General features: G+C 60.1%; 85 protein-coding genes, 1 tRNA gene and 2 pseudogenes. 53 read left to right on the top strand and 35 right to left on the bottom strand.

All coding sequences use genetic code 11. The features are described from left to right. Window positions 1-64: 64 nt before the first annotated feature. A pseudogene (locus tag CHU71_RS00445) lies at window positions 65-242 on the top strand (IS256 family transposase); the annotation flags it as partial. Between the two features lie 592 nt (window positions 243-834). Here the strand turns inward: CHU71_RS00445 and bioD are convergent. Further along, window positions 835-1482 (bottom strand): dethiobiotin synthase, encoded by a 648-nt coding sequence (gene bioD / locus CHU71_RS00435; RefSeq protein WP_147759851.1) that lies wholly within the window; start codon window positions 1480-1482, stop codon window positions 835-837. Further along, window positions 1479-2720 (bottom strand): adenosylmethionine--8-amino-7-oxononanoate transaminase, encoded by a 1242-nt coding sequence (locus CHU71_RS00430; RefSeq protein WP_147759850.1) that lies wholly within the window; start codon window positions 2718-2720, stop codon window positions 1479-1481. Before CHU71_RS00430 ends, bioD begins: the two co-directional genes overlap by 4 nt. Window positions 2721-2754: 34 nt before the next feature. Between CHU71_RS00430 and CHU71_RS00425 the strand changes: the two genes are divergently transcribed. After that, on the top strand, window positions 2755-4149 hold the full coding sequence (locus tag CHU71_RS00425) for a peptide MFS transporter (protein WP_147759849.1): 1395 nt from the start codon (window positions 2755-2757) through the stop codon (window positions 4147-4149). A 14-nt stretch (window positions 4150-4163) separates the two neighbouring features. After that, entirely contained in the window at window positions 4164-4841 is a 678-nt protein-coding gene (locus CHU71_RS00420) for a hypothetical protein (RefSeq protein WP_147759848.1), read from the top strand. Here the strand turns inward: CHU71_RS00420 and CHU71_RS00415 are convergent. Both CHU71_RS00415 and CHU71_RS00410 read right to left on the bottom strand, forming a co-directional pair. Beyond that, entirely contained in the window at window positions 4810-6021 is a 1212-nt protein-coding gene (locus tag CHU71_RS00415; protein ID WP_147759847.1) for an FtsX-like permease family protein, read from the bottom strand. The two genes, CHU71_RS00420 and CHU71_RS00415, sit on opposite strands and share 32 nt — an antisense overlap. Beyond that, the gene (locus tag CHU71_RS00410) at window positions 6005-6601 is read right to left on the bottom strand and encodes an ABC transporter ATP-binding protein (RefSeq protein WP_147759846.1); all 597 of its coding nucleotides are present in this window, start codon (window positions 6599-6601) and stop codon (window positions 6005-6007) included. Before CHU71_RS00410 ends, CHU71_RS00415 begins: the two co-directional genes overlap by 17 nt. A gap of 111 nt (window positions 6602-6712) precedes the next feature. Here CHU71_RS00410 and CHU71_RS00405 point away from each other — a divergent pair, with 111 nt between their 5' ends. From CHU71_RS00405 to CHU71_RS00385, 5 genes are read left to right on the top strand one after another with little or no spacing between them, the layout of a single operon-like run. Beyond that, window positions 6713-7747, top strand: coding sequence for a sensor histidine kinase (locus CHU71_RS00405; RefSeq protein ID WP_147759845.1), 1035 nt, complete (start codon window positions 6713-6715; stop codon window positions 7745-7747). Beyond that, on the top strand, window positions 7744-8385 hold the full coding sequence (locus CHU71_RS00400) for a response regulator transcription factor (RefSeq protein WP_046645796.1): 642 nt from the start codon (window positions 7744-7746) through the stop codon (window positions 8383-8385). Before CHU71_RS00405 ends, CHU71_RS00400 begins: the two co-directional genes overlap by 4 nt. Continuing rightward, window positions 8382-9788 (top strand): DUF5129 domain-containing protein, encoded by a 1407-nt coding sequence (locus CHU71_RS00395; protein WP_222709846.1) that lies wholly within the window; start codon window positions 8382-8384, stop codon window positions 9786-9788. The genes CHU71_RS00400 and CHU71_RS00395 overlap by 4 nt, the downstream gene beginning before the upstream one ends. A 10-nt stretch (window positions 9789-9798) precedes the next feature. Continuing rightward, window positions 9799-9954 (top strand): hypothetical protein, encoded by a 156-nt coding sequence (locus CHU71_RS00390; protein WP_157420645.1) that lies wholly within the window; start codon window positions 9799-9801, stop codon window positions 9952-9954. After that, on the top strand, window positions 9954-10253 hold the full coding sequence (locus tag CHU71_RS00385) for a CHY zinc finger protein (RefSeq protein ID WP_100086775.1): 300 nt from the start codon (window positions 9954-9956) through the stop codon (window positions 10251-10253). Before CHU71_RS00390 ends, CHU71_RS00385 begins: the two co-directional genes overlap by 1 nt. Here the strand turns inward: CHU71_RS00385 and CHU71_RS00380 are convergent. The 3 genes from CHU71_RS00380 to CHU71_RS00370 are packed head-to-tail and all read right to left on the bottom strand — an operon-like array spanning window position 10250 to window position 11464. After that, complete coding sequence (locus CHU71_RS00380; protein ID WP_370450464.1) at window positions 10250-10735, bottom strand: hypothetical protein; 486 nt, start codon at window positions 10733-10735, stop codon at window positions 10250-10252. The genes CHU71_RS00385 and CHU71_RS00380 overlap by 4 nt on opposite strands. A gap of 24 nt (window positions 10736-10759) precedes the next feature. Further along, window positions 10760-11059 carry a DUF4288 domain-containing protein gene (locus CHU71_RS00375; RefSeq protein ID WP_100086776.1) on the bottom strand — a complete coding sequence of 100 codons (300 nt, stop codon included), beginning with the start codon at window positions 11057-11059 and terminating at the stop codon, window positions 10760-10762. A 15-nt stretch (window positions 11060-11074) separates the two neighbouring features. After that, a complete protein-coding gene (locus CHU71_RS00370; RefSeq protein WP_086892305.1) occupies window positions 11075-11464 on the bottom strand; it encodes an NUDIX domain-containing protein in 390 nt (129 codons plus the stop codon). Window positions 11465-11556: 92 nt separating this feature from the next. Here CHU71_RS00370 and CHU71_RS00365 point away from each other — a divergent pair, with 92 nt between their 5' ends. The 3 genes from CHU71_RS00365 to CHU71_RS00355 are packed head-to-tail and all read left to right on the top strand — an operon-like array spanning window position 11557 to window position 13456. Further along, on the top strand, window positions 11557-12408 hold the full coding sequence (locus CHU71_RS00365; RefSeq protein ID WP_100086777.1) for an ABC transporter ATP-binding protein: 852 nt from the start codon (window positions 11557-11559) through the stop codon (window positions 12406-12408). Beyond that, a complete protein-coding gene (locus tag CHU71_RS00360) occupies window positions 12408-13229 on the top strand; it encodes an ABC transporter permease (protein ID WP_100086778.1) in 822 nt (273 codons plus the stop codon). The genes CHU71_RS00365 and CHU71_RS00360 overlap by 1 nt, the downstream gene beginning before the upstream one ends. A gap of 2 nt (window positions 13230-13231) precedes the next feature. After that, window positions 13232-13456 carry a helix-turn-helix transcriptional regulator gene (locus CHU71_RS00355; protein ID WP_049192687.1) on the top strand — a complete coding sequence of 75 codons (225 nt, stop codon included), beginning with the start codon at window positions 13232-13234 and terminating at the stop codon, window positions 13454-13456. Here CHU71_RS00355 and CHU71_RS00350 read toward each other — a convergent pair. The 3 genes from CHU71_RS00350 to CHU71_RS00340 all read right to left on the bottom strand — a co-directional run bounded on the left by CHU71_RS00350 (window position 13453) and on the right by CHU71_RS00340 (window position 16995). Further along, window positions 13453-14109 carry a hypothetical protein gene (locus tag CHU71_RS00350; protein ID WP_147759842.1) on the bottom strand — a complete coding sequence of 219 codons (657 nt, stop codon included), beginning with the start codon at window positions 14107-14109 and terminating at the stop codon, window positions 13453-13455. The two genes, CHU71_RS00355 and CHU71_RS00350, sit on opposite strands and share 4 nt — an antisense overlap. Window positions 14110-14437: 328 nt before the next feature. Beyond that, the gene (locus tag CHU71_RS00345; protein ID WP_147759841.1) at window positions 14438-15580 is read right to left on the bottom strand and encodes an HNH endonuclease signature motif containing protein; all 1143 of its coding nucleotides are present in this window, start codon (window positions 15578-15580) and stop codon (window positions 14438-14440) included. A 107-nt stretch (window positions 15581-15687) separates the two neighbouring features. Beyond that, window positions 15688-16995: a M20/M25/M40 family metallo-hydrolase gene (locus CHU71_RS00340; protein WP_147759840.1), complete on the bottom strand. Its 1308-nt coding sequence runs from the start codon at window positions 16993-16995 to the stop codon at window positions 15688-15690. Window positions 16996-17072: 77 nt separating this feature from the next. Between CHU71_RS00340 and bioB the strand changes: the two genes are divergently transcribed. Genes bioB through CHU71_RS00325 form a run of 3 tightly spaced genes read left to right on the top strand, consistent with a single transcriptional unit; the run spans window position 17073 to window position 19235 of the window. Next, window positions 17073-18053, top strand: a complete 981-nt coding sequence (bioB, locus tag CHU71_RS00335; RefSeq protein WP_100086781.1) for a biotin synthase BioB — start codon at window positions 17073-17075, stop codon at window positions 18051-18053. Beyond that, a complete protein-coding gene (locus CHU71_RS00330) occupies window positions 18053-18298 on the top strand; it encodes a hypothetical protein (RefSeq protein ID WP_005530559.1) in 246 nt (81 codons plus the stop codon). The genes bioB and CHU71_RS00330 overlap by 1 nt, the downstream gene beginning before the upstream one ends. A gap of 10 nt (window positions 18299-18308) precedes the next feature. Further along, window positions 18309-19235, top strand: coding sequence for a Sir2 family NAD-dependent protein deacetylase (locus tag CHU71_RS00325; protein WP_005530557.1), 927 nt, complete (start codon window positions 18309-18311; stop codon window positions 19233-19235). Between the two features lie 18 nt (window positions 19236-19253). On the opposite strand, the gene CHU71_RS00320 is transcribed toward CHU71_RS00325, so the two are convergent. Continuing rightward, window positions 19254-19775 (bottom strand): hypothetical protein, encoded by a 522-nt coding sequence (locus CHU71_RS00320; protein WP_147759839.1) that lies wholly within the window; start codon window positions 19773-19775, stop codon window positions 19254-19256. Between the two features lie 125 nt (window positions 19776-19900). Between CHU71_RS00320 and CHU71_RS00315 the strand changes: the two genes are divergently transcribed. From CHU71_RS00315 to CHU71_RS00295, 5 genes are read left to right on the top strand one after another with little or no spacing between them, the layout of a single operon-like run. Further along, window positions 19901-21748: an HtaA domain-containing protein gene (locus tag CHU71_RS00315; protein WP_147759838.1), complete on the top strand. Its 1848-nt coding sequence runs from the start codon at window positions 19901-19903 to the stop codon at window positions 21746-21748. A gap of 43 nt (window positions 21749-21791) precedes the next feature. Further along, complete coding sequence (locus tag CHU71_RS00310; RefSeq protein ID WP_005530549.1) at window positions 21792-22850, top strand: hemin ABC transporter substrate-binding protein; 1059 nt, start codon at window positions 21792-21794, stop codon at window positions 22848-22850. Further along, a complete protein-coding gene (locus CHU71_RS00305) occupies window positions 22843-23886 on the top strand; it encodes an iron ABC transporter permease (protein ID WP_172453565.1) in 1044 nt (347 codons plus the stop codon). The genes CHU71_RS00310 and CHU71_RS00305 overlap by 8 nt, the downstream gene beginning before the upstream one ends. Beyond that, window positions 23886-24692, top strand: a complete 807-nt coding sequence (locus tag CHU71_RS00300; RefSeq protein WP_147759837.1) for a heme ABC transporter ATP-binding protein — start codon at window positions 23886-23888, stop codon at window positions 24690-24692. Before CHU71_RS00305 ends, CHU71_RS00300 begins: the two co-directional genes overlap by 1 nt. Before the next feature lie 3 nt (window positions 24693-24695). Further along, entirely contained in the window at window positions 24696-25808 is a 1113-nt protein-coding gene (locus tag CHU71_RS00295; protein ID WP_147759836.1) for an HtaA domain-containing protein, read from the top strand. A 15-nt stretch (window positions 25809-25823) separates the two neighbouring features. On the opposite strand, the gene CHU71_RS00290 is transcribed toward CHU71_RS00295, so the two are convergent. Both CHU71_RS00290 and CHU71_RS00285 read right to left on the bottom strand, forming a co-directional pair. Further along, the gene (locus tag CHU71_RS00290; RefSeq protein ID WP_147759835.1) at window positions 25824-26999 is read right to left on the bottom strand and encodes a triacylglycerol lipase; all 1176 of its coding nucleotides are present in this window, start codon (window positions 26997-26999) and stop codon (window positions 25824-25826) included. 296 nt (window positions 27000-27295) lie between these two features. Beyond that, window positions 27296-27715 carry an organic hydroperoxide resistance protein gene (locus CHU71_RS00285; protein ID WP_147759834.1) on the bottom strand — a complete coding sequence of 140 codons (420 nt, stop codon included), beginning with the start codon at window positions 27713-27715 and terminating at the stop codon, window positions 27296-27298. Between the two features lie 201 nt (window positions 27716-27916). Between CHU71_RS00285 and CHU71_RS13130 the strand changes: the two genes are divergently transcribed. The 9 genes from CHU71_RS13130 (at window position 27917) to CHU71_RS00240 (ending at window position 35134) form a co-directional block, all read left to right on the top strand. Next, window positions 27917-28285 carry a MarR family winged helix-turn-helix transcriptional regulator gene (locus CHU71_RS13130; RefSeq protein WP_304505058.1) on the top strand — a complete coding sequence of 123 codons (369 nt, stop codon included), beginning with the start codon at window positions 27917-27919 and terminating at the stop codon, window positions 28283-28285. Next, entirely contained in the window at window positions 28260-29651 is a 1392-nt protein-coding gene (gene amn, locus CHU71_RS00275; protein WP_070420916.1) for an AMP nucleosidase, read from the top strand. Before CHU71_RS13130 ends, amn begins: the two co-directional genes overlap by 26 nt. A 56-nt stretch (window positions 29652-29707) precedes the next feature. Then, the gene (locus CHU71_RS00270; protein ID WP_147759832.1) at window positions 29708-30223 is read left to right on the top strand and encodes a phosphoribosyltransferase; all 516 of its coding nucleotides are present in this window, start codon (window positions 29708-29710) and stop codon (window positions 30221-30223) included. 20 nt (window positions 30224-30243) lie between these two features. After that, on the top strand, window positions 30244-31740 hold the full coding sequence (locus CHU71_RS00265) for a SulP family inorganic anion transporter (RefSeq protein WP_147759831.1): 1497 nt from the start codon (window positions 30244-30246) through the stop codon (window positions 31738-31740). A 102-nt stretch (window positions 31741-31842) separates the two neighbouring features. Next, complete coding sequence (locus CHU71_RS00260) at window positions 31843-32490, top strand: heme oxygenase (biliverdin-producing) (RefSeq protein ID WP_005530528.1); 648 nt, start codon at window positions 31843-31845, stop codon at window positions 32488-32490. Window positions 32491-32593: 103 nt separating this feature from the next. Continuing rightward, window positions 32594-33376 (top strand): HtaA domain-containing protein, encoded by a 783-nt coding sequence (locus CHU71_RS00255; RefSeq protein ID WP_147759830.1) that lies wholly within the window; start codon window positions 32594-32596, stop codon window positions 33374-33376. A gap of 247 nt (window positions 33377-33623) precedes the next feature. Beyond that, window positions 33624-34112 carry a ferritin gene (locus CHU71_RS00250; RefSeq protein ID WP_147759829.1) on the top strand — a complete coding sequence of 163 codons (489 nt, stop codon included), beginning with the start codon at window positions 33624-33626 and terminating at the stop codon, window positions 34110-34112. 196 nt (window positions 34113-34308) lie between these two features. After that, on the top strand, window positions 34309-34530 hold the full coding sequence (locus tag CHU71_RS12945) for a hypothetical protein (RefSeq protein WP_223197274.1): 222 nt from the start codon (window positions 34309-34311) through the stop codon (window positions 34528-34530). A 10-nt stretch (window positions 34531-34540) separates the two neighbouring features. After that, a complete protein-coding gene (locus CHU71_RS00240; RefSeq protein WP_100086792.1) occupies window positions 34541-35134 on the top strand; it encodes an HAD family phosphatase in 594 nt (197 codons plus the stop codon). Window positions 35135-35145: 11 nt separating this feature from the next. On the opposite strand, the gene CHU71_RS00235 is transcribed toward CHU71_RS00240, so the two are convergent. Then, entirely contained in the window at window positions 35146-36237 is a 1092-nt protein-coding gene (locus CHU71_RS00235; protein ID WP_147759828.1) for an ROK family transcriptional regulator, read from the bottom strand. A gap of 65 nt (window positions 36238-36302) precedes the next feature. Beyond that, window positions 36303-37043, bottom strand: a complete 741-nt coding sequence (locus tag CHU71_RS00230; RefSeq protein ID WP_147759827.1) for an NAD-dependent deacylase — start codon at window positions 37041-37043, stop codon at window positions 36303-36305. Window positions 37044-37073: 30 nt separating this feature from the next. Here CHU71_RS00230 and CHU71_RS00225 point away from each other — a divergent pair, with 30 nt between their 5' ends. Both CHU71_RS00225 and CHU71_RS00220 read left to right on the top strand, forming a co-directional pair. Next, complete coding sequence (locus CHU71_RS00225) at window positions 37074-37643, top strand: TIGR00730 family Rossman fold protein (protein WP_049151487.1); 570 nt, start codon at window positions 37074-37076, stop codon at window positions 37641-37643. A 69-nt stretch (window positions 37644-37712) separates the two neighbouring features. Then, window positions 37713-39374, top strand: coding sequence for a DUF885 domain-containing protein (locus tag CHU71_RS00220; protein ID WP_147759826.1), 1662 nt, complete (start codon window positions 37713-37715; stop codon window positions 39372-39374). A gap of 62 nt (window positions 39375-39436) precedes the next feature. Here the strand turns inward: CHU71_RS00220 and CHU71_RS00215 are convergent, their stop codons facing one another. Further along, window positions 39437-40489, bottom strand: coding sequence for an AbrB family transcriptional regulator (locus CHU71_RS00215; RefSeq protein ID WP_147759825.1), 1053 nt, complete (start codon window positions 40487-40489; stop codon window positions 39437-39439). A 21-nt stretch (window positions 40490-40510) separates the two neighbouring features. Here CHU71_RS00215 and CHU71_RS00210 point away from each other — a divergent pair, with 21 nt between their 5' ends. Continuing rightward, a complete protein-coding gene (locus CHU71_RS00210; RefSeq protein WP_046645775.1) occupies window positions 40511-41290 on the top strand; it encodes a TSUP family transporter in 780 nt (259 codons plus the stop codon). A 1-nt stretch (window position 41291) separates the two neighbouring features. Here CHU71_RS00210 and hrpB read toward each other — a convergent pair whose 3' ends face one another. Further along, window positions 41292-43568: an ATP-dependent helicase HrpB gene (gene hrpB / locus CHU71_RS00205; protein WP_147759824.1), complete on the bottom strand. Its 2277-nt coding sequence runs from the start codon at window positions 43566-43568 to the stop codon at window positions 41292-41294. Then, window positions 43569-44213 carry a sugar O-acetyltransferase gene (locus CHU71_RS00200; protein WP_147759823.1) on the bottom strand — a complete coding sequence of 215 codons (645 nt, stop codon included), beginning with the start codon at window positions 44211-44213 and terminating at the stop codon, window positions 43569-43571. Window positions 44214-44263: 50 nt separating this feature from the next. Between CHU71_RS00200 and CHU71_RS00195 the strand changes: the two genes are divergently transcribed. The 3 genes from CHU71_RS00195 to CHU71_RS00185 all read left to right on the top strand — a co-directional run bounded on the left by CHU71_RS00195 (window position 44264) and on the right by CHU71_RS00185 (window position 46317). Further along, the gene (locus CHU71_RS00195; RefSeq protein ID WP_147759822.1) at window positions 44264-44947 is read left to right on the top strand and encodes an alpha-ketoglutarate-dependent dioxygenase AlkB; all 684 of its coding nucleotides are present in this window, start codon (window positions 44264-44266) and stop codon (window positions 44945-44947) included. 40 nt (window positions 44948-44987) lie between these two features. Further along, on the top strand, window positions 44988-45533 hold the full coding sequence (locus CHU71_RS00190) for an NADPH-dependent FMN reductase (RefSeq protein ID WP_147759821.1): 546 nt from the start codon (window positions 44988-44990) through the stop codon (window positions 45531-45533). Window positions 45534-45609: 76 nt separating this feature from the next. After that, window positions 45610-46317, top strand: a complete 708-nt coding sequence (locus tag CHU71_RS00185) for an SDR family oxidoreductase (protein WP_166683629.1) — start codon at window positions 45610-45612, stop codon at window positions 46315-46317. On the opposite strand, the gene CHU71_RS00180 is transcribed toward CHU71_RS00185, so the two are convergent. Beyond that, on the bottom strand, window positions 46318-47895 hold the full coding sequence (locus CHU71_RS00180) for an aldehyde dehydrogenase family protein (protein ID WP_147759819.1): 1578 nt from the start codon (window positions 47893-47895) through the stop codon (window positions 46318-46320). It lies immediately after the preceding gene. Between the two features lie 58 nt (window positions 47896-47953). Next, a complete protein-coding gene (betT, locus tag CHU71_RS00175; RefSeq protein WP_147759818.1) occupies window positions 47954-50221 on the bottom strand; it encodes a choline BCCT transporter BetT in 2268 nt (755 codons plus the stop codon). Window positions 50222-50602: 381 nt separating this feature from the next. Here betT and betA point away from each other — a divergent pair, with 381 nt between their 5' ends. The 8 genes and pseudogenes from betA to CHU71_RS00135 all read left to right on the top strand — a co-directional run bounded on the left by betA (window position 50603) and on the right by CHU71_RS00135 (window position 56107). Continuing rightward, window positions 50603-52369: a choline dehydrogenase gene (betA, locus tag CHU71_RS00170; RefSeq protein WP_005530497.1), complete on the top strand. Its 1767-nt coding sequence runs from the start codon at window positions 50603-50605 to the stop codon at window positions 52367-52369. 53 nt (window positions 52370-52422) lie between these two features. After that, a pseudogene (locus CHU71_RS00165) lies at window positions 52423-53052 on the top strand (LysE family translocator); the annotation flags it as partial. Between the two features lie 25 nt (window positions 53053-53077). After that, entirely contained in the window at window positions 53078-53431 is a 354-nt protein-coding gene (locus CHU71_RS00160) for a DUF2218 domain-containing protein (RefSeq protein WP_049062330.1), read from the top strand. Between the two features lie 10 nt (window positions 53432-53441). After that, window positions 53442-53771 (top strand): YbjQ family protein, encoded by a 330-nt coding sequence (locus CHU71_RS00155; protein WP_005530494.1) that lies wholly within the window; start codon window positions 53442-53444, stop codon window positions 53769-53771. Continuing rightward, on the top strand, window positions 53771-54718 hold the full coding sequence (locus tag CHU71_RS00150) for a PHB depolymerase family esterase (RefSeq protein WP_147759816.1): 948 nt from the start codon (window positions 53771-53773) through the stop codon (window positions 54716-54718). Before CHU71_RS00155 ends, CHU71_RS00150 begins: the two co-directional genes overlap by 1 nt. Window positions 54719-54728: 10 nt before the next feature. Continuing rightward, on the top strand, window positions 54729-55016 hold the full coding sequence (locus CHU71_RS00145; RefSeq protein WP_005530492.1) for an RNA-binding S4 domain-containing protein: 288 nt from the start codon (window positions 54729-54731) through the stop codon (window positions 55014-55016). After that, window positions 55016-55810 (top strand): VOC family protein, encoded by a 795-nt coding sequence (locus tag CHU71_RS00140; RefSeq protein WP_147759815.1) that lies wholly within the window; start codon window positions 55016-55018, stop codon window positions 55808-55810. Before CHU71_RS00145 ends, CHU71_RS00140 begins: the two co-directional genes overlap by 1 nt. Further along, complete coding sequence (locus CHU71_RS00135) at window positions 55811-56107, top strand: MGMT family protein (RefSeq protein ID WP_147759814.1); 297 nt, start codon at window positions 55811-55813, stop codon at window positions 56105-56107. Here CHU71_RS00135 and CHU71_RS00130 read toward each other — a convergent pair. Together CHU71_RS00130 and CHU71_RS00125 are read right to left on the bottom strand one after the other, a co-directional pair. Continuing rightward, entirely contained in the window at window positions 56031-56960 is a 930-nt protein-coding gene (locus CHU71_RS00130) for a PrsW family intramembrane metalloprotease (RefSeq protein WP_147759813.1), read from the bottom strand. The two genes, CHU71_RS00135 and CHU71_RS00130, sit on opposite strands and share 77 nt — an antisense overlap. Next, window positions 56957-57532 (bottom strand): hypothetical protein, encoded by a 576-nt coding sequence (locus tag CHU71_RS00125; protein WP_147759812.1) that lies wholly within the window; start codon window positions 57530-57532, stop codon window positions 56957-56959. Before CHU71_RS00125 ends, CHU71_RS00130 begins: the two co-directional genes overlap by 4 nt. Before the next feature lie 42 nt (window positions 57533-57574). Between CHU71_RS00125 and CHU71_RS00120 the strand changes: the two genes are divergently transcribed. The 3 genes from CHU71_RS00120 to CHU71_RS00110 all read left to right on the top strand — a co-directional run bounded on the left by CHU71_RS00120 (window position 57575) and on the right by CHU71_RS00110 (window position 61996). Next, on the top strand, window positions 57575-59515 hold the full coding sequence (locus CHU71_RS00120; RefSeq protein ID WP_147759811.1) for a M13 family metallopeptidase: 1941 nt from the start codon (window positions 57575-57577) through the stop codon (window positions 59513-59515). Window positions 59516-59579: 64 nt separating this feature from the next. After that, a complete protein-coding gene (locus tag CHU71_RS00115) occupies window positions 59580-60458 on the top strand; it encodes an alpha/beta hydrolase (RefSeq protein ID WP_166683637.1) in 879 nt (292 codons plus the stop codon). Window positions 60459-60706: 248 nt separating this feature from the next. After that, window positions 60707-61996: a PepSY domain-containing protein gene (locus tag CHU71_RS00110; RefSeq protein WP_236593627.1), complete on the top strand. Its 1290-nt coding sequence runs from the start codon at window positions 60707-60709 to the stop codon at window positions 61994-61996. A 98-nt stretch (window positions 61997-62094) separates the two neighbouring features. On the opposite strand, the gene CHU71_RS00105 is transcribed toward CHU71_RS00110, so the two are convergent. From CHU71_RS00105 to CHU71_RS00085, 5 genes are all read right to left on the bottom strand, one after another. Further along, entirely contained in the window at window positions 62095-65460 is a 3366-nt protein-coding gene (locus tag CHU71_RS00105) for an arabinosyltransferase domain-containing protein (protein ID WP_187271979.1), read from the bottom strand. 28 nt (window positions 65461-65488) lie between these two features. Beyond that, window positions 65489-67459, bottom strand: a complete 1971-nt coding sequence (locus CHU71_RS00100; RefSeq protein ID WP_236593626.1) for a galactan 5-O-arabinofuranosyltransferase — start codon at window positions 67457-67459, stop codon at window positions 65489-65491. Window positions 67460-67497: 38 nt separating this feature from the next. Further along, window positions 67498-68256: a decaprenylphospho-beta-D-erythro-pentofuranosid-2-ulose 2-reductase gene (locus tag CHU71_RS00095; RefSeq protein WP_005530472.1), complete on the bottom strand. Its 759-nt coding sequence runs from the start codon at window positions 68254-68256 to the stop codon at window positions 67498-67500. A gap of 52 nt (window positions 68257-68308) precedes the next feature. After that, window positions 68309-69724, bottom strand: a complete 1416-nt coding sequence (locus tag CHU71_RS00090) for an FAD-binding oxidoreductase (protein WP_005530470.1) — start codon at window positions 69722-69724, stop codon at window positions 68309-68311. 224 nt (window positions 69725-69948) lie between these two features. After that, on the bottom strand, window positions 69949-70227 hold the full coding sequence (locus tag CHU71_RS00085) for a hypothetical protein (RefSeq protein WP_049145497.1): 279 nt from the start codon (window positions 70225-70227) through the stop codon (window positions 69949-69951). Window positions 70228-70261: 34 nt separating this feature from the next. Between CHU71_RS00085 and CHU71_RS00080 the strand changes: the two genes are divergently transcribed. From CHU71_RS00080 to CHU71_RS00065, 4 genes are read left to right on the top strand one after another with little or no spacing between them, the layout of a single operon-like run. Beyond that, entirely contained in the window at window positions 70262-70762 is a 501-nt protein-coding gene (locus tag CHU71_RS00080) for a hypothetical protein (protein WP_147759810.1), read from the top strand. 29 nt (window positions 70763-70791) lie between these two features. Next, entirely contained in the window at window positions 70792-71694 is a 903-nt protein-coding gene (locus CHU71_RS00075; RefSeq protein WP_147759809.1) for a plasmid pRiA4b ORF-3 family protein, read from the top strand. Between the two features lie 50 nt (window positions 71695-71744). Continuing rightward, a complete protein-coding gene (locus tag CHU71_RS00070) occupies window positions 71745-72212 on the top strand; it encodes a GtrA family protein (RefSeq protein WP_255456367.1) in 468 nt (155 codons plus the stop codon). Then, window positions 72212-72673 (top strand): GtrA family protein, encoded by a 462-nt coding sequence (locus CHU71_RS00065; RefSeq protein WP_049145489.1) that lies wholly within the window; start codon window positions 72212-72214, stop codon window positions 72671-72673. The genes CHU71_RS00070 and CHU71_RS00065 overlap by 1 nt, the downstream gene beginning before the upstream one ends. Window positions 72674-72687: 14 nt before the next feature. Here CHU71_RS00065 and CHU71_RS00060 read toward each other — a convergent pair whose 3' ends face one another. After that, complete coding sequence (locus CHU71_RS00060) at window positions 72688-73602, bottom strand: glycosyltransferase (protein ID WP_174775811.1); 915 nt, start codon at window positions 73600-73602, stop codon at window positions 72688-72690. A gap of 35 nt (window positions 73603-73637) precedes the next feature. On the opposite strand from CHU71_RS00060, the gene CHU71_RS00055 reads away from it, so the two are divergent. After that, complete coding sequence (locus CHU71_RS00055; protein WP_147759807.1) at window positions 73638-74315, top strand: GNAT family N-acetyltransferase; 678 nt, start codon at window positions 73638-73640, stop codon at window positions 74313-74315. Here the strand turns inward: CHU71_RS00055 and CHU71_RS00050 are convergent. Then, window positions 74312-75118, bottom strand: a complete 807-nt coding sequence (locus tag CHU71_RS00050; protein ID WP_147759806.1) for an ABC transporter ATP-binding protein — start codon at window positions 75116-75118, stop codon at window positions 74312-74314. The genes CHU71_RS00055 and CHU71_RS00050 overlap by 4 nt on opposite strands. 28 nt (window positions 75119-75146) lie before the next feature. Further along, on the bottom strand, window positions 75147-75998 hold the full coding sequence (locus CHU71_RS00045; protein ID WP_046645839.1) for an ABC transporter permease: 852 nt from the start codon (window positions 75996-75998) through the stop codon (window positions 75147-75149). Between the two features lie 240 nt (window positions 75999-76238). On the opposite strand from CHU71_RS00045, the gene CHU71_RS00040 reads away from it, so the two are divergent. Then, a complete protein-coding gene (locus tag CHU71_RS00040) occupies window positions 76239-77495 on the top strand; it encodes an aminotransferase class V-fold PLP-dependent enzyme (RefSeq protein ID WP_187271976.1) in 1257 nt (418 codons plus the stop codon). A gap of 34 nt (window positions 77496-77529) precedes the next feature. Here CHU71_RS00040 and CHU71_RS00035 read toward each other — a convergent pair whose 3' ends face one another. Further along, window positions 77530-78486 (bottom strand): NAD(P)H-quinone oxidoreductase, encoded by a 957-nt coding sequence (locus CHU71_RS00035; protein WP_005530448.1) that lies wholly within the window; start codon window positions 78484-78486, stop codon window positions 77530-77532. A 105-nt stretch (window positions 78487-78591) separates the two neighbouring features. Between CHU71_RS00035 and CHU71_RS00030 the strand changes: the two genes are divergently transcribed. Beyond that, window positions 78592-78676 (top strand) — tRNA-Ser (locus CHU71_RS00030). A 191-nt stretch (window positions 78677-78867) separates the two neighbouring features. Here the strand turns inward: CHU71_RS00030 and CHU71_RS00025 are convergent. The 4 genes from CHU71_RS00025 to CHU71_RS00010 are packed head-to-tail and all read right to left on the bottom strand — an operon-like array spanning window position 78868 to window position 81926. Further along, complete coding sequence (locus CHU71_RS00025) at window positions 78868-79872, bottom strand: ThiF family adenylyltransferase (RefSeq protein ID WP_147759805.1); 1005 nt, start codon at window positions 79870-79872, stop codon at window positions 78868-78870. After that, window positions 79869-80315 (bottom strand): molybdenum cofactor biosynthesis protein MoaE, encoded by a 447-nt coding sequence (locus tag CHU71_RS00020; RefSeq protein ID WP_049151562.1) that lies wholly within the window; start codon window positions 80313-80315, stop codon window positions 79869-79871. Before CHU71_RS00020 ends, CHU71_RS00025 begins: the two co-directional genes overlap by 4 nt. Beyond that, window positions 80305-80775 carry a molybdenum cofactor biosynthesis protein B gene (locus tag CHU71_RS00015; RefSeq protein WP_147759804.1) on the bottom strand — a complete coding sequence of 157 codons (471 nt, stop codon included), beginning with the start codon at window positions 80773-80775 and terminating at the stop codon, window positions 80305-80307. Before CHU71_RS00015 ends, CHU71_RS00020 begins: the two co-directional genes overlap by 11 nt. After that, entirely contained in the window at window positions 80775-81926 is a 1152-nt protein-coding gene (locus CHU71_RS00010; protein ID WP_147759803.1) for a molybdopterin molybdotransferase MoeA, read from the bottom strand. Before CHU71_RS00010 ends, CHU71_RS00015 begins: the two co-directional genes overlap by 1 nt. A gap of 93 nt (window positions 81927-82019) precedes the next feature. Here CHU71_RS00010 and CHU71_RS00005 point away from each other — a divergent pair, with 93 nt between their 5' ends. After that, the gene (locus CHU71_RS00005; RefSeq protein WP_147759802.1) at window positions 82020-82277 is read left to right on the top strand and encodes a MoaD/ThiS family protein; all 258 of its coding nucleotides are present in this window, start codon (window positions 82020-82022) and stop codon (window positions 82275-82277) included. Window positions 82278-82445 lie beyond the last annotated feature (168 nt).

Below are 82445 nucleotides of genomic sequence, written 5' to 3'. Positions count from 1 at the left end.
AGACCCGATCCCGGCTAACCGATCACCGACGATTCGAAAGAACTCATACACCACATCCGCGGACTTGACCTTGATGATCTGCAATATTGAAGACAAACGCGCAGCTAAACGTGCAAAACAAGGTAAACGGGCCACCGCTTCAGCTAGCCGGCTCGTTGAAGGCGGAAAGGTTTTCAGGGTGGAAACAAGCCATCAACCAAATGGCCGTCGCCTACCCCGAACGCTTCGACCAATACCTCTAAGAAATCACTCCCACACACAAACAACTTGATATGCTCTGACTTTACCTTTTAGAAAGTGCTTCTAAGGCCCCGCAGATAATTGCTGGAAGGGATAGCGAATGCTGTACATGGTTCCGGGTGCTTTGGCCGGAGGGCTAGTTTACGCAATTCTCCTAGTGCTCAGCTGGGTTATCAGCGTCATTTCTGCGCGGAGATATCGGCTTGGTGCGCATGGCCGATTCATTGTTTATTCTCTCATTGCTGTGGGCTCCATGATCTTTTTGGTTGTGGCCGGAGGCGGAGGCAACTGGGCTACCCATATGCAGGCGAGTGGTTACATTTTGGCTGGCTGTATCTTGAGTGTCATAGACAGCAAGACTGTTCCAGGGGATGAGGAGACCGAGTCATGAAAGTCCCGGCTCGCATCAAAAACACTGGATAAACGGTGGTTTTTGTGCCTTTTGCCACGACCTACCTTGTCGTTGATGGTGAAGAGAAAGATTGGCGTCGGGATTCGCTACGTGAAGAATCCGCAGCTGTGGGGCTATAGGTCAAGCGTTCTAGGCCCCGAGCAGTTGGATGAAAAAGACCCTTTCCGGTTGCGTGGGCCGATCTAAATGCCGCCCAAGAGATCCCACTGCGCTGCTTGGGCGCAGAATTCCTCCTTGCTTAACGAACCTGCGCCGGTAGGAATACAGCCGAGCAGTGGCACGCCGGTCACCTTGGGAAGCTCCGCGATATTGAGGCGAGTGGCGAGGTCCGGCTCTTGTGGCAGCATGCCGCCAACCAGCCCTTTGATGTGAATGCCACGGGCGCGGGCAGCTTCCACGGTGAGCTCAGCGGCGTTGAGGCTGCCCAACATCAAGCTGGTGACTATGAAAAGCTCGGCGCCGAGGTCACGGGCGACGTCGGCAAGCGTGAAGCCATCCGCGAGCCGAACCAGCAGGCCGCCCGCGCCCTCCACGAGTACGACGTCTGCATCGATGCTGCGAATCCACGCCAGCACCTCCTCTTTTTCGGCCTGCGCTAATCCCGCGCGCCGGGCAGAAAGGTTCGGCGCTAGAGGCTCCGGATAGTGCTTGAATTGCCGGGATTCCACGCCGGTAAGGCGTGTGACCGTGGCGCAATCGCTCGTATTGCCGGTTTGTAGCGGTTTCGCCACCACCACATGCTTGCCCGCCGCCTGATACTGCGCGGCTAGAGCCGCCGTGGCGATGGTCTTTCCCACATCTGTATTGGTTCCGGTGATGCAATAAATCATGCGATCTCCCCGGCGGCAACGACGGCGCGGCAAATGCGCGCTACTTCCTCATCGGTACAGATATATGGCGGCATCGTGTAGATGAGCCTGCCGAAGGGGCGTAGCCAGACGCCTTCTTCAAGGGCCGCCGCGGTGGTCGCTTCCATGTCCACGTCATGGTCCATTTCCAGTACACCGATGGCGCCGCGCACGCGGGTGATGCCGGGGGCGTCGCTAAGCCCTGCGCGTAAACCTTGCTCAATGCGTGCGACGTCCGCGTGCCAGGTGCCTTCTGCAATCATGGCGGTGGACTCGGCCGCCACCGCGCAGGACAGGGGATTGGCCATGAACGTCGGCCCATGCATCAATGCGCGTGGCTGCATCGTCTCCGCCACCTTTTGCGTGGCCAGGGTTGCTGCCAACGAGACAAACCCGCCTGTTAGTGCCTTGCCCACGCACATGATATCGGGCGTGATTCCTGCCGCCTGCGTCATGAAGAGCTCACCTGCGCGACCAAACCCGGTGGCGATTTCATCCGCGATGAGCAAGATTCCGTGCTTATCGCATAGCTCCCGCACGCCTGCGACCAGCTCTAGGTCGTGGAAGCGCATTCCGCCCGCGCCCTGCACGCCGGGTTCGATGATGACCGCGGCGACTTCTTCGGTGATAAAGGACTCGAACATATTCAAGTATTCCGTCCGCTGCTTAGCCGAGGCGCCTTCCGTGGGCGGAGCTGGGGCAAAGATCTGCTCGGCAAGGATGCCCTTCCACATAGAGTGCATGCCGCCTTCCGGATCGCACACGCTCATCGCGGCGAAGGTATCGCCGTGATAGCCCGAGCGCCAGGTCAAAAGCTTGGTGCGGCCGGGCGGCGAGCACTGCAGCGCCATCTTTACCGCCACTTCCACCGCGACGGATCCGGAATCGGAGTAGAAGACCTGCGCGTACTGGTGGTTGGTCAACTCCAGGAGGTTTGCGGTAAGCCGCGCTGCCGGTTCGTGAGTAAGTCCGCCGAACATGACGTGGCTGAACCTATCGATCTGATCCTTCGCCGCCGCCACCAACCGCGGGTGCGAATGGCCGTGGCATGCCGCCCACCAGGAGCTCATGCCGTCGATGACGCGTTGGCCATTTGCGAGTTCTAAATAGGCACCATCGGTGCGCAGTACCTGCAAGGCTGGCGCGCCGGGCGCAGCATAGGGGTGCCAGATGTGGGTGGAGTCGATCGCAGCGACTTGAACATTGTTCAATAAAGGCATGGAATTATCTCTACCACAGCTATAATCTCATTTCATGACTATAATTGAACAACGTTCAAGACTGGGTGTAGCTCCCGCGCTGCCAGCCATCGCTGGCGTGGAAATGTGGGAGCGATTCAGCTTCTACGGCATGCAAGCCATCCTGGTCTATTACCTCTATGACCACACGGCTGGCCTGGGGCTGGAGCAAAGTGAGGCCACCGCATTGGTAGGTGCTTATGGCGCGATGCTCTACTTATTCACCTTCGCCGGCGGGTGGGTTTCTGATCGCGTTCTGGGCGCTGAACGCACCTTGCTAGCCGGCGCCGCGCTGCTTATCGGCGGCCATCTCTCGCTTTCCCTAATTCCCGGGTTCGTGGGCCTCTTCGCCGGGCTTTTCCCCTTGGCGCTGGGCTCCGGGTTGCTCAAGACCGCAGCGATCACCGTTTTAGGCGCGGCATTTCCGACGTCCGCGGGACCGCCTTTCCAAATCTTCTACCTAGGCATCAACATCGGCGCTTTCTTGGGGCCCATGCTGACCGGCTGGCTGGCTGAGACCCGTGGCTTTCACGTGGGCTTCGGCGCCGCGGCGTTGCTCATGGTCGTGGGCTGCGTGAACTATTTGGCGTTACGCGGGCGAATGCTCGGTAGTCTCAGCGCTAAATCCCGCGAGTTTATTACCCAGCCCGCAAACCCTGCTGAGCCGCAGACACAGCTCAAGGTACTTATCGCCTCCGTACTGGTTATCGTCGCTGCGGTGTGGGGCTTGAGAAATCCCGATCGTTTGGCTTATGTGCTGCTCATAGCCACGGTCGCAACCGCCCTTGGGCTCTTTGTCACCGTGCTCACCTCGCCACGGGTAAGTGCTGCAGAAAGACAAAAAGTACGAGCTTTCATTCCGCTATTTATTGCGTCAACTACGTATTGGACGCTGCAGTCCCAGGCCTATGGCGTCTTTGCCGTTTATTCAGAGCAGCGCCTAGATCGCACCATCGCTGGCTTTGAAGTGCCCGCTGCTTGGACGCAGTCCCTCAACCCTCTTTTTATCTTGGTATTTACCTTTCCCATCGCCCGCCTTTTAACCAAACACCGCAACCGTAACCACCTCATGGGCGGCGGACTCGCGTTGGCGGGCATGGGAATGCTGGTGTTGGTTCCCTTTACCGGGGCAAGTTCGGTTCCGTTCCTAGCGCTTGCAGGCTGCATCCTGTTTATGAGCTTGGGCGAGCTTTTCATTGGCCCCATCGGAATGGCTGCCACTGCGATCCACGCGCCGGCTGCCTTTGCCACACGCTTTTCCGCGTTGTTCTTTCTTTCCTTGGCTATCGGAACTTCTCTAGCAGGCAGTTTGTCCACCCTCTATTCCCCAGAAACGGAGCTTTATTACCTCATTGTGGTGGGACTAGTGCCGGTGATTGTTGGCGGCGCCATTTATAAAAGCAAGCAGTGAAGTATCTTGAAATCATGAGGAAATTCGTTGCTGTTTCGAGTGCTCTAGCTGTAGTTGCGGTGAGCGTTGCCGGTTGTTCACCGGAATCCGCAAGCGATTCTCCGAAGCCGGTCTTCCGTGCGACCACCGAACAACAAACCGAGTCCACAGAACAGACCCAGCAGCAAGCAGACCCGCAGCCGGTAGTAACCGAAACGGTAACTGCGGAAAACAAAGAAGATGAAGAGGAAAAGTGCGCGGACGGCGGCTCTGATTTGCAGAAGCGATTCGCCAACGGCGCAAAGGGTGTCCTCAATACGAATGAAGATGATTTCAAGTTCCACTACACGGTCATTGACGGCGCCTATGATCCGTGCGCGGAGATTAGCTACGCTGTACTGAGTGGCGCCTTAGGTGACGAAAACGGTCCTGCCGGAACGGGTGCATCAATCGCAGACGGAATCCTCATTTGGTCCGAGGGCGAATTGGTCGGCGGCCACGGTATCACCGCCAGTTCCGTGGAAGAAGCTTCCATGGTGGGAGACGATGAAATCGAGCTCACCGTGGGCAATCGCGGACGTACTACCGCAGAGGGAATTACCGAAACCGCACGCGTGCGCCTAGAGGTTGAAGATGGTCAACTAGTCCCAGTTGGCGGAGACATTGAGCAGTACAAGTCCTTCACGGACGGACATGTGCAGTTGTATCCCTAAAGTTTGTGGCCAACCCGCATTTGAAGCCGGAAAGGCCTATAAACATCACGCAGGCTTGCACAAGTAACGCCTGCCACCAGAAGCCGGTGAGCGCGTATTCTCCTGTCATCTCGTGGTTCATGAGCAAGACGATGAAGAGCGTGAGCGCGGACAGTAATCCCGTCGTGGTTGCTGTCAGCGCGAAGGCTTCACCGATTTGTACCTGGAAAATGCTGTTCCTGGCAGCGCCCGCCAAAGTTAGCGCCCCTGCGTCGTGAGCGATCCGCTTGCGCATTAACAGCGAAGTGGTAAACGCCGCCATCACGCTCGGCGCGATCGTCGGCCCGAGTATCACTACGAACACCTGCCACGGCGACATCGTAAACTCCTCTTCCATGCTCAACATGGCGCGGAGACCTGAGCCCACGGCGATGATGAGGCCGCCGAATAAGATCCACGGCATGATATGTGGTGCGGTGAAGTTGCTGCGTACGCGCACGTTCGCGCCAGCGATGCCGAGAGGTCGGGTCCACTGCATAAGCAGTGGCAACATCCATGGAATCAGGAATGCGAACAAGGGGATAAGGCCCAAACACGCGGACATTGCATCTGTCGGATCGTCGATCAAGGTGCAGGCAAATAAGATCCCAGCGCCGAGGATGAAGGCGAGTGCGCATTTAGCGGCCGCCCACCGTGGTGTACCTGAACGGTAGATGCGCCTTAATGACAAAAATCCACCCAGTACTGCGGCAAGTACGCAGACCGCACTAGCTAGCACAACACCGCCCATCGTCACGGAGATACCGTCCACTCGAATGTTGTCGCGGTGGAAAGCGTCGAGGGCGAAGTCCGTGAGAAATGTAGCGCAAAAGGCACCAGGAATCGCACCGCACGCAGAGACCGCCACAATCTGACCCAGCACGAGTACAAAGATGAGCCAATTGGGCATGCCCACCATGCGCCAGCTCCGGTAGATGTGGATGTGCTCGTCGATGATGAGCTTCATCTGCGAGAAAATGACGAGAATATTGGAGCAGATAGCCAGCCCGAGGATGGTTCCGCCCAGAGAAGTTGTGTCATCACCGGTTGCGTTAATGAGCGCTACGGCGAGCGAGAATCCCATTCCGGAGATAAAACACGTCAGCGCCACCGCCAGCCAGGAAGGCCAATTGCTGTGCAGATCCTTAAGCCATACGGACATGGTGTTCCTCCAGCTTGTAGATGCGATCGGCCTTCGCGGCGGCCGCGTGCGAGTGGGTGACCATTACCACCGTGCTGGGTACGCGGACGAGATGATCCATGACCACGTCCGCCGTGTCGTCGTCCAACGCGCCGGTGGGCTCGTCGGCGAAGATGAAGGGGGCGTCGGCAAGCAATGCTCGCGCCACCGCGACGCGTTGCTGCTGTCCGCCCGAAAGCTGTGCCGGTAAGCGCTTTTCCAGCCCGCCGATGCCCAAGCTCTCAAAGGTCTGGTGCAGCTTCGCCGGGCTGCATTTACGGCCGGAGAACTTCGCCGTAAGTTCCGCGTTCTGCTGGGCGTTAAGCGATTCCAGGAGGTTATAGTCTTGGAACACGAAAGCGCGGTGCTTGCGCCCCGGTGCATTTATCTTGCCGGTTGTAGGTTTGTCGAGGCCAGAAAGCAGGCTGAGGAGCGTTGACTTGCCACTGCCGGAAGGGCCCATGATGGCCACGAACTCGCCCGATTCAATGCGCAGCGAGAGGTGGTCTAGCACCAGATTCTTGCCGTATTTCTTCGTGAGATTTTTCGCGATGAGTGTCATGCTTTCGATTTCACGTTGAAAGGCGCAGTGTCTCGATGGGGGAGACTCCCAGAAATTTAGGGGAGCTAGCTCCACTGCGTGTGTCCGAGGTACGGATTAGGGTTGTACTCTATGGCAACTTTCAAATCCGTGGCGTGGAATCTAGTGCTTGCGTTGCTGTGTATTCCCGCTGCTGTGGTTTCCGTTGTCATGCTGCCCTGGATTCCGCTTGTTGCGTCCCTCATGGCCGTCATTACCCGCGGCGGCGCGCGGTGGTTGGGCGTGAAGATTCGCTACCGCACCCCGCATCGCTGGTTTGATTGGCAACAGTTCTATCACCTTCTGATTCAGCTTTTGCTCTCGGTTTTGAGCTTGGCGTTGTGGCTGTTCGTGGGGATTATGACGGTGGTATTCTTCATCGCTCCTTTCTTCACGGATAGGCTCAACATCGGTAGCCTCGTCATTGAAAATCGAGCCCTGGCCATCGTGGTGAGCTGGGCGCTCGGCTGCCTGTGCTTCCTGGTCCTTATCTTTGGCGCGAAGTTTTTAACTTTCCTTTCCGTGAGCACCACCCGCCTGGCGTTGGAGAGCGATGCGCGAGCCACGCTTATCGACGCCTTCTCCGGCGAGCGTCGCCGCATCGAACGGGAGCTACACGACGGCCCGCAGCAGTACCTCACCGCGCTCAAGCTCAACCTAGCCGCGGCGAAAAGGGGAGACACCGCGGCTCTCGACGCCGCCGACCACAACGCCAGCCTTGCTCTTTCTGCCTTGCGCGACACGGTCCGTGGCATCGCACCGCAGGTCCTCTTCGATAATGGCCTGATTGCGGCTCTCGAAGAACTCCTCGTCCATTCCGGGCTGGAGACCACCCTCGAATGCAAAGGCGAAGAACGCTCCCTTGATGAAACCAGTGCCTTGTTGGCCTATCACTGCGTGGCAGAGGGACTAACCAACGCCGTAAAGCACGGTGAGGCCACCGCAGCGACTGTGAAGCTGGATTGCCGAGAAGGGATAGAAATTTCCATCACCGATAACGGGCACGGGTTAACCGCGGGCGAGGGAACCGGCATCGCCGGCCTGGAGGAGCGCGCCATAGCCCTGGGTGGAAGCGTGAAACTAGAAGACACTGATCAGGGCGCACAGTTAAGGATGAAACTGCCATGAAAATCTTGCTTGCTGAAGACTCCGCCCTGCTGCGTGCGGCAATCGAACAACTCCTGCGTTCCTTGGACCATGAGGTCACCACGGTCGAAGATGCTGATCAATTGCGTGCTGCGGCAGAAGGATTCGACATCATTGTCACCGACGTCAGGATGCCGCCGCTTTTGCAGGACGACGGCCTGCGAGCAGTCAATGAGATTCGCAAACGTACGCCCGAGCAGCCCGTCGTGGTGTTGAGCCAATACGTCGCCGCCAGCTACCTGGACGGACTCATCGAGCACGGCGGATTCGGCTATCTTCTCAAGGAAAGAATCGCCGATGTGGATGAGTTCATCCATGCACTGGATACGGTCTCTGCAGGTGGCACCGTGGTAGATCCGGAAGTCGTGAGCACTTTGCTCTCCTCCCGGAAGATGGGCGTCGATAAGCTCACGCCCCGAGAACGCGAGGTACTAGCCTTGATGGCACAAGGTGCCAGCAATCGCGAGATCGAAGGCAAGCTCGTGCTCACTGCCGGTGCAGTAAGCAAGCACGTGGCGAATGTTTTCATGAAGCTCGGGTTCAGCCCCGAGGACGAAAACCGCCGCGTTAAGGCAGTCCTGGCATGGCTGCGCACCAAACAGGAATGGAGATTGGAATGAAAAAGATTCTGGCGGCAACTGCAGCAGCAGCGCTTTTGGTCGGCGGCGGCACTGCTTTCGGTGTTGCCACGTTTGTGGCATCTCCGGAGCAAGCAGATTATTCCGTCGAGCGATCCGCAGACGTCAAGGTCGAGATCATGGATCCCGAAGATGTCTTAAACCCCGATGACGAAGCACGCATGCGTCGCGACGTTGAGCGAATCCACTTCGCGGCTCCGGTCAAGCAGCTGAACTACCTTGTCTTCAAAAAGAACAAGGACGAGGTAGAAGATTCCGTCGAAGAGTATCTACGCGATAATCATCCAGACCTCATTGGCGATGACCAGTTCACCGATGGCCAGCTCTTCGTTGGAGTGGGCCTCGATCCACGTCAAGCTTTCATCTTCGCGGGCAATGATGTGGCGAAGGACCTGTCCCTGGAACTAGAAGATGGACATTTGGAAGACGCAATCGAAGAGATCAAACCGGGCGTGAAGGCAGGAAATATCCCGGCAGGTCTTTTCGCCGGCGCTGACTATGCTGCCGATGCAGACAAGGTCAGCGAGGAGCTTTATTCCGATGCTAAGGCTAACCGCGGTCTCGGTATTGGCTTTAGTGGTTTCGGCGCGGGTGCGGCTGCCGGAGGGATCGTGGCTGCGGTGGGCGCTACGCGGCGTCGGAAAACGCAGCGTATTGCGACCGCCCGTGAGGATTGGAAATACGTTTCACGGGCTTATGGGGATACCGCACAACGCTTGAATGCCATCGACGTGCGTGCGCACTCTTTGCAATCAGCGCTTGTCGACGCCCGGATGCGCGAGGAATGGGAGCAACTGCGCGACGAGTTTCTAAACCTCGACAGCAAAGTTAGCTCTTTTGCCAGCCTGAACGAGCAGTCCTCCGACGAGGAATTTGAACAGGCGGCGAATGGAATCGAGGAAGCAAAATCCATCTGTGACCGAGTAGATACCGCAGAACACAACATCGACCGTCTGTATGCCGTCGAGCATGCTGACATTAACGCACGCCGCAAGGAACTCTATGAGCTACGCAAGGACCTGATTGAGGCGCGCACGGAATCCACGGGCGGGGTCGCGGAAGAAGCATCCCGGCTGATTGCCGTTTCCGAGGAGATCGATGCGGCCGCGCCTGAATTTATGGATCGTTACCTCGAGCTAGTGGAGCGCGCAGCCACGCTCTTTGGGCAGATCCAAACGCAGTTACAAAAGGAAAACGAAGCGGATGAATTGGCGGCGCGCCCGCGTATTGACGAGCCTTCCTTCTATCCGGGAGTGGGGTATCACGGATTCGTACCTTTTATGGCGATCAGCTCATGGAATAGCGCTTCCGTAGCTTCTTCACCCAATGTGAGCAGCAACTTTAGCTCGGGCTTCTCCGGAGCTGGTGGTGCCTCGAGTTTCTGATGTTGATCCGGTGGTTGTCATTCACGGCACTACGCTGAACGGTATTGGCCCAACATTGAACAAGCTACCCGATACCGCGCCGGGAGTTAAGTACACCTCGATCTACAGCCCGGCGGATACCACCGGCATGCCGCTCGATCAGATCATGTGGGGCCTTACCCGCTAATGATTCATGGGGCAATCGATGATGCGGGTCGCTGTAAGCATTGGCACTCGCTTGTCGACGTCGTGGCAAACAAGTGCGCCACCTGCCGCGAGTGGTTCGCCTGCTCGCTGTGCCATGCCGAGTTAACCGACCACGACTTTGGTCCTATGCCCCGCGATGAGCAGGCCGTCATGTGCGGCGCATGTGGCACGCAGATGGACTATGCCACGTATACCGCCGCATACAAATGCGTCCGCTGTGGGCACACATTCAATACTGGATGTGCGCTGCACGCGGACGAGTATTTTCTGCCCTCTTAGAAGGAAGAAAGCTGCGAAACCTGAGACTGTGCCTGGGAGAAGAGATCCTGGATGATCTTGTTGATGTCCGGAATGCGGAAGACCTGCGGGCCAACCGGCACATCAACCGTAGGCTGGCCAGGAACCACGCCAACCGAAATCACGTTTGCTGGGGCAGGAGCTGGTTTCGGTGCCGGGGCTGGAGAACCACCATTCAGGCCACAACGCGCGATTGCCTCATCGGCGCGCGCGATGGCATCGCGGATTTCGCCGCCACGTGGGTGGAAGTTAGCAGCGGCAAGTGCCTGGGACTTCTTGGAGTTGTAGTCGGAAGCGTTGGTGTAATAGCGGCTTGCCTGATCGCAGGAGATCTGGCCCGCAGGAACCTTCGCGAGGTAGTCATCCACCATGTCGGCGGAGGCGGCTGGGGTGGCAAGGGAAACGGTGATTGCGGTGGCTGCAGTCAACAGTGCGGACTTACGTACAAAGCTCATGACGGACATTCTGTCACGAAACCGGCAAATTTACTATGACAATTTGCCTTCAAGCTTCGGTTCGAAGGCCTTGTAGTGCTCGTAAGAGCTGAAGTGCCGCGAGTAAACGTCGATATCCGTATCAACGCGTGAATACAGTGCTGGCGCGACGTCGATAATCGCGCGGAGTTCCACGTCGTCCCCGGTCTGCTCCGTGGCCAGTTTCTTTACGCGCGTTTCAGCATCCTCCTGGGAATCTGCGTGAACGATGTAGAAATCCTCGCGGAAAATGCTGTGATCTGGGGATTTGAGTTCAAAAACGACAATTCCAACATATGGTTCTGTGCTGCTCATGACCGCAATCTAACACTACTTCTCGCGTAGTTCAGGGGTTTTTAGGAGCGGTGCGAGTTCTACGTGAGGTTGGGCCAAATCTACCCATGCGTACTCAGCAATCTCCGCTGCAATGTTCGGAATGATGGGGGATGGATAGCTGAAGATATCAGCAATGACCTCATAATTTGCCTCGTTAGCGGCGGCCGCGCGGAAGGTGCCACGTGGGCTAAGGAGGGCGTCGTCAAGCGTGACGCCAATTTCTTCTTCTACCTCGCGCACCGCAGCTTGGAGGGGTGTTTCGCCGAGATCTGGTTTGCCGCCCGGAAACTGGAACGCGGTGGTGTTTTTCTTTCTTACGCAGAGAACATGGCCTTCTGAGTTATGGAAAATGACAGCGCTTACGTGAATTTCTGGTGTTGGCATGGGGACGAGCTTATCAGCCGTGAAGTCATTCTCTTCCAAAGTGTAGTACATGTGCTATATTACTTAGTGATGATCGAATTAAAGGAAGTGTTATGACTCGAGTGATTGAGATTGACGGCCTGGCTTTCTCCTATGGTGCAAAGAAAGTGCTAGGCGGGGTGGACCTGCTTGTTGAACCCGGAGAGGTGGTGTGCTTGCTCGGCCCAAATGGCGTGGGTAAGACCACGCTGCTGGAAAACATTGTGGGCACGTTGACTCCAACAGCTGGCAGGGTTCGTGTTTTCGGGCAGGACCCTTGCAGTGCAAAGGCCGGGTTCTGGTCTCGTGTGGGTTTGGTTCAGCAGAATTGGTCTGACCACCCCAAGTGGCGTGTCAAGGACCAATTGGCATGGGTTGCCGGCATCCATGAAACCCACTCGCCGGCAGCAATGGGGGTTGAGCATGCGCTTGAGTTGGTGTCTTTAGGGGATAAGGAAAACCAGAAGATTTCGAGCCTTTCCGGCGGCGAGCGGCGTCGCCTAGATTTTGCGGCAGCGCTCATCGGTGGTCCTGAGTTGTTACTCCTAGATGAGCCGACGACGGGGCTCGATCCGGTCTCGAAGACACAAATGCACGACGTGATTATGGACCACGTGGATCGTTCCACCACGGTCCTTATGACCACCCACGATCTCGCTGAAGCTGAAAAGCTGGCGAGCAGGATCGTCATCTTGGGTGAGGGAAAAGTATTAGCAAACGGCAGCCCTTTGCAGCTGCGCTCGGCGTATTTGGGAACTGCGGAGATTTCGTGGGTTGCAGATGGCGTGCGCAACGTTCATTCCACGGAAACGCCAGAGAAGTTTCTGCAGGGGCTGCCACTCGATTCCATCTCCGAATTAACCGTGACGCGTCCGACGCTAGAGGATGCCTACCTTTCCATCGTGAAAAAGAATGGGGAACAGTAATGAAAGTCTTGAAAGCAGCACTCCGCCAGGCGGCAAGTGACATTCGGCCGCAGCTTGTAGGCGTCGGAGCGTTCATGGCGTCCGCGCCTGTTCTGTTTATCGTGGTGATGTTGCGCCAAAGCTCGCAGGAGATGATTGAGCAAACTTCGACCTCGTCGGTTATTCTGGCCGGTTTGGTCGGCAGCTTTTCGACGTTCGTGATCATGCAGATTGCTGCCGAGTTCTATAGCGACAGATTGGGCGGCGCTTTAGTGCGCGCGCGGATGCTGCCTAATGGCTCGTGGGTGTGGGCAATCGGCAAGACAGTGTCTTGTGTAAGCGTGGTATTCATCATGCAGGCATTACTGCTTTTTGCCGCATTTTTTATCTTGCCAAACCTTGAAATTTCATGGGGTCGTATTGTTCCCATGCTGGGCATCGCTTTGCTCTCGAATCTAGCCGCAGCCCCTTTAGGGCTGGTGCTTGGTGCGTTCATGCGTGGTGCATACTCGCAGCTCGTCGGCTACGCCATTGTCATAGCGCTGTTTGGTACCAGCGGCAGCTTTATCTCCTTGGCTGACTTTCCTCGCTGGATACAGATACCACAGCTGTTTCTGCCTTTCTACTGGTCCGGACACCTATCGCGGTGGATCTCGGATAATCCTGCGCAGTGGGAGTACGGCGGAGAATTCACACCTGTGCTAGCTGTGGGGGTTCTTCTCACTTGGATCGTCGTTGGATTTATAGTTGTTATTGCCTTGCTACGCCATAGCTTCCGCAAGGAGACTTTTGGCTCCCTCGCCAATATCCAATCCAAGACTCGGGCCCAAATCGGAATTTAGAAATGACTGAAGATATAGTTCACAACCGCATCGCTGTTATGCGTACTGACCGGCGAATCAGCCGACGTGAACTCGCCGAGGCCCTAGGCATTCACTATCAGACGATTGGTTACCTAGAACGTGGCGAGTCGGCCCCATCTTTGCACCTAGCCTTGCGCATCGCGCAATACTTTGGGGTGCCGGTGGAATCCGTATTTTCCTTGGACGAATTCCCGCCGCTTTCTTAGCGGTTAGCCACCTTATTTACCTGCTTTTTCATGAGCTGGCGGAGTGCTTGCTCATCGTGCGAGCTGACGCTGACGACGGCGTCGTCGACAAGCGCGTGCGCCACGAATTCGCTCTCGCCAGGTTCACCGACTAGCGGGTTCCCAGCGTTCTCGATCGTTACCTTTGCGGCCTGCAGGTTCTCGGCGCCTTCGATCTGCATGTCGAGCGGCGTGGTGGAGTAATCGCTGACGATTCCGCTGACGTCATTGGAAAAGGAAGCACATTCCGCGAGGTCAGCGGGGAAGGGGAGCGTCTCCGGGTTCGTGCTGAGAGAGACCGTGGCATTGATATCCCCAGCGCTGAAATCGGCAGCGGAGAATGTATCCGGATTCTTGTAAATCTTGGCGATGAAATCCATCGCTGAGGTGGCAAGCGGTGCGCATTGCTCGGGGGTCGTGGTCTTTTCGGAGTCGCTGGAGACGAGGTCCTCGGTGAGGCCCTGGTCTTCGGTGCTCATTAGCTCGTTGATGTTTGAGTATTCGTATCCTTCTGGCGCATCTTCTGCCGCGAGAATGTGATCGTGGGCGGAAACTGGCGGCTTTGGTGCTGCGGGTTCTTGCTGGGAGCAACCAGAAAGAAGTGCGGCGATAAGAATGAAAGAGATCTTTTTCATGCAAAAATTATAAATGGAATTTTTGTTTTAAGTAGAGATCCAAATATTCACTGTAATCAAGGCGACAAGCACGATGATTCCGCCAACGAGGTTTGTTCGCAGCGGTTCTTGTTCAACCGCGCTCCACCTGCCGCGGAAGATGAAACCCATCGGGGCGAAGGTGAGCACGCCAAGGTCGGAAATGCCGATGAGGATCTTTTCGCCGATACTCAGCGATACGTTACTGACAGCAACATAAAGTAGCTGCAGTGCGCAAATACCATGATGGTGGTTCCGATGATTGCGGCGAGGGCGGAATTAATGAGCAGTGTGCGAGGCATGGTTGTGACTAGCTCTTTATCTCCTCCTTTAAAGCAGTGGCCTGCTCGTGGGCCCGGCGACGCCTACTTGCGATGGCCTGCGCGAAGGTCTGCGCCCAGTTCTTCTCCGCGATGGGCCCGGTGGGCGCGGTGGCTTTCCACGTCCCATCTTCGAAGAGCCAGAAGATATCCCCGGTGTATGGGTCCATGATGTAGAAGGCTGTGCCATCCGTCTTGATGTTGTGGTGGTGTTGGCACAAGCAAGCAAGGTTTGCGGGGGTTGTGGGGCCACCGTCGGCGAAATTGATGCGATGGTCCGTCTGGCATTTATAGGCCGGATGGTTGCAGCCCGGGTAGCGGCAGGTGCCATCGCGGCCTTCGACGTATTTTCGAATGTTCGCCGGAGTGATGTAGTTCTTGCTCTCGGCGTATGGGTCGACCTCGTGGACCTCCGAAGGGGACACGGGAGTACGGGACCAACCGTGGCCTTGGATGAAGGTTGGCGCGCCGGGGATGTCAGTTGCTTGGTAGGTGTGCAGGATAACCTTTGGCTGGGCCTCGCCGAGGATGAGGCGCGTCATGGCCTGAGCGAGTGGAATCTGCTCGGCCTCGGCGAAGGCGCGTACCGCCTGGTCGATGCTCGCGATGGTTTCTGGATCTGCTTCCAGCGTTACGGAGAATGGGTCGGTGCTGTATCGACCACGGCGGCGCGTATCTTGCAGGGCAATCGTGTCATCTTCGGCGCTAATGAGCTCATTGAGTTTGCGCTTGATATTTGCTTGCGTGGGCGGGACTTGGTTTGCACGCTTTGGTGTGAGGTACTTGGTGATGCCAGCGTCGATGCGGGCGAGGGCGCCGGGAAGCGGTTCCCCAAGCTTGTCTAAGGACTCGTTGATGGCGATAAGCCGATCTAAATCTAGGTGGAGATAGCGCTCTTGGAGAGCATGTAGTTCTGGCATGGATTCGAGGCGATCTAAAGCCATGAAAATTTTGGATATGCGCGCCGGGCTAACGCCGGTGGCAGAAAACATTCTCTGCACCGCAAGCTCAATATCGTTATCGAACTCCGGCAGATGTTCGCGCCAGAAGCGCAGTTCTGCATGCCGGATTTGCGCGGCGGCTTGGGCTATTTCGTCTTCGGGGTTGGTGTGAGAGTGGTAGGGCACTTTCATAGCAAGAGGTTCCTCACCGTTAAAGTGTTTCGAACTAACTTACGAATCACACTTTAAAACATGCCCCGGACACGGCTTTTCGGCGCCGACTTTTCCCAGGTAGTGCTCTACTTTTCGGAAGAAAGGAACCGCGTTACAAGTGAGTCATAAGCGCGCACTGTAAGCTCCAGATCCTCGAGATAAAGATGCTCGTCGTGGCTGTGTAGCTGGGAGTTGGCGCTCGCCATGTCGCGGGTTTCGGCATGCATGGCAAAGCCATAGGCGTTGCCGCCCATACGGCGCGCGAAACGCAGGTCAGAGCCACCCGTGGCGTGGACTGGAACCACATCTTTATCGGGGAAGAACTCTTTGGAGGTTGCCTCAATCGCGTGCCAGAGCTTCGTATCGGTGGAGGACTGGGTGGCGTCCTCGGTGATGAGGTGCTCGATTTCTACCTCATCGGCAAGATCTCCTAGTGCCTCGCGCAGGAAGTTATCGAGCTCATCCTGGGTCTGGCCTGGGAAGGGGCGGATATCCATCTCCAGGTAGGCGTGGGAAGGCAGCACGTTGATTGCGCCGCCAGCACGTAGGACGGTCTCGGCGATAGTGGTGTGGCTAAACGCGTGAGCGTACGCGGCAAGATCGCCGAACTTCGAGTAATCGCCGGTACCTGCAATTAGTGCCGCTTCTGTTTCTGGATCGAACTTGAAGGTCTTGACGAATCCCTCCCAGATCTCATTCGAAGCAATCGGCGGTTCAGCAGCGGCGATGCGGCGTGCGACCTCGCCGATCTTCAAAATTGCAAAGTCCTTGCCATAGGGCGTGGATCCGTGGCCGGCGTCGCCATGCACGTGCAGGCGGCGCTGGCCAGCGCCCTTCTCGCCAACGTTGAAGCCGAGCGCGCCGGGTAGGTGGCTGCCGCCGGTCTCGGACAGGCAGTTCTTCCACGAAAACGCATCCGGGTGCTGCTCTGACATGAACTTCACGCCGAGCCCGCCGCGGGCTTCTTCGTCGGCCATGCCCACGAATGCCAGGGTGCCGCCTGGGTTGCCCTCCTGGGCAATCTTGCGGGTGACCGCCGCCATGGATGCAGTAATAAAGAGCATGTCCACCGCACCGCGGCCGTAGAGCTTGCCGTCTTCGATGAGGGCGTCGAAAGGCGGCTTGGTCCATTTCGGCTCGTCAACGGGAACCACATCCGTGTGTCCCATGAGGGTAAGCGGCTCCTTTTCTGGATCGCCGGGTACGGTGACCACGATGGAAACGCGGCCCGGGTGGGACTCGTAGCGCGCGATCTCGACGTCAGTTCCCTCGAAGAACTTCTCCAAGGTGTCGGCGTTGCGCACCTCGTTGCCGGAGTCCGGCGTGAGGTCGTTAACGCACGCATTGCGGATGAGTTCTTGCAGGAGAGCGAGGGTGTCGTCGTAAAGCGTCATGCGTTTGAGGGTAGTCGGTGCGATAAAATTGGGTGCTTTTAGCAAAATTTGAACGCTGTTCAAGTACGCTGCTCTCCATGAGCATTATCGATATCGCCCGTGATAAAGCCCTAGGCCAGGGTATTGGTCTCAGCCAAGAAGAATTGCTGGAAGTGCTGCAGGTTCCGGATGAGCAGCTGGAGGAAATCGCAGACATCGCCCACCAGACTCGTCTGAAGTGGTGCGGCCCAGACGTTTCGGTTGAGGGCATCATCTCCATCAAGACCGGCGGCTGCCCTGAGGACTGCCACTTCTGTTCGCAGTCAGGCCTCTTCGAGTCCCCAGTGCGTGCTGCCCGCCTCAACATCCCTGAGCTGGTGGAGGCCGCCAAGAAGACTGCCAAGACTGGTGCGACGGAGTTTTGCATCGTTGCCGCCGTAAAGTCGCCGGATGAGAACTTGCTTTCCCAGGTCGCGGAGGCAATCCCAGCCATCCTGGATGAGGTAGACATCGAGATTTCTTGCTCGCTCGGCACGCTCACGCGCGAGCAGGCGCAGCGCCTCAAGGACATGGGCGCCCAGCGCTATAACCACAACTTGGAGACCTCCCGTTCCTTCTTCCCTAACGTGGTGACTACGCATACCTGGGAAGAGCGCAAGGAGACCCTCGACAACGTGCGTGCCGTGGGCATGGAGGTCTGCTCCGGCGGCATCATCGGTATGGGCGAGTCTCTGGAGGATCGCGCGGAGTTCGCGTACCAGCTCGCGCAGATCGAGCCTTGCGAGGTCCCAATGAACTTCCTCGATCCTCGTCCTGGCACCCCGTTCGCGGATTATCCGCTGGTCCCGCTGGGTGAGGCGCTGCGCGCGGTGGCGGCGTTTCGCTTGGCGATGCCGTCTGTGACCTTGCGCTTTGCAGGCGGCCGCGAGCTTTCGCTTGGCGACGACGGCACGGAGAAGGGCCTGCTCGGCGGCATTAACGCCATCATCGCCGGCAACTACCTGACCACGCTTGGCCGCCAGATCGAGAAGGACGTCGACATGCTGGGTCGCATCGACCTGCCGATTAAGGCCCTCTAGTGGACGAGCTAGCGGCGGCCGTTCTGGCTGGCGAGGAGCCTATTTTCCACCCGAACACGGGTGAGCCTTTCCATGAGGCGCACCTGCACCCGGCGGCAGCGGCGGGATTGGATGTGCCGCGCTACTGCCAGATCTGTGGCCGCCGCATGGTGGCGCAGGTCCGCCCGGACGGCTGGAGTACGAAGTGTTCGCGCCACGGGGAGCTGGACTCGGATTGGCTCTACGAGGAGCACCTGCCCGCGTAAGCTGGCGGACATGGCTTTTCAGGATCCGGGCATTGCACTTGCCCACCGCTCCGCGCTGCGGTCTATCCAGCGGGTGGTGAGCGAGACAACTGAGCCGACCCCGCACGCGGCGGAGCGGGTCGCTGAGCAACTGCGTGCCGGCGGGGTCATGGTCCTCACGGGAGCGGGCGTGTCGACGGATTCCGGCGTCCCGGACTACCGCGGCCCTCAAGGGTCGCTATCGAGGCATACGCCGATGACGTATCAGGAATTTCGCTATGATTCCGCCGCGAGCCACCGCTATTGGGCGCGCTCGTTCGTGGGCTGGCGAGTCATGGATGCGGCGAGGCCGAACCGTACCCACTACGCACTCGTGGAGCTGGAGTGCGCCGGGCTGCTCTCCGGCATCGTGACGCAAAACGTGGACGGCCTGCATAAAGAAGCCGGAACTGAAACGCTTATCCCGCTCCACGGCGATATGGAGCATGTTGTCTGCCTGAACTGCGGGTATGCAGAAGACCGTGGGGCCTTTGATGCCCGGCTGGCTGCCGCGAATCCGGGCTATCTGGAGCGCTGGGTCGTGCGCGCGGATGAAGTTAACCCGGACGGCGACGTCGCGCTCTCGCAGCAGGCGGTGGACGAGTTCGTGATGGCTCCATGTATCCGCTGCGGATCGGAGTTGCTCAAGCCGGACGTCGTCTACTTCGGCGAGCCGGTTCCGGCGGAGCGGCGGGACGCAGCGCGGGATTTGCTGGCGCGGTCGAGTTCGCTGATCGTCGTTGGGTCGTCGCTCGCGGTGATGAGCGGATACCGCTTCATGCTCGACGCGCTCAAACAGGGCAAGGAAGTCTCTGTGATTAACGGCGGCCCCGGACGCGGCGACCCGAAGGCGACGACGCTGTGGCGCACGCAGGTCGCGCCAGCTTTTGATGAGCTACTGGATCTGCTTGATGTGTAAGGCTGGGGTGCGGCAAGCCTAAAGCTTCTCGAAGTACATGACTGCGGTGTCGGTGTCTTCCTCTGGTGCCGGGGGATCGGTCTGCTTGCCTCGCCACAGGGGGCTGATGCCTGGCATGAACCAGGCGAGCAGGGCAACGAGAACCGCGATGACGATGGCGGCGGGAGTTGCATATTCGGGCGGCACGAACCAGTATCCGGCCGCGCACAAGGCGATGATGATTCCGACCCACAAAGGGACCAGGACGCCGAGGTTGAACCGCCGCGTGGCGCGGTGTTCGGCCCAGTCTTCGCTGGGGAAGCGAGTGCGCGCTTCGGAGCGAATCCGACGCGCGGTCTTGTGTTGTTGCAGCACCGAGGCTATGAAGGTGAAGGCCATGCCGGCGCCTGCAATGAGCATGTCTGCGGTTACGGCTCCATAGGCTGCAATCGCGAGCGCGAGAGACAGCGCAAGGCGCTCGGAGACGCTGAGAGGTAACCCACGCGTGGGGTCTACGTCGGGATACAGATTTTTGAAGGAGCTGGTAGTCGACGATGTCATGACGGAATAAGAGTGTCCTTTGTTGGGGGTTGCTTACCTAACTTAGGTTAGTGTAGCCTATGCAAAACTGCTTAGGTATGTGTAGCCTAACTTCTGATTCTTTTTGTTCGTCTCATCATTACTTCATGAGGACTATATCCGTGATTCTCCGTCGAATATTGGGCACACTTGCTGCCAGTGCTCTCATCGCACTCCCTTCGGTCGCGCTCAACGCTCCTGTCGCCTCGGCTGCCGGAACCTGCTCCTGGAATTGGGGCATTAAGCAGTCCTACCGAAGCTATATCCAAGGCCAAGTCGCCAAAGGCAAGTGGCAAACGGACGGCATTGGTTTTACCGGTTCCGAAACCGGCGCAGACGGTGCTTTTACCTTCACTCCGGGTAAGGCCTCCGTACACGGCGATACCGTCACCGTCCCCTTTGGCGGCGTCATCCACTTCACTGGCCACAACTACGGCGGCGACAATCTGTTGGATATGACGCTGACGGACTGGAAGATTCAGGCCTCCGGCAACCGGGCGGCGATCGTGGTGGATTACGTCTCTTATGAATCTGACATGGTGAATAAGTCCGCACGCGGCCCGCAGATTACCGGAGATAACGTGGTCATCGCGGGGATTGATCTAGCACAACCCGTCGACGCGTCCGCACGCACGCTCGACCTTTCCGGCGACGTCAGGCTCACCGACGAAGGGCACAAACTCTTTATCGCCTATGAGGCGGGACAGTCGATGGACCCCTCGTCAGGGACCGTGGCCACGGACGGCAGCTGCGGCGGGTCTTCTGGCGGTTCAGGCAGCGGTTCGAAGTCCTTGGGGACAATCTCGGGCACGTTTACCGGTCGCAATGCAGAAGCTATGGCGATTTTGAAGGAAACGAACGACACCATGAATGGCCTGACCACCTTCATGGGCAACACGGAGTCCTTCCTAGACCAGCTAGAATCCTTCCGTTCTCGCACGGATGCCGCCACGGGTACGACCACTAGCACCACGAGTGGTTCAGGCACGTCGGGCGCCAGCACTTCGGGCACCGCGAGCACTTCGGGCACCTCGAACCCTTCGGGTGCTTCGGGTAGTACTTCGGGGACTTCCGGCACTACTGGAACCACAAGAACCGCGCGGTCGCAAGACCCCGGGTCCGCGGCTAGTGGAGGGCAGTCAGAAACCTGCGTAGCCACGGGCGTGCAGGCTGCGACCGCCGAGTGGGGCGTCAAGAAGTCCTTCCAGTCGTATATCACCGGCTCCATCGCCAAGGGCGCCTGGACGCTCGACGGCGTAGGGTACGACAACTCGCGTTTCCAGTTCACGGGCAACGGCGGAGATGTGGATACAGCGGCGCGGTCAGGTTCCATCCGCTACGGCGGCTCCATGCATTTTACCGGCCACAACGGGGTCCTCGATCTCACTATCGCGAATCTAGAAGTCCGGTTCAACGGGACGAGCGGTCAACTCATCGCTGACGTGCGTTCCTCCAACATGGAGGGCGAGCGCAAGGACTTTGGACGCACGGTGCTCGGAGACATGTCGTTTAGCCAGCTCGACGTGAGTGACTCTGCCGTCGACGGCGAAGCCACCGTCACGCTGACTGCAGCGGGAAATGATGCGTTCGCGAATTTCTATGAGCCGGGCACGACCCTTGATCCGCTCTCGTTGCACGCGCAACTTGGTGGATCCGGGGACTGCGCCGGAGTGAGTGGAACTACGGCAAACACTGGTGCGGTGACGACTGCCGGCGGTCAGAGTGCTGCGGCGGCAAAGCGGGCGGCATCGGAAAGCTCTGCGGGAAACGGCCTGCAGGCCGCGGACGGCACGAGCACGTCTGGTTATGAAGACGGCAGCGGCAACTTCCAGATCAAGAAGGCCGCAGCCTCGGGCTCCTCGCCGGAGGCGACCACGTGGCTCCTGCTGCTTATCGCAGGCCTCGCCATCGCCGGCGGTTCCATGGGCTCCGTCGTCCTGCGCAACCCGGCGTAGCGCACCCCTTTTTACCCAAGACTTGAGAAAGGATTCGTTTCGCATGAAACGACTTTTGGTGGCGTTGGCGTGTGTCCTCGCCCTCACGGGGTGCGGCGTCCAAGGCGCCTATGAATCCCAAGACGCGCAGCTGCGCGAAGCCCTCCCAGACGCGCAGTCGGCCAAAGACCCGCGCTCGTTTACGGGCGTGTCGAATGTGACAGATTTCGAGGATGTCGTCGCGGTGACGGAGTCGCCTACTCCCGCTCTGCCGGTGGAGCTCACGGATGCTGACGGCTACGACGTCTCCGTTACGGATGTGTCCCGAATCGTGGCATTGGATCTCTACGGTACGTATACGAAAACCCTCGAGGGCCTGGGGCTTACGGACAATATCGTGGGTCGCACGGTGTCGTCGACGGAAAACGCTATCGCCGATCGCCCCGTCGTGACCCAGGGCGGACACAACATCAACGTGGAGGCCGTGCTCGAGCTCCGGCCCACGCTGTTCATCGTCGATCATTCGATCGGCCCGCGCGACGCCATCGACCAGATTCGCGCCGCAGGAGTGACCACCGTGGTCATGGAGCCGAAACGCACCATTGACTCGGTGGACGAGGACATCAAAAACCTGGCCGCGGTCGTGGGTCTGCCAGACGACGGCGAAACGCTGGCCAACCGCTCCGTCGAAGAAATCGAAAAAGATAAGGCGGCCATCGCAGACATCGTGCCGGAGAAGCCCATGCGCATGGCGTTCCTTTACGCGCGCGGCAACGGCGGCATCTTCTTCATCATGGGAGAAGGCACGGGCGCCAAGGACCTCATTGAGGGTGTGGGCGGCGTAGACCTCGGCACCGAATACCACCTCTCTTACGCCGAACCTGCCAACGCCGAATCTTTGGCAAAGATTAACCCGGAGGTCATCATCATGATGACGGGCGGCCTGGAGTCGACTGGCGGCGTCGAAGGCCTCCTCGAGCGCCCTGGCATTGCACAAACCACCGCGGGCCAAAAGCAGCGGATCGTGACCATCCCAGACGGGCAATCGCTCGCCTTCGGGCCCTTGACCGGACAGACTCTTCTCAAACTCGCGCAGGCAATCTATGACCCAGACAATGCTTAAACCGGCGGCCCCCACGGAGGTCTTCGCGCGACGCTCTCGCCTGCGGCGTGGTGTATTCGTATTGCTCGCGGCGCTGCTTGGTGTCGCCTTCGTCCTGTCGCTCGCGCTGGGGCAGTACTACGTCGCGCTGGGTGACCTGGTGCAGATTATGGTCGCGGGCCCTGATGGTGGCTTGACGGCCAATGTCGTGTGGCAGATCCGCCTGCCGCGCATTCTGCTCGGTTTCTTGGTCGGCGCGTGCCTGGGCGTGGCGGGCACGCTCATGCAGGCCGTGTTCGCCAACCCGCTGGCTGAGCCCTCCATCGTGGGCGTGACCTCCGGTGCCGGTGTGGGCGCGGCCGTGGTAATCGTCTTTAATATCTCCGTCCTGGGTACCTTCACGGTCCCGCTCGCGGCGTTTGCTACGGCGCTGCTGGTTACCGCGCTGATCTATCAGTTGGCGCGCTCACGAGGGCGTGTGGCGGTGGTCAATCTGATCCTGACCGGCATTGCCATCAACGCGGTGTGCAACGCCATCATCTCCTTCATGATGTACCTGGCGCCCACTTCGAACCGCGAGCAGATCATCTTTTGGCAAATGGGTTCGCTCAACGGCTCCCAGTGGAAACACGTGTGGGTGGTCCTCCCCATCGCCCTCGTCGGGATGGCCATCGCGCTGTGTCTTGGCCGCCAGCTCGATGTGCTCGCGCTGGGCGAGCGCGCCGCGGAACACACTGGCGTCGACGTCAAGCGACTGCGCATTATCGCCATCGCTGCCTCGGCTATTCTTACCGCCGGCGCAGTTGCCTTCGCTGGACTCATTGGGTTCGTCGGCCTTATCGTGCCGCACCTGCTGCGCACGATCATGGGCCCAGAAAACAGGGTCTTGCTGCCAGCCTCTGCGGTGGCGGGCGCCGTACTCATTGGCTTTGCCGACGTCGCTGCGCGCACGCTTATTCCTTTCGCCGACCTTCCCATCGGTATCTTTACCGCGCTCGTGGGTGGCCCCACCTTCTTCGTGCTGTTGCGCCGGATGATGAAGAAAGGAATGCACTGATGATTAACGTTGCGAATCTTTCCGTTTCGATCGGCGAGCGGAACCTGCTTTCGGATGTCTCCCTTGTCGCCCGCCCAGGGGAGGTCACCGGCCTCATCGGCCCGAATGGTGCGGGCAAGTCCACGCTGCTGGCGGCCATCGCCGGCGATATTGATTACACCGGTTCCGTTTCCCTCGTGGGGCAGGATCCGGCGGTGTCCTCCCCAGGGGCGTTGGCCCGTGCACGTGCGGTGATGCTGCAGGACGTTACTGTGTCCTTCCAGTTTCTCGTGCGAGATGTAGTGGCCATGGGCCGGCGTCCTTGGGAGGGCACCGCCCGGCAGGCCGAGGACGACGCGATCATCGACGCAGCGCTTGCGGCGGTGGATGCGACGCACTTGGCCGGCCGCGATATTGCCACGCTCTCTGGCGGGGAGCGTGCGCGTGTGGCGTTGGCCCGTGTACTGGCGCAGCAGACCCCGGTGATTCTCCTCGACGAGCCGACTGCGGCGCTGGATATCCGCCACCAAGAACAAGTTTTGGGATTGGTGCGCTCGATTGCGGCGCAGGCTGGAGTGGCGGTGCTCGTGGTACTCCACGATTTGGGTGCCGCTGCGGCCTATTGCGATCACATCGTGTGCTTAGCAGACGGGGCAGTTGCCGCCGCCGGCCCGGTGCGCGAGGTCTACACCGACGAGATTTTGTCGCAGGTCTATCGCTGGCCCATCCAGGTGAGCGAGGCGGACGGCCACATTTCAGTCCATCCGGCGCGGCGTCAGGCCGCCGATCCCGAGCAGTCTTTTGTCTATCTACTAAAGGAGTCTTAACTCATGCGTATTGTCTCTTCTTCTCTCGCGCTGGCGCTGACTGCCTCGGCGCTGACCGTTCCGGCAGCGTTTGCTGCTGATGCCCCCACGTGTGCCGCTGGCCAGACCCTGGAGACCCGCGTTGTCTCCGGCACTGTGAATTGGGGCATCAAGCAATCTTTCCGCAGCTACATCACCGGCCCCATCGCGAGGGGTGAGTGGACCACGTCTGGCGCGGTGACGCAGGACGAGGGCAACAAAGGCGGAGCAGACTTCCAGTTCCACTTCGAGGTGGATCCTTCTGCGTCCTCGGTGAGCCTGGGCGAAGACGGCACCGTCACGAAAGCCGATATTCGAACCAAGGATTCGACGCTGGAGTTTGAGGGCCACCACGGCGCGTTGTACACCAAGATGCTCTCGCCTTATGTCCTCACGGAGGCAGCGCAGGCAAAGGCGGGCACGTCCTACGAGGGCTACTACGTGCCGGGTAAGGGCATGACGGAATACACCCCGCAGGACCGCACGGAAGAAAACAAGAAGTCCGGCACGGATACCTTCGCTGAGGGTAGTGCCGCATGGTCGAAGGAAGGCGATACGCTCACGCTGAAAGCGACCGACGTGAAGTACAAGCCGAAGTCGGGTACCTACTACGATAGCGAGAAGAAGATCCAGCACATCGAGGGTGTCGACGTGATCTTCATGGGCATGTACCACAAGGACTACAAGCCGGAACTTGATGATGTGCAGGTGACCTTGAAGACCGCGTCCGAGTGTAAGGGTCCTGCCGATGAGGGCACCGAGACCACCCCGGGGGGGCAGACCGAGCCGGGCCGCGACGAGAAGGGCAAGGACCAGACAGGAGACCAAGGAAAGACTCCTGGGAAGGACCCAGAGAAGAAGCCGGAAAAGGGGACAGAAGACCAAGGAAAGACTCCTGGGAAGGACGCAGAGAAGAAGCCGGAAAAGGGGACAGGAGACCCAGGAAAGATTCCTGGGAAGGACGCAGAAGGCTCTTCTTTTTCCAACGTGTGGAATATCGTGTTGGCGCTGACCGCTCTGGGCGGCATGTTTGCGGTCATCGGTGGTGCCATCGTGCAGTCCGGCGTCCTTGATTCCCTGCTGGCGCGCCTGCGTTAGCGAACCTGCACGGGTTTAATCCGAGTCGGCGTGACCCGCGTTGGCAAGAGCGTGGCTTTGGGCGTCGTTAGGATTGTCCTGGGTGGGGGAGAGCTGTTTGAGCACCGTGCGCACGATGGCGCGCACGCGCTTGTCCATGGGCATATCCATGTGTAAGACGACGGCGCGTTTGTCGACGTCTTGCACATAGACATTGCGCACCGTTCCGTCGGGAGTGTCGCCGGGATCCAAGAAACAGGTTTCCGGCGGCACGACGATGGAGTCTTGCTTGGTGGCCACGCATGTGTAGCTCACACCGGGGGCCAGGTCACCGTTGTGGTTGAGCTCGTTCAGCGTCGCGCTGCCCACGATTTGTTCCATGCCAGCTGGGCCGAAGTAAGCGTCGATGATGGAGCGCATGACGTGTTCTTGGCGGCGGTTGGAAATCAACGAGCTGACGATTCCGCCTTGGGTGGTGCCGTGGTTGGGCGCCGACAGGCAGATGATGTGGCGCACGCGGTCCACCGCATCGTGGTTATGCATCCAGTAGCGGGCGACGATGCCGCCTTGGGAGTGTCCAATGAGCACGACCTGCTCCGCGCCGGTGACGGCTTGGACCGCGTCGATATACGCGCCGACTTGATCGGCGGAGGCGGCGATGGGGCCGGTGGCGCGGGCACCATAGTCCGGTGCGAACACGGCCCAGCCGTCCTCGCGCAGTTCGGAGCCGAGCAGCTGCCATACGCCCTTCGTATCCGTCGTCCCATGGATGAGAATGATGGGCCATGGGTGGTCTTCATCCGGGCGCGCTGCCCAGTCGTCCTCAAAAACGCCGCGTGGCTTCAGGCGTGCGCCGAGCGGTAGCGATGCCAGGCGTGCTGCGGTCTCTGCCTCGTGGTCGTCGCCTGCGGACCCGCGTGGATGGCGAAAGTCGAGGTCGAAGAAGCTGCGGCGCTCGGCACGCAATAGCTCGGCGATTTCGTCGGCCACTTCCTCGCGCAAGGCGTTAGCGGGCGCAGGGGTGGTGATGCCATGGCGCGGAGAGTCTGAAACTTGTTCCGCCGCCGGTGTCTCCGGCAGGCCTTCGGTGGCGTCGTAGCTGATGGAAGGGGGAGTCGGGTCTGAACGCCAAAACCGTCCGAGTCCCTCGGAGATGAGGGCTTCGAGTTCTTTGAGCGGTTCTTTGAACGATTCTGTTGCCATAACTCCCATCCTATTTCGTGCCGCGATACATTAATTTTTCGGAATCATTAGTGGTAGCGATGATTTTTCACGGGATCGCGGGAGAAAGTTCTCGTTCCCCCTTGACCATCCAACTAAAGGTTTATAAACTAAGCCTTGCCTAATCACGGGCGGTTGCTTGCCAGGAAGGTTGCGCTCCACTTCCTTCTCCAGGTGAGTGCCGAAAGATTAGTCATGGGGAGAGGGCCCGTCAGTGCGCAGCTGACGGGCCTTCGTTTATCTCTGGAAGCGGTAGTCGGGGGACGAGCTACCGCGAGGGGTGGGAATTAATTCTCGACGACGGAAACCTTGACGTCGATGTTGCCGCGGGTTGCCTTGGAGTACGGGCAGACCTCGTGTGCCTTGTCGGCCAGCTTCTGTACCTCGTCGTGCGGCAGGTTGGGGATGGTGACCTCGATCTCAACGGCAAGACCGAAGGAGGTCTCATCCTTTCCGATGGAAACGCGAGCGCCCACGGAGGACTCGCCCAGGTCGGCGCCTTCGCCCTTGGCTACGAGCTGCAGGGCACCGTGGAAGCAAGCGGCGTAGCCGGCGGCGAAAAGCTGCTCCGGGTTAACGCCGTCGCCCGAGCCGCCCATTTCCTTCGGAGCGGCCAGATCGAAGTCCAGATCAGAATCCTTAACGACGGAGCGGCCGTTGCGGCCAGCACCGGTTGCGAGTGCTTCGGTGGTGTAGAGTGGTTCCATGATGGGGTCCTTACGTTGATTTCCTTGTACGCAATTTAATTGTGCGCAACCCTAGTGCGTTGTACTAGAGACATGTCACACGCGTCTTTGGAACTGGACAACCAACTCTGCTTCGCCCTCTACCGAGCGAGCCATGCCGTCCAGCGGTCTTACCAGGACGTACTTGCGCCAATGAGGCTGACTTATCCCCAGTACGTCACCATGTTAGCGCTCTGGGGCCATGAGGATCCGGTGACGATGAAGGAGCTCTCGGCCGAGCTGGGGCTAGATTCGGGCACCTTGACCCCTCTGCTGCGCCGCATGGAGAAGCAAGGTTTGCTCACGCGCGCTATTGATCCGCAGGACGAGCGCCGTCGCGTTGTGAAGCTGACAGACCAGGGGCGGGCGCTGCGTGACCATGCCGAGGACGTTCCGCGGCGCCAGATGGAACGTTTCTCCGTCTCTGGACTCGATATCCAGATGCTGAAGTCGGACCTCGACCGCTTGTCGGGGGGGCAATTGCCGCGGATGCCGAGGACGCGGATCGCTAATACACTTGGGGGCTATGACCCAGCTTTTGCCTGTTCCTGACGCGGCCGCAGCAGTCGAGCGTCTCATCGACCTCTACGAATCCTCGTGTGAGCGTGCGCGCGTGTGCCTCGAGAAGGGCGAGTACGCGGACTACGCGCACGTCGTCTATCCGCAGATCGTCGTCGACGTCAAGGAATGGCGCCCCATCGACCGCTCCGAGCCTTTCGGATACGTGGATGAGTCCGGCCGGTACGTCGCTGTGCTGTCTAAGCCGCACCTCCTGCGCGGATACCTGGAGGAACAGCTCACTCGGCTCACCGAGAATTACCCGTGCGAGATCTTTGTCGGCCCCTCGGACGTGCGCATCCCACCCGAGTACATCAAGGGCGTCGAGATGGTCCCGCAGCAGCGCCCGGCGGAGGTTCCGCGGCCCACGCTCGACGAGGTCCACGACGCCATCATCGATGGCCACTGGGATGTCTTCCACGGCGGCGACAAGCCGCTGTTCCACTTCGGTCCGCAGCGCTTCGACATCGCCTGTGCGCGCATTGAGCACTACACCGGCATCGAGGTCGACTCGCTCCAGAAGTACATTCTCTTCACGAACTACGGCATGCACATGACGGAGTTCATGCGCTTTGGCCTGCGCGCGCTGGGTTCCCGCTATGACTCCCTCGTTCTACCGGATGGGCGCACGGTGCCTGCCGATGCCGCCGGGGGTGTCGAGGTCGCAGACCTCCAAACCCGAGTGCAGATGCCGCGCTACGATCTCACGACGCCGGACGGCGATGGCATCACGATGATCAATATCGGCGTGGGTCCTTCCAACGCGAAGACCATCACGGATTCCCTCGCGGTGCTGCGTCCGGAGGCGTGGATCATGATTGGCCACTGCGCGGGCCTCGACGGCCGCATGCGCATCGGCGACCTCATCCTCGGCAACGCCTATCAGCGCGATGATCACATTCTGGATCGCGCCATTCCCGTCGACGTTCCCATTCCTGCCATCCCGGAGGTCCAGCGCATGCTCGAGGCCGCCGTCGAGGAGGTCTACGGCGCCGACAACGAACTCATGCGCACGGGCACCGTCCTGTCTACTGCGGACCGCAACTGGGAATGGCGCACCCCGCGCGAGCTGTGGGAGTGGCTGCGTGGCTCGACCGCCGTGGCCATCGACATGGAGTCCTGCATGCTCGCGGCGAATGGGTACAGATATCGCATCCCCTACGGCACGCTGCTGTCCGTGTCGGATCTTCCGTTGCACGCGGTGCCCAAGCTGCCAGCGGGCGCGCAAGCTTTCTATTCAAACTCAAAGGAGGCGCACGTCATGTGTGCCGTGCGCGCGATGGAGACCCTCGCAGAGAATCCCGAGCGACTCCGCACTCGCAAGCTGCGTCGCACCATTGGGGAGATTCCATTTCGTTGAGCGGGGCATGCGACTAAGCTGGATCGAAAATCGTCGTCTCCCAAGGAATAGATTCCATGACCCAGCCCGAGTGGTACCACCCTGATCGCGAAAACCTGACGTGGGAGGTCTTCGGTGAAGCATCCCGGCACCTGTCTCAGGAGATTGTGGATTCCGGCTGGTTCCCTGAGCTCATCGTGGGTGTCGCCCGCGGCGGCCTCATCCCAGCAGGCGCCATCGGCTATGCAATCGGCGTCAAAGAAATGGGCGCAATCAACGTGGAGTTCTACACCGACATCGGGGAGACCCTGCCCGAGCCAGTTCTGCTTAACCCGCAGCTGGATACCGATTCCTTGCAGGGCAAGAAGGTTCTGGTGGTCGATGACGTGGCTGATTCTGGAAAGACTCTCGATCTCGTGGTCAACCTGCTGGCGGAAACGGCCGCCGAGGTGAAGTCAGCCGTTATCTACACCAAGCCCACGACCATCTTTGAGCCGGATTTCTCGTGGAAAGAGACAGATGCCTGGATCAATTTTGCGTGGTCGGTTCTGCCTGTTATCACTGCTGACGGTTCCTTTAGGGAAGGGGCCTAGGGGCCGCTAGAGTATGTGCGGTGTCTCAACAACCAGCACCTGCATCTACGCAACCCGCACCTACTTCTGTTCTCGGCAGTTTTAAATACGCATTTTCTTCGCCAGCGCGCTTTCGTATGGAGGTCTTCGGCGGCCTCGCGGTAGCGCTGGCGCTGATTCCTGAGGTTCTCAGCTTTTCCATCTTGGCAGGGCTCGATCCGCGCGTGGGTTTGTTTGCCTCGGTGATCATGGCAATCTCCATCGCGTTTACCGGCGGACGCCCCGCGATGGTTTCTGCGGCGGCGGGCGCGGTGGCCTTGGTTATTGCGCCGTTGTCGTACAGTCACGGCCTTGACTATGTGGTGGCCACCATCATGTTGGCCGGCATCTTGCAGATCATCTTGGCGATGCTGGGCGTCGCCAAGCTCATGCGTTTCATCCCGCGCTCGGTGATGACCGGATTCGTCAACGCTTTGGGCATCATGATGTTTACCGCGCAGCTGCCGCACCTGCGCGACGTCCCGTGGATGGCATACGTGCTGGTGGGCGTGGGTCTGGTGATCATGCTGGTGCTGCCACGTCTGACCACGGTGATCCCTGCGCCTTTGGTGACCATCCTGGTGGTCACGGTGTTGGCTATTGCATTCGGGTGGGAGGTCACGGACGTGGCCGACCAAGGTGAGCTGCCTACGAGCCTGCCGGGATTGTTTATCCCGAACGTGCCGCTGAATCTGGAGACGCTCGAGCTCATCGCTCCTTACGCGATTGGCGTGGCTCTGGTGGGGCTGATGGAATCGCTGCTGACGGCGAAGCTTGTCGACGACATTACGGACACGCACTCCGATAAGACGCGCGAGTCCTTAGGCCAAGGCGTGGGAAACATCTTGTCCGCTCTGATTGGTGGAATGGGTGTGTGCGCGATGATTGGCCAGACCATGATCAATGTGAAGGGCGCGCAGGCACGCACGCGCTTGTCGACGTTCCTCGCCGGCGTCTTCCTGCTCATCCTCGTCGTGGTCTTGGGGGAGACCGTCGGCCGCATTCCTATGGCGGCGTTGGTAGCGGTGATGATTATTGTCGCTGGTACGACCGTGGATTGGCACTCGATTAACCCGCGCACGCTGCGGCTTATGCCGCTTTCGGAAACAGTGGTCATGTTGGTAACCGTGGTGGGCACCTTGCTCACCCACAACCTGGCAGTGGGCGTGGTCGCTGGCGTGCTGACGGCGTCGGTGGCTTTTGCTCGCCGCGTGGCGCATTTCGTGTCGGTGGACTTGGAAGGAAACACCTACTTCGTGCGCGGGCAGCTTTTCTTCGCGTCCTCGAACGATCTGGTTTATGCCTTCGACTACACGTTGCCGGAAGAGCGCGTGGTTATTGACCTAAGTGGCGCCGAAATTTGGGATGCCTCCACGGTGGCGACGCTGGATTCGGTGCAGGAAAAGTATGCCGACCGCGGGGTCGAGGTGGAATTCCGGGGCTTGGATGGTGCGAGCTTGCAGCGCTTGGAGCGTTTGAGCGGAAAATTAGACTGGTAGTTCTTTTGGTTGATTTTCTCCTCAAATATTGATTTTTAGGCGACCCTAACTTTAAATTGGTTTCAGTAAGTTAGGTAAGCGTTACTTTTCTAAGGAGAATTTATGACCACTGCACTGGATCAACCGTTATCGCTGGCTTTGCGCGAGGCGACTGCGCGTGCCCACGAGGGGGCGGAGGGATCGAGCTTTATGCAGCGGCTCATGGCGGGCGAGCTAGATGCCAAAGCTGTCGCCGATCTGACCGGTCAGCTGTGGTTTGTGTATGAGGCGTTGGAGCGAGCCGTGCGTGCTGTGGCGGAAACGGCAACCGCGAGTGCTGTGGCCGATCCGCGTTTGGAGCGCCGTGATGCTCTCGAGGTCGATCTGACTCAGCAGCTGGGAGGGGATTGGCGTGATAAGGTTCGCATCTTGCCGGCTACTGCGGCTTATGTGGCCCGCCTTGAGCAGTTGGCTGCACCTGAGCACGCGGTTGAGGTTGTGGCGCATCACTACGTGCGCTACCTCGGTGACATTTCCGGCGGCCAGGTTATTGCGGCGCGGTTAGGTGCACTGTATGGGATTGATCCGGATGCGCTTAACTTCTACGACTTCACCGCGATCGGGAAGATTCCGCCTTACCGTAATGGTTACCGGCAGCGTATTGATGAGATGCGATTGGTAGAAGCGGAGCGGGCGGCGCTTATTTCTGAGGCCCAGGCGGCTTTTGCGTTTAACTCGGGCATCTTTGCTGAGTTAGATCGGCTCCACTAAAACAGGTCTTGACTTTAAATTTAGCCTTGCCTAACCGATCTTTGGTATGGCAAGGCTAAGCTTGCATACTTTCATCTACACTCTTTCTGATTCGGAGAACTAGATGAAGCCAATCTCTGTGCTCACCGCCACCACTCTCGTGGCCGGTGCTCTCGCGGTACCTACTGCTACCGCTGCCCAAATCCCTGCCCTCGCTTCCGGTGAGCTCAACTGGCCCATCAAGGAGTCCTTCATTTCCTACGTACAAAAGCCTTTTGCGAAAGGTAAGATTGAGGCCACTGATGGTGCCGTCCTCGCTGGCAAAACTTTCAAGCTTCCAGTGAATGCTTCCGCATCCAAGGTTGACGCAAAGGGTAACGGAACCATCGACACTAATGGCTCGCTGCACTTCCAAGCGCACCCGGGCCTGGGCCCAAATGGCAGCTTTGGTCTCGATATGACGTTCAGCGACATCAAGGTAGTGGTTTCCGGCACTGATGCCACCATCACGGCGGACGTGAAGGCCACCGGCACCAAGGGGCCAAGCAGCAAGGAGGCACTTGAGACCAACCTGGATGACGCAAAAATCTCCACTTTTAAGTTGAGCGAGGCAATTGTTCCGGCAGCAGAGAAGACCTACACCACCAAAGGTGCACAGACGTCCATCACCCAGGTTGGCAGCGACGTGATGCTGGGCACCTACAAGCCGGGACCGCTAGAGGACGGAAACACTGACCTCACTGTCACCTATGCCAAGGCGGCTACTGAGCCAGATCCAAAGCCTGAAGCGGGTTCTTCCGCGGGTGCAATCGGCGGCATTATAGCCGCGATTATTGCGATTCTGGCTGCAGTCGGTGCTGCCTTCTCTGGTGCGATTCCGGGTCTGAAACTGCCGAAGCTGTTCTAGGCAAGGGCGGCGTCGTCAAGCGTGGCTTGGTTGTGTCGCGGTTGTCCTAAGGTGGGAATGTAGTGGTGGATATCCTGAGTAAAGTTAGGATATCCAACCCAAAAAGTAGCCTTGACCGGCATGTTTGCTAAAGCAACCCTTCCTAGCGCGACGGAAATAAATCTGTATTGTTGGTGTTGCACTTAATGAAACGCCCCGGTTTGATAGGAAATTGCACTTACCGGGGTCTTAGAGAAAGGTTCCTGACATGGACGAGAAGCTGCAAACCCTCCTGAACAATCAGGTTAACAACGAGCACGGCGCTGCTCTGATTTACACCCAGCTGGCATACGAGTTGGACAACCTCTCCTTCCCGGGTATGCGCGACTGGTTCTACGCACAGGCTGCAGAAGAGCGCGAGCATGCGCAGAAGATTGCTCAGCACCTGCTGGACCGCGGCTACCGAGTAGAGCTTTCTGACATCCCAGTTCCTTCCATCAAGGCAGCAACTCCGTTGGATGCTTTCGAGGCTGCCTTTGCTCACGAGCAGAAGGTATCCGAGCAGATCCGTGAGATCGCTCGCGCCGCTGACGCTGCTGGTGACTTGGATTCCCGCTCCCTCATTAACTGGTTCTTGGATGAACAGATTGAGGAAGAGGCTACTGTTAGCGAGATTATTGACCAGATCAAGCTGGTTGGCAACGATGGCTCTGGCCTGCTGCGCATCGACGCTGGCCTGGCATCCCGCAACTCGTAATATCTATAACGAAGCCGTCAAGATTTAATAAAGTCTCCCATCGAGTAAACGCTCGGTGGGAGACTTTATTTATGACTACCAAGAACAAGATCCTCATCAGTTTTGCACTAGCACTACTGGCGGTGGCTCTAGTCGGTGGTATGGCTATGAACTCGACGTACCTTGCGTTGGCACATTTCTTTTCACCTTTGCGCTGATGCTCGGTCCAGTAGCAGGGTTCGGGATGCTAGCGGGTGCGCTTGGCGTGTGCCGTCCGGTGACTCGCTCGCTGTATAGCTTGGCTGGGCTTTTACTGCTCGGATCCGTTGCCTCTATCGGTATGCTGCCGTGGAGTCATGCTGAAGTTCCGCTGCCGATGTTCGTTGCCGGTGCCGCGGTGGGAATCCTGGCTGTGCTGACTCAGGCGCGCCGCGTCTAGACTGGGGCGCATGGCTAAGCTTCTTTTCGACATGTACGGCGTGCTCATGCGCATTGCTAGCGCGGAGCAACAAGCCGAGCTCGAGAGGCTGGTAAATCCCGCGGACCCCGCGAGGTTCTGGGAAGCTTATCAGGAGTTTCGCCCGGCATATGACGCCGGAATCATGTCCGATTCAATGTATTGGAACCGCATTTCTGCCAGCGTGGAGCTCGGGGAGTTTGACATTGCGGAAGCTGTGGAACTCGACAATCGCTATTACATGGACTCCGAACCGGAGATGGTTGCTTTAGTGCAGCGGCTCATTGGCGAGGGGCACACGGTGGGCTTGCTCTCTAACATCCCCACTACCTTGGCGGATGCCGTACGCAGTGAACACGATTGGATTGAAGACTGCGCTGCAGTGGTATTTAGCTGCGATATTGGCGTGGCCAAACCGGATGCAGAGGCATACAAAGTTGCCGTCGATGCTCTTGCCGCGACAGCTGAGAAGGTGCACTTCTTTGATGATCGGCAAGACTTTGTCGATGGAGCGGCCGCTGCAGGATTGCAGGCGCACTTGTTCACGAGCGCCGACGACGTGCGCGCAATCGTGGACGAGTCTTAAATGGACGAGTCTTAAAACAGTTCCAGCGGCACGCGCAGAAGCGGGTCCAGCGCAATTGTACGGGTGATGGCGCGAACGATCTCTTTGAGGGAGGGGATGACGCGCAGCTGGGTACTGCGGCCGGCCTTTTCGCGCACCGCGGCAGCAAAGAGCTTCGGGGCTGCAGGATCGTCGAGGAAGGCGCTACCCGCTACAACGACAGTGGCTGGTTTATATTCGTTTACCAGCAATGCGGCGATTTCGCCCAGTTGGCGGGCGCGGTCATCCAGGATTTTGCGTTCAGCCGGGTTGTTTGCGGCAGCTGCGACAGCCTCCGTCAAGGTGCCGGTGCGGCCGAGCTTGCGCAGGACGGCCGCTGTGGTGAGTGATTCCTCTGGGTCGGCGAGCTGGGATGTCGCCGGAAGGGGAATGATCTGGGAAACTTCATCATTAGCAGACAGTGCCGCACCGATAGAGTCATCCGCGAAGAGAACGAGAACCGGATCGGTGTTACCGAGCTCGGCCGCCTGTGTTTCGGAGCCCAAGATAGCGGGGATTGCGGAGGAGACGACCACGGGAACGCCAAACTGAAAGCGCAGGCGCTCGGCGATGTCGACGTTTTCCCAGCCCAAGTTGCTCGCAGTAATGCGGTCCTCGTTGTCCACGGTGCCAGAGGTGGTGACGCCGACGGAAACCAGCTTGCGATCGAGGCCGGTCATCAGGCGGTTGACGCCCGCCATGATGTGCTCAATGAAGTCTTCTTCGCTCAACTGCGCCACTGGGGTAGGGACGTCGTCTTCGCGGATCGTGCGGCCCATCGTGTCATAAAAGCCGATGTGGGTTTGGGAGGTACCCACCGCAATGCCGGCGAGAATCCAGTTATTCTCGGCGACCTCAAGGGGAACGGTGGGGCGGCCGCGGCCGCGTGAACGAGTCAGGTCATTGCGTTCCTGGACGAGGCCCTTTTGGAGAAGAGCCGCGGTGGCACGGGTGATCGTGGGTTGGGATAGACCAGTCGCTTCGACGAGCTCACTGCGCGTGATGATCGGATTAAGACGCACGAGGTGGAGGCACTTCGCCGCCGGGGTGCGTGGGCGCGTGAACACTGGTCCAGGTTTGAGCATGCGTAAAGTATAGATAGGCTAGACCGCCTTGTCTAATGGGGCACTTGACAGCTAGACAACATGGTCTAAAGGTTGATCAACTTGGGAAGTGCATCCGAGGCCGTTGAATTAATAAAAACCGTAGATAAGCTGGTTAAATCTGTGCTTTGCGGAGAAACTTCGATGATTGGTGTTCCTAACTGGTGTGCTATCCGGGGCAGTCCAGCGGCGGGGTATACCACGCCCGAAGTGCCCACGATTATCACCAGATCGGCAGCGGCCATCCTCTTGCCTGCTTCCTCCCATTCCCGTTGGGGAAGGGCCTCGCCGAACCACACGACGCCCGGCCGCACCAAGTTCCCGCAGAGCGGGCACTTTGGCGGAGTATCCGTATCGACTCCGCCGCGCCAGGGGCGCCCACACATGCAGCATCTGAAGGCAAAGAGGGAACCGTGGAGATGCACGACGTCGTCAGTGCCTGCTCTCTCATGCAGGTTATCAATGTTCTGGGTGGTGACAGTGACCTCTTTATCCCACTGCGCCAACGCAATATGGCCCGCGTTGGGCTGCGCCTTTTCCGCCTGATGGCGGCGGTGGGCGTACCAGCGCCACATACGGATTGGGTCCTTGGCCCATGCATCAATGGTTGCCATGTCCTGTGGGTCTACGTTCTCCCAGATTCCAGAATCGGGATCGCGGTACGTGGCTAGACCTGAATCGGCAGACATGCCAGCACCCGTGAATACCTCAATGCGGTGGGCGTTCCTTATTAAATCGCGCGCGCGATCCAGAGCATGGCGAAGCGGGGTGCTGGCACTGTCATTCATGAAAGCCACGATAGCTATAGGATGAAATCCATGAAGTCAGTTGCGGTGTATTGCGGATCGGCCACAGGTAACTCTGAAGCTTATGGTGAGGCAGCCCGGCAGCTGGGGGAGGAGCTGGCAGACCGCGGTCTGAACCTGGTTTATGGCGGCGGCAACGTGGGACTGATGGGCATCGTGGCAGACGCCTGCCTCGCCCACGGCGGAAGCGTAACCGGCGTGATCCCGGAGCAGCTGGTGGATCTGGAGCTCGCGCATCCGGGCCTGACCAGCCTTGAAGTGGTGGAAACCATGGCGGAGCGCAAGACTCGAATGGAGAACCTTGCGGATGCCTACATCTGCCTGCCAGGCGGCGTGGGAACGTTGGAGGAGCTCGCTGAGGTTCTCACCATGCAACAGCTCGGCCACGTGACGGGACCTGTGGGACTGGTGGATACTGAGGGGTTCTGGCGCCCGTTCGTCGATATGTTTGCCGCAATGTCTAAGGCAGGCTTCGTGCAGCGCCGCTTTGTCGACGCCCTGGTTCTAGCACCCACTCCCGTGGCTGTGCTGGAGGGATTCGAAGGTTGGGTAAATCCAGGGATTAAGTGGAATAACAAGTAGTTAACAAGGCCGCAACGTTTGGCTTTTAAATTGGCCCTAACTTGCAGATCGAGGATAGACTTCACCCTCATGAGTTCAGAGTCAACCCACAAGCGTCAGCCCTCTCTGTTGGACGCCGCCTGCGATAACTTTGTTCATGACCTCGCACAGCTTAGCCCTACCGAGGCAACCGCCTGGGGAATCCCGGGTTATGAGGGTGAACTGCAGGATTTCTCACCTGAGTACTACGCTGCCATCGCGGATCGCACGCGAGACATGGTCGCTGACGTCGATGCGTTGGATGACACCACCGACGAGTCTGATGACGAGGATGACTTCGACGAGGTTGACTACGTAACCGCCGCGGTCCTGCGTGACCGCCTCTGCCTGGACCTTGACCTGCATCACCATGGTGAGGACATCCGTAGCCTCAACAACATCGCTTCACCAGTGCAGACTATCCGTGACACCTTGCTGCTCATGCCGCAGGACACTCCGGAACAGCTGGACGCCATTCGCTCCCGCCTGTCCAAGGTGGGCGGTGCATTGACCGGATATAAAGACTCCCTTAAGGAGGCTGCTTCGCACGGCATGGTTCCGCCGCACCGCCAAATTAACGAGGTCTTTGTGCAGTGTGAACGCCTTGCCGACTCCGATTCGATGCTGGAGCACCTGGGAGTTGAAGGCCCTGAGGTGGAAGCAGCAAAGCATGCGTTTGGTCAGTTCGCTGACTGGCTATCCAACGACTTGCAGCCGCAGGCTCCTACAGAGGATGCCGTGGGGCGTGACCGCTACGAGCGCTTCTCCAAGCTGTTCGTTGGTGACACCGTCGATCTTGACGAGGCTTATGAATGGGGCCTTGAACGCGTTGCCGAAATCAGCGCTGAGCAAGAGAAGATCGCCCACGAGCTGTACGGTTCTGACTGCAACGTGAAGACCGCGATGCGCAAGCTTAACCAGGAAGAGCGCTACGTTCTTGAGGGCACCGACGCGCTGGTGGAGTGGATGCAGGCCACCGCGGACAAGGTGATCAAGGAACTCGACGGCACTGAGTTCGATATTCCGGAGCAGATCAAGAACATCGAGTGCCGCATCGACCCTGCGGGTACTGGTGGAATCTTCTACACCGCACCGTCGGATGACTTCTCCCGCCCAGGCCGCATGTGGTGGTCCGTTCCGGCCGGTCAGGAGCGCTTCCACACCTGGCAGGAGCTGACCACGGTGCACCATGAGGGCGCGCCGGGCCACCACCTGCAGTTGGGTTCTGCGCTGGTGCAGGAGGATCTCAACCTGTGGCGGCGAGCGGTGACCTGGAACTCCGGACACGGCGAGGGCTGGGCACTCTATGCTGAGGCGCTCATGGCTGAGCTGGGTTACATGGATGATCCTGGTTTTCGCATGGGGCTTCTCGACGCCCAGCGCTTCCGCGCCGCCCGCGTGGTGGTCGACATCGGATTGCACTTGGGCAAGAAGCTGCCGGATTGCACGAATCCGGGCAAGTGGGACAAGGCGCATGTGAAGACGTTTATGCGTGAGAACACCGCGATGGATGACGCGAACCTGAACTTCGAGGTCAACCGTTACCTGGGCTGGCCAGGCCAAGCGCCTTCCTATGCTCTGGGCGAGCGCCTGTGGCAGCAGACCCGCGAGGAAGCCGTGGCGCAGGGTATGTCCGTGCGTGACTTCCACTCCGAGGCCCTCGCACTGGGCTCGGTTCCGATGTCTATCCTGCGCCACGCAGTCCTTAATTAAAGGACCCCGATTCCCCTGCCGTCAGAGCCGGTACAGTGCCTGCTCTAGCTTTCGAAACCCTACTACCGCAGGCGTTTGAGCAGGCGCAAGATCTGTGGGAGATAGCCCGCGATGACCAAGACGATGATGAGGCGGATGATCTGCACCGCCACGACGGCTGGGCCCGCGCCACCTTCAGCGGAGAGCGCCAGAACGGTTTCGAGTGCGCCTGGCGAGGTGGCGAGGTAGGCCTCGAAGTAGCTAATTCCGAGCCACGCCGTCAGCGGCCACGCGGTCAGCGCGCATACGCCCATGACCACAATGATGAAAAGGATCGTGGCCGGAAGCTGCTTGGCAAAGGACTTCAGTGCGGGGACGGACAAACCGCCGCCGCAGACCCAGCCAATGGACATGAATGCCATGATCTTGAACGCGTACAGCGGTTCCAGCGTGTGGCCCGCCGGCAGGAACTGCGCCACGATGACGGTGATGATGAGCGGGCCAAGCACCGATGAAGCTGGCAGGTGAGCGAGCTTGCCCAATCGCTCGCCCAGAACGGCAATAGCCACCGTGAGCAGCACGATCCACCAGGTGGTTTCACCTTGGACGCTCATGTCGACGCCTTGCCCGGCCGGGCTGGTCAGCAGCGACACTATGAAAGGCAGGGAGATGGATACCGCCAGAAGGCGCAGGTATTGCGTCAGTGCGACGTAGCGATAGTCAGCACCGAGCTCACTGGCCAGCGCGGGCATGAGGGACGCGCCACCAGGGAGCATTGACAAGATGCCGGTCTCCCAGGAAATATCCTTGGGCTGCGAGCGGTGCAGCAGCATGCCTCCTGCCATTCCGACTAGGGCCGTGATGAGAGACATCGTGATAGCGGCAGGGACTAAACCGATGATGGTGGAGGCCGCCACCAGGGTGAGGGGCATCGCCGCCATTATGCCGATGAACCCGCGGGCCACGGCGTAGAAGTGCTTGCTCACGACGAGCTCTTCGCCCGTGCTGAGCGCCATGGCACCCGAGACAAGAAGGGCTGCCAAGATCCAGGCGGCGGGGACGTGCAGATAGGTGAAAAGGGTTCCCACTGCGAGGGAGCCCGGAACGACTATGGCCCAACGTGCACGAACAGACATGGCATCGAGTTTAATAAATGCATGGAGCTCGCAGACTTGGGGATTAATGGCTGGGCAATTTTGACGTCAGGAGCAGCAGTTGCGGGGTGGATTGACGCCGTCATCGGCGGCGGCGGTCTCGTGCTGATTCCGCTCATTATGGCCGTAGCGCCGCAGCTCGCACCGGCCACCGCACTGGCTACCAACAAGGTGGCCGCAGTGTCCGGAACGGCGTCGGCTGCCTTTACTCTCGTTCGCAAGGTGCGCCCTTCGGCGGCCGAACTCATTCGCCTGGGTCTAGCGGCAATGGTGTGTTCGGGCCTAGGCGCGGGCGCCGCAGCGATGATCGACAAAGACGTGATGCGTCCGCTCATCATCGTGCTGATGGTCTGCGTTGGTGTCTTCGTGGCTTTCCGCCCCAGCTTCGGTACGAACGAGAGCGAAGGAATCCGCGGCGGCTGGCGCACGTGGGCGGCTCTGGGCGCGGTGGCGTGCATTGCCTTTTACGACGGTATCTTTGGCCCCGGCACCGGCATGTTCCTCATCATGGCGTTCACCGCAATTTTTTCGCAGAACTTCTTGCGCTCTGCCGCCATGTCCAAGGTGGTGAACACCTGCACTAACGTCGGTGCACTCATCGTGTTCATCCTGGGCGGGCACATCCTGTGGGGTCTCGCCCTGGTTCTAGCTGCAGCCAACGTACTTGGCGCCCAGCTCGGTGCGCGCACTGTCTTAGGCGGCGGCACCAAGCTGATTCGCTACGCCTTGCTCACCCTCGTCGTGGTGATGAGCATTTACCTCTCCGTGCAGCAGTGGGGCTAAATCACATGCGGTTTTTCGTCCGTGCGGTAGCTGGTGCTGTCCACGGGTCTTCAGGCCAGGGATGCTTGGGATAGCGCCCTCGCATGTCGGCGCGAACGCCCTGGTAAGGCCCTGCCCAGAAGCTCGCCAAGTCATCAGTTACGGCCAGTGGGCGGCCCGCTGGGGAAAGCAGGTGGAACTGCACACGCTGCCCGCAATAGACCGGGGACTCCGCCAGCCCAAAGCATTCCTGCAACTTGATGCTCACCGTGGGGCGATCCCCGGACCAGTCGATTTTCGCGTCGCGCCCCGAGGGCACGGGCAGGCGTTCAGGTGCCAGCTCATCCAGGCGCGTGGCTTCCGGCCAGGGGAGAAGGCGCTGGAGTGCTGGATACATGTCGACCTTGGTGGCAGGTTTGCCCGCCGCGACGTCGTGTAGCTCGGGGCCCAGCCACTCGGCGGGCTCTGCATTGTCGACGTCCGGCCAAGGGGCGCCGTAGTGCGCGTGCAGGTGCGCCAAGCGTTCGCGCAGGTTCTGCGCTTTCTCGCTGAAGGAGAACATGGCAAGACCGTGCTCGCGGATGCCGGCAGCAAGAGCTTCCTCGGCCGCAGCGCCCGTGACTTTGACCGGGGTGGAGCTGAGCTCGATTGCCCCGGCGCGCAGGACCTTGCGCCCGCGCACCTTGCCGCCTTCGAGCGTCGCCGTGATCTCCTCGGTAGTACCGATGGCATAGAGCGCAGCTTGCTCATCGATTTGAGCGGCAGCGCGGATGATGGCGTTGCCGGCATTGGACAAGGACACGTCCGCCACGGCCAGCCACGCAGCCCCGTTGTCTTCGAGCCTGCGCGCACGAGTACCGCTGGCCAGGAGGTACTCTGCTTCCTTCGCGGTGGTGGTGCGGCGCGCGACGCGCTCCGGGAAGGCCGCGGCCACGACCGCGCCAGGATCGGCTGGACCTTTGTCGGGTACGAGGCGCGCTAGGCGCTCGACCTCGCGTTTGGGAGGAGTGATGCGCGTGATGTCCCCACGCGGGGAATCGCTGAGCGCGGCGACGGTATGCGCAGCGCCGGCGCCGTACTTGAGCAAGGCGGCGCCAAGGCGCGGGTCGGTGGGCAGAAGAGCGAGCTGCTTGGCGACGTCCCCGGTGGCACCGATCGAGCGCAGCGTTCGGTGGGCGTCGGCAAGCGCGCGGGCGGGTGGCTGATCAAGGAGCGGAAAGTCCTCACCCGCGCCCCAGCACTCCAGGAACAGTGCCGCCTGAGTGAGATCGGCGCTGAGGATCTCCGGAGTGATGTGCGGGGAGAAGTGCTGGTAATCGTTCTGTGAGTAGCAGCGAATCACGGTGCCAGGGGCCTCACGCCCGGCGCGACCGGCGCGCTGATCGGCGCTCGACTTCGAGGTAGAAACCGTGACCAAGCCAGACATGCCGCGCTGGGCATCGCGGCGCGGGGTACGCGAGAGCCCGGCATCGACCACGGTGCGCACGCCCGGGACCGTCAGCGAGGACTCCGCGATGGAGGTGGCCACCACGATGCGGTCGGCGTCGGTGTACAGGGCGGCGTCCTGCTCAGCCGTGGTCTGCTGTCCGTGCAGCGGATACGCGCCGGGCAGTTGCTCGCACACGAGGTTAACCTCGCGTACACCGGGCACGAAGACCAGCACAGAACCGGAATGGCCCGTGGCTTGGCGGGCAACGTGGGCGTAGAAATCCCGCTCGCCGGCAGCGCGGCCCGCGGCCGGGGAGTAGCGGATGTCGAGCGGGTACGTCATTGCCTCAGTGACGTGAACCGGGGCGTCCATGAGTTCGGAGAAGCGCTGGGTGTCGACGGTGGCGGACATCGCGATGACGCGGAAGTCGTCGCGTAGCTGCGCCAGTTCCAGGCACATGCCAAGGACGAGGTCGGTGTCGCACTGACGTTCGTGCACCTCGTCGATGGCTACGGCGGAAACACCGCTGAGCTCGGGGTCGCGCAGCAGTCGGCGCAGCAGCACGCCTGGGGTGACGAACTCGACGTCGCGGCCATGGCGGGAATCGCCGCGCACGGCGTAACCAATTTGTTGGCCGGACAGGTGCTGCAGCCGGTTCGCGGCAGCGCGCACGGCCACGCGGCGAGGTGCGGTGACCAGGATCTTCCCGCTCGTGTCTTGTTCCGCAGCTTGGTTCGCGAGCGCCGGCGGTACGAGCGTGGTCTTACCGGTGCCCGGCGGCGCCTGGACCATGACGTTGCCGGAAGAAGGCAGCGTGCCGATGGTCTCGGCGACGGGCAGGCCAGCGCCGATGCGTGCGAGATCAAACATTTAGAGCAGCCCGAAGCCCTCTACTGGGCCTTCCAGGTCCTGGCGCTCCAGATTCTCGCCGTCAAGCTTGCGCACCACGCGGCCCGGGGAGCCGAGTACGAGCGACTTATCCGGAATGTCACGGGTGACCAAGGTGTTTGCGCCGATGACGCAGTCCTCGCCAATGGTCACGCCGGGCATGACCGTGACGTTGGCGCCGAACCAGGTGTTACGGCCCACGGTGATGGGCTTGGCGATCTCCCAGCCGCCCTCGCGCATCTCGTGATCGTTGACCGGATGGCCCACAGTGATAAGGGAGCAGTTTGGCCCAATCATCACGTGATCGGCGAGCGTGACCTTGGCCTGCGCCAAGATGGTGGCATTGAAGTTAATAAAAACGTGTTCGCCCACGATGAGGTTAGAACCGAATTCCACGTGCGCCGGACCGAACCAGCCGGGAACGTGTGATTCATCGGGCAGCAGCTCGCGCAGGATCTCCTGCGCCTTGTCTGGGTCGGTATTGCCCAAGTCGTTGAACTGCTTGATCAAACGGAACGTCCGCGCGTGCTGAGTGCGCACTTGCTCCGTCTGGCCTGGCAGGTGCCACTGCCCACCTGACATCTTCTCCCAGGTGCCGTATTGCTCTAAGTTCTTGGGGCTGTTCATGGGGCCCAAGTCTAGTCACGAGAATGCATGCGACATGTAGCCTTGGGCCCATGCTTTTCGATGTCTCCCGGCCCGCCACCCGCATTGCCCCGGGGGTAGCGCACGTGCCTGGATGGGTGGACGTCGCTAAGCAACGTGCCCTCGTCGAGGAAACCCGTGAGGTGGCGCGGCGCTATGCCGGCACTCCCATGGCGATGTATCAGCCACAACTAAAATCCGGAAAGATGAGCGTGCACCAGCTGCATCTGGGCAGGTTCTGGCATTACGAAACCTACCGCTACGTGGACAACATTGAGGGGACTCGGGTGCCACCGATGCTCGTTTCCCTCCAGGAGATAGCGCGCCCAGCACTGCGCGCGGCGGCCGAGGTCTCCCCGGAGCTTGAACCGTGGGTGGAGACTTTCTATCCGGAGATGGCCTTGGTGAACTATTATCCGCCGGGCTCAGGGATGGGCATGCATGTCGATGACTTTGAGGAGTCCCTTGCACCGGTCATCTCCTTATCCATCGGGGATGAGGCGCTGTTTCGCATGGGCAATACGGAAAATCGCAATAAGCCGTGGGATGACGTGACGCTCAGCTCCGGGGATTTAATTGTATTCGGCGGCCCGAAGCGACTTGCCTATCACGGAATTGTGCGGGTCAACGACGCAACGCTGCCGGAAGGATGCGGGTTGAAGGAGGGGCGAATCAACATCACCATCCGCCAAGTTGACGCCCGTGCCACACTCTAATGTTGACTAATCAACAACTTTTGAGAAGGGGATTCTCCACATGGCAAAGATCGGCATCGTTCTTGGTTCCACCCGCGACGACCGCGCAGGCGAAGCAATCGCTAACTGGGTTGCTGACCTGGCAAAGGGTCGCAATACCGGCGTTGAGTACGAGGTAGTTGACCTCAAGGCTTTCAACGTTCCAATCCTGACCACTTCCGTGGTTCCGATGGCCGCGAACAAGAACTACGACGACGCTAACGTCCAGGCTTGGTCCGACGCCATCGACGCATGCGACGGCTTCATCTTCGTCACCCCGGAGTACAACCACTCCGTACCGGGCCCGTTTAAGAACGCTTTCGACTCCCTCGGCTCCGAGTGGGTTGGCAAGGCAATCGCGTTCGTGGGCTACGGCTTCTCCGGCGGCGTCCGTGCTGTTGAGGCATGGCGCCTGGCAGCGGCTAACTTCTCCATGAAGCAGCTGCGTACCCAGATCGAGGTCTCCCTCATCACCGACATGAACGACGGCGCATTCGCACCGGCTGACTTCAAGAACGGCCTCGTTGACAACCTCTTGGGCGAGATCGAGGATGCCGTTAAGGCTTAAGTTTCCTTGAGGTCTCCACTGTTTTTGTGGCTAGCCCTGCTGGGCGTGCGCAATTGGGTGGTTTAGCATCGGGGATATGACGGAACAAAAGATTGCTGTTGTAACTGGTGCTTCTTCGGGAATTGGCGCGGCGTCGGCAAGAGCGCTCGCTGCTGATGGCTGGCATGTAGTCATCGGCGCGCGCCGCGTGGAACGCCTCGAAGAGCTTGCTTCAGAAATCGGGGCCGAAGCTTATCCGCTGGACGTAACCAATGATGAGTCCGTCACGGAGTTAGTCTCCCACTTGGACCGCGTGGACCTGTTGGTCAACAACGCGGGCGGCGCCAAGGGCTTGGAGCCACTGGTAGAGACAAAGATCGAAGACTGGCAGTGGATGTATGACGTTAACGTGCTTGGCACGGTGCGCATGATTCAGGCGTTGATGCCCAAGCTGGAGGCCTCCGACTCCGGGCTCATCATCAACATGGGCTCCATTGCTGGCTGGACACCATACGAGGGTGGCTCCGGCTATAACTCCGCCAAGCATGGCGTGCGCGTTATCTCCCGCGTGCTGCGCATTGAGAACCACAATGTCCGCGTCACCGAGCTTGATCCTGGCCGCGTGGCCACCGAGGAGTTCTCGCTCAATCGTTTCGGCGGCGACTCTGAGCGCGCCGCCGCGGTCTACGACGGCGAGCTTAACCTCGTGGCCGAGGATATCGCGGAGGCCGTGCGCTGGGTGGCATCGCTGCCAGCGCACGTCAACATTGACACGATGACCATTAAGCCGCGCACGCAGAGTTAGTTACTGCAGACCAAACTGGTCCCACGCCGCCGGTGCCAGGTTCTGGTACACGTGCTTATGCTCCTGATACTCGGCAAGGCCGGTTGGGCCAAGCTCGCGGCCGTTGCCGGACTGCTTGTATCCGCCCCACTCTGCCTGCGGAAGGTAGGGGTGGAAGTCGTTGATCCAGATGGTGCCGTGGCGCATTGCGCGGGCCATGCGCTCAGCCTTGCCAGCGTCGGTGGTGAACACTGCGCCGGCGAGGCCGTACTCGGTGTCGTTCGCGGTAGCGATGGCTTCTTCCTCAGTGGTGAAGGTTTCCACCGTTACCACTGGGCCGAAGGCCTCGTCGTGGACGCAGTCCATCTCCTTGGTGGCACCATCGATGATCGTGGGCAGGTAGTAGACGCCCTTGCCCAGGTCGGTCTCACCGGTGCCGTGCTGACCAGTGGTGTCCTCGCTGGTAGCAGCGCGGCCGCCAGTCAGAATCTTGGCACCTTGCTCGCGTGCTTTATCCACGTAAGCAGCGACCTTCTCGCGGTGCTGCTCAGAGATCAGCGGGCCGGTCTCTGCCTTGGAGTCGGTGGGGCCACCAATCTTGATGTTGTTGGTGCGCTTGACCAGGGCCTCGATGAACTTGTCGTGCAGGGACTCTTCCACGATGATGCGCGAGCCCGCAGAGCAGACCTGCCCCGAGTGGAAGAATGCGCCGTTGAGGGCGTTGTCCACGGCGACGTCGAAGTCGGCATCGGCGAAGATGACGTTCGGGTTCTTGCCGCCGAGCTCCAGTGCGGTGCGCTTGACGGTCTCCGCAGCGTTCTTGGCGATGATCTTGCCGGTGGCCAGGCCGCCGGTGAAGGAGACCATGTCTACCTCAGGGTGCTGGGACAGTGGGTTTCCGCAGTTAGCGCCAGCGCCGGTGATCAGGTTGCCCACGCCGTCGGGAAGCCCCGCCTGCTTCAGACCAACCATCAGCAGCATTGCGGTGTGCGGGGTGAGCTCAGCTTGCTTGAGCACGAAGGAGTTGCCTGCCGCAAGAGCCGGGGCAACCTTCCAAGAGACCTGTAGGAGCGGGTAGTTCCACGGAGTGATGAGGCCACAAACGCCGACTGGTTCCGCATCGATACGGGAACGCAGGTTCTGGTCGCCCGGATCCACCACGCGGCCGGCCTCGTGCGAGGCCAGGGTGCCGAAGTAGTCGAAGGCGTTGGAAATATCGTCCATGTCGCCGAGGGACTCCTCGTAACGCTTGCCTGTATCGGCGGACTCAGCGGAAGCAAAAAGCTCCTTGTTCTCACGGATGAAGTCGGCGACCCTCATCAGCAGCTTGCCGCGCTCAATAGCCGGGGTATTGCTCCACACGCCCGACTCAAAGGCAGCGCGTGCGGCCTCGATGGCGCGGATGGTGTCTGCATCTGAAGCCTCGGAGACCACACCGACCGTGCTGCCGTCGGCTGGGCAGATGATGGTGCGTGTGGCGGCGTCGGTGGCCGCTTCCCACTGGCCATTGATAAACAGAGACTTTGGGCCATCGCTCGCATGGACGCCCTTGAGGTACTCGGTAGTGGTTGGGTCGAACAAAGTGTTCTGAGTGCTCAAGAAAAGCAACCTTTCTGAAAATGAATTTGAGTTCTATAAATGAGCGGGGTCCGCCAGCTTAGCTGTCTTCCTGCCATGTGGGCTCGGGTTCAGCACCATCGGAGACGTCAGAGTCGCCCGGCTGGGTCTGCTGCATGTACAGGAACGCTAGGTGGCGTTCGTAGAGATCCAGCACGTTGTTGATGAGCTGGTTCTCCGAGTAGCCGTAGACGTCGTAGCCCAGGGAACCGGTGAGGTCGTAGACCTCAAGGCGGTAGTACTCGTCGTCATCGCCTGGGGTGAAGTCAGGGCTTTCAGCGGTGATTGGGAAGAGCTGGTAGCGGAATTTCCGTTCGTGCTCAAGGGTGACCTGCAAGTCCAGCTGCGGCAGCTCGACGTCGGGAAGCTCACTGGTGAGGAGGACTGCGTCGTACCCGCGTGCACGCATCTGCACGGCAACCTTCTCGAGGGCGAAGGTAGCGGTCTCACGCAGGTAGGAATCCATTTCCTGCTTGGTGGGGTAGGAGTTGACGCGGTCTAGGCGGCGCTTCCAGCGGTCACTGTTTTCTGGTGCCAGTTCGGTGCGGCCCGAGATTGCGCCATGCAGCGCGGTCTGGCGAGCCTCACGCTGGACGCTTTCCAGGCGCAAGGACTTCCACAGGGAGAACATCACGAGGTAGATGACTACTGCGAAGGGCAGGCCCATGACCACGGTGGCGGATTGGACGGTGGCAATGCCGTCAATCTGCAGCAGGGCCAGGGTTAGGGCACCCACGGTGACGGACCAGAAGATACGCATCCAGCGCGGGCCGTCCTGGCGGCTATCCGTAATCTTCGAGGTGAAGTTCGACATCACCAGCGCACCGGAGTCAGCTGAGGTGATGTAGAGCAGAAGACCGATGAAGGTGGTCAGGAAGATTACGACTCCGGATGCTGGGAACTCCGCAAGCATGTCGTAGAAGCCCTGCTCAGGGGTATTAACGGCGGCTTCCGCAAAGTCGGGGTATTCGCCAGAACGCACCATGTCGAGCGCGGTGTTGCCGAAGAAAGACATCCACATGAGGATGAACAGGAACGGGAAAGTGAGCACGCCGAAGATGAACTGGCGCAGGGTGCGGCCGCGGGAGATGCGGGCCAGGAACAGGCCCACGAAGGTGGCCCAGGCAATCCACCATGCCCAGAAGAACAAGGTCCATGCCTGCATCCATTCGCCGGTGGAGGCTTGGTCGTCAGCAAAAGCGAAAGTCTCCATGGTCCACGAAGGGAACTTCGAGATGTAGTCGCCCACGTTGGTGGTAATCGCGTCGAAGAGGTACGCGGTCTTGCCGAAGACCACGATGTAAATCATGAGCGCGATGGCCAGGTAGACGTTGAGCTCCGAGAGGAAGCGAATGCCCTTGTCCACGCCGGAAACAGCAGACAGCGTGGCGATGACAACGGCGATAATGATGAGTGCTGACTGCAGGCCCAGACCTTGCTCGAATCCGAAGATGAGGTGGAAACCATAGGACAGCTGTACGACGCCGATGCCAAGCGACGCCGTGACACCAAAGACGGTGCCCAGCATCGCGGCGATATCGACGGCGTCACCAACCGGCCCGTGCACACGTTTGCCGATGAGCGGGTAGAGCGCTGAGCGAATAGCCAGCGGCATGTTGAGACGATAGGCAAAGTAGCCAAAGGCCATGCCCATCAGGGCATATAGTGCCCAGCCGGTAATGCCGTAGTGGAACATCGCCCATACCACGGCCTCTTTGGCAGCCTCCATGGTCTCGCCTTCGCCGACGGGTGGGGCCACGTACATGGTCACCGGCTCAGCCACGGCGAAGAACATGAGGTCCACGCCGATACCTGCGGCGAAGAGCATCGATGCCCACGAGAAGGTGTTGAATTTCGGGCGCGAATGGTCAGGTCCCAAGCGGATATCGCCCACGTTGGAGAACGCAATATAGAGTACAAAGACCACGGCGATGGTGGCCGTCAGGACGTAGAACCAGCCCAAGTTGGTACCGATCCATGCGGTGACGTTGGCCAAGGTGTTTGCTGCGGATTCGCGGCCAAGCCCTGCGTAGAGAGCCATGGCGATGATGAGCGCACTGGAAATGATGAACACTGGCCAGTTGGTCTTTGGCACCGGAACTTCACCAGAGCCGACTTCCGGGCCGGTTTCTGCCTTGAAGCTGCCGACGAGTGCGCGGACCTGATAGTTCGACTTCTTCAGGGGGCGGCGAGGTCTCTTGGTTTCTGTTGTTTTTAACGGTGACGCGGCGGCCTCCGACCCACCTGTCTGGGGGGACCGGCGGGGCGTCGGGGACGCCTCCGGGTCGTGGGGGTCAAAGTTTGCCATTTACTACTCCTCGTTGCAGTCGTTTATGGATGAAAATTCCGACATTAAGACGTGAATAAAATTCAGTCTCACTGGGGCGAAGAGGGGTGTGTGATGTGAATTACTCCCTCGTTTTCTATGCGGGATTTGATCGCATTGTTTCGCCCGTGACTTGAGGGCGGAACAACCCAAATATACCCCATACTGCGCAAACATTCACAAAGACGTGTACAGTGGTTTGGGTGGCCATTTTGGCCCGACGCATAACATTTCGTTCGTATGCATAAAATTCAAAAAGCTTTACTCCGTAGGAGAGTGTGACCGTATGAATTCGGTCACAAAGTGTCAAGCAAGATCGCTGAAAGACCAAGAAAGCCAGAAAGCACGGAAAAGGAGCGTTGCATGGGAAAGAAGAATCTCAAGAAGGTATCGAAGAAGGTCACCGATGAGGTCTCGGACGTTGTCGTCGTAGGCGGCGGTTCCGCAGGCTCTGTCATCGCCGCTCGCCTAAGTGAGGACCCCGGCACCCGTGTGCTGGTTCTCGAAGCAGGCCGAAACGATTCGTTGTGGGACCTATTCGTCCACATGCCTTCCGCATTCTCATTCCCCATTGGCGCAAAGAACTACGACTGGCAGTACGAGTCCGAGCCGGAGCCAGAGATGAATAACCGCCGCATCTACCACGCGCGCGGCAAGCTGCTCGGCGGTTCCTCTTCCGTCAACGGCATGATCTACCAGCGCGGCAACCCGATGGATTATGAGAAGTGGGCCAAGAACCCCGGCATGGAGAACTGGGACTTTGCCCACTGCCTGCCTTACTTCAACCGCATGGAAAACGCCGCCGCAGCCGAGGACAACGATCCGCGCCGCGGCCATGACGGCCCGCTGTACCTCTCCCGCGGCCCCGCCACCAGCCCGCTGTTCCAGGCTTTGTTTAAGTCCGTCCAGGAAGCCGGCTACAACCTGACCAACGACGTCAACGGTTACCGCCAGGAAGGCTTCGCGCCTTTCGACCGCAACATCAAGCACGGCAAGCGCTGGTCTGCAGCGCGCGCTTACCTGCACCCGAACCTGGACCGCGAGAACCTCGAGGTGCGTACCCGCGCGTTTACCACCAAGGTCCTCTTCGAAGGCCAGAAGGCCATCGGCGTGGAATACGAGTGGAAGGGCGGCGTCCACCGCGTATTCGCTGACAAGATCGTTCTTTCCGCTGGTGCCATCAACACCCCGCAGCTGCTGCAGGTCTCTGGTGTCGGTGACGAGGAGTTGCTGCGCAAGCACGGAATCGACGTCGTCAAGCACCTGCCAGGCGTCGGCGAGAACCTGCAGGATCACCTCGAGGTCTACATCCAGTATGAGACCACCAAGTCCACCGATTCCTCCCAGCCTTACCTGGACAAGTGGCGCTGGCCATTCATGGGCCTGCAGTGGATTCTCACCAAGAAGGGCCCGGTTGCGACCTCCCACTTCGAGGGCGGCGGATTCGTTCGTTCCAACGAGAACGAGGAATACCCGAACCTGATGTTCCACTTCCTGCCGATGGCAGTGCGCTACGACGGCCAGAAGGCCGACGTCAAGCACGGTTTCCAGTGGCACGTTGGCCCGATGTTTTCCGATACCAAGGGCCACGTCCGCATCAAGAGCGCAGACATCCACGAAAAGCCGGAGATCCTCTTCAACTACCTGAAGACCGACCAGGATCGCCGCGAGTGGGTCGAGGCAGTGCGCGTTGCGCGTTCTCTGCTGGACACCGAAGCCATGGCTGAGGTGGGCGCCCGCGAGTTCAGCCCGGGCCCTGACGTGCAGACCGACGAGGAGATCCTCGAATGGGTACGCAACGACGGTGAGACCGCATTGCACCCGTCGTGCACCACCAAGATGGGCTCCAAGGATGACCCAATGGCGGTTGTGGACCCAGAAACCATGCAGGTCTGGGGCATTGAGGGCCTCTACATCGCCGATGCCGGCGTCTTCCCGTCCGTGACCAACGGCAACATCTACTCGCCGACAATGATGGTGGGCGAGAAGGCCGCCGATCTGATTGCTGGAAAGAAGCCTTTGGCACCGCTGAACGACGTAACGTGGTACAAGGCCGGTGAGGATATGCCGCTGTACGCTGAGGGCGAGGCAGTGCGCGATCACAAGCAGGCCATTAAGGGTGCCTACTAGAAGAGCCAAGAGAAGGGCCGGATGACTTTAGCCGCGTTGCCCCGCGGTCCACGCGTGCCGGAATCATGTGTGCGCTGGGCATCTGCACCGGCATCGTCGTCTGGCTCACCGCCTCCCTGGCAGGGCTATCTGCTCTTATCGCCGCTCGCCCTAGTCTGCTCGGCTTGCTGCAGCTGGTGGGCGGCGGCTTCCTTCTCTGGATGGCCTATGGCTCCATCCGCTTGGGCCTGACGCAACGGCGCTCTGCCCTTAACTCTGCCCGCAGTACTTCACAGGATTCGGCAGAAAACGCCGCAGAAACCGTGACACAAAGCGCGGGAAGCTTCGACGAGGAGCACATCAAGCAGGCGCTGAGCACTGGCGACGTCGAGGACATCACCGCTGGCCGCGCCTACAAGCTGGGCCTGCTCACCAACCTTTCCAACCCGAAGGCGCTCGTCTTCTTCGGTGCCGTCTTTGCCCAGTTCATTCGCCCTGACATGGGGCTTGAATGGACCGTGTTCATCGCCATCCTCCTGACTGTGGTCTCCGTGGCGTGGTTTTCTACCTTCGCGCTCATCGTCCGCGCGGCGGCGCGTTTCCTCACGAAGTATTCGGCTCATCTCGATATTGGCTCGGGCCTCATCTTCGGCGCCTTGGGCTGCGTGATGATTTATGAGGGAATACTCGCACTGGTTAGGTAAACCTAAAACGCGTACAGTGTCCGGCATGAGCAATTCCACCGCACGCGTTTCAACCGATCGCCCGGCACGCTACGGCAAGCAGCTGGCATCGCATTTCTCTGCCAAGATTGACGCCCACTGGGATCCAGAAACCGAAACCGGCCGCTGCGTCTTCGAGCGCGAAAACACCCGCGGCACCCTCGATCTTTCTGTTGAGCCCAACATCCTCCTCCTCAACGTCGAGGCAGACCCAGAAAGCATCGAGTCCGTCGAACACGTTGTGGCCCGCCACCTCGTGGCCTTTGGTAAGAAGGACGACTTGCAGGTCGAGTTCACCCGCGCCGACGGCACACCGGGCTTGCACTTCAGCGTCGCTGATCTTCCCCCAGAACGCAGGTAGTCTAGGGCTCATGATTTTCACCACCACCAACAACGTCGATGGTCACGAAATCACCGAGTACATTCGCGTCATTGCGGGTGAGACGGTGACCGGTATTAACTTCCTCAAGGACTTGGGTGCCTCCTTCCGCAGCTTCACTGGCGGCCGCTCCGCCGGCTATGAGGAAGAGGCAGTCAAGGCCCGCGAGGCAGCGCTTAACGAGCTGTGGAACCGCGGCCAGGAGCTGGGCGCCGACGCCGTCGTGGGCATCAGCTTTGACTACTCGCCTATGGGCCAGGCCAACGACATGCTTATGGTCACCGCCACCGGCACCGCAGTCAAGATTCGCCCGATCTCATAGTGCGCCACCCATTAAAGGCAGCCCTGTGCATTCTTGCCGGGGCTGCCATTACATGTTTTGCCACCGGGTGCTCCACCACGGATGAGCCGGGCAGCGGCCCGCATAGTGTGCCGACGCATATGGTCACGGCGTCGGAAAGCGCGCCCCTGCCTGCCAGCGGATCCACCGAAACCGGCCACTATCGCACCATCGAGCTGCCTACGGGGCGCTCCTTCATGGCGCACGTGCCGGACAACTACGACCCGACCAAACCTGCGCCGGTGGTGATGGTCTTCCACGGCTACAACAGCGATCCGTCCACCATCTTCCAGGACACTGAGCTCTACGAAGCCAACGCCATCACGCTGTTCCCGGCAGGCAAGGCACAGGCTTGGGCGCCCGCTCCTTATGCGCAGACGTCCTTGGACGAGGACCTTGCGTTTGTCGACGCCGCGCTCGCCTGGGCAAACCAGAACTACAACACCGATGGCCGCGTCTTTGCCGCGGGCTTTTCCAACGGCGGCGGTTTCGTGCGCGCCTTGGCCTGCAACCGCTCCCTCGACGGCGCCGCCACGGTCTCCGCGGCGAACTACGAGGGCGTGGACGAGGATTGCCAGGGCGATCCCACTGCCTACCTGGCGGTACACGGCACCGCGGACGTGGTGATCAACTACCGCGGCGGCGAGGCGCACGGCGGCCACTACAAGGGCGCCGAGGATTCCAACGCCAAGGTAGCCGAACACAACCACTGCGATCCCTTCCCTGCGGAGGATAAGCAGGACGACGTCACCCGCTTTATGTGGGGTTCCTGCGCGATGCCCACCGTGAATTACAAAATTAAGGGCGGCACGCACACCTGGAACGGCGGCGTCACCGACCGCAGCGGACTCGTGCCGCACGACTGGGCAACCAACTCCATCCTGGACTTTTTCAAGGTCGAGTATCCCGGCAAGGTGCCTTCTCGGTAAGCTATGCCGCATGCTAGAAGTCTCAATCAAGGGCGATTCCATTAAGCTCGGCCAGTTCATCAAGCTGGCCTCCCTCGTGGCTACCGGCGGTGAAGCCAAAGAGCTCATCGCGCAAGGCGAGGTCCAGGTCAATGGGGAAGTGGTGACCCAGCGCGGCGCCACCCTGCACCCCGGCGACGAGGTGAGCATCGCTGGCACTTCTGCCCGCGTGGCCGCCGCAGATGACGATGATGATGACTACTTTGACGAAGCCACCGCAGACGACGACTTCGATCCCGAGAAGTGGAGGAACATGTAATGCCCGCTTTCGAAGCTGAAGTAGGCATGCCCTACTGGATCGACCTGACCACCTCCGAGCCACGCAAGTCCGTGAACTTCTACGAGCAGGTGCTGGGCTGGGAGATCGAGTCCGCGACCGAATACCGCATCGGCCGTATCCAGGGCCTGCCGATTGCTGGTTTCATTCCGCAGCCTGAGCAGGCCACCATGCCGGATACGTGGGTGACCTACTTCCTCAGCAAGGACATCGACGGCGACTGCGCCCGTGCCGAGCAGCTTGGCGGCCGCGTGCTGGTGCCGGCAACGCAGGTACAGCTGGGCTACATGGCGTTGCTTGTCGACGTCGCGGGTGGCATGTTTGGCCTCATCCAACCGGCTGGCGCAGACCAATTCATCGCGGGCGGCGAGCCCGGAACCCCGGTGTGGCACGAGCTGACCGCCACTACGAGCTTCGCTGAGGTCCGCGACTTCTACGGTGACCTGTTCAACTGGGAAGTACGCGGCAACGACTCCTACGCCACCGCGGAAGAAGACGGCGCTCCTTTCGCCGGCTTCTGGAACGCCGAAGGCCAGTTCCCGCCGCAGGTGCCGAGCTTCTGGCAGACCTACCTGGGCGTGCGCGACCTAGAGGCCGCTGCGGCCAAGGCCGTGGAGCTAGGCGGCGAGGTCATCCGCGAGCCGTGGGATTCTCCCTTTGGCCGCCTGTGCCTGTTGGCCGATTCCACCGGCGCCACCGTCACCTTGGCCGAAGTCGAGGACGCTCCCGAGGAGGAGCCGCGCGAGTCGGACGACGTTCTCAACCTCGACTTTTAAATGAAGGACAAGGTAGAGGAAGTAGCGGAGGTCGTTCGGCGCATCCCCGCGGGCAACGTCTCTACCTACGGAGAAGTGGGCAAGGTAGTGGGCGTGGGTGCTCGCTACGTCGGCTGGGTCATGAAGAAAGCCGAGTCCGTGCCGTGGTGGCGCGTGGTGCGCGCCGACGGTACCTCGCACGCGCCTGAGCTCTCAATCCCACGCTGGGAAACCGAAGGAATTATTCATAAAGACGGCCGCGTAAACATGTGCCGCCATGGTTTAGATGCCCGCGACTTGGAAGGGTTGATCGGTTGAGAGCTTGGTTCTTCCTCTTGCTGGCTGCGGTGCCAGCATGCATCACGCTGTATGTGGTGTCCTCCCGCGCGAACTTGTTGCCGCGGTAGACTAGGTAGATGTTCAGTGGGTAGAGCACCAGCCCCACCAGCACGTATTGAACCGGTATCAGCGTGGTGTTCTCCGGCAGGTAGTTCCAGCAAAAGTGCAGGCCAAAGGCTAGCAAAAGGAAGCCAAAGATGGAGCCCAGGCGCCACCACACTGTCTTGTTCGCGCTGTACAGCGCCCAGCCTATTCCCCAACCCGCCAGCGCGGTGAACAAGATGTGTAGCGCCGGACCCGCGATGAGGCGCACGCCCCACATCTGAAACATTCCGGTCCAGTCAGAAAGCGGGTGCATCGTGCCGCCGACGACGCTGTACAACACGTTCTCGAGGGTCTCAAAGCCTAAGCCCACGGTGGCGCCCACGACCCAGCCGTGCCACGGCCGGTTGAGCTGCCGGAATGACAAAAGAATGAAGAAGACTCCGGCGGCCTTGGAAATCTCCTCCGGGTAGGCACCCGCCCACGACATCGTGGCGGCCTGCCACCCAAAGGATGATGCCAGCGTCATCAGCGGAGTAGAGGAGAGCAAAACCATGCCCACCGCGGTGCCGCCACCCCACAGGAGCGCCGCCCAGACCCATCCGCGCGCCGGGAACATGGGGCTTAGGCGAAGCAAAAAGAGGACGAGGGCCACGTAGGCGCCGCCGATGAGCACGCTGGGTACCACCAAAGCAGGAGCAATCAGCAGGTAGCTGATTAGATTAACCATGATGCTCACTATGCCCAGAGCCAGCAGTACCCACAGCGAGTTGCGGAAGAGTTTGCTCATGATGCCACTACTCCCGTCTCCGCTTTCACCGGCAGCTCGCGGTGTCCAAAGGCCTGCCAGATGAGTTCCGCGGCGTGGGTGAAATCGCCGCCGGTGAGCACCACGATGTAGTCAAAGTCAGTAAAGTCGCCCTCCCCGTTGCGGGAGAGGACGATTGCGTCGGCGGGGGCGTCGTAAAGCGCGAGTGCGTCGCCCTCCCTGTGGATCTTTGCCGTGGAAACTTCGCCGAAAGCATAGCCGCGGACGGCGCGACGCATCGCCACCTCCTCGTCGACACCGTCGAGGCCCTCAGTGCTGACCACCTGCACGAGCGTCGCACCGCAGTCCCAGGCCTGGTTCGCCATGGTCTCCGAATTAGGCGTGCAACGCAGACCCGGGACCTCAATGGTCCAGTTTTCATCCTCGCTGAAACCTGTTGCCGCAGAATCAAGCACCACCTCCTCGGTCTTCGGCTCGGGCGGGGTCACCGTTGCTGCGATAAGCGTGGGGATGACGAGCATTATCAGCACGAAGCTAACGACCGCGAGAAAATATCCGCGGAGTCGTGCTGGTGGGAACCGATAAGTTGGCATAGTCCACACCTTAACCGGATTGATTCGCCTAGAGTGGCTGGCATGAAAGATCTCTACCAATTTGTCAATGGACCTTGGCTGAACTCCCACGTCATCCCCGACGACCGCGGCGTTGACGGCACCTTCCACAACCTGCGTGACGAGGCGGAAGAACTCGTCCACGAGATTGTTAAAAATGACACGGGGCGCCCAGGCGCACTCTACGCATCGCATCTTGATACCGAGGGCGTAAATGGTGCAGGCATGGCGCCTATCGACGCCGACCTCGACCGCCTCACCGCAGCCGACCCGCAAGAGCTGGCACAGCACCTGGGTGAGCTGGAGCGCGAAGGTGTCGGTGCGCCCGTGACCTTCTGGGTAGAAAAGGACTCCGGTTCCGAGGAAGCGGTGGCCTACATTATCCAGTCTGGCCTGGGCCTGCCGGACGAGGCTTATTACCGCGAGGAGGCACACGCGGGGACGCTGGCTGCCTACGAGCAGCACGTGGCGCAGATGTTGGGTTTCCTCGACCCGGCCCGCCTCTTTGGTCTAGGCACGGAGGTAGCTGCAAAGCGCATCGTGGCGCTAGAGACCGAGCTGGCCGCGGGCCACTGGGACGTCGTGTCCACCCGTGATGCGGTGAAGACCTACAACCCAATGGAACTTAGCGAGCTGCCTGCGCTCGTGCGCGCCATCCTCACAGGCAGCGGCCTGTCCGAGAGCCGCGTGGTCAACATGATGCCTTCCTACCTTGAGCACTTCGAGGAGCTCTTCACCGCAGACCGCATGGCGGACTGGCAGCTGTGGGGCACCTGGCACATCCTGCTGTCCCGCGCGCCTTACCTGCCGGAAGAAGTGGGCAAGAAGAACTTCGAGTTCTACGGCACTCGCCTTTCAGGTGCTACCACTCAGCGTGACCGCTGGAAGCGCGCCGTGGGCCTGGCGGAGTCCCTGGTGGGCCAGGAGATTGGCAAGGTCTTTGTGGACCAGCACTTCCCGCCAGCCTCCAAGGCGGAGATGGACACCTTGGTGGACTACCTCACGGCCGCTTACCGCGAGCGCATCTCGCAGCTGGAGTGGATGACTCCCGCTACCCGCGAGCGTGCCTTGGAGAAGCTCTCCCAGTTCAAGGCCAAGATTGGCTACCCAGACAAGTGGCGTGACTACTCCGATCTGAGCTTCAGCTCTGAGGGCAAGGACCTCGTGGCCAACGTCCGCGCGGGCAACGCGTGGGCGCACGACTTCGAGCTGCGCAAGATTGGCAAGCCAGCGGACCGCGACGAGTGGTTCTCCACCCCGCAGACGGTCAACGCTTTCTATAACCCGGTGGTCAACGACATCACCTTCCCGGCCGCCATCCTGCGCCCGCCTTTCTTTGTCCCTTCCGCTGAGGGCGGCGACGTATCCGAGAACTTCGGCGCAATCGGCGCAGTCATCGGCCACGAGATTGGCCACGGCTTCGATGACCAGGGCTCGCAGTACGACGGCCAGGGCAACCTCAACTCCTGGTGGACCGACGAGGACCGCGCCGCATTTGAGCAGCTCACCGCCAAGCTGGTGGGTCAGTTCGACGGCCGTATCCCGTCCGTGTTGGAAGGCGTTGAGGGCGTGGCAGGCGTCAACGGCAACTTCACCCTGGGTGAGAACATCGGTGACCTGGGTGGACTGGGCATCGCCGTGGTGGCTTACAAGAATTACTGCGCGGACCACGGCCTCGACATCAACGGTCAGGTTGCGTCCTTCGAGGTGGAGGACGCGGAGCCTGCGCTTTACGACGCCGAGTACTCCGGGCTCCAGCGCCTCTTCCTGGCCTGGGCCCGCGTGTGGCGCACGGCCATCCGCCCGGAGATGGCCACGCAGTATTTGGCCATCGACCCACACTCCCCAGCAGAGTTCCGCTGCAATCTCATTGCAGCGAACATTGCGGAGTTCTACGAGGCTTTTGACGTAGACACGGATTCGCCGTTTTACCTGGCCCCGGAAGACCGCGTCACAATCTGGTGATGCGTGCCCATTCTTGGATGACTACCTTCGTCATGGCCGCCATGGTAGCGGTAACCTCGGTCTCATGACTGACAAGCAGGAGAACCCGGAAACCCAAGCCGACCAAGCAGGTCAATCGGACCAAGTTTGGGAGATTGGCGGCCAAGACCGTCAACTGAGCGAGGAAGAGCAGCTCGACCAGCTCTATTCCTACATGCAGGTCCACTACCCGTTGCCGGACTTCCGCCCGCCGTGGGCTGGTGGCGGTTCGCCGGATGCGGATCGCTACTGCGCACTGCTGCCGGATCGCATCACGCAGGCTTCCATGATGGTCTTGGGCACCGCAGTGGACCACTCGCTGCCTGGCACCAAGTTCACCGACGGCATCACTCAGCGTGACACTGAAGTCGGCGCCATATTCGAGCCCACTGCGCCGAATGGCAAGTGGACAGTCTCCCTCCACTCCGGCGGCTGGTGGCGCGGTGACGGCAACGCGCTGGAGATGCAGTGGCGCCCCGAAGTCGCCGCCGCAGCGCAGTTGTCCGGCACCACCATCATCGACGTGGACTACCCGCTCGCGCCTGAACACACCGTGGCTGACATGGTGGAATCCGTCAACAAGGCCATCGCTTATGCCCGCGAACAAGGTGCGGCTTCCGTGACCGTGTGGGGCTACTCCTCGGGCGGCGCCTTGGCTGCACTCGCGCCCGCCGATGCACTGCTGCTCACGTTCCCCGACTTCGCTGCGCTTTCCAATCTCCCCGATGAGATCCGCGCCGGCTACGAGCTGCCCACCGAGTATCCGCGCACACTCGTCCAGACTGCGGTGCAAGACGAAATCGCCGAGCGAGTCACCATCCCTGGCGCTGAGACCGCCGACTACGTCTCGACCCACCGCATCTCCACCCCAGCAGTGGCCCGCCAGCGAATCATGGACACCGCGGACTTCCTGCGCTCCGTCTAAGCTGCCTGGTTTTAGCGTTTAGCGGTTTGGTCCCATTGGTTGGATCCCCTTGGGGGTAAAGCTACCCAATGGGGCATCCCGCATGGCTTCGTTACCCGTAAAGGGACCATTAGAGGGGGACCCAACCAGGGAAACCAAACTGAATTGAGGTCAACCTGACCACTGCCGGCAAAAGTTCCCGCGATTCGAAAGGATCACAAGAAAACTTTATCGGGAACTATTGCTAATAGCGTCGCGACTATTCACCCATGAGTATTTCCAATCATGGTGCAATGTCGCGCTTACACAAGACAGCCGGTGTCCTCATAGCGCCGTTCCTCATCGTTGCGGCGCTGAGCGGGTTCTTCTACGCCTTGGCCCCCAGCATCGAGTCGGTGGTGTACAAGAAGGAGATCGTGGCGTCAGGAAGCGGTGAAGCACACAGCCTCGACGAGCAGATCGCAGCAGCCCAGAAGGTGTATCCAGACCTACAAGTCAGCAAGGTCCAAGCTTTTGAAGAGGGTAAAACCACCCGCGTGCTCTTCGCGGATGACGCACTGAAATCCTCCAGCTACGCCCACGCAGTGTTCGTGGACCCCGCCACGCTCGAAATCAAGGGGGACCTCGTGCAGTATGGCTCCTCCCGCGCGTTGCCGTTGCGCAGCTGGCTCTCCGAGGGGCACCGCCGCCTCTGGCTTGGCGACGTCGGCCGCATCTACTCCGAGCTCGCCGCCTCATGGCTGGGCGCACTGGCGATCATGGGCATCTACCTGTGGTTCAAGCGGAGTCGGAAAGCGGGCAAGATGCTCACCCTGCACTCCAAGATCGGCGCGTGGCTGCTGCCCGGCTTCGTGTTCCTCACCATCACTGGCCTGACCTGGTCCTTGGTTGCTGGTGAAAACATCTCTACCCTGCGCGAGAAGATGGACTGGATGCAGCCCAAGCCCGCAGCAACCGCCGCCGCGGACCCGCATGCCGAGCATCATCACCATATGGACATGACGGGGGACATGAACGTGATGGGCGCCGCAGATGCGTTGGCGGCCGCGCGTTCGGCAGGGTTGACCGGCATCCTCGACATGACGCCGCCTTCCGCAGAGAAGCCAGCGTGGACCGTCACTGAGGCACGCCAAGATTACAAGCTGAGCTACGATGCCATCGCTGTCGACCCGCACACTGGTGAAGTGGTGGACCGCGTGGACTTTAAGGACTGGCCGCTCATGGCCAAGGTGGTCCCATGGCTCATCCAGCTGCACATGGGCACCTTGTTCGGAATCTACAATCAGGTTGCGCTCGCGCTTCTCGCGCTAGGCCTTTTGGCGGTCAGTGTCATGGGCCTGTGGATGTGGTTTAGTCGCCCGAAGCGCGCGCTCCAGCACCTGAAGCTCTCTCCAGCGTTGGTCGTGGGCGCGGTGCTGTATTCCATCATTGCTCCGCTCTTCGGCGCATCCCTGGTGCTGTTCTTCCTCGTGGATTGGGCAGTGCAGCGCGCTAAGAAGGCGAAACAGACCGGGCCACGCGAAACCCAAGAAGGGGAAAGCATCAAGCAACCTGTCTAGAACGATTGCCATAAAGTAAGGAGAGGGAGGACCACCTGGTCCTCCCTCTCTCGTACTCGCTGGGTACTATTACGCGCTGGGTGCTATTGCACCCAGCCTTATTTCTTCTCAGAGACCTCCGGGCGAATCTTCATCTCGGATTGCTTCCACAGGCCGGAGCGAGAAATCACCTCATGGTCGATCTGCGCCTCGGCAGGTGCTTCGCCCTTGGAGTTGGTGCGCAGCTCGTACTTTTCGATTGCGCCCCAGTCTCGAGCCCAATCATTGTTGAGGTAGCTCGGAATCTCGTAGGAGTAGTTGACTGCCTCAGCCGTGGCCATCGCGCCCCCGCCCGAGAAGGACTGGAAGTCAGTCAAGGACGTCTGCGCCGCAGCATCCGGCAGGATGCGGTATTCCGGAATCTCCGTCACGCCCGCATAGTGGTCGAAGGTGCGCTGGCACGGAAACTGCAGGGCAACAGACCAGTCCAGCAACGCTGGCGTCTCAGAAGAGAATTGCGAGTTGATGGTGGCCAGCTCCGGCACACGCGGTGGCGTGAATGCCAACCAGTCGTCCTCATCAGTGGAGTCGTCCTTAGCCACCAAGCGAACGACGTTAGCGTCTTCCGGCAGGTCAGCCAGCGGGATGCGCAAGTTGCGCCACTTCGGGGTTGCACCGACGTCGGAAAGCTCAGCCTCGCCCTTGTTGGAGACCTTGCCATCCTTGTAAGTGGCGTACTCGAGCTTGAGCTCCATGCCGTCCTGCTCGATGCCGTTGACGTCGTGGTGGTAGATGTTGCCCGCCGCGGACACCGCGAGGATCGGGGTGTTCTCCGTGGCCTTCGGCAGGTTGTACCACTGGGTGGTTACCGTTGCCGTGGAGCGCTGGCTCTCGGCATACGAGCCCAGCACCGGTACCTTGTTGTAGTCCAGGTTGAACGGCAGGTGGCGGGTCGAGCCGTTGACGCCCTTGGTCTCACGGACGCCGCCGGACTGCTCGTTCGCGGACTTCTCGCTGTTTTGCTCCTCCGTCGCGGCGTCGGCAGAGTCAGCATTTTCCGCCTGGTTCGTGGCGGTGTTCGCAATTGCGCCAACCGACGCCGAGTTCAGGTTCTCCGGCTCGATGGACTCAGGGATGTTGTTCGGGGCGAAGCCGATGGAATCCTCGTCTGGGTCCTCCAACGAATCCTTGAACTCGCCCTTGACCGGGGTGAGGAAGGCGTCGTTGGTGTTGGTCTCGACCAAGGTGGCGTCGGCAAGAGAGCACACGTTGCCCTTCAAGGACGCGAGGTTGCCCTTGCCCACTGAGTAAGCATCTCCCTGTGAGGCATAAGCCTTGGCGAAGGATGCGCACGAAAAGGCCACAATGAGCGCGCAGGCCAGCGCCAGCGGTGCAGACATGATGCCGGCCCAGCGCGATACCTTCGCTGCGGCTTGGGCGGTGAACTCCTCGACGCGGCCTTCTTCCTCGGCCTTGCTCTTGCGGTAGCTGTGGATCATGGCCTGGACCACGCCGACGGCAAGGACCACCAAGCCAATAAACAGCAGCACAGTGTTGGCCTCAATGGCCTTGTACTGCACAGTACGGTCCCACCACGGGATGCCGAAGGAGGAGACGTACCACCATGCATTCCAGCCAGCCATGGAGATGGCGAGCAAGAAGATGACGGAGGCCAGCGCAAAGGTACGCGCACGCGGGGAGCGCATCGCGATCTGCGAGAGAACCACCGAGCCCAGCGCAGCGATGACGCCTGCAACGCCCGCGTAGATGCCGAAGTGGTGCGTCCACTTGGTCGGCGTGAACATCAGGAAGAAGGTGCTCAAAGCCACGATGAGCAGCAGGCGCTGGGTAGGGCCTACCTCGGCGCCGACCACGCGGCGGTTCTTGATGAAGGCGTAGATGATGAGCGCTAAGCAGAAGATCATGGTGAACATCGCGAAGCGGCGGGTCATCGAGCCGTCCACTGACTGCTGGAAGAGCGTGGTGTAGCGGACGTACTCCGAGTACCACGGCAGCGATGGGCCCACCTCAGAGCGCACGCGCGTGGACTCCATGACGGATGCCAAGGTCTGATCACCAAAGGCTGCGACCATGATGGCCGTGCCGGAAGCGAGGAAAGGCGCAATCATGGCGAGCCAGCCCACGTGCGGGGCGCGCTCGGCCATGAAGGCGAAGAGCTTCGGCAAGGAGATCAAGAAGACACCGACGGCGAACAGGCCCGTGGGGCCCGCACCCAGGGTCAAGGTCGCGGCGATGGTGCCCACGGCTGCTGGCAGTAGGCGGCGGGTGGCAATAGAGCGCTCGAAGGAAGCCCAGGTCACCATCACGCCCAGTGCCACGATGGGCTCCGGGCGGGTGCCGTTGTTGTATGGCAGCCAGAAGGCCAGGAACATAAACGCCGCGGTCCAGTGCGCCACGCGGCGGCCGTTGACTAGGTCGCCGAAGCGCGGCAGAATCTCGCGCGAGAGAATGAACCAGACGATGAATGCGGAGATGAGCGCAGGCAGACGCACGAACATTGACGTGCTGGAAATCTCCGACAAGAAGGCCACGAGGTCGTAATAAGGGGAGCCGAAAGGGGCCTCAGGTACGCCGTACCAGCGGTAGTAGTTAGCCATGTAAGAGGCGTGGCCCGAGACGCGACCCATGGTCAGGATGAAGCCGTCGTCAGAGGTGTTTGAGCCAAAGATGTGCCAGAAGGCAAGGATAGCGGCGACGACGCCGTCGAGCGGACGGATCTGCTTCCAGGTTTCCGGCATGAAGGAGAGCTTGCGGCCATCCAGGCGGTCAATTCGCCACAAACAGAACAGGCTCACGATGGTCATCGCGATGCCCAGCCACATGGCGATCTGCTTGATTAGCGAAGGCGAGGAAGTAAAGCGCGAGTTGATGTCCACGTGGATGTTGAGGCCATCGGCCACCAACGCGGAAGCATCGTTCTCTTCGAGCTCGGTATAGACGCCGGTGACCTGCGGGCGAACATCGTCCTCAGTAGTCTTTTTGTGCTTACCCACGGAGACGGTGGTGCCGTCACCAGAGGCGTCGATCTTGAGGACGGCGTCGTCAGGCAGCGCCGCAACTTCCTTCGGGCTCAGGGCAAGTAGGACCTCGTCGAGGGAAACCACGGAAAGGCCCTGCTCACCCACGCGCACGAACATGCCGCGGTTCGAGGCCTTGGTAGACTCAGGCGGCACGGTTCCGTAGAGCAGATCCTGGCCCTCGCGCAGCTTGTCGACGGCGCTGAGCGGGATGTCCGCTTTAATATCCTCCGGAGCCACGGAGATGAGTGGCGCGTTGATTGACTGCAGCGAGTTGTTCTGCGGCCAGTCGAAGGAAGACTGGGTCTGATTGACCGGCAGCAGCGGAGTAGCCACGAAACAGATAAAGCCAATCAGGCCGGCGACGATAGCGGTTAGCCGGAGCGAACGCGGGGCGTCCGCAAAGGCTAAGCGGGATTTTTCGATATTGGTGAGGCTAACTGACACGGCGATCAGTTTACGGCACGCCCCCTATTTAATGAGAACGCACCGCCACCACAAACGGGCCAACCTGCTCGGTGTCCCAGCCCTTTTTGAATACGTCAGGGTTAAAGAAGACCGCGCGGTAACGCACATTCGGCTGGTTCGGATAGATGTCTTCAGCCAGGTGGATCTTGTAGCCGTCGCCTGGTTCCTCGATGCTGCCGCGGAAGATGACAACATCTGGCCCACGCCAGCGCGCGGAGTCGAGGGACTTGATGAATTGCTGCGGGGTCTGGTTCCAAGAGTCGCGGCCCCAGGCTTCAATCTGCTCATTACGCGAGCTGAATTCACCAAGCGGGTTGGCGTAGTTGCTGGTGAAGGCATTAAAACCGAGGTAAGGATTGTAGGCCATGAAGAGCTTCTCATCGGTCATCACCACGGTCTGGTTCGGTACGTAGCCATGAGAGTCGATGTATTCGCGGATCTTGATGTAGTTCATCGAAGAGTCGCTTGCGAAGCGGTCGGCGCGCTCGCCGTTACCGTCGGTGTCGGTGTAGGCATGATCCAGCGCCGACTCGTTTTTCTCTGGGATCTGCTGGGCGTAGTAGACGCCGCCTAGCGCAACGATGATGGCGAAGGCTGCGGTGATGCGCTTGTTCGTGCTATCGCTGAAGCGCGCCGGGTAAATGGTGGGGATTCCCATGCGGCGGATTTCGGCCAAGCCAAGAATACCTGCGGTGGCAAAGAGGATGACGATGATGCTCTCTAGGCGGAAGCCCAGCAGGGTAGTACCGACAAGCGTAACGACCATGGACATGACGACCCAGAGGTATGCGCCTATGGTGGCGATGCCCAGCGCGCGAATGGCGGAGTCTTCCAGACGCATCGTCATGTACACCAAGCCAATCAGGCATAGCAGGCCAATGATGCTCAAGGAGAGGAATGGCACCGGGATCTGGGTGCCTTCTTCCGGCAGGTAATGCTGGGCGGTGGATTCCAGAGGTGCCTTAGAGGTCATCGCGGCCATGAGGTATGGGCCCCATGCAATGGCTGCGATGGCCATAGAGCCCACACCGATGACCACCAGATGCAGGATAGGGCGCAGCTGGCGTTCATAAATGGCGGTGACCACGGCGATGAGGGAAACAATGGTCAGTGCGACCGCACCAGTGAACAACGTGTAGAAACATGCGGAGACGCCCAGGTAAAGCATGATCCCCACCGTGGAGAACCAAGAACCCTTGAACGCGTGGGAAGAAAGAACCGCGACGGCTGGAACGCCCATGGCGATGACGGCGGAATAAGGCTCTTCAGCGTTGACCGTGAGAGTGATCGCTGTGGTGGCCAAAGCGATTGCGGTTGCCACTGGCAAGGAACCAACAAGACGCTGCCAGATCGGAACTAGGATGCAGCCGCATACCGCGAGGGAGACTAGCGCCCACGGTTGGAAGACCTCCCAACCAGGCATGTTGAGCAGGTTGGCCAGGCGGCCACCCAGCCAGAACCAGCCCATTGGGTAAAAGGTGGGAAGCCCCTCGTAGTTCATGTCGGCGTAGCCCATTTGGTCCGTAGAACGCGTGAGGAATTGGGTACGGAAGACCTGGTCTACTTGGACGCCGTCGAGCCACAGCTTGGAGGCGGAAAGCGGCAGGCCGATTGCAGAAAGAACAAGCAGAGCAGGGGAGATATAGCAGGCCGCGTGGGTTAGCCATACGCGCCAGGTGGGGCGGGAGACCTTTTCCTGGTAGGTGTCATAAATCCACCACACGCAGAGGAAGCCCACGACGCCGAGGGTGAGCACGGTACCCACTGTGCTGAGCGCGCGGGTGACCATGGAGGTGCTGAATGCTGGCAAGGAGATGGTCTTGAAAGCATAAAAACCAATAAGTGCGACGACTGCCCCTCCAAGGGCAGACGCCGCTGTGCCCAGCAGCGTCGACTTTCTAGAAAGTTCGTCGACGTTGTAGTCCGTAGTACGGGCAATGTCGGTGCGCACGGGTTGCATTGTTGCTGGGCTAGTCATGCACACTAGTTTCCCATACTCGAGGGAATTGCAGGAATTTAGAAAGGCAGCTTTCGGAAGATGGCCTGCGGGATGAACTTGAACGCCAAAGAAACGTACTCGAACAGCGGGTGGACGTAGATCGACTGGGTGCCGTTGAGGATCGCCTTGACGGTGGCCTTAGCTACATCCGGGACGTCGACAGTCAGCGGAGCCTCGCCGGCTGCAGCGGACATCTTGGTGCGCACCTGGCCTGGACGGACCACGAGCACCTTGGCGCCGGAGCCGCGCAGGGCCTCACCGAGGTTGATGAAGAAGCCGTCCACGCCAGCCTTCGAGGCACCGTAGACAAAGTTGGAGCGGCGTACGCGCATACCGGCCACGGAGGACAGTGCCACGATGGTGCCGTGGCCCTGCTCCTTGAACTTCTGGCCCAGAAGGACGCCCAAGGACACTGGTGCGGTGAAGTTGGTCTGTGCGGAAGCCACGGCCTTGGCCTGGTTCTGCCAGAGTTCTTCCTGGTCACCGAGGGTACCGAAGGCGATGATGGCGACGTCGACGTCGCCGCGCTCCCATGCCTGCTTGACGACGTCCGGGTGGGAATCGAAGTCAGTCGCGTCAAAGTTGATGACCTCAACGTCAGCGCCGCGGGAGGTCAACGTGGCCTTTGCGTCGTCGATGCGCGGGGAATCAGCGCGTGCCGCGAGGGTGACCTTGGCTGGGCCACGGTCGAGGAATTCCTCGACGATGCCGAGGCCGATCTCGGAAGTGCCGCCAAGAAGAAGGATGTGTTGTGCTTGGCCTACTGCATTAAGCATGTGGGTTGTTCCTTAATTTTTCTGCTGGTCTTGAACGAAGGTTGCGAAACTCTTAGTGAAGCTCAAGACGGCGGGACATATCGGATGCAAAGACGCCGGTTGGGTCAATCTCGTTGCGGGTGGCAAGCCAGCCCTCCATGCCTGGGTACATCTTGTGGAAGTTCTCCGCAGAGGTGCGGGACTCCTTGGCCAGGTAGAGGCGGCCGCCGAATTCCATGACGCGCTTGTCCAGATCATCGAGGAAAGCACCGAGCCCCGGCTTGATTGGGAAGTCCACGCAGACGTTCCAACCCGGCATTGGGTAGGACAGCGGAGCCTTGTTGCCCGGGCCGAAGAGCTTGAACACGTTGAGCGCGGAGTAGTGGCCGGAGCGCTGCATGTCGCGGATGATTTCCTTGAAAGGCTCAACTGCCTCGGTCGGAACCACGAACTGGTACTGCAGGAAGCCGTTGGAGCCGTAGCCACGGTTCCACTCGCCGATGAGATCCAGCGGCTGGTAGAACTGCGTCAGGTTCTTGATCTTGTTACGAGCCGGAGCGCCCATAAGGTAGTAAGCCTCGCCGATGGCCATCAGGGAGAGCTTGTTCATGGTGAAGTTCGGGAAGATGTCCGGAACGGTCATCAGCTGCGGCGCGTTGAACTTCAGCGGATCCTTGGCCAGCTTCGGTGCTAGCTCCTCGAGCTGTGCCAGGGTAGCCAGGGAACCACGGGAGATGGTGGAACGGCCCAGCTTTGGCTCAGGGGAGATGACGTCGAACCAAGCAGAGGAGTAGGTGTAGTTGTGCTCCGATCCATCAGAGTGGAACGCAACTGTTTCCTCCAGGTTCTCAGTGCGGTCAGTGTCCGCGATGAAGTAGGCAGTCTCCGTCTTGGTCATGCGGATCTTGGCACGCAGGATGATGCCGGTCAGGCCCATGCCGCCCACGGTGGCCCAGAAGAGGTCTCCGTCTGGATCATCCTTGGAACCGCTAGGTTCCAAGTGGAGGACGCGGCCGTCAGCCACGAGCAGCTCCATGGAAACTACGTGGTTGCCAAAGGAACCAGCGGAGTGGTGGTTCTTGCCGTGGATGTCAGGGCCGATTGCGCCGCCGATGGTGACCTGGCGGGTGCCCGGCAGGACCGGAACCCACAAGCCATACGGCAGGGCCGCCTTCATCAACTGGTCAAGGGTGACGCCGCCGTCGACGTCAACGATTGCGGACTCCGGGTCGATGGAGTGGATCTTGTTGAGCGGCTGCATGTCGATGACCAGACCGCCACTGTTTTGGGCGGGGTCACCGTAGGAACGGCCCATGCCGCGGGCGATGACGCCACGGCGGAGGTGCGATGGCTTGTCGGAGTTGTCTTCAGCAACCTGCGCGACGGCCTTCTTGATGACCTCGACGTCCTCGGTTGACAGTACGTGGGCAGTCGTCGGTGCGGTGCGGCCCCAGCCGTGCAGGGACTTTTCGGTGGTATGTAGTTCCATCTCTTACTCTTTACTCGACGTGATATGTCGTACCCAGCCTACCCACCTATCCAGACACGTGACGTTTGTGGCGTTAGTGATATTTGGAACATACTCAGACACAAAACATTTCCGAATATGTGGGTTTTGGCCGTTTAACGTCGCTATTCAGTGTGGAGTTGGCTGCAATGGCGCGGCGTCATGAAAATCCCACAGCTGCCAATGCCATTGGCCACTAGCGTTCGTTAATACAGATCCATGATGTCGCGGATTTCATCAGGTAACTGCTCTTGTGAGGTGATTTCTGGTCCCTCGTAGCCGCGCAGAATTTCATAAACCCGGCGGCGTGAGGTGGAGTCCAGGATGGGGAGCTCTTCCGCCATCAGGCGAGTCATGAATCCATCGAGCGGAAGATTCGTGTGTTCCGTGGCGAGGAAGTGTCCGTTGCGCTTGTCATCTTCTTGGCGTTCATCCTGCGCCGCACGCTGGGCGGGAGTCAGATGCTCTTTCTTCGATGAGTACATGCGTTTTAGCATAGTTCCGCATAAAGTTATGCCCATGAATCAGCCACATTCGCAGCATGAATCTAACGTCCAAGTTGACACCCGCGTTGACAACTACGCACTTGATGACACCCTCGCCGGCCGCATCACGCAGTCCGCAGCAGCAGGTCTGATGCTCTCTTTCCCGGATTGGATTAAGAACAAAACGGCCCTTAGCATCACCTACGTCTTCTCCTTCATCGGCTTCGGAGCCCTCGTCGCCATCACGAATGCCCAGCGCGAGGATGAAGAACCACAAGCCGAGCAGCCACCAGTCGAGCATCCACAAGCCGAGCAAAACGATTCTGACCTCAAGCAGTGGGCTGTCTCCGCAGCGGTCATCCTTCTTTTTGTGCTGGGCGGTTTTATTAACGTCAAGGTTTCCCAGGCAGTGGTCAAGCGCCTGCGTAAGCGAGGTCTTTCCAAACCATGGACTGCATGGGGCGCAATTACTGCTGCTTTCGTATTCCTCGTGAGTGAGCTCGAAGCTCGCGATATCGAAAAGCTCGCTGCGTAGCCTCGCAAGTTTTGCGTATGGTGGGGCTCATGAGCCTCAAGGTCACAGATTTGAGTCAAGCACGCGCCAAGCGTGAAGACTCGCTAGTGACCCTCAAGAGTGAGCCTCTCACCGTCATCTGCCAAGTCTCTAACGTACGGGCAGAAGCAGAAGCACACCGACAGATCGGTTTCTCAGACGCTTTTACCTTCGCGGAGCTCCACCGTGTCCTAGAAGTCAGCTTCGGGCTTCCCGATGAGGATTCACCGTGGCATTTTTATGAGCATCGCGACGCCCGTGGCTGCCGCATTGACCCTGAGCATCAGGTCTCTGAATTCCTCTGGAAAGAGGGAGACCAGGTTGACTACGTGTGGGGCCTGTGGGACTTTAGCCTGGTGGTCGCGGAGATCTACCCACGTGATACTGGCACCCCGGAGGCCCTATGCGTGGGCGGTTCTGGCTCCTTCCTGGTGCCTTTTGATCTCACCGCAATTAATGCTGAGCTAACAGGGCAGGAAACCATCGATGAGGTCCTCAATATCGTGGTTCCGCCAGTGCGCGCGATCATTGAGAGAACTAAACTCTTCGACTTCGTACCCCTGCTCCAAGCCCTTGATCTAGAGCGCCCCGAAAGTACTGACAATGCCGATACTTCCCGCGCCGGTTTGGACTCCTTGCCCCGCGAGGTCACCTCAGAAGGACAGGATGCTTTCTGGTCGATGACGCTTGGTCTTTCCTGCATGGGCGGGCACGAGCTCACCAATTCTGTGGCCGAGGCAACCATGGAAGCTCTTGGATGGGTAGCGGATGATGGGGCGAGCCTAAGCGGTGAAGAAATCCGCGAATTATGTGCTGCTTCTTTGGAGGAACTGGCTGCCATGGGCGCTTACGGTGCCGATGCTTTGGCGCCTGTGGATCGGCTCGACATTTACCGTGCATTGCTGCGCAGGTAGGCTATTTAGCCGTGATTGATAAAAATCCTAATGCCCATAGTCGTGGCAACATTGACGGCAACGTTGAGGGAAACGTCGGGGGAGACGTTGACACTAACGTCGCCGATGTTGAGGTCCGACGCTCCTCGTTGCAGACGCAGCTTTTTCGCTTTGTCTCCGTGGGCGTGTTCACCGCGGCTATTGATTATGGCCTGACTTTGTTGCTGACCTCACTGGGTCTGCACAGGTCCGCGGCTAAGGCCATAGGTTGGGTCTTTGGTACCATCGCGGCCTACATCGCGAATGCCCGCTGGACGTTCGGCTCACAGGTCTCCGGCCGCACCGCCGGCGCTGTCGCGGCGCTGTACGCCTCCACCTTCGCTGTGCAGAACTTCCTCTATTGGGCACTCAACGCACCGCTTATCTCCATGGGATTTGAGGGCGCTGTTAAGGACACCATTGCGTTCGTCATCGCGCAGGGTGTGGCCACCGTGACCAACTTTGCCATCCAGCGCATCTTCATTTTTAAAGGTGATTGATGAGTAACGCGGCGCAGCGGCTCTCGCACTCAAATTCCCTGCAAGCACAAGGCTTCAAGTTCGCAATCACGGGCGTGATTGCAGCGGTGATTGATGCTGGTCTGACATGGATTTTCCAGATCGGCTTGGACTTGCTTGGCGACGTCGCCGCCCGCACCGTCGGCTTCATCTTCGGCACCTTGACGGCGTATTTGTTAAATCGCCGTTGGACTTTTAATGCGAAGGCCTCGAAGCGGCGCTTGGCCGCAGTGGTGGGCACTTATGCACTGACCTATGCGGTCAACATCATTCTCTACCGCTGGGCGTTCCCCTTCTTTGACCACGACCTTGAGTGGCCCTCCTCCTGGGCCTTGGTCGTGGCCTTTGTGATCGCGCAGGGTACTGCCACGCTGATTAATTTCTTTGTGCAGCGTTGGGTCATCTTCCGCAGCACGCGGAAGTCCTTTGTGGTGGACAATTAAGCCCAGCAGAGCGCTTAAGGGCGGTGGAAGTCTTCTTTGCGGCCCTTGTTGTGCAGGTTGAGCCACTCGAGGAAGCCCTTGGGATCGCGCCTTTGCACGAGGAAGAACCAGCCAAAACGTGCAAACTCCTGGGGGAGAAGTTTGCGCATGCCGCGCTGCCACAGCAGGTAGCCGCGGTTGCGGTAGGTGAAGTAGCGCTTGAACTCACCGGCGGGGTACTGGGTATGCATCTTGCCGCCCAGGATCGGCTTGAACTCGTCGGAGCCATCTGGGTGCAGGTAGCTGGTAGTCAGCGCGGTGCCGAACTGGAGACCGGAATTTACGAGGCGGCGGTGGTACTCCACCTCGTCGCCGCGGATGAAGAGGCGGTAGTCGGGGACGCCGATGATTTGCATGGCCTCAGCGGAGATGAGTGCGCCGTTGAAGAGGGAGGCGATGCCGGGCAGGAAGTCGCCCTCGAGCTCGCTCATGTAGCGGCGCCACACGAGTCCCTGGCGCAGTGGGAATGCCAGGCGTGCGGGCTCGTTGATGTTGCATACGGCAGGGGAGACCTCGTGCAGGGAGTTGGTTTCAGCGACGCGGTAGAGCTCGGCGAGGACGTTGTTGTCTGCTGGGCACCCGTCATCGTCGGCGCACCATACAGCGTCGGCACCGAGGGACAGAGCGGTGAGGAAGCCGAGGGCGAAGCCGCCTGCACCGCCCAGGTTGGTCTGGGAGGGGATGTATACGGCGCGCTCCCCGGCGATGGACTCAACGAGGTCCTTGACGGCGTCTTCGGCACCGTTATCCACAACGATGATCCACTGCACAGGGTGGGTTTGGCGTGCTACCTGCTCCAACGAGGCGCGCAGCAGTTCAACGCGCTGGTGGGTGACAATTACGGCGGCCGTGGAACCGGCAGTGCTCAAGGTGGCAGTCATGCGTTCCATTCTGCCACCCTTGCGGAGGCGTATAGGCTTTGGACATGGAGTTAGAAAAGATGTGGCCGCCTTTTGCGGTGCGCATTCACGCCAGCGATGGCAAGCAGAACATTTCGATGCGTGTCATGCGCGATACAGACATTGCTGCAATTAATGGGGTCACTCCGGAGGAGATCTATGGGGCCGAAATCCCGCGGCACGCGTTCGGCTGGCTCTTCGACGGCGATCCTTATGCCTCAGCGCGCATGCGGTGGGAGCACCGAGCAAGGATGTCTCCCGCAGAATGGTCTCTCGATTTTGTAGTGTGCATGGACCAGGAAATCATCGGCGTGGTTGACATGCGCGGTAGTGAGTTTGCAGTTCACAAGGAGGTGTCCACGGGTTCCTGGATTTATCATCGCCACCAGGGCAAAGGCTTAGGCACGCTGGTGCGTCATGCAGTAGCGGGATTTTGCTTTGGTGAACTGGGCACACAGACCCTGAGTACTGGGTGGGTGCAGGGCAATCATGCCTCTGAGAGGGTGTCGATGAAGCTGGGCTATGAGCTTTACGACGCCGGCCTAGCCGCCACCTTGCCCTGTGGTCCAGAAAAGAACGAGCTGCCCATCCGGCGCGCACGCCTTGCTCGGGATAGGTACAATAATGCCGGCTACACCGTCACGGTGGACGGAATAACCGGCGCATTGAGGAAGCAGCTCGGGGCGTCGCCAAGCGCGGCTTAGGCCTTGCCCGTGCCTTCTTCCTTTTCGAAGCGTTGGCGTAGTTCCTTGACGTATTCGCCTACCTCGGGGCCTTCGTATTCGCCGACTACTTCAGAGACCTCGCCGGCAGAGCGGATGGTGCCGTGGTCAATCCACAATGCCGTGTTGCACAGCTGCGCCAGGAAGTCGTTGGAGTGCGAAGCAAAGACCAGGATGCCGGAGCGCTTGACCAGCTCTTGGAGGCGCACACGAGCTTTGGCCATGAAGGCGGCGTCGACAGCGCCGATGCCCTCATCGAGCAGGAGGATCTCTGGCTCAATCGAAGTCACCACGCCCAAGGCTAGGCGCACGCGCATACCGGTGGAGTAGGTGCGCAGCGGCATGGCGAGGTAGTCACCCAGTTCAGAGAACTCGGCGATCTCATCCATCTTGTTTTTCATCTGCTTGATGGTCTGGCCCAAGAACAGGCCGCGGATGATGATGTTGTCGTAGCCGGAGACCTCCGGGTCCATGCCTACGCCTAAGTCAAAGACAGGGGCGACGCGTCCGCGGACGTCGGCGGAGCCGCGGGTGGGCTCGTAGATGCCCGAGAGCAGACGCAGCAGCGTGGACTTGCCTGCGCCATTGTGGCCCACCAGTCCAACGCGGTCACCTTCGCGGAGGTGCAGGTTGATTTCTTTGAGGGCCTCAACCACCACCGTGTTGTCGCTGTTCTTGCCAATCGCACCGCCAGCTGAGGAAAGTACAGCCTTCTTTAAGGAGCGGGACTTGGCATCAAAGATGGGAAAGTCCACGCAAGCGTTATAAGTATCGATAGAAACCATTGTTGAAGATCCTTTCGTGCAGCTTGCGCTATACCCAGTAGCTCACGCGGAAGCGCCACTGGCGCATGGCTAAGCCGGCAACGAAGATGCCCACAAGCGTGCAGGCAATGACAATGAGCCAGTGATAGCCGGCGACAGGTTCACCGATCATAGGAGCACGGACGATCTCCATGTAGTGATACAGCGGGTTAATCTCCGCAATGCGTGCACGGCTGGCTACAGCACCGCCCTGATCCTTCAAGGTGTTGGTCATCCACACAATCGGCGTGACGTAGAACAACAGCTGCGTCAGTGCCTCAAGCAGCGGTGCGACGTCGCGGAAGCGCGTTGCCACGATGCCGAAGAACATGGCCACCCACACGCCGTTGACCAGCAACAGTGCCAGCGCCGGGATGAACAGGAAGAACTCCCAACCCAAGTGGCGGGGGAAGATGATGATGAGCAGCAGCCAAATGATTAGGTTGTGGCCCAAGAAGAGCGTCTGCCGCCACACCAGGCGATAGACGTGGACTGACAACGGAGCCGGCAGCTGTTTAATCAGTCCCTCATTATCAATGAAGACGGTTGAGCCCTCCTTGATGGCACCCGAGATGAAGTTCCACATAATAAGTCCCACGGTGACGTGAGGGAGGAACTCCGCGACGGGGATCTGGAACAGCATTGAGTACAAAAGGCCCAAAGCAGCAGCCATCACACCAGTGGCGATGGTGATCCAGAAGGGGCCGAGAACGGAGCGGCGGTAGCGTTGCTTGATGTCCTGAATACCCAGCATGAACCACAGTTCGCGCTGCTTGGCGCCTTGAATAAGGTCGGCAAAAGCAGTCCGCAGGGTCATGGACTGGGACGCCGGCACCTCGCTTGACTCCGGGGTGGAGGTCATGCGGGCGATGTCGGCGCGCAATTGATTGTTGTCTTGCACGTCAAAACACCCTAGCGTGCATCCAGGCTAAACGGGTATCTACACGCCGCTTGTGCTGGGAAAATGCTTGAGACCAGCGGTTATCCTGTTTTAGGAATCCGGAGGGAAACACGTATAGAGTAGGGTGTCGATCGCCCCACAGCGGCCCCGAAAATCGTTGCGTTTGGGAACCAATGAAAGGCACGGAGGAAGGTTATATACATGCCATTAGGCTTGCCATCGAGGTATGACGTCGCCAGCGTGCGAGGTCTTTACACTGGCCTATCGGACGGATGGACCTACCTCAACGCAAACGCTGCGCCCCAGATTTCTGAGCGAGTGGCCGCAGGTGTTGCTCGTTCCTTCCGCATGTCGGCGGCGGTGGCCCCACAGGAAGATTCCACTGGTGCGCACTCCGCGAACCGCACGCCGGGGCAGCTTGAGGGCGCGCGTAATTACGACGCTGCCCGAATGGCGATCGCGGATCTCGTGGGCTCGAAGGCTAGCCGCGTTGTCTTAGGTCCTTCGCTGTCGGCGCTGTACCAGACGCTGGCGCGGAGCCTGCGCCCCATGCTGAGGCACAATTCTTCTGTCGTTTTATCCAAGCTCGATCCGCCTGCGCTCTACACCGCGCTGGCGGAAGTTGATGCGGACGTGCGTTGGGCACAGCCGGACCTCGGCACAGGTGAGCTTCCGGCGTTCCAGTACGCCGAGCTTGTCGACGGCTCCACCCGCCTCGTTTCCTTCTCCGCCGCCCATGAGTTGTTGGGCACTGTGACACCTACTGCTGAGATCATCGAAGAGATCCGCTCGCGCTCGCGTGCATGGACGCTTGTCGACGTCTCCGCGCTCGCCCCCTATCGACCCCTCGAGTTCGACGAGCTTGGGGCAGACATCCTTGGTATCGATATAGGCCTGCTCGGCGGCCCGCAGATCGCGGCCTTGGTATTCCGCGATGAAGCGATGTTCCGCAGGGTTGAATCGCATAGTCCGGTCAAGACTTCACACACTGCTGAAAAACTTGAGACTCCCGTGTCCACTGGCCTGGCCGGCGGCGTTGGGCCCTTGGTGGATCACCTTGCTGCGCTGGCGGGTGGCGAAGCCGGCTCCCGCCGCGTGCGCGTGCATAAGTCGATGGATGCGTTGAGTGATTACTTAAGCGAGCTCACCGCGGATCTATATACGTACCTGGGCACCTTGCCTGCCGTGCACATCCTGGGCGTGACGGGCGAGGCAGCAGCGGGGGCTTCAGATGATAGGCTGCCGCGCCTGACCTTCGCCGTGCAGGGCGTTCCCGCGGAGACTGTGCACCGTCGCCTCATTGACAACGGCTTGGTAACCACGCTGGCTTCCCGCACTCCGCTGCTGACTGAAATGGGTGCCGACGAAATTGGCGGTGCCGTTACCGTGGCACTGGGCCCATTCAACACGCATCATGACGTCGAGCAGCTCACCCGCGTGGTGGCTTCGCTGGCTTAGTGCTGCGGCACCGTCTTGCGGATGCGGGGTCGGTCTACACCTCGAGGACCAATTTGCCCGTGACCTCGCCGGAGTTGAGCGCGCGGTGGGCAGCGGCGGCGTCGGCAAGCGCAAAAGTGCCGTGGAGATGATGTTTGACCGTGCCGTCCTCGAGCCAGGGCCAGACGTGCTTGACGGTGTCCGCGACGATGGCGGCCTTGTCCTCAAGTGAGCGCGAACGCAGAGTGGTGCCTTGGAGGGTGAGGCGCTTGGCCAGAAGGATACCCATGTTGAGCTCCTCTTTTGTACCACCCTGGAGGCCGATGGTGACCAAGTGACCGTCGGTGGCTAGTGCCTTGAGGTTCTGCTTGAGGTACTTCGCGCCGATGATGTCGAGAATAACGTCACACTGGTTCTTGAGCTCCTCGGCGAAGTCCTGCTCCTTGTAATTAATGAGGACGTCCGCGCCATAGCTCTTGCAGGTATCGAGCTTCTCCTGTGAGCCCGCAGTAACGGCGACCGTGGCGCCCAGAGCCTTAGCCACCTGGATTGCGAACAGGCCGATGCCGCCCGCGCCGCCGTGGATGAGGATGGTCTGGCCTTCGCGCAGCCCTGCCTCCATGGCAAGGTTGGACCACACGGTGCACGCGACCTCGATGACGGATGCGGTGTCGGTGAGTGAGAAGCCTTTGGGAATCGGCAGGAGCTGGCCGACGGGAACCGCAACGTACTCGGCGTAACCGCCGCCCGCGAGAAGTGCTCCAATCTGGGTGCCTTCGGTCCACTCGGTGCCGTTGGCATCGACGATCTCACCGGCGACCTCAAGGCCGATCGTCTCCGATGCGCCAGGTGGCGGCGGGTAGTGGCCGCGGGCCTGCAGCAGGTCTGCTCGGTTAACGCCGGCAGCGTGGACTTTGACGAGCACCTCCCCGGGATGGAGCAGTGGCTTTTCGACGACGCCTAGCTCCAGCGCGCCCGGATCCTCAGGGTTGGTTTGCACGATAGCTTTCATGCTCGCCCAGCTTAACGAAAAGTAGACCGTGCTTGGGTGGAGAACTGGGTGGGGGAATGTGAACTCGCTTGGTGGGTTTAGTAGGCTAAGTGAGTCGCAAGACAAGGAGACGTGGCAGAGCGGCCGAATGCACTGGTCTTGAAAACCAGCGTGGGTCAAACCACCGCGGGTTCAAATCCCGCCGTCTCCGCCGTGTGAAGTCTCGAGACATCGTTCCTGTGGATGGTGTCTCGAGACTTTTTCGCGCTTCGCATCGCCACGCGTGGTTTCATGTACCGATATATGTAAATAGCGGCCAGAAACCTGGTGATTCAGGCACGCTATATGCACACAGAGGTACATACGCCGTGGACTGTCTTCGGTTTCCTTAATATGGGCTGTCTACGCGGTATTCTGCTCGAGCCAGGCATTGATGCCGCCGCGCAGGGAGTAGACCTCTCTAAAGCCGCGCTCGCGCAGGGCCGCGACTGCCTGGGCGGAACGGATGCCGCCGGCGCAGTGGATGACGGCTGGCTCGTCGTGGCCCAAGTGCGGGTCCTCACCCGCCAGGATGCGGTCCAAAAGGAAATGCTCGGAGCCGGGAATGGAGTGCTCAGCGCGTTCGGCGTCGGTGCGCACATCGATGATGCGGTAACCGGAAGGGATCTCCCGGACCTCGGGGGTGTCGGCAGGCTGCGAAGGCACCGCGCCGCCGGATACGACGGGGATGTACTCCCACGTGCCGGAAAGCGCATCGTAGTAGCCGATCTTGCCCATGAGCAGGGAACCCGTGCCCGTGAGATGCTTGAGCGCCTCCAATGCCATGGCAGAACCCACCGTGCCCACGACTGGGCCCAGCACGCCGGCTTGGGAGCACGAAGGCACCGAGCCAGGGGCAGGTGCCGTGGGAAAGACGTCCTCGTAGACCGGGCCGCGGCCCGACCAGAATACGGAAAGCTGTGCATCGAATCCCAAAATCGAGGCCCAGACGTGCGGGATGCCCAGCTCGTGGCAGGCCCACGAGCACAGGTAGCGGGCCTCAAAGTTGTCGGTGCCGTCAAGGAGGATGTCGGCCTCAGCTAGTTGTTTCAGGGCCGTCGCCGATTCCAGGCGCGGGTGCTGAATGACCCGCACATCAGGGTTAAGCGCGTGGAGGGTCTCTGCCGCGGAGACGGTCTTCGGGCCACCAATGTCGTCCATACCGTGGATGACTTGGCGCTGCAGGTTGGAAAGGGAGACCACGTCGTCGTCGAAAAGCAGGATGCGTCCCACGCCCGCACCCGCGAGGTAGAGCAGGGCAGGCGAGCCCAGCCCGCCGGCACCAATCACCGCAACGGTGGAACGGGCCAGCTCGGCCTGGCCTTCTTCACCCCACAGTGCTTCCTGGCGCGCGTAACGAATGCTCATTCCAGCCCCACCCAATTGCTAAAACCGTCCGCGTGGCGCTGTTCCTTCCAGATGGGAACCTCCGCTTTCACGCGGTCGGCGCATTCCGCAGCAGCGGCGAATGCGTCGTGGCGGTGTGCCGCGGCGGCGATGACCACGAAGGCGGCGTCGCCAACGTGCAGGTCACCCGTGCGATGCGCGCACCACAAACGGGCCTTGGGGTGCGCGGCGATGACCTCATCTGCCACGCGCGCGATCTCCGCATCGGCCGAAGGATGCGCCGTATACGTAAGCAGCTCCACGCCGCCGCGGCCGCCGTCGTGATTGCGCACGATTCCCTCGAAAGTAACCACCGCACCCATCGCGGCGGTGGCCACCTCTGGGTATTCGATCGGTTCCGCGGTCATGAAAGCCCCGAGAACCTTTCCGGTATCGGCGCTGACATACGAAGGATCAGTGCTCATGCTTTCCTTCCAACTGGTCGATGATGTGCGGCAACAAGGGCTTCAACACCTTGCAGCCATCCTTCACGCCGCCCGTTGAGCCGGGCAAAGCCATGGCAAAGGTACGGGCGTTGACGCCAGCGACTGTACGCGAGAGCGCAGCAGTGGGCACGCTTGCCGACGCCGCGTAAAACGCGTGCGCAATCCCTGGCAGCTCCTTGGTTAGGTGCGAGGAGACGGCCTCGACAGTGGCGTCGTCAGGCGAAATGCCCGTGCCGCCGGAAGTAAGAATCACCGAGGGGCCCTCCGCGAAGACCGCGTTCAAGGCTTCGTCGATCTCCGCATCGGGGACGATGAGTGCGTTGGGCGTATCGAAACCCATGCGGCGCAGGAATTCCACCGCGATGGGGCCGGAACGGTCCTCGTAGATGCCCGCGGCTGCGCGGGTGGAGGCCACAATTACTACTGCGCGGCGGGCCATTAGAACGGGATCACCTCAACGACATCGCCCGGCTGCAGCTGTGCGCCGGCCGGGATGCGGATGAGGGCGTTGGCGCCCATGGCCTGGGACAACAGGTGCGACCCGGTGCCGCCGAAGAGCTCCGCGGTGGCGATGCCATTCTCGTAGTCCACGATGCCGCGGCGGAACTGATCGCGGCCCTCCAGGCCGGTGACAGGAACGGTGACCTGCGCGGTGTGTGCCGCGCGGGAGCGGCCCAACGCCGGGCCGAGGTAGACGCGGAAGCTGACCAACGTGGATACGGGGTTGCCGGGCAGGCAAATGACGGGGACGTCGCCAAGCTTGGCCAATCCCTGCGGGCCGCCGGGCTGTTGTGCCACGTGGCCGAACCAGCCATCCTCCTCGAAGACCTGGCGTACCACCTCGAACTTGCCGTGGGACACACCGCCAGAGGTGACGATGGCATCGGGCTGGTAGACGCGAACCACGCCCTCGAGATCGGAGCGAAGGATGCCTGGGTCGTCGTTGGTGCGGACAAAGGCGACGACCTCAATGCCGTACTCGCGGCACAATGCGGTGATCATCGGGGCGTTTGCGTCCGGGATGCTGGCCGCACCCTGGCCTCCGATCTCCGCACCGCCGGTGCACACGACGATGCGGGCAGGCGCGTAGACCTCGACCTCGGTGATGCCCTGGGAGGCAAGCGTGCCGATGGCGGCCGGGGTCAGGCGGGTGCCTTCCTCGACTAGGACCTTGCCCGCGGCGATGTCGGAGCCTGCAAGGCGAATGAACTGGCCCTCAGGGGCTGCGGGGATGGTCACGGTTTCGCCCTCGCGCGGGAACTGCGGCGGCTCGCATTGCTCGACGGGCACGATGGTGACGGTTCCCTCGGGCACCTTCGCGCCGGTCATGATGGGTGTTGCGATGCCATCGCGGGCGGAACCCGGCACAGCACCGGCTGCCACGGTGGCGCCTACGGTGAAGGTGCCGCCGGTGGTGGAGGTAATGGCGTAGCCATCCATCTGCGAGTTGTCGAAGCGCGGCATGTCATAAGCTGCGGTGATGGTGCGGGCGAGGATGAGACCGTCAACTTCCAGCAGGGAGCGGGTCACCACCGTCGGCGCAGGTAGTGCTCCACGGATGGCTGCAAGATGCTCTTCATAAGTGCGCATGACGGGTTCTCCTCGAGGCCTAAGACAACTGGGGCAATATAGAACCCTAATTTTAACGGTATTTCCACGATAAAAACTGGCATAGTGGCAGACATGGTTGAAATTCACTATTTCGCTGCCGCACGCGCTACGGCCGGCGTGAGCCATGAGCTTGTCGACGCCCCCGCGACCCTCGGCGAGCTCCTCAACGAACTGGCCACCACGCACACCGGGACTACCGAGGCTGGAATGGGCCTGGGCGAGGTCCTCGAGCGCTGTACCTTCCTGGTCGATGGCAAAAACGCCGAGCGCGCCGCCTCCCTCGTGGGTGCGACGCGTGTTGACGTGTTGCCGCCATTTGCAGGTGGGTAGGGCTGCTGGTCTGTTCCTAGGTGTTTAGGATTTCAAGGAGCTGATTCCGGTATTGCATTGTGAGGGTGTCTGTTTTCAGCACAACTAGGGGGAGCAGTGGTCAAGTCCGCGGATGTGGTGTATGAGTTCTTTCGAATCGTCGGTGATCGGTTAGCCGGGATCGGGTCC

Source organism: Corynebacterium sp. LK14 (assembly GCF_008042215.1).
Taxonomy (GTDB): domain Bacteria; phylum Actinomycetota; class Actinomycetes; order Mycobacteriales; family Mycobacteriaceae; genus Corynebacterium; species Corynebacterium striatum.
The sequence above is the reverse complement of the archived record's forward strand: the minus strand, read 5'-3'. Positions and strand labels throughout refer to the sequence as shown.

What these genes read in the sequence shown, in the direction of transcription:
- bioD (WP_147759851.1), bottom strand. Translation starts at nt 1,482, where the DNA reads ATGATTTATTGCATCACCGGAACCAATACAGATGTGGGAAAGACCATC.
- CHU71_RS00430 (WP_147759850.1), bottom strand. Translation starts at nt 2,720, where the DNA reads ATGCCTTTATTGAACAATGTTCAAGTCGCTGCGATCGACTCCACCCAC.
- CHU71_RS00425 (WP_147759849.1), top strand. Translation starts at nt 2,755, where the DNA reads ATGACTATAATTGAACAACGTTCAAGACTGGGTGTAGCTCCCGCGCTG.
- CHU71_RS00420 (WP_147759848.1), top strand. Translation starts at nt 4,164, where the DNA reads ATGAGGAAATTCGTTGCTGTTTCGAGTGCTCTAGCTGTAGTTGCGGTG.
- CHU71_RS00415 (WP_147759847.1), bottom strand. Translation starts at nt 6,021, where the DNA reads ATGTCCGTATGGCTTAAGGATCTGCACAGCAATTGGCCTTCCTGGCTG.
- CHU71_RS00410 (WP_147759846.1), bottom strand. Translation starts at nt 6,601, where the DNA reads ATGACACTCATCGCGAAAAATCTCACGAAGAAATACGGCAAGAATCTG.
- CHU71_RS00405 (WP_147759845.1), top strand. Translation starts at nt 6,713, where the DNA reads ATGGCAACTTTCAAATCCGTGGCGTGGAATCTAGTGCTTGCGTTGCTG.
- CHU71_RS00400 (WP_046645796.1), top strand. Translation starts at nt 7,744, where the DNA reads ATGAAAATCTTGCTTGCTGAAGACTCCGCCCTGCTGCGTGCGGCAATC.
- CHU71_RS00395 (WP_222709846.1), top strand. Translation starts at nt 8,382, where the DNA reads ATGAAAAAGATTCTGGCGGCAACTGCAGCAGCAGCGCTTTTGGTCGGC.
- CHU71_RS00385 (WP_100086775.1), top strand. Translation starts at nt 9,954, where the DNA reads ATGATTCATGGGGCAATCGATGATGCGGGTCGCTGTAAGCATTGGCAC.
- CHU71_RS00380 (WP_370450464.1), bottom strand. Translation starts at nt 10,735, where the DNA reads ATGTCCGTCATGAGCTTTGTACGTAAGTCCGCACTGTTGACTGCAGCC.
- CHU71_RS00375 (WP_100086776.1), bottom strand. Translation starts at nt 11,059, where the DNA reads ATGAGCAGCACAGAACCATATGTTGGAATTGTCGTTTTTGAACTCAAA.
- CHU71_RS00370 (WP_086892305.1), bottom strand. Translation starts at nt 11,464, where the DNA reads ATGCCAACACCAGAAATTCACGTAAGCGCTGTCATTTTCCATAACTCA.
- CHU71_RS00365 (WP_100086777.1), top strand. Translation starts at nt 11,557, where the DNA reads ATGACTCGAGTGATTGAGATTGACGGCCTGGCTTTCTCCTATGGTGCA.
- CHU71_RS00360 (WP_100086778.1), top strand. Translation starts at nt 12,408, where the DNA reads ATGAAAGTCTTGAAAGCAGCACTCCGCCAGGCGGCAAGTGACATTCGG.
- CHU71_RS00355 (WP_049192687.1), top strand. Translation starts at nt 13,232, where the DNA reads ATGACTGAAGATATAGTTCACAACCGCATCGCTGTTATGCGTACTGAC.
- CHU71_RS00350 (WP_147759842.1), bottom strand. Translation starts at nt 14,109, where the DNA reads ATGAAAAAGATCTCTTTCATTCTTATCGCCGCACTTCTTTCTGGTTGC.
- CHU71_RS00345 (WP_147759841.1), bottom strand. Translation starts at nt 15,580, where the DNA reads ATGAAAGTGCCCTACCACTCTCACACCAACCCCGAAGACGAAATAGCC.
- CHU71_RS00340 (WP_147759840.1), bottom strand. Translation starts at nt 16,995, where the DNA reads ATGACGCTTTACGACGACACCCTCGCTCTCCTGCAAGAACTCATCCGC.
- bioB (WP_100086781.1), top strand. Translation starts at nt 17,073, where the DNA reads ATGAGCATTATCGATATCGCCCGTGATAAAGCCCTAGGCCAGGGTATT.
- CHU71_RS00325 (WP_005530557.1), top strand. Translation starts at nt 18,309, where the DNA reads ATGGCTTTTCAGGATCCGGGCATTGCACTTGCCCACCGCTCCGCGCTG.
- CHU71_RS00320 (WP_147759839.1), bottom strand. Translation starts at nt 19,775, where the DNA reads ATGACATCGTCGACTACCAGCTCCTTCAAAAATCTGTATCCCGACGTA.
- CHU71_RS00315 (WP_147759838.1), top strand. Translation starts at nt 19,901, where the DNA reads ATGAGGACTATATCCGTGATTCTCCGTCGAATATTGGGCACACTTGCT.
- CHU71_RS00310 (WP_005530549.1), top strand. Translation starts at nt 21,792, where the DNA reads ATGAAACGACTTTTGGTGGCGTTGGCGTGTGTCCTCGCCCTCACGGGG.
- CHU71_RS00305 (WP_172453565.1), top strand. Translation starts at nt 22,843, where the DNA reads ATGCTTAAACCGGCGGCCCCCACGGAGGTCTTCGCGCGACGCTCTCGC.
- CHU71_RS00300 (WP_147759837.1), top strand. Translation starts at nt 23,886, where the DNA reads ATGATTAACGTTGCGAATCTTTCCGTTTCGATCGGCGAGCGGAACCTG.
- CHU71_RS00295 (WP_147759836.1), top strand. Translation starts at nt 24,696, where the DNA reads ATGCGTATTGTCTCTTCTTCTCTCGCGCTGGCGCTGACTGCCTCGGCG.
- CHU71_RS00290 (WP_147759835.1), bottom strand. Translation starts at nt 26,999, where the DNA reads ATGGGAGTTATGGCAACAGAATCGTTCAAAGAACCGCTCAAAGAACTC.
- CHU71_RS00285 (WP_147759834.1), bottom strand. Translation starts at nt 27,715, where the DNA reads ATGGAACCACTCTACACCACCGAAGCACTCGCAACCGGTGCTGGCCGC.
- CHU71_RS13130 (WP_304505058.1), top strand. Translation starts at nt 27,917, where the DNA reads ATGTTAGCGCTCTGGGGCCATGAGGATCCGGTGACGATGAAGGAGCTC.
- amn (WP_070420916.1), top strand. Translation starts at nt 28,260, where the DNA reads ATGACCCAGCTTTTGCCTGTTCCTGACGCGGCCGCAGCAGTCGAGCGT.
- CHU71_RS00270 (WP_147759832.1), top strand. Translation starts at nt 29,708, where the DNA reads ATGACCCAGCCCGAGTGGTACCACCCTGATCGCGAAAACCTGACGTGG.
- CHU71_RS00260 (WP_005530528.1), top strand. Translation starts at nt 31,843, where the DNA reads ATGACCACTGCACTGGATCAACCGTTATCGCTGGCTTTGCGCGAGGCG.
- CHU71_RS00255 (WP_147759830.1), top strand. Translation starts at nt 32,594, where the DNA reads ATGAAGCCAATCTCTGTGCTCACCGCCACCACTCTCGTGGCCGGTGCT.
- CHU71_RS00250 (WP_147759829.1), top strand. Translation starts at nt 33,624, where the DNA reads ATGGACGAGAAGCTGCAAACCCTCCTGAACAATCAGGTTAACAACGAG.
- CHU71_RS12945 (WP_223197274.1), top strand. Translation starts at nt 34,309, where the DNA reads ATGCTCGGTCCAGTAGCAGGGTTCGGGATGCTAGCGGGTGCGCTTGGC.
- CHU71_RS00240 (WP_100086792.1), top strand. Translation starts at nt 34,541, where the DNA reads ATGGCTAAGCTTCTTTTCGACATGTACGGCGTGCTCATGCGCATTGCT.
- CHU71_RS00235 (WP_147759828.1), bottom strand. Translation starts at nt 36,237, where the DNA reads ATGCTCAAACCTGGACCAGTGTTCACGCGCCCACGCACCCCGGCGGCG.
- CHU71_RS00230 (WP_147759827.1), bottom strand. Translation starts at nt 37,043, where the DNA reads ATGAATGACAGTGCCAGCACCCCGCTTCGCCATGCTCTGGATCGCGCG.
- CHU71_RS00225 (WP_049151487.1), top strand. Translation starts at nt 37,074, where the DNA reads ATGAAGTCAGTTGCGGTGTATTGCGGATCGGCCACAGGTAACTCTGAA.
- CHU71_RS00220 (WP_147759826.1), top strand. Translation starts at nt 37,713, where the DNA reads ATGAGTTCAGAGTCAACCCACAAGCGTCAGCCCTCTCTGTTGGACGCC.
- CHU71_RS00215 (WP_147759825.1), bottom strand. Translation starts at nt 40,489, where the DNA reads ATGTCTGTTCGTGCACGTTGGGCCATAGTCGTTCCGGGCTCCCTCGCA.
- CHU71_RS00210 (WP_046645775.1), top strand. Translation starts at nt 40,511, where the DNA reads ATGGAGCTCGCAGACTTGGGGATTAATGGCTGGGCAATTTTGACGTCA.
- hrpB (WP_147759824.1), bottom strand. Translation starts at nt 43,568, where the DNA reads ATGTTTGATCTCGCACGCATCGGCGCTGGCCTGCCCGTCGCCGAGACC.
- CHU71_RS00200 (WP_147759823.1), bottom strand. Translation starts at nt 44,213, where the DNA reads ATGAACAGCCCCAAGAACTTAGAGCAATACGGCACCTGGGAGAAGATG.
- CHU71_RS00195 (WP_147759822.1), top strand. Translation starts at nt 44,264, where the DNA reads ATGCTTTTCGATGTCTCCCGGCCCGCCACCCGCATTGCCCCGGGGGTA.
- CHU71_RS00190 (WP_147759821.1), top strand. Translation starts at nt 44,988, where the DNA reads ATGGCAAAGATCGGCATCGTTCTTGGTTCCACCCGCGACGACCGCGCA.
- CHU71_RS00185 (WP_166683629.1), top strand. Translation starts at nt 45,610, where the DNA reads ATGACGGAACAAAAGATTGCTGTTGTAACTGGTGCTTCTTCGGGAATT.
- betT (WP_147759818.1), bottom strand. Translation starts at nt 50,221, where the DNA reads ATGGCAAACTTTGACCCCCACGACCCGGAGGCGTCCCCGACGCCCCGC.
- betA (WP_005530497.1), top strand. Translation starts at nt 50,603, where the DNA reads ATGGGAAAGAAGAATCTCAAGAAGGTATCGAAGAAGGTCACCGATGAG.
- CHU71_RS00160 (WP_049062330.1), top strand. Translation starts at nt 53,078, where the DNA reads ATGAGCAATTCCACCGCACGCGTTTCAACCGATCGCCCGGCACGCTAC.
- CHU71_RS00155 (WP_005530494.1), top strand. Translation starts at nt 53,442, where the DNA reads ATGATTTTCACCACCACCAACAACGTCGATGGTCACGAAATCACCGAG.
- CHU71_RS00145 (WP_005530492.1), top strand. Translation starts at nt 54,729, where the DNA reads ATGCTAGAAGTCTCAATCAAGGGCGATTCCATTAAGCTCGGCCAGTTC.
- CHU71_RS00140 (WP_147759815.1), top strand. Translation starts at nt 55,016, where the DNA reads ATGCCCGCTTTCGAAGCTGAAGTAGGCATGCCCTACTGGATCGACCTG.
- CHU71_RS00135 (WP_147759814.1), top strand. Translation starts at nt 55,811, where the DNA reads ATGAAGGACAAGGTAGAGGAAGTAGCGGAGGTCGTTCGGCGCATCCCC.
- CHU71_RS00130 (WP_147759813.1), bottom strand. Translation starts at nt 56,960, where the DNA reads ATGAGCAAACTCTTCCGCAACTCGCTGTGGGTACTGCTGGCTCTGGGC.
- CHU71_RS00125 (WP_147759812.1), bottom strand. Translation starts at nt 57,532, where the DNA reads ATGCCAACTTATCGGTTCCCACCAGCACGACTCCGCGGATATTTTCTC.
- CHU71_RS00120 (WP_147759811.1), top strand. Translation starts at nt 57,575, where the DNA reads ATGAAAGATCTCTACCAATTTGTCAATGGACCTTGGCTGAACTCCCAC.
- CHU71_RS00115 (WP_166683637.1), top strand. Translation starts at nt 59,580, where the DNA reads ATGACTGACAAGCAGGAGAACCCGGAAACCCAAGCCGACCAAGCAGGT.
- CHU71_RS00110 (WP_236593627.1), top strand. Translation starts at nt 60,707, where the DNA reads ATGAGTATTTCCAATCATGGTGCAATGTCGCGCTTACACAAGACAGCC.
- CHU71_RS00100 (WP_236593626.1), bottom strand. Translation starts at nt 67,459, where the DNA reads ATGACTAGCCCAGCAACAATGCAACCCGTGCGCACCGACATTGCCCGT.
- CHU71_RS00095 (WP_005530472.1), bottom strand. Translation starts at nt 68,256, where the DNA reads ATGCTTAATGCAGTAGGCCAAGCACAACACATCCTTCTTCTTGGCGGC.
- CHU71_RS00090 (WP_005530470.1), bottom strand. Translation starts at nt 69,724, where the DNA reads ATGGAACTACATACCACCGAAAAGTCCCTGCACGGCTGGGGCCGCACC.
- CHU71_RS00085 (WP_049145497.1), bottom strand. Translation starts at nt 70,227, where the DNA reads ATGTACTCATCGAAGAAAGAGCATCTGACTCCCGCCCAGCGTGCGGCG.
- CHU71_RS00080 (WP_147759810.1), top strand. Translation starts at nt 70,262, where the DNA reads ATGAATCAGCCACATTCGCAGCATGAATCTAACGTCCAAGTTGACACC.
- CHU71_RS00075 (WP_147759809.1), top strand. Translation starts at nt 70,792, where the DNA reads ATGAGCCTCAAGGTCACAGATTTGAGTCAAGCACGCGCCAAGCGTGAA.
- CHU71_RS00065 (WP_049145489.1), top strand. Translation starts at nt 72,212, where the DNA reads ATGAGTAACGCGGCGCAGCGGCTCTCGCACTCAAATTCCCTGCAAGCA.
- CHU71_RS00060 (WP_174775811.1), bottom strand. Translation starts at nt 73,602, where the DNA reads ATGGAACGCATGACTGCCACCTTGAGCACTGCCGGTTCCACGGCCGCC.
- CHU71_RS00055 (WP_147759807.1), top strand. Translation starts at nt 73,638, where the DNA reads ATGGAGTTAGAAAAGATGTGGCCGCCTTTTGCGGTGCGCATTCACGCC.
- CHU71_RS00050 (WP_147759806.1), bottom strand. Translation starts at nt 75,118, where the DNA reads ATGGTTTCTATCGATACTTATAACGCTTGCGTGGACTTTCCCATCTTT.
- CHU71_RS00045 (WP_046645839.1), bottom strand. Translation starts at nt 75,998, where the DNA reads ATGACCTCCACCCCGGAGTCAAGCGAGGTGCCGGCGTCCCAGTCCATG.
- CHU71_RS00040 (WP_187271976.1), top strand. Translation starts at nt 76,239, where the DNA reads ATGCCATTAGGCTTGCCATCGAGGTATGACGTCGCCAGCGTGCGAGGT.
- CHU71_RS00035 (WP_005530448.1), bottom strand. Translation starts at nt 78,486, where the DNA reads ATGAAAGCTATCGTGCAAACCAACCCTGAGGATCCGGGCGCGCTGGAG.
- CHU71_RS00025 (WP_147759805.1), bottom strand. Translation starts at nt 79,872, where the DNA reads ATGAGCATTCGTTACGCGCGCCAGGAAGCACTGTGGGGTGAAGAAGGC.
- CHU71_RS00020 (WP_049151562.1), bottom strand. Translation starts at nt 80,315, where the DNA reads ATGAGCACTGATCCTTCGTATGTCAGCGCCGATACCGGAAAGGTTCTC.
- CHU71_RS00015 (WP_147759804.1), bottom strand. Translation starts at nt 80,775, where the DNA reads ATGGCCCGCCGCGCAGTAGTAATTGTGGCCTCCACCCGCGCAGCCGCG.
- CHU71_RS00010 (WP_147759803.1), bottom strand. Translation starts at nt 81,926, where the DNA reads ATGCGCACTTATGAAGAGCATCTTGCAGCCATCCGTGGAGCACTACCT.
- CHU71_RS00005 (WP_147759802.1), top strand. Translation starts at nt 82,020, where the DNA reads ATGGTTGAAATTCACTATTTCGCTGCCGCACGCGCTACGGCCGGCGTG.